We start from the raw sequence: 112,214 nt of genomic DNA, 5'->3' as shown, positions 1-112,214 counted from the left end.
CTACGGCGACGGCGACGCCCAGCGCGCCCTCTACGCCGAGGCCGGCGGGAACACCGCCTCGCCCCTGGTGGTCCTGGTCGACGGCGGCACCATGAGCGCGGCCGAGCTGCTGGCCGGCGCCCTCCAGGACCGGGGCCGGGCCGTGGTCGTCGGCACCCGCACCTTCGGCAAGGGATCGGTGCAGGTGCCGCAGGAGCAGCCGGACGGATCGGTGGCCGAGCTGACGGTGGGCCGCTACACCACCCCCGGCGGCCGCACCTTCGAGGAGGAGGGGCTCGTCCCGGACCTGGAGGTGCGTGCGGGGCGGAGCGCCGAGGAGGAGGCCCGCACGGTATTGAGTGGCCTCGGCACCCGCTCGTAGTGGAACAATGGCCTGGCTATGGCTAAAGAGACGGGTCGCAAACTCATCGCGCAGAACAAGAAGGCGCGGCACGACTACCTCATCATCGACACCTACGAGTGCGGGCTGGTGCTCACCGGCACCGAGGTGAAGTCGCTGCGGCAGGGGCGGGCGTCGCTGGTGGACGGGTTCGCCCAGATCGACGGCGGTGAGGCGTGGCTCCACAACGTCCACATCCCGGAGTACAGCCAGGGGACGTGGACCAACCACAGCGCCCGGCGCAAGCGGAAGCTGCTGATGCACCGGGCCGAGATCGACAAGCTGATCGGCAAGCTCCAGGAGACCGGGCTGACGCTCGTCCCGCTCCAGCTGTACTTCAAGGACGGCCGGGCCAAGGTTGAGGTCGCCCTGGCGCGGGGCAAGAAGGAGTACGACAAGCGGCAGGCGCTGCGGGAGAAGCAGGACCGCCGCGAGGCCGAGCGCGCCATCTCCGCCGTGCGGCGGCGTCAGCGGGCGTAGCGCCGGCGGGCGGGGGTTCCGGTCCCGGCGGCGGCCTGCGCCGGGGAGGGGCGCGGAGCCGGAGCGGGCGGGAACGATCCGCGGCGCGGCACCGTTGGACCGGACGTACGGCGCCCGGCACGGGTGGCCGCAGCAATTCCCCCCGCGGGGGAATGCGCTGGCCGGTCCCCGTACCGATCCCGTAGAATGGAGACAGCGCCGCCCGGCTCAGGCCGGTTGTGCTTGTCAACTCAACATGGGGATGATCGGTTTCGACAGCGGCTGTTGAAGCAGGGGAAGCGAGCCGAGGAACGCGGCAATGATCTCGTTAACCACGTGCCGCGAAAAAATAATCGCCAACACCAAGCGCGATTCCTTCGCCCTCGCTGCCTGAGCAGCGACTCGCGAAGTGTCAGCCCAGGGGCGTTCCCGCCCTGGGGCCTGGCATCAGCTAGGGAACTCACCACTCGCCCCGGTCACGGGGGTGCGTGGGACATAGAACAGTGACTGGGCCCGTCGGCGGCTTGTCCGCGTGACCGCCGGGGCCGAGAAAAGCACAGCGGACTGCGCTCGGAGAAGCCCTGGTTCTGCACCGTTGGACGCGGGTTCGATTCCCGCCATCTCCACTCATCCCATGTGGGCGAAGGCCCCGCCGTCACTCCGACGGCGGGGCCTTCGTCTTGTCCGGCCGCGCCCGGCCCGCGCCGGATCCCCGGGCTCAGGACGCCCCGCGTCCCGGGCCCGCGGCGGACGCGGCCGCGGCCGACGCGATGAGCGCGGCGAGCACGGCCGCGGCCGGCGGCACCGCGTACCCCCAGGACGCACCCAGGTGCTCCACCGCCCAGCCGCCCGCCGCCGATCCGGCGGCCACGCCGCCCAGCAGCGCCGTGACGGCCAGGGTCATGCCCTCGTTCAGCCGGGCGGGCGGGGTCAGCCGCTGGACCAGCGTCATCCCGGTGACCATCGTCGGGGCCGTCGCCATCCCGGCGGCCAGCAGGGCCGGGGCCAGCACCGGCAGGGCGCCGGCGGAGGAGGCGAGCAGCGGAAGCGTCATCAGGGCGGCCATCGCCCCCGTGCACAGGGCGAACCGCCGGCCGGCCGGTCCCCGCAGGTTCAGGGAGCCGAAGACCAGGCCGGCCGCCGCCGACCCCAGGGCCTGGAGGGCCAGGACGGCCCCGGCCGCCGCCTGGTGGCCCAGCCCGTCGGCGTACGCCACCGTCACCACCTCCAGCGCGCCGAAGACCGCGCCGGTGGCGAGGAAGACGGCCAGCAGCGTCGGCAGTCCCGGCACCCGCAGCGGCGCGACCGCGGGGGTGCCCTTGCCGGTGCGGGCGACGGGCGGCTCGGTGCGGCGCTGGGCGGCGAACAGCAGGCCGCCGCCGAACAGCAGGACCGCCGCGGTGAGGGTGCCCGCCTCCGGGAAGAGCGAGGTGCACAGGACGGCGGCGATCACCGGGCCGAGCATGAAGCACAGTTCGTCCATCGCCTGTTCGAGGGAGTTGGCGGCGTGCCGGGCGGCCTCGTCCCGGGGGGAGGAGCCCCGGTACAGATGTGCCCAGCGGGCCCGTGACATGCCGCCGACGTTGGGGGTGGCGGCGGTGGCCGTCTGGGCGGCGAACAGCGTCCACAGGGGGGCGCCGTACCGCACGCACAGCACCAGGGAGAGCATGCCCGCCACCGCGACGGCCACGGCGGGCACGGTGACGCGGGCCTGCCCGTACCGGTCCACCAGCCGGGCCGTCAGCGGTGCCACGACGGCGGACGCGGCCGGCCCGGTGGCGGCGACGGCACCGGCGAGCGCGTACGAACCGTGCACTGAGGCGATCATGAGGATGGCGCTGACGGAGAACATTCCCGCCGGCAGCCGGGCGAGGAGGCCCGCCAGGGTGAACGCGCGCCTGCCGGGAGGCTCGAACAACCGCGCGTACGGCGCGAGCCACCGCGCACGAGCGGCCCCGGTCCGCAGGCCGGCGCCCCTGGTGCGCTCGGTGTTCTCGGGGCGGGGAGCGGCGACCAGGGTCTCGCCCCCCACCGCGTACAGCGGTGTGCGGCGCTCACCGCCCCCTCGGGCGTACACGGGGCGGGCGGGGGACGGGGAGGAGGTGCGATGCGGCATGGACACACCATCGGGCAGCGGGGGGTGAGGCGTCCAACACCTGCTCACTGGCCTTTCACGCACTTCTGTTGTAGGTGTGGGCCGTGTCCCGAGACATCGACCCCCGGCTGCTGCGCGCCTTCGCCGCCGTCGCCGACGAACTGCACTTCACCCGCGCCGCCGCACGGCTGTTCACCGCCCAGCAGGCGCTCAGCCGGGACGTCCGCCGGCTGGAGGAGCGGCTCGGCGCCGTGCTGCTCGTCCGCACCACCCGGCACGTCGCCCTGACCCCCGAGGGCGAGCGGCTACTGCCGTACGCCCGGCGCGTGCTGGCGGCGCACGACGAGCTGAACGCGGCCGCCGCGCGTGACGAGCGCCCTCTGATCGTCGACGTCAGTGCCCCCGTCGCCACCGGCCGGCTCGTGCTGGACGAGGCCCGCCGGCCGGTACCCGGACCGGAGTTCGTCGCCCGGTACCACAGCGGGCTGACCGGGGCCGCCGCGGAGATCATCGGCGGCCGCCTCGACGTCTCCTTCGGCCGGGTCGCCGGGCTGGACCCGGCCGTGCTCGCCGGGCTGGACCACCGGCTGGTCCGGTACGAGCGGGCCGCCGTGCTGCTCCCCGCGGACCACCGGCTGGCCCGGATGCCCGAGGTGCCGCTGGACGCCCTGGCGGGGGAGACGCTCTACGTCGGGGCGGGCAACCCCGAGACCGCCGAGTGGACCGACTACGCCCACCGGCTCCTCGCCGGCCGCGGGGTCGGGTTCGCGGCGCCCTTCCCGAAGATCGTGGGGGAGGAGGAGTTCGTCCGGGCCGTGCGCGGGCGGGGCTGGTCGGTGCTGGCCAGCGAGGTGTTCATCGAGGTGCCGGGCATGGCCCTGCGGCTGCTGTCCGACCCCGTGCCGCTCGTGCCGGTCTCCATGGTCTGGCGGCGGGGGCTGCGCCACCCGGGGCTGGACGCCCTCCACGAGGCCGTGCGGCGGGCGGCGGAGGCGGGCCGCTGGCGGGAGCGCCCCCGCGGTTCCTGGCTGCCGGAGGCGGACGAGCGCGTCCTGGGGCGGGTCCCGCCGGCAGGATGAGGCGGCGCGCGGCTCACACGCCCCCCGGCCCCCGGGTGAGAGCAAGGTTGCGCGGAGGTCACCTGGGGGCACCGGGGCGAAACGCGCCGTCCCTAGCGTCGGGCACCGACACCCGACACCGTGGAGGCGCCATGACCGCTCCGACGTCCGCACGCCGCGGCAGGGGCCGCTGGATCGAGCACTGGGACCCCGAGGACGAGGACTTCTGGGAGCGGGAGGGCCGGCACGTGGCCCGCCGCAACCTGGTGCTGTCGGTGCTCTCCGAGCACATCGGCTTCTCGGTGTGGAGCATGTTCTCGGTGCTCGCCCTGTTCATGGGACCCGAGTACGGCATCGACCCGGCCGGCAAGTTCTTCCTGGTCGCCGTCGCCTCGCTGGTCGGCGCCGCGCTGCGCGTCCCCTACGGTTTCGCCGTCGCCCGCTTCGGCGGCCGCAACTGGACGGTGATCAGCGCCGCCATGCTGCTGGCGCCCACCACCGCGCTGCTGGTCGTCATGGAGCCGGGGACGTCGTACACCGCCTTCATGGCGGTGGCGGTGCTCACCGGCATCGGCGGCGCCAACTTCGCCTCCTCCATGACCAACATCAACAGCTTCTACCCGCTGCGCCTGAAGGGCTGGGCGCTGGGAGTGAACGCGGGCGGCGGCAACATCGGCGTCGCCGTCGTCCAACTCGCCGGAATGCTGGTCGTCGCCGTCGCCGGGGCGGCGCAGCCGCGCCTGCTGCTCGCCGCCTACCTGCCGCTGATCGTCGCGGCCACCGTGCTCAGCGCGCGATACATGGACAACCTCGGCCCCGTGCGGGGCGACACCGGCGCGGCGAGGGAGGCAGCGGCGGACCGCCACACCTGGATCATGGCGTTCCTCTACATCGGCACCTTCGGCTCCTTCATCGGCTACAGCTTCGCCTTCGGCCTGGTGCTCCAGAACCAGTTCGACCGCACCCCCCTCCAGGCCGCCTCCCTGACGTTCATCGGCCCGCTGCTGGGCTCGCTGGTCCGCCCCGTCGGCGGGCGGCTGGCCGACCGGTTCGGCGGCGCCCGCGTCACGCTGGGGAACTTCGCGGCGATGACGGCCGCGGTCGGCCTCATCGTCGTCGCGTCGGTGCGGCAGTCGCTGCCGCTGTTCATCGCCTCCTTCGCCGTCCTGTTCGTGCTCACCGGGCTGGGCAACGGCTCCACGTTCAAGATGATCCCGGGCATCTTCCGGGCCAAGGCCCTGGCCGCGGGCATGACGGGGGAGGCCGCGGCCGCCCACGCCCGCCGGCTGTCGGGCGCCTCCATGGCGCTGATCGGCGCGATCGGCGGTTTCGGCGGCGTGGGCATCAACATGGCCCTGCGCCAGTCCTTCCTGGCCTCCGGCTCCGGAACCGGCGCCTTCGCCGTCTTCCTGGGCTACTACGTGGCCTGCGCGGCGGTCACCTGGTTCGTATACCTGCGGCGCGCGCTCCCCGCGGGCGCCCCGGCCCCCGCCCCCGCGCCGGCCGGGGCGGGGGCCGCCGGGCCCTCCGGCCGGCCGGGACCGGAGGAGCGCCCCGTCTACGCGCGGGTGTGAGGGGGCGCGCCCGGCCCCCCCGTAACACCCGGGAAACCGCGGTGATCCGGGCCCGTCACGCGCTGTCGGCAGACTCGGTCCTCCCACGGCCGTACGGTGGGAAGCCGTACGAACGACTCCGGACGAGGACCCCATGCACCAGGTCGGACCACTGGAAGGCTTCACCGTCGGCGTCACCGCCGCCCGCCGGGCCGACGAGCTCGGCGCGCTGCTGACCCGGCGCGGTGCGCAGGTGCTGCACGCCCCGGCCCTGCGCATCGTGCCGCTGGCCGACGACGGCGAGCTGCTCGACGCCACCAGGGCCCTGCTCGACCGCGCCCCCGACACGGTCGTGGCCACCACCGCCATCGGCTTCCGCGGCTGGGTGGAGGCGGCCGACGGCTGGGGGCTGGGCGAGGAGCTGAGGGCCGTGCTGGGCGGCGCGGAGCTGCTCGCCCGCGGGCCCAAGGTGCGCGGTGCCGTGCGGGCCGCCGGGCTGACCGAGGACTGGTCGCCGCCCTCGGAGTCCATGGCCGAGGTGCTGGACCGGATGCTGGCCGGGGACGTCGCGGGCCGCCGCGTCGCCGTCCAGCTCCACGGCGAGCCGCTGCCGGGTTTCGTGGAGGCGCTGCGGGCCGGGGGAGCGGAGGTGGTGGGCGTGCCGGTGTACCGCTGGCTGCCTCCGGAGGACATCGGCCCGGTGGACCGGCTCATCGACGCCGTGCTGGCCCGCACCGTGGACGCGGTCACCTTCACCAGCGCGCCCGCCGCGGCCTCGCTGCTGAGGCGCGCCGAGGAGCGCGGGCTGGGCGAGGAGCTGCCGGCGGTGCTGGGGCACGAGGTGCTGGCCGCCTGCGTGGGGCCCGTCACCGCCGTGCCGCTGACCGCCCGCGACGTGCCCGTGGTGCGGCCCGAGCGCTTCCGCCTGGGGCCGCTGGTCCAGCTGCTCTGCCGCGAGCTGCCGGCCCGCGCCCCCGCCCTGCCCGTGGGCGGGCACCGGCTGGAGATCCGCGGCCACGCGGTGCTCGTGGACGGCGAGCCGCGGCCCGTGCCGCCCGCCGGGATGGCGCTCCTGCGGGCCCTGGCCCGGCGGCCCGGCTGGGTCGTCCCCCGCGCCGACCTGCTGCGCGTCCTGCCCGGTGCGGGCCGCGACGAGCACGCGGTGGAGACGGCGGTGGCGCGGCTGCGCTCGGCGCTGGGCGGTCCGCGGCTGATCCAGACGGTGGTCAAGCGCGGCTACCGGCTCGCCTTCGACCCGCAGGGCGGCCACGACGGCGCCGCCGGCGACGGCGCGGACGGCCTCCGGGGGACCGGCTGCGGGGACGTCCCCGCGGGCGCCCCTCCGAAGGGCTCGGCCCCCCGCTCCGCCGGGGGCTGAGCCCCTCCGCCTCCGCCGCGTCCCCCGGCCCCTCCGCTCCGGCCACCTCCGGTTTCGCGCGTGCGCGCCGCCCCTTGCTGGCGTACGGTTGACGGCTGCCCTGAGTACACCAGAAGGGGGCCGTGCGTTGGGAGCGCAGGACACAGTGCCGCCGGTACCGCAGACCGCGGGCGCCGGCGGCGAGGACGGCGACCGCGGCGGCGACCGCGGCGGCGATCACGGCGGGAGCCGGGACGGGCAGCGCCCCGGCTCCCGCACCGAGGAGCACGACGGCGTACGGGAGAGGGAGGTCAGGCGGGAGCAGGAGCACCTCGACCGGGTCTACCAGCGCCTCGAGGAGAAGATCGACGAGGCCGAGTTCCTCATGGCCGACGCCGCCCGGCGCGCGCAGGTCGGCACACCGGGGGCGCTCGCCGAGCGCGACGCCCAGGTCTTCCGGGCGGGGGTGCACCTCAACCGGCTCAACAGCGAGTTCGAGGACTTCCTCTTCGGCCGCATCGACCTGCTGCCCGGCAAGGACGGCAAGCGCGGCCCCGACGGCGCGTACACCTCCGTCGAGCCCGCGGACGACGCGGTGCGCCCCGACGGTGCCGGCGGTGCCGCCGCGGAGATCGCCGAGACCCTCCGCATCGGGCGGCTCGGCGTGCTCGACGCCGACTACACCCCCCTGGTCGTCGACTGGCGCGCCCCGGCCGCCGCGCCCTTCTACCGGGCCACCCCGGTGGCGCCGGGCCGGGTGGTGCGGCGCCGGGTCATCCGCAGCCGGGGCCGGAGGGTGCTGGGCGTGGAGGACGACCTGCTGCGCCCGGAGCTGACCGCGCGCCTGGACGGCGAGGAGCTGGCCGTGGTGGGCGACGGCGCCCTGATGGCGGCGCTGGGCCGGGCCCGCGGCCACTCCATGCGCGACATCGTCGCCTCCATCCAGGCCGAGCAGGACGAGGTGATCCGGGCCCCCGCCGTCTCCGTCACCGAGGTCGAGGGCGGCCCCGGCACCGGCAAGACGGCCGTCGCGCTGCACCGCGCCGCGTACCTGCTCTACCAGGACCGGCGGCGGTACGCGGGCGGCATCCTGATCGTCAGCCCCACGCCGCTGCTGGTCTCCTACACCGAGGGCGTGCTGCCCTCCCTGGGCGAGGAGGGCCAGGTCGCCATCCGGGCGCTGGGCTCGCTGGTGGAGGGCGCCGGGGCCGAGGTCCACGACGAGCAGCCCGTCGCCCGGATCAAGGGCTCCTCGCGCATGGTGAAGGTGCTGCGCAAGGCGGCGCGCGGCGCGCTGGAGCTGCCCCCGCCGGGCGGCGGCGAGGTGCCGCGGCGGCTGCGCGTGGTCGTCTTCGGCACGCGGGTCGAGCTGGACGCCGACGAGCTGCGCGCGGTGCGGGAGAAGGCGCTGGGCGGCACCGCCCCCGTCAACCTGCTGCGTCCGCGCGCCCGCCGGCTGCTGCTGGACGCGCTGTGGGAGCGCTCCGGCGCCGGCCGCCGCCACACCGACCCCGAGCTGGCCGCCGAGGCGCGGCAGGCGTTCGACGAGGACGTCTCCACCGAGCCGGACTTCACCGGCTTCCTCGACGCCTGGTGGCCCGAGTTGTCCCCCCGCCGCGTGCTGGCGGCGATGGCCGACGAGAAGCGGCTGGGCCGCTGGGCGCGCCGCGTCCTCCAGCCGCGCGAGGTGCGGCGCCTGGCGCGCTCGCTGTCCCGGCTGGGGGCCGACGGCTCCGGCCCGCTGTCCGTCCACGACGTGGCGCTCCTGGACGAGCTGCGGGTCCTGCTGGGCGCCCCCGCCCGCCCCCGGGTGAAGGAGGCCGGTCCGCTGGACGGGCTCACCGGCCTGGAGGAGCTGACCACCTACGCCGACCGGACCGCCGGCCGCCCCGCCCGCCGGGAGCAGGCGGAGGAGGAGCGCACCGACTACGCGCACGTCATCGTCGACGAGGCGCAGGACCTCACGCCCATGCAGTGGCGGATGGTCGGGCGCCGCGGCCGGCGGGCGACGTGGACGGTCGTGGGCGATCCGGCGCAGAGCTCCTGGACGGACCCGGAGGAGGCGGCGGCGGCCCGCGACGAGGCGCTGGGCACCCGCCCGCGCCGCCGCTTCGAGCTGACGGTCAACTACCGCAACCCGGCCGAGATCGCCGAACTGTCCGCCCGGGTGCTCGCCCTGACGATGATGGGCGTGCGGCCGCCGACGGCCGTCCGCTCCACGGGCCTGGTGCCGCGTTTCGCGGTGGCCGGCGGCGGGGCGGGCGGGCTGGGCCGGGCGGCGCGCGCCGAGGCGGAGCGGCTGCTGGTCGAGGTGGAGGGCACGGTCGGCGTGGTGGTGGCCATGGACCGCCGCGAGGAGGCCCGCGCCTGGCTGGCCGGACTGGGCGACCGGGTGGTGCCGCTGGGCAGCCTGGAGGCCAAGGGGCTGGAGTACGACGCCACGCTCGTGGTCGCACCCGCGGAGATCGCCGACGAGTCCCCGGCCGGACTGCGGGTGCTGTACGTGGCACTGACCCGGGCCACGCAGCGGCTGACGGTCCTGTCCGGGGAGGGGGACCTGCCGGACGAGGCCGGGGTGCCCGACCTGCTCCGGGAGTGAGGGCGGGGCCGGCGGCCGCCGCGGAGGGGGCGGGCGGATACGCACGGCGGAGCGGAACCGTCAGCCCCGATCGTTTGTTAGCCTGGACGTGGCACCGGCCCGATCCAAGCCCCCGGGCCCAACCTTAGTCGCTTCGAGCGACCACTTGCCGCGAGGCGAGCATGGCGGGTCGGTGTCATCGAACGTGGACGCGGAAGGGGTCCGCGCCGCCGCGCGGCGGCGCGGACCCCTTCCGCCGTTCCGGGGCCCCGCCACCCGGGGCAAAACCTTCCCTATGGCGGGAAAACGTCCCTCTTCCCGGTAGCCGGTTACCGCGTACCGGACGGTAAGTGGGACGATCGGGTGACGTGCCCCGGTGCGGCCGGGGTCACGGCACAGCACCACCGGCACGCAGAAGCAGAGGAAACCGGCCATGGCAACGGCGCCTAGCGTCTCCTACTCGATGACCATCCGCCTGGAGGTTCCCGCCGGCGGTTCGGCGGTCAGCCAGCTCACCACGGCGGTCGAGGCGTCCGGCGGCTCCGTCATCGGTCTCGACGTCACCGCGTCCGGACACGAGAGACTGCGCATCGACGTCACGATCGCCGCGTCCTCCACCGCGCACGCCGACGAGATCGTCGCCAAGCTGCGCGGCATCGAGGGCATCGCCATCGGCAAGGTCTCCGACCGCACCTTCCTGATGCACCTGGGCGGCAAGATCGAGATGGCGTCCAAGCACCCCATTCGCAACCGCGACGACCTGTCGATGATCTACACGCCCGGTGTCGCCCGGGTCTGCACCCAGATCGCCGCCAACCCCGAGGACGCCCGCAGGCTCACCATCAAGCGCAACTCCGTCGCCGTCGTCACCGACGGCTCGGCGGTGCTGGGCCTGGGCAACATCGGCCCGAAGGCCGCCCTGCCGGTCATGGAGGGCAAGGCGGCCCTCTTCAAGCGCTTCGCGGGCATCGACGCCTGGCCGCTGTGCCTGGACACCCAGGACACCGACGCCATCGTGGAGATCGTCAAGGCCGTGGCCCCCGGCTTCGCGGGCATCAACCTGGAGGACATCTCCGCCCCGCGCTGCTTCGAGATCGAGGCGCGGCTGCGCGAGGCCCTGGACATCCCCGTCTTCCACGACGACCAGCACGGCACCGCCATCGTCGTCCTGGCCGCGCTGACCAACGCGCTGCGCGTGGTCGGCAAGGCCGTCGAGGACGTGCGGGTGGTGATGTCCGGCGCCGGCGCGGCGGGCACCGCGATCCTCAAGCTGCTGCTGGCCGCCGGCGTCAAGCACGCGGTGGTCGCCGACATCCACGGCGTGGTGCACTCCGGGCGCTCCGACCTGGTGGACGCCGCCCCCGACTCCCCGCTGTGCTGGATCGCCGACAACACCAACCCCGAGGGCGTCACCGGCACCCTCAAGGAGGCCGTGGTCGGCGCCGACGTCTTCATCGGCGTCTCCGCCCCGGACGTCCTGGGCGCCGAGGACGTGGCGGCGATGGCCGACGACGCGATCGTCTTCGCGCTCGCCAACCCCGACCCCGAGGTGGACCCGGCGATCGCCCGCCAGACCGCCGCCGTGGTCGCCACCGGGCGCTCGGACTTCCCCAACCAGATCAACAACGTGCTGGTCTTCCCCGGTGTCTTCCGCGGCCTGCTCGACGCCCAGTCGCGCACGGTCAACGAGGAGATGATGCTGGCCGCCGCACGGGCCCTCGCCGACGTGGTGCACGAGGACGAGCTGAACCCGAACTACATCATCCCCAGCGTCTTCAACGACAAGGTGGCGGGCGCCGTCGCCGGTGCGGTGCGTGAGGCCGCCATCGCGGCGGGTGAGTCCGTGACCACGTCTGTGACCACCGCCACGAACGCCTAGGCCCCCGCTCCGGCGCGTCGGGGACACGGCACCCGGATGGCCCCTTAAGGTTGCGGGAGCCGCGCCGAGGGTGACTACGGAGCGTCATCACAGCGTGTCACAGGCGCTCTTCGGGCGACGCCACAGGGCGCCGGATTGGCATTACCGCCACCGGTGGGGGCAGGATGCTCCCCCGAGGGCTGCGCTCCGGGGGCGACCTCCGGAACGCAGAGGGTCTGGCAGCAGACCCGGGTCCGGGGACTGTCCGAGGGCCCTGGCAGCATCGGCTTCGATCTCACGCCTCACAGGCAAGTAACACACGGGAGTACGAATTATGAACCGCAGTGAGCTGGTGGCCGCGCTGTCCGAGCGCGCCCAGGTGACCCGCAAGGACGCCGACGCCGTGCTGGCCGCGTTCGCCGAGACGGTCGGCGAGGTCGTCGCCAAGGGCGACGAGAAGGTCACCATCCCCGGCTTCCTGACCTTCGAGCGCACCCACCGTGCCGCTCGCACCGCGCGCAACCCGCAGACCGGTGAGCCCATCGAGATCCCGGCCGGGTACAGCGTGAAGGTCTCCGCGGGTTCCAAGCTGAAGGAGGCCGCCAAGGGCCAGTGAGCCCCTGGCGCGCCCGCAGGGCGGGCGTACACGGCGCGAGGGCGGTCACCCGGATGGGGTGACCGCCCTCGGTCGTCGTGCGCGCCGCGCGGGCGCCCCGCCTCAGGCGGGGAGCTCCACCCGCGCGCCCAGCGCCGGCAGCTTCTCCATGAAGTTCTCGTAGCCGCGGTTGATCAGGTCGATGCCGTGGACCCGGGAGGTGCCCTGCGCCGCCAGGGCGGCGATCAGGTACGAGAAGCCCCCGCGGAGGTCGGGGATGACCAGGTCGGCGCCCTGGAGCTTCGTCGGGCCCGAGACGACCGCCGAATGGAGGAAGTTGCGCTGGCCGAAGCGGCACGGCATGCCGCCCAGGCACTCGCGGTAGAGCTGGATGTGCGCGCCCATCTGGTTCAGGGCGGAGGTGAAGCCCAGGCGCGACTCGTACACCGTCTCGTGCACGATCGACAGGCCCGACGCCTGGGTCAGCGCCACGACCAGCGGCTGCTGCCAGTCCGTCTGGAAGCCGGGGTGGACGTCGGTCTCCAGGGCGATGGCGTTGAGCGCGCCGCCCGGGTGCCAGAAGCGGATGCCCTCGTCGTCGACCTCGAACGCGCCGCCGACCTTGCGGTAGGTGTTGAGGAAGGTCATCATCTCGCGCTGGCTGGCGCCGCGGACGTAGACGCTGCCCTCGGTCGCCAGCGCCGCGCTCGCCCAGGAGGCCGCCTCCAGGCGGTCCGGCAGGGCGCGGTGGTTGTAGCCGCCGAGCTTCTCCACGCCGGTGACGCGGATGGTGCGGTCGGTGTCCATGGAGATGATGGCGCCCATCTTCTGCAGCACGCAGATGAGGTCCTCGATCTCCGGCTCCACGGCCGCGTTGGACAGCTCGGTCACGCCCTCGGCCAGCACCGCCGTCAGCAGCACCTGCTCGGTGGAGCCGACCGACGGGTAGGGCAGGCGGATCTTGCAGCCGCGCAGGCCGCGCGGGGCCTCCAGGTACTGGCCGTCGGCGCGCTTCTCGATGACGGCGCCGAACTCGCGCAGCACGTCGAAGTGGAAGTTCACCGGCCGCCCGCCGATGTCGCAGCCGCCCAGGCCCGGTATGAAGGCGTGGCCCAGCCGGTGCAGCAGCGGTCCGCAGAAGAGGATCGGGATGCGGGACGAACCCGCGTGGGCGTCGATGTCGGCGACGTTGGCGCTCTCCACGTGCGAGGGGTCGAGCACCAGCTCCCCCGGCTCCTCGCCGCTGCGCACGGTCACGCCGTGCAGTTCGAGCAGGCCGCGGACGACCCGTACGTCGCGGATGTCGGGGACGTTGCGCAGCCGGCTCGGCCCGCTGCCGAGCAGTGCGGCGACCATGGCCTTGGGCACGAGGTTCTTCGCGCCGCGGACTCTGATCTCGCCCTCCAGCGGGGTGCCGCCGTGGACAAGGAGTACGTCGTCAGTGCCGGTCATGGGCCTCGCGTTCCAGGATGAAGTAGAGCAGGGGCACCAGGAATGGTAATGGCCGCGCGCCACCGCCGTACCCGCTCCGTCCCCGCCGCGCGGCGGGGACGGAGCGGGTACGGGGCCGCGGGAGGCGGTCCCCGCGGAGGGCGCGGAGGCGTCCGCGCCGGTGGGAGGGGGTGCCAGAGGGCGGCCGGGGGCGCCGTGCGCTGCGTCCGCGCCCGTGGGGCGGCGCCGTACGCGGACCGCGCGGGGTCCGCCTCCCCCGAGCGCCCCGAGTGCGGGATCATGGGGGCATGACCGAGGTGTCCTCGCTCACCGGTCGGCTGCTCGTCGCGACGCCGGCGCTGACCGACCCGAACTTCGACCGCACGGTGGTGCTGCTCCTCGACCACGACGAGGAGGGCTCGCTCGGCATCGTCCTCAACCGGCCGACGCCCGTGGACGTCGGCGACGTCCTGGAGCCCTGGGCCGCGCTGGCCGGGGAGCCGGGCGTGGTCTTCCAGGGCGGGCCCGTGTCGCTGGACGCGGCGCTGGGCGTCGCCGTCATCCCCGGCGGGGAGGGCCCGCTGGGGTGGCGCCGGGTGCACGGGGCGATCGGCCTGGTGGACCTGGAGGCGCCGCCCGAACTGCTCGCCGCCGAGCTGGGCTCGCTGCGGATCTTCGCCGGCTACTCCGGCTGGGGCCCGGGGCAGCTGGAGAACGAGCTGGAGGAGGGCGCCTGGTACGTGGTGGAGTCCGAGCCGGGCGACGTCTCCGCGCCCGACCCCCACCGGCTGTGGCGGGCGGTGCTGCGCCGCCAGCGCAGCGAGCTGGCGATGGTGGCCACGTATCCGGACGACCCGTCGCTGAACTAGGCCCGCCGCCGCACGGGCGGCCCCGTCCGCGGGACGGGCCGCAGTACGCTTGGGCCCCATGAGCACTCCTGAGCCCGAGCGCGGGACGGGCACCGGCACCCTCGTCGAGCCCACCCCGCAGGTGTCCCACGGCGATGGCGACCACGAGCGCTTCGCCCACTACGTCCAGAAGGACAAGATCATGGCCAGCGCGCTCGACGGCACGCCCGTCGTCGCGCTCTGCGGCAAGGTCTGGGTACCGGGGCGCGACCCCAAGAAGTACCCGGTCTGCCCCATGTGCAAGGAGATCTACGAGTCCATGGGGTCCGGCGGCGACAAGGGCAAGGACGGCGGGAAGAAGTGAGCTGAGGGGGGCGGGCGCCCCGCCCCCCTCCTCCTTCCCCCTCTTCGCCCGCCCCGGCCCGGGATCCGCCCCGCGCGGGCCCGAGGACACCTCACGCGGTGGCCCCCGCGACACACCCCGGTGTGTCGCGGGGGCCACCGCGTTTGTCCGGGGGCGGATGCCGGGCCGGTCCCGCGCACCGCCGAAAAGTGGTCGAGACCTCTTGTGGCCCGTCGAGGCTCCCCCCTAGTCTCCTGCGGAGTTGTGCATCCTGAAACAGGCGTTGCGCATGCTGCAACGGCACTCCATCCGGGGGTACGCCCATGAAGTTCACCGCCCGCGCCGCCGTCCGCACGGCGGCCCTCCTCCTCGCCGGACTCACCGCCTCCGCCTGCGCGCCCTCCACCTCCGGGGGCGGGGACGCGACCGAGGACCGCGACAGCGGCACGGTGCGCGTATGGCTCTTCAGGGAGGTCGACAACGGACCCAAGGAGCGGATCGTCGAGGACGTCGTCCGCGCGTTCACCCGGAAGCACGACGGCGTCGAGGTCGACGTCCGCTACATCCCCGTCGAGAGCCGGGCCGAGCGGATCAAGGCGGCCTTCAACGACCCCTCCTCCGCGCCCGACCTGATCGAGTACGGCAACACCGACACCGCCGGATACGTCGCCGACGGCGGACTGGCCGACATCACCGAGGAGTTCGAGGCCTGGGACGAGACGGCCGACACCGACCCCACCGCCCGGACGTCGGTGACCGTGGACGGCAAGGTCTACGGCGCGCCCTTCTTCGTCGGCGTCCGCGCCCTGTACTACCGCACCGACGTCTTCGACGACCTCGGCCTGCGGCCGCCGCGCACCCTGGAGGAGGTCGGCGACACCGCCCGGCGCATAGCCCGGGAGCGGCCCGGGATGTACGGCATCGCCGTCGGCGGCGCCTACACCTACGGCGCGATGCCCTTCGTCTGGGCCCACGGCGGCGAGCTGGCCGAGGCCGGGGAGGGCGGCGCGTACACCGCCGCCATCGACGGCGCGGCGGCGCGCAAGGGGGTGGAGGCCTACACCGACCTCTTCGGCGAGGACAACTGCCCGCCCGCCGCGTGCGCCGGCATGGGCGGCAACGACGCCGTCCAGGCGTTCGCCGGCGGCAAGGCCGGCATGGTCGTCGGCGGCGACTTCAACCTCCGGGCGGTGGAGGCCGGCGCGGTGAAGGACACGTACGCCGTCGTGCCGCTGCCGGGGGTGCGGGAGGGCGAGATCGCCCCGGCCTTCGCCGGCGGCAACAACCTCGGCGTGCTGCGCAGCAGCGAGCACCGCACCCTCGCCGTGGAGCTGATGAAGTCCCTGGCCGGCAAGGAGACCCAGCGCGAACTCTTCGACGCGATGGGCTTCCTGCCCACCTTCACCGACGTCCGCGAGGAGGCCGCCGCCTCCGAGCCGTCCGTCGAGCCGTTCGTGAGGACCCTGGAGGCCGGAACGGAGTTCGTGCCCGCCACCCCCGCCTGGGCTGCGATCGACGCCTCGCGGGTGCTGCCCACCATGTTCCAGGAGATCGTCAGCGGCCGTAAGGACGTCGGGACCGCCACGCGGGACGCGGCGGCGAGGATGGACGAGGCCTTCCGGGAAGCCGCCCGCTGACCATGGCGTCCGACACCCCCACCGAGACGGCGCCCCCGGCGCCCCGCCCGCCGCTGCCGGGGCGCCGGCCCGGCAGCGGGCCCCGCGCCGCCCGCGCCCCGCGGGCCCCCCGCCGGTCCGCCGGCCGCACGGGCGGCTGGACCCCCTGGCTCTACCTCGCCCCCGCCCTGGCCGTCCTCGGCGGACTGCTGGCGTACCCGATCTGGCAACTCGGCCTGATCTCCGTGCTGGAGTACACCCAGGCCCAGGTCAGCGGGGGCGAGCCCACCACCTTCCGGGGCCTGGGCAACTACGCCGAGATCCTCGGCGACGGGCAGTTCCGGAGCGTGCTGCTGACCACCGTGGTGTTCGCCGCCGCCTGCGTGGCGGGCACCCTGGCCGTCGGCTGCGCGCTGGCGGTACTGCTCACCCGGGTGCGCGCGGTGCCCCGGCTGATGCTGATGCTCGCGGCGCTCGGGGCGTGGGCGACCCCGGCGGTCACCGGCTCCACGGTCTGGGTCTTCCTCTTCCACCCCGACCTCGGCCCGGTCAACAGGGTGCTGGGCCTGGGCGACTTCTCCTGGACCTACGGCCGCCACAGCGCCTTCGCGCTGGTGCTCCTGGAGGTCGTCTGGTGCTCCTTCCCGTTCGTCATGGTGACGATGTACGCCGGGATCCGGGCCATCCCCGGCGAGATCCTGGAGGCCGCCGCGCTGGACGGCGCGTCCCCGTGGCGGACCTGGCGCAGCGTCATGGTGCCCCAGCTGCGGCCGATCCTGGCCGTCGTCACCATCCAGTCGGTCATCTGGGACTTCAAGGTCTTCACGCAGATCTACGTGATGACGGACGGCGGCGGCATCGCCGGGCAGAACCTCGTCCTCAACGTCTACGCCTACCAGAAGGCGTTCGCCTCGTCGCAGTACAGCCTCGGCGCCGCCATCGGCGTCGTGATGCTGCTGATCCTGCTGGCCGTCACCCTGGTCTACCTGCGCCTGCTGCGCCGCAGGGGGGAGGAACTGTGAACCGCCCGCGCGTACGGCGCCCCTGGCGCCTGGCGGCCGAGGCGACGGCCGTGGCGGTCGCCCTCCTGGTCGCCTTCCCGCTGTACTGGATGGTGCTCTCCGCCCTCAAGCCGGAGGGGGAGCTGAGGTCGGACGGCCCCCGGCCGTGGACCTCGGCCCCCACCCTGGACGCCTTCCGCCGCGTCTTCGAACACCAGGACCTCGGGCGGTACTTCCTCAACAGCCTCGCCGTGGCCGGCGCCGTCGTCGTCGCCTCGGCGCTGATCGCCTTCCTCGCGGCCACCGCCGTCACCCGCTTCCGCTTCCGGCTGCGCACCACGCTCCTGGTGATGTTCCTGGTGGCGCAGACGGTGCCGGTGGAGGCCCTGACCATCCCGATGTTCTTCCTGATGCGCGACCTGGGGCAGGCGGTCCCCGGCATCGGCCTCAACACCCTCGGCTCGCTGATCCTGCCGCACATCGCCTTCTCGCTGCCGTTCGCGATCTGGATGCTGCGCGGTTTCGTCCGGGCCGTGCCCGAGGCACTGGAGGAGCAGGCGCTCGTCGACGGCGCGAGCCGCGCGCGGTTCCTGTGGCAGATCCTCTTCCCGCTGGTCCTCCCCGGGCTCGTGGCGACGAGCGTCTTCTCCTTCATCTCCACCTGGAACGACTTCCTGTTCGCCAAGTCGTTCATCATCAGCGACACCCAGAACTCCACGCTGCCGATGGCGCTGCTGGTGTTCCTCGACGCCGAGACACCCGACTGGGGCGGGGTGATGGCCGCCTCGACCGTCATGACGCTCCCCGTGCTGGTCTTCTTCGTCCTCGTCCAGCGCCGCCTGGTCTCCGGGCTCGGCGGCGCGGTCAAGGACTGAGGACCGGACGGCGGCACGACACCACCGAGGAGGACCCACCGTGCACGACCCCCGCCCCGCCCCCGCCCCCGCCCTCGTGCCCGCGCCGCACCGGGTCGCCGTCCCCGCGGACGGCGGGCGGCTCGCCCTGGACGACCGCACGGTCCTGGACGCCGGGCCGGGCACCGAGGGCACCGCCCGCTGGCTGCGCGGCACGCTCGGCGCGGCCACCGGCCTGCCGCTGCCCCCGCCCGGCGCGGCGGGGGCGGACGGCCGCGGAGGCACCGCGCTGCGGCTGCGCCTCGGCGGGGCGAACGCCGCAGGGCTCGGCCCCGAGGGCTACCGGCTGGAGGTGACCGCCGCCGGCGCCGCGATCACCGCGGGCGGTGCCGCCGGGGCGTTCTGGGGCGCCCAGACGCTCCGCCAGCTCCTCGGCCCCGACGCGTTCCGCCGCGCGCCCCTGCCCGGCCGCTCCTGGACGCTGCCGCACACGGTGGTGGAGGACGCCCCCCGCTTCCCCTGGCGCGGCTTCATGCTGGACGTGGCCCGGCACTTCACGCCCAAGGACGGGGTGCTGCGCTGGATCGACCTGCTCGCCGCCCACAAGCTGAACGTCCTCCACCTCCACCTCACCGACGACCAGGGCTGGCGCCTCCACATCGAGCGCTTCCCCCGCCTCACCGAGGTCGGTGCCTGGCGCCCGCGCACCCGGCTGGGGCACCGGGCCTCCCCGCTGTGGGACGAGCGCCCGCACGGCGGCTTCTACACCCACGACGACGTCCGCGAGATCGTGGCGTACGCCGCCGAACGGCACGTCGCCGTCGTCCCCGAGATCGACCTGCCCGGCCACTCCCAGGCGGCCGTCGCCGCCTACCCGTACCTGGGCAACACCGACGCGGTGGACGCCGCCCCGCAGGTCTGGACGGACTGGGGCGTCAGCCCCCACGTCCTGGCCCCCACCGAGCGCGTGCTGCGCTTCTACGAGGGGGTGTTCGAGGAGGTCCTGGAACTCTTCCCGGGCGAGTTCGTGCACATCGGCGGCGACGAGTGCCCCCGGGACCAGTGGCGGCGCTCCCCGGCCGCGCAAGCCCGGGCGGCCCGGCTGGGACTCGGCGGCGTGGACGGCCTCCAGGCGTGGTTCACCCGGCACTTCGGCCGCTGGCTGGCCGAGCGGGGCCGCCGCCTCGTCGGCTGGGACGAGATCCTGGACGGCGCGGACGCGGGCGGTGCGCCGGGCCCCGGCGCCGTCGTCTGCTCCTGGCGCGGGTACGCCGGGGGAGTCGCCGCCGCGCGGGCCGGGCACGACGTGGTGATGTGCCCCGAGCAGCAGGTCTACCTCGACCACCGGCAGGACGCGGGCGAGGACGAGCCGGTGCCCATCGGGTACGTGCGCACCCTGCGCGACGTCCACGACTTCGACCCCGTGCCCCCCGCCCTGGCGGGCACCGAGGCGGCCGGGCACGTCCTGGGGGCCCAGGCCAACCTGTGGACCGAGGTCGTGGAGGACCGCCGGCGCGCCGAGTACCAGGTCTTCCCCCGGCTCGCGGCCTTCGCCGAGGTGGTGTGGACGCAGCCCGGGGCGCGCGGCTGGGAGGACTTCGAGCGGCGGATGGCCGACGGCCACTACGCCCGCCTCGACGCCCTGGGAGTGGAGTACCGGCCGCCCGCGGGGCCGCTGCCCTGGCAGCGCCGCCCCGGCGTCGCCGGGTTCCCGCGCCAGGGGCCGCCCCCGCCGGCCTGAGGGGGCGTCCGGTGCGCCGGTCCGGGCCGCGCCGGTCCGGCGCACCGGCCGCATAAAGTAGTACAAGGTCTCCCAGGAGTGGCAAGGCGCCCCTGCCGGTGACTTCCGCCGAAAGCGGGTCATCAGCCAGGTCAGGGACGGATGCCCCCTTCGCGGACCCCGGCTCCGGCGGCCCCCCGGAATGTGCCAGAGTTGCCACGTCCGGGTTCTCAGCACGTACGGTACGGCTGGGCAGCCGGGACGACCGGGGAAGGGGCGCTGGATTGAGCACGCACGCACCGCACGCACCACGGGCGGCGCAGCCGGTCATGCTGCCGGCCACGCTCGACGAGGCCGTGGCCGCTCTGGCCGCCACGCCTGCCGCCGTACCCGTCGCGGGCGGCACCGACCTGATGACGGAGGTCAACTCCGGCCTCCTGCGGCCCGCCGCGCTCGTCGGGCTGGGCCGGATCAGCGAGATCCGCGGCTGGGAGTACCAGGACGGCCACGCCCTGCTCGGCGCCGGACTCACCCACGCCCGCATGGGCCGCCCCGACTTCGCCGCCCTCATCCCCGCCCTCGCGGCCGCCGCGCGCGCCGCCGGGCCGCCGCAGATCCGCAACGCCGGGACGCTGGGCGGCAACATCGTCACCGCCTCGCCCACCGGCGACTCCCTGCCCGTGCTGGCGGCGCTGGAGGCCACGGTGCTGGTCGCCGGGCCGGGCGGGGCGCGCCGCGAGATCCCGGTGAGCCACCTGCTGACCGGCATGGAGATGCTGGGCCCCGGCGAGGTCGTCGGCTACGTGCGGGTGCCGCTGCTGCACGCCCCCCAGACCTTCCTCAAGGCCACCGGGCGGACCGGCCCCGGACGCGCCCTGGCCTCGGTCGCCGTCGTGCTCGACCCCGCCCGCCGCGGGGTCCGCTGCGCGGTCGGCGCCGTCGCCCCGATGCCGCTGCGCCCGGTGGAGGCCGAGCAGTGGGTGGCCTCGCTCATCGACTGGGACGGACGACGGGCCCTGGCCCCCGAGGTGCTGGCCGCCTTCGGCGACTACGTCGCCATGGCCTGCATTCCCGACCCTCCGGCTCCGGAGGGCGGCGGGGAGGCTCCCGTGCTTCCGCCCGCGGCACTGCACGTACGGCGTACGGTGGCGACACTGGCCCGCCGGGGGCTCGGGAGGGCACTCGCATGAGCAACGACCAGCAGCGGCCGTTCCAGCCGGACCACTCCGGCCGGCCCGTACCGCCGCCCGAGGGCGGTTGGGGCGGCGAGCACGACGGGGACGCCACCGCGTTCATACAGCTTCCCGGGGACCTGCCGGGGCCGTACCCGCACGGGTACGCCGACGGCTCCGGCTCCGCCCCCGACCCGCTGGCGGCCCCGGGCACCGGCCAGGGGTGGGCCCCGCCCGCCCTCGACCCCCGGACGTGGTCGTCCCCCGCTCCGGAGCAGGAGCCGGTGACGCCCGCGGCCACCACCGATCCGGCGGCCCCGGGCCAGTGGACGATGCCGTTCGCCCCCGCCGCCCCGGCCGGCTCCGGGCCCGGGGAGCCCGCGGTCGGGCAGGACACCGCACCGCCGCAGCCCCGCGCCCAGGCCCAGCCGCCCGGCGCGGCCGCCTCCCTGGGGCAGGGGGCGGCCGCGGCCCTGGCCGGCTCGCACGAGGCCCGCGAGCGGCAGCGCCGCCCGCTGGGCGAGGGCCCGGCGGTACCGGAGCAGGCGCCGCAGTACCGGCCCGAGGAGTACCGGCCGCAGGAGCAGGCGCCCGGCACCACCCCGCCCCCCGGCGCCGACTGGAACGCGGTGCCCTCGCCCGCCGCGACCGGCCAGTGGTCCATCCCGTTCGCGGCGGCCGGCAGCCCCGACGACTCCGGCGAGTACCTGGCCGCCGCAGCGGCGGCCGGGCGGCCGGCCGAACCGCCCGCCCCGGAAACGGCCGGGCCGGTGCCGCCGCACGCCTCCGGCGGGGACGGGGACGGCGGGGAGTCCCCCGGCGCGGCGGACCCCGGCACCGGGTCCGAGGAGGCCCGCGACGCCGCCCCCGGCGAGCACCCGGCCCCGGACGGGGCACCGCAGGAGGCGGGGCCGCAGGCGGAGCCGGACGGGGCACCGCAGGCCGTCCCGGAGCCGGCGGCCGGGCAGCCCGGCCCCGACGCCGCCGGAGCCGCCCCCGAGCCCGCCCCCGGGCAGCCGCAGGAGCACGCCGCGCTCCCCGAGCCGCCCGCCCCGGAGGCCCCCGCCGCGGAGGCGCCCGTCCCGGAGCCGGCGGCCGTCGACAGCGAGCACCCGCACGTCTCGTACACCCTGCGCGTCAACGGCGTCGACCGGCCCGTGACCGACGCCTGGATCGGCGAGTCCCTGCTGTACGTGCTGCGCGAGCGCCTCGGCCTGGCCGGTGCCAAGGACGGCTGCTCCCAGGGGGAGTGCGGCGCCTGCTCCGTCCAGGTCGACGGCCGGCTCGTCGCCTCCTGCCTGGTGCCCGCCGCGACCACCGCCGGATCGGAGGTCCGCACCGTCGAGGGCCTGGCCGAGAACGGCACCCCCTGCGACGTGCAGCGGGCGCTGGCCGCCTGCGGCGCCGTCCAGTGCGGCTTCTGCGTGCCCGGCATGGCCATGACCCTCCACGACCTGCTGGAGGGCAACCACGCCCCGACGGAACTGGAGGCCCGCCAGGCCGTCAGCGGCAACCTCTGCCGCTGCTCGGGCTACCGGGGGGTGCTCGACGCCGTGCGCACGGTCGTCGCCGAGCGGGAGGCCGCGGCGGCGGTCGCGGCCGAGGCCCGGGAGGCCGGGGCGGAGGCCGGGGACGCGGGCGGCGCGCGGATCCGCATCCCCCACCAGACCGGGCCCGCCTTCGGCGGCCCCCACCACGACCACCACCTGCCCCAGGACGGAGGCGCGCAGTGACCAGCGACGCGGTGACCGCCACCCCGGCCGGAGGGGTCCCCCTCTCCGGCGCCGCCCCGGGGACGGGGGCCGAGGAGCCGCGGACCGGACTCGGCGCCTCGCTCCAGCACGCCGACGCGCCGGCCAAGACGCAGGGCACCTTCCCCTACGCCGCCGACCTGTGGGCCGAGGGGCTGCTGTGGGCGGCCGTGCTGCGCTCCCCGCACCCGCACGCCCGCATCGTCTCCATCGACACCGCGCCCGCCGCCGCCATGCCCGGGGTGCGGGCCGTGGTCACCCACGAGGACGTGCCCGGCGTCGCCACCCACGGCCGCCGCGTCGCCGACCGCCCCGCCTTCGCCCGCGACGTGGTGCGCCACCACGGCGAGCCCATCGCCGCCGTCGCCGCCGACCACCCCGACACCGCGCGGCTGGCCGCCGCCGCCATCGCCGTCGAGTACGAGGTGCTGGAACCGGTCACGGACCCCGAGAAGGCGTTCGAGGCCGAGCCCATCCACCCCGACGGCAACCTGGTGCGGCACATCCCGCTGCGCTTCGGCGACGAGGCCGCCACCGGCGAGGTGATCGTCGAGGGCCTGTACCGCATCGGACGGCAGGACCCGGCCCCCATCGGCGCCGAGGCCGCCCTCGCCGTGCCCCGCACCGACGGCGGCGTGGAGATCTACACCGCCTCCACCGATCCGCACACCGACCGCGACCTGACCGCCGCCTGCCTGGGACTCCGTCCCGAGCAGGTCAAGGTCGTCGTCACCGGGGTGCCCGGCGCCACCTCCGACCGCGAGGACCTGAGCGTGCAGTTCCCGCTGGCGCTGCTGGCGCTGCGGACCGGCTGCCCGGTCAAGATCGCCGCCAACCGCGAGGAGTCCTTCCTCGGCCACGCCCACCGCCACCCCACCCTGCTGCGCTACCGGCACCACGCCGACGCCGAGGGGCGGCTGGTCAAGGTCGAGGCGCAGATCCTGCTGGACGCCGGCGCCTACGCCGACGACTCCGCCGACGCGCTGGCCGCCGCGGTCGCCTTCGCCGCCGGCCCCTACGTGGTGCCGCACGCCGCCGTCGACGGCTGGGCCGTCCGCACCAACAACCCGCCCTCGGGCCACCTGCGCGGCGAGGGCGCCATGCAGGTGTGCGCCGCCTACGAGGGCCAGATGGACAAGCTCGCCGCCAAGCTGGGCATGGACCCGGTGGAGCTGCGGATGCGCAACGTCATGGCCACCGGCGACCTGCTGCCCACCGGGCAGACCGTCACCTGCCCCGCCCCCGTGGCCGAGCTGCTGCGCGCGGTGCGGGAGGCGCCGCTTCCGCCGCTGCCCAAGGACAGCCCCGAGGAGGAGTGGCTGCTGCCGGGCGGGCCCGAGGGCGCGGGCGACCCGGGCGCGGTGCGCCGCGGCGTCGGCTACGCGCTGGGCATGGTCCACATGCTGGGGGCGGAGGGCACCGACGAGGTGTCCACGGCCACCGTCAAGGTCAGCGGCCCGGTGGCGACGGTGATGTGCGCGGCCGTGGAGACCGGCCAGGGCTTCTCCACCCTGGCCCGGCAGATCGTGCAGGAGGTGCTCGGCGTCGAGGAGGTGCACGTCGTCGCCGTCGACACCGACCAGCCCCCGGCCGGGCCCGGTGCCCGCGGCCGCCACACCTGGGTCTCGGGCGGCGCGGTCGAGCGGGCCGCCAAGATGGTGCGCACCCAGCTCCTCCAGCCGCTGGCGGCGAAGTTCGGGATGTCCGCCGAGCTGCTGACCATCGCCGACGGCAGGATCACCTCGTACGACGGCGTGCTCAGCACCACCGTCGCCGAGGAGCTGGAGGGCAAGGAGCTGTGGGCCACCGCCCAGTGCCGCCCCCACCCCACCGAGCCGCTGGACGACACCGGCCAGGGCGACGCCTTCGTCGGTCTGGCCTTCGCCGCGATCCGCGCGGTGGTGGACGTGGACGTGGAGCTGGGCGCGATCCGGGTGGTGGAGATGGCCGTGGCCCAGGACGTGGGCCGCGTCCTCAACCCGCAGCAGCTGCGGGCCCGGATCGAGGCGGGCGTCACCCAGGGCGTGGGCGCGGCGCTCACCGAGCACCTGCGGGTCTCGCGGGGCGTGGTGCGCCACCCGGACCTGACGGCCTATCCGCTGCCGACGGCGCTGGACGCCCCGGACGTGAGGGTCGTCAAGCTGGTCGAGGAGCGGGACGTGGTCGCTCCGTTCGGGGCGAAGTCGGTCAGCGCGGTGCCGGTGGTGGTCTCCCCGGCGGCGGTGGCGGCGGCGGTCCGCGCGGCCACCGGCCGGCCGGTCAACCGGCTGCCGATCCGCCCGCAGGCGGCGGTGATGGCGCCCTAGCCGTGCCCCGGCCGTCCCGCCCCGGGGTGCCCCGGGGCCCGGGCGTCCCCGGGCTCCTCGGGGTCATCCCGCGGAGAACGGGCGGAACGGGAACGCGGCGGGGGACGCCTGGGCGAGGCTGGCGCCGGTGTGGGCGTCGCGGCGCACCGGCTCGGGGCCGTACCAGTCCAGGCACATCACCGTCGCGTCGTCCCTCAGCTCCCCCCGGTTGGCGTCCAGGACCGCCAGGGTCAGCGCCTGCGCCGCCTCGCGCGGGTGGAGCCCGGCGGTGCCCGCGATCAGGGCCGGCAGGTCGACGTCCCCGGAGCGGTGGTCCAGCATCCCGTCGGTGAGGATGACCAGCCGGTCGCCGGGGCGCAGCTCCGTCTCCTGGACGGTGTGGGGGCGTCCGGAGGGGACGCCGAAGGGCAGGTTGACCTTCAGCTCCAGCTCCTCGACCACGCCGTTCCGCAGCCGCAGCGGCCAGGGGTGCCCCGCGTTGACGAGGGCGACCCGCCCGTCGCGCAGGCCGACGCGGAGCAGCAGCCCGGTCGCCATCGCGCCGCCGCTGTGCTCCAGCATGGCCTGGTGCGCCCGCCGTGCCTGCTCCGCCAGGTCGCACCCCGCCCGCCGGGCGCCCCGCAGGGCTCCGACGACCAGGCTGGCCAGGAGCGCGGCGTTCACCTCGTGCCCCATGGCGTCGGTGACGGACAGGTGCAGGACGTCCCGGTCCAGGGCGTAGTCGAAGGTGTCGCCCCCCACGTTGCCCGCCGGCTCCAGGGACCCCGAGACCGCGAACTGCGCGGCCTCGCAGCTCAGCGACGACGGCAGCAGGTTGTGCTGGATCTCGGCGGCCAGGCTCAGCGGGGCGGTGCGGCGGCCCCACTGGTACAGGTCGGTGAAGCGGCGGTTGGCGATGACGATGTAGGCCAGGGTGTGGGCGGCCCGGCTGATCTCCCGCAGCGTCCTGCGCTCCGGGCCGGCCGGGATCCGTACCTCCAGCAGCCCGATGGAGTCACCGCGGTTGGTGACCGGGGCGATCACCCGCTGCCCGCCGTCCCCGTCCACGGAGTCCGCCACCCGCAGCCGCTGGGTGCGGATCACGTCGCCGTAGACGGTCCCGAACAGCGGGACGGTCTCCATGGCCTCGCCGGTGCCGGTCTCGCCCGCCGTGCTCAGCCGCACCACCGACTGCCCCGACAGGTCGGTGATGAGGAACGACACCGCCAGGGCGCCGAGGCGGCGCCTGAGCTCCTGGGCGACCACGTCGACGGAGTCCACGGGCGACGCCGCCTCCACCGCCGCGAGGATTCCGGTGTGGGTGCCTCTCCCGGTGTCGTACTCGACCGCCATCCCAACTCCCCTCACCGGGCCCTCCGGCCCGGCTCGTCCATGGCACGCTCCGGACCTCCACCCCGGACGCCGCACTCCGCATCGTCTTCACTGCGCTCACTGCCCGTATGCCCCGGCTTTCCGTTTCGGTGCGCGCCGTCACGGAACGGAGCCGGTCCGCGGCGCAGCGGAGGGCCCGGCGGTCCGGAACGCCCCGGCCTGCGGACCCGGGACCAAAGGCGGAGCCGGCCCCCGCCCCCCGACAGGGGCGAGTGTCGCCGACGGGCCTTACTCTGAGCCGCATGAGCGCACTCGACGACGAGGTCGAAGACCTGGGCAAGATCGCCTCCGCCGCCCCCGTCCTCACCCCGGCCGGCACCGCCGGGACCCCGGACGCGGACGGGGCGGGCGGGGTGCTGGGCCGCGCCTACCGGGCGCTGACCCTGGGCATCGTCACCGTCGTCCTGCTGATCGCCTTCGAGGCGACGGCCGTCGGCACGGCCATGCCCGTCGCCGCGGACCGGCTGGACGGGGTGGCGCTGTACGCCTTCGCCTTCTCCGCGTACTTCACCACCAGCCTGCTGGGCATGGTCGCCTCCGGCCAGTGGTGCGACCGGTCCGGCCCGCTGGCGCCGCTCGCGGTCGGCATCGGCTCCTTCGCGGTCGGGCTGCTGCTGTCGGGCACGGCCACGGTGATGTGGGTCTTCGTGCTCGGCCGGGCGGTGCAGGGCATCGGCGGCGGCCTGGTGATCGTCGCGCTGTACGTCACCGTCAGCCGCGCCTACCCCGAGCGCCTGCGTCCCACGGTGATGGCCGCCTTCGCCGCGTCCTGGGTGATCCCCTCGGTCGTCGGGCCGCTGATCTCGGGGACGGTCACCGAGCAGTTCGGCTGGCGCTGGGTGTTCCTGGGCATCCCGGTCCTGGTCGTCCTGCCGATCGCCGCCATGCTCCCGCCGCTGCGCCGGGCCGCCTCGGGACCGCCGCCCGGCGAGCCGCGCCCGGTGGACCGGCGGCTGCTGAGGCTGGCGGTGGCGATCTCGCTGGGGGCGGGGCTGCTCCAGTACGCCGGGCAGGACCTGCGCTGGATCTCGCTGGTCCCGGCGGCGGCCGGCGCCGCCCTGATGGTCCCGGCCGCGCTCGGCCTGCTGCCGCGCGGCACCTTCCGCGCCGCGCGCGGGCTGCCGACGGTGGTGCTGATGCGCGGCATCGCGGCCGGCGCGTTCGTCGTCGCCGAGAGCTTCGTACCGCTGATGCTGGTCACCCAGCGCGGGCTGACGGTGACCATGGCCGGGCTCGCGCTCGCGGCGGGCGGCGCCACCTGGGCGCTGGGCTCCTGGGTGCAGTCCCGTCCGGCGATGGACGGGCACCGGGAGACGCTGGTGCGGATCGGCATGGTGGTGGTGACGGCGGGGATCGCCGCCACACCGCTGGTGCTGGTGGAGGCCGTCCCGGTGTGGATCGCGGCGGTCGCCCAGGCGGCGGGCTGCTTCGGGATGGGCATGGTGATCTCCTCCACGAGCGTGCTGCTGCTGAAGCTGTCCCGGCCGGAGGAGGCGGGCGCCAACTCCGCCGCCCTCCAGCTCAGCGACGGCCTGTCCAACGTGGTGCTGCTCGCCGCCTGCGGAGCGGCGTTCGCCGGCCTCGGCGGCGGCGCGGTGAGCGTGGTGGGCCACGGGGCGGGGGAGGCGGGTGCCGCCGCCTCGGCCTCCCACCCGGCGGCGTTCCTGGCCGTCTACCTCCCGGCGGCGGCGGTCGCCCTGGTGGGCGCGCTGGTGGCGGGGCGGCTGCGCCCGGGGAAGTGACCGGTACCGCCGCGGGGCCGCCGGCGGCCCCGCAGGGGTCCGGGGGCGAAGTGCGCGGGGGAGCACGCCGGTTCCCCGCGGGCGCCGTCCGCGCGTCTGTGACGTGGATCGCACCGCGCCCGCCCCTCCGGGCGTCCCCCGGATGGCGGGCGGGCGGCCCGATAGGCTGACGCGGTTGCCGATCGCCGACCCAGTTCAGCGGAGACCGTGACTACCACGACCACGTCCCACCACCTCTCGCCCGCGTTCCCCGGCCGCGCCCCGTGGGGCACGGCCGGCAAGCTGCGCGCCTGGCAGCAGGCCGCGATGGACCTCTACATCGAGAAGCAGCCCCGGGACTTCCTCGCCGTGGCGACCCCGGGCGCGGGAAAGACCACCTTCGCGCTCACCCTGGCCTCCTGGCTGCTGCACCACCACGTCGTCCAGCAGGTGACGGTCGTCGCCCCGACCGAGCACCTGAAGAAGCAGTGGGCCGAGGCGGCGGCGAGGGTGGGCATCAAACTGGACCCGGAGTACAGCGCGGGCCCGCTCGGCCGGGAGTACCACGGCGTCGCGGTGACGTACGCGGGCGTGGGCGTGCGCCCGATGCTCCACCGCAACCGCTGCGAGCAGCGCAAGACGCTGGTGATCCTGGACGAGATCCACCACGCCGGCGACACCCGCTCCTGGGGCGAGGCGTGCTTCGAGGCGTTCGAGCCGGCCACCCGGCGCCTGGCCCTGACCGGCACGCCGTTCCGCTCGGACACCAACCCCATCCCGTTCGTCACCTACGCCGAGGACGCCGAGGGGGTCCGCCGCTCGGTGGCGGACTACACCTACGGCTACGGCAAGGCGCTGGCCGACGGCGTCGTGCGCCCGGTGATCTTCCTGTCCTACAGCGGCAACATGCGCTGGCGCAGCAAGGCGGGCGACGAACTGGAGGCCAAGCTCGGCGAGCCGATGACCAAGGACGCCATCTCCCAGGCGTGGCGCACCGCGCTGGACCCGCGCGGCGACTGGATGCCCAGTGTGCTGCGCGCGGCCGACACCCGGCTGACGGAGGTCCGCAAGGCGATCCCGGACGCCGGCGGCCTGGTGATCGCCAGCGACCAGGACTCGGCCCGCGCCTACGCCAAGCTGCTCCGCGAGATCACCGGCACCCCCGCGACGGTCGTGCTCTCCGACGACACCGGGGCGTCCAAACGGATCGAGGAGTTCAGCGCCTCCGACGACCGCTGGATGGTGGCGGTGCGCATGGTCTCCGAGGGCGTGGACGTGCCGCGGCTGGCGGTCGGCGTGTACGCCACGACGATCTCCACCCCGCTGTTCTTCGCCCAGGCCGTCGGCCGCTTCGTGCGGTCGCGGCGGCGCGGGGAGACGGCGTCCGTCTTCCTGCCGACCATCCCCATGCTGCTGGGCTTCGCCCACGAGATGGAGGTCGAGCGCGACCACGTCCTGGACAAGCCGAAGAAGGGCGGGGACGAGGACCCGTACGCGGAGGAGGCCGACCTCCTCAAGGAGGCCGAGAGGCAGCAGGACGAGGAGACCGGCGACCAGGACCAACTGCCCTTCGAGGCGCTGGAGTCGGACGCGGTCTTCGACCGGGTGATGTACGACGGCGCCGAGTTCGGCATGCAGGCCCACCCCGGCAGCGAGGAGGAGCAGGACTACCTGGGCATCCCCGGACTGCTGGAGCCGGACCAGGTGCAACTGCTGCTCCAGAAGCGGCAGGCGCGGCAGATCGCCCACAGCCGCCGCAAGCCGGACGCCGAGGCCGACCTGCTGGAGACGCCCGCCGAGAGGCGTCCGGTGGTCACGCACAAGGAGATGCTGGAGATGCGCCGGCAGCTCAACTCGCTGGTCGGCGCGTACTCCCACCAGAGCGGCAAGCCGCACGGGGTGATCCACACCGAGCTGCGCCGGGCGTGCGGGGGCCCGCCCACCGCCGAGGCGACGGCCGGGCAGCTCCGGCAGCGGATCGCCAAGGTGCGGGAGTGGGCCACCCGGATGCGGTGAGGGCCCCTCTCCCGGCCGGCGGCGGGCGCTTCGCCCCCGGCATCGGGCCGAGGCGGGCGGCGGAGGCCCGCGGACGGGGCCCGCGGACGCGGGCGTGACGGCGCGCGGAGGCCGGGGGAGGCCGCCCCTCCCCCTTCCCGTGTCCGCACCGTCCCGTACCGGACGGTAAGCCCGGTGAGCACCGGTGTGTGCATCTGTGCGCTATGCGCGTAGCTGTGCGATCGTCCTCATGCGGCGCCCTGGACCGGTGTGACCTGCGGCTGTACGCAATGCGGATAAACCATGCCAGTGATGCCCGGATTCTGGACAGAGTCTTCCGGGCGGCGGTGACGGTCGCTAAGTTTCGCGTCACGCACACGCCCCGTGGCAGAGTCGCCGCGGAGCGCAGCCGGTGCGGCCCGCCAACGCGACCGACGGCTCTCCGGGAACAGCAAGCACGTCCGCCGACGGGACCGGCGGCGCACCTTCCGGGACCGGCCGCCGGCCACACACCCGAGGAGGGGGGCGTCGTGACCGCGGAGACCTCTCAGACGCTCGACCGGGGACTGCGCGTCCTCAAACTGCTAGCCGACACCGACCACGGCCTGACCGTCACCGAGCTCTCCAGCAGGCTCGGGGTCAACCGCACGGTCGTCTACCGCCTGCTCGCCACGCTGGAGCAGCACTCGCTGGTGCGCCGGGACCTGGGCGGCCGGGCCCGCGTCGGACTCGGGGTGCTGCGGCTGGGGCGGCAGGTCCACCCCCTGGTGCGGGAGGCGGCCCTGCCCGCGCTCCGGGCGCTGGCCGAGGACGTGGGCGCCACCGCCCACCTCACCCTGGTGGACGGCAACGAGGCGCTGGCGGTCGCCGTCGTCGAACCGAGCTGGACCGACTACCACGTGGCCTACCGCACCGGCTTCCGCCACCCGCTGGACAGGGGCGCGGCGGGGCGCGCGATCCTCGCCGGGCGCCGGCCCGAGGAGGCGCTGCCGGACGGCTACGTCCTCACCCACGGCGAGCTGGAGGCCGGCGCCTGCGGTGCCGCCGCCCCGCTGACGGGCGTCAGCGGCATCGAGGGCAGCGTCGGCGTGGTGATGCTGTCGGAGTCGGTGCCGCAGAAGGTGGGACCGCGCGTGGTCCAGGCGGCACAGGAGGTCGCGGAGTTCCTGCGCTGACACCCGGCGGCGGCCGGTGCGGGCCGGACGGGGGCGCGGATGCGGACGCGGCGGTGCCGCGGCGCCCGGCGCGGACGGCCGGTTCCGCGCCCCGCGCCGCGGTGAACTAGATTCGCTGCCATGCCGGCTCCCACCTCCCGCACGCGGACCCTCGCGGTCTGCGGCGCGCTCGTCACCGCACTGCTCGCGGTCGCCGCACTGGCCCCGCTGCCGTTCTCGATCGCCCAGCCCGGGGACACCGCGAACGTCCTGGGGGAGTACCGGGGGAAACCCGTCATCACCGTCACCGGCGACCCGGGGGACGGCGACCGGCCCTCCGAGGGCGAACTGCTGGCGACCACGATCGCGGCGACGTCGTCGGACACCACCGTGCGGCTGGCCGACGTGCTGAGAGGCTGGTTCGACACCGACCGCGCCGTGATGCCCCGCGCCTCCGTCTACCCCGTCGGCGACGACCCCGCCGAGATCAAGGAGCACATCGACGCCCAGATGAGGGAGTCGCAGGACGTGGCCGTCACCGCCGCCCTGCGCGAACTGGGCCTGCGGAAGGAGGAGGTGGAGGTCGAGCTGCGCCTGGCCGACGTCGGCGGCCCCAGCGCCGGACTGCTCTTCGCCCTGGGGATCATCGACAAGGTCGACGGCGACGACCTCACCGGCGGCCGCACGATCGCCGGCACCGGCACCATCGACGCGGACGGCAGGGTCGGTCCCGTCGGCGGCGTCCCCCTGAAGACCCAGGCGGCCCGGCGCGACGGTGCCACCGTCTTCCTGGTGCCGGAGGCCGAGTGCGGCACGGCACGGGCCGAACTCCCCGACGGGCTGCGGCTGGTGCCCGTCACCACTCTCGGCGGGGCCCTCGACGCGCTGGACGCGCTGCGCGACGGCGGGCGCGTGCCCAGCTGCTGACGGGACCCGCCCGCCCCGCGGCCGGGCGCGCCGGCACGGGGAGGCAGGGGAGCGGGAGGACGGCCCCCCGCGCGGACGTGCTTGGATACGGCGCATGAGCCAGCCCGTGCCACCGCCGAACGTACCGCCGTCCACCCCCGGATTCCCGCCCGCCGCCGGGCAGCCCGTCCCGCCCTACGACGCGGCGCCCCCGCCCGGCTACGCGGCGCCCCCGCCCTACGGGTACGGGTACCCTCCGCCGCCGCCGCTGCCGGGTCCGCCGCCGGAGTTGGTGGCGGCCCCGGGCAAGCGGTTCCTGGCGAAACTGGTGGACGGCCTCCTGACCGCGGTGCTCATCGTCGCGGTCCTCGCTCCGACCGCCGCGTACCTGGACACCGGCCCCGAGGGCCCCGGGGCGGTGCTGGGCGGGCTCCTCATCGCCCTCACCCTGCTCTTCGGGATCTTCCTCTACGACCCGATCCTCACGGCCACCGGCGGCACCGTGGGGAAGCGCCTGCTCGGGCTGCGGGTGGCACGTCTGGAGACCGGGCAGCCGGTGGGGTTCGGCACCGCGCTCGGCCGGCACCTGATGGCGACGCTGATCAACTACCTCACCTGCGTCCCCCTCGCCTACCTGTGGGTCACCTGGGACAAACCCCACCGGCAGGGGCTGCACGACAAGATCGTGCGCACCGTGGTGGTCCGCACCCGGTAGCCGGCCGCGGCCGGCTACCGGGTACGGACCGCGGCCCCGCCGTCAGGGAGGCGGGGCCGCGGGACCGGCGGGCGCGGTGCGCGCCGGGCGGCTCAGAGGTTGCCGCGCCTGGCCTGCTCGCGCTCGATGGCCTCGAACAGGGCCTTGAAGTTGCCCTTGCCGAAGCCCATGGAGCCGTGGCGCTCGATCATCTCGAAGAACACCGTCGGCCGGTCCTGGACCGGCTTGGTGAAGATCTGCAGCAGGTAGCCGTCCTCGTCGCGGTCGGCCAGGATCTTCAGCTCGCGCAGCTCCTCGATCGGCACCCGGGTCTCGCCGACCCACTCGCCCAGGGTGTCGTAGTAGGAGTCGGGGGTGTCCAGGAACTCCACCCCGGCGGCGCGCATGGCCCGCACCGTGGCGACGATGTCGTTGGTGGCCAGCGCGATGTGCTGCACGCCGGGTCCGCCGTAGAACTCCAGGTACTCGTCGATCTGCGACTTCTTCCTGGCGATGGCCGGCTCGTTGAGCGGGAACTTCACCTTGCGCCTGCCGTCGGCCACGACCTTCGACATCAGCGCGGAGTACTCGGTGGCGATGTCGTCGCCGACGAACTCCTTCATGTTGGTGAAGCCCATGACCTTGTTGTAGAAGGTCACCCACTCGTCCATCTTCCCGAGCTCGACGTTGCCCACGCAGTGGTCGATGGCCTGGAAGAAGCGGTGGGAGGGCGGCTCGACGATCGGCCCGGCCGCGGTGAAGCCGGGCAGGTAGGGGCCGTCGTACCCGGAGCGCTCCACCAGGGTGTGGCGGGTCTCGCCGTAGGTGGCGATGGCGGCGAGCACGACGGTGCCGTGCTCGTCCCGGACCTCGTGGGGCTCCTCCAGGCCGGTGGCGCCGTGCTCGATCGCGTAGGCGTACGCGGCGCGGGCGTCCGGCACCTCGATGGCCAGGTCGATCACGCCGTCGCCGTGCGCGGCGACGTGGTCGGCCAGCCACCGGCCGCGGTCGGTGACCGGCTTGATGACTGACGTGAGGACGAAGCGGGCGGAGCCCGACTCCAGGACGTAGGAAGCGGTCTCGCGGCTGCCGTTCTCGGGGCCGGAGTAGGCCACGAGCCTCATGCCGAAGGCCGTGGAGTAGTAGTGCGCGGCCTGCTTGGCGTTGCCCACGGCGAAGACGACCGCGTCCATCCCCTTCACCGGGAAGGGATCGGCCTGCCGGGCGGTGCTGGGGGCGGTGTGGATGGTCTCAGTCATGGCCGCAGACTCCCGCTGTTCCACAAGATGCGCAATAGTTCGTGCAGGCGCTGGACACTTTGCATAGTGATCCCGCCATCACTCCGGGCGATCTGTACAGGATGACCATCGGGAGGTAGGTCGTGAGCATCGACGAGCTGGACGGCCGGCTGCTGGAGCTGCTGGCCGCCGAACCGCGCATCGGCGTCCTGGAGGCGTCCCGCCGCCTCGGCGTGGCCCGCGGCACCGTGCAGGCCCGGCTGGACCGGCTGCGCGACAGCGGCGTGATCCGCGGCTTCGGCCCCGACGTGGACCCGGCCGCGATCGGCTACCCGGTCACCGCCTTCGCCACGCTGGAGATCAGACAGGGGCAGGGCGGCGACGTGCGGGCACACCTGGCGGCCGTCCCCGAGGTGCTGGAGCTCCACACCATCACCGGGCGCGGCGACATGCTCTGCCGCCTGGTGGCCCGCTCCAACGCCGACCTCCAGCGGGTGATCGACAAGGTGGTGGGGTTCGAGGGCATCGTGCGGGCCTCCACGGCGATCGTCATGGAGAACCCGGTGCCGCTGCGGATCGTCCCGCTGGTCCGCCAGGCCGCCGCGGACGCCGGCTGACCGGCCGGGGTTCCGGTCGTCCGGTGGCGCTCAGGGCTCCCCGTCACCGGTGCGGGCGGCGGCCCGGGCCGTCCGGGGGCCCTCCCCGCACGGCCCGGCCAGGGAGGCGATCCGGTCGCGGGGGAAGCCCAGCAGGACGAGCAGGGTGACCAGCTCGCCCTGGAGCTCGGTCAGGAACAGGTCCCGCTCCCCCGGGGGTCATGGCGATGTCCACGTCCCGCTCCCGGTGCCGGACGGCGGCGTCCACCCCGCCCACCACCCGTAGGAACAGGGCGAAGGCGGCGGGATCGAGGCGCTCCTCCAGATCGAGGAGGTACCGTTCCGCGCGCTGATGGACCTCGGTCCGGCGATCGTCCTTCGACATGGAGGAATCATGGCGGATGTCCCGGCTCGAAGGGACATCTTCCGAAGAATTTCCGGTGAATCGGGGCCGGCGGAGCCGGAAGTCCGCCCCGGCCGAGGTCAGAGATCCGTCTCGCCCGCGCCGTCCAGGGGGGCCGCCAGCAGTCTCTCCAGCCCCTCGTCCAGACCGAGGTGACCGCCCTCCCGGCCGGGCGGGACCGCCCGCAGCGTGCGCTCCAGCCAGGCCGTCACCGCCTTTGCCGGGGCCCGCAGCAGTGCGTCGCCGGCCGGGGAGGACAGCGCGACGCAGACCACGCCCCGGCCCTCCACGGCGGCGGGCCAGACCCGCACGTCACCCTGCCCGCAGGGTCTTAACACCCCCTCCAGCAGCAGTTCGCGGGCGAACGTCCAGCGCACCGGCCGGTCGGAGAGGGCGTCGAAGGTGATGTGCACCGCGTACGGGTCGCGGACGTGGTAGGTGAGCCGTGCCGGGACGGTGGTGCTCCGCTCCGGGGACAGCACCAGGTCCAGTGCCAGCTCCCGCTCGATGGGGGTCTCCATGCCTGCGCCCTTTCGTGTGCCGTCTCGTGCGCGATTCTCCCGGCTCGCCCCGGGAGGGGGCAGGGGGCGTCGGCCGGACGCCGCGGCCCGCCCGGCACGGCACGCGGACCCGGTCCCGTGTCGCTGGAAGGAGGGGCGGGTCGCCGGTGGCCGGGGCGAGGGGCCTCCTCTCTCTGGTAGATGTGGACCCAGCGCCCCCCGGTTGCGCAGACCGGCGGGGCACGGCACACGCCACAGCAACGGCCGAGCAGATACGGGACCGTACACATGAGCGCCCCTCCGTCAGCATCCGCCAACGGCAGCCCGGAACCGGGCTACTACCCCGACCCGTCCATCCCGGGGTACATCCGCTACTGGAACGGCGCCGCATGGGTACCGGGGACCAGCAGGCCCGAGCCCCGGGAGGGCGAGCCGACGCCCCCGGCGCCGCCCGGGGTGCAGGTCCGGCAGTCCTCCCCGCCCTCCTCGCCCCTTCCCTCGTCCCCGTCCCCCTCGCCGGCGCCGAGCGCGCAGCGGACGCCGCGGGAGTCCCCGGCCGAGGAGACGGGGCCGGTCTTCCTCGACGAGGAGGTGCCCGAGGGCGCCGGAGACGCCCCGGCACCGTCCGGCGGCACGCTGCCGGAGCTGCGCGGGCGCGGCGAGGTGGACGTCCGCCCCGGTGACCGGGTGACCGCCTGGGACGATCCGTCCCGGCTGCACGGCGTCCGGCCCGAGCCCGCGAGCGCCTGGCAGGCGGATCCCTCCCGGCAGTCCGGGCCCGGCGGGGAACGCGAGGACCGCGTCTCCTGGGGCGCCCCCGGCGCCGCACCGGAACTCGGCGCGGGGCCCGCCCCCCGGGCCCTGGGGGCGGGCCCCGATCCGCACGGTCCCCGGGGGGACGCCGACGGCGGCGCGGGCGCGCCGGTCCGCGGGGACGGGACCGTGCGGATGCGGCCCGTGCGCCCCGGCGGCACCGCACCGGCCGCGGGCGGACGGCCCGGCGGGAGCGGGGACACCGTGGGCCTGCGCCGCCCCGACGCCGGGGCGCCGGCCCTCCCGGCCCAGGGCGCCCCGGCCGGAGGCCCGCCCGCGGCGCACGCCCCCGTGCCTGCCGCGCCGAACCCCGCCGCGTCCGTCCCGAGCGCTCCGGCGCCGGGCGCTCCGGTGCCGAACCCCGCCGCGCCGAACCCCGCCGCGCCGAACCCCGCCGCGTCCGCCCCGAGCGTCCCCGCCCCGGGCGCTCCGGTGCCGAACCCCGCCGCACAGCCCTCCTGGACGCGGCAGGTGCACGAACTCGCCCGGCGCGCCCCGAACACCCCCGGCCCCAACGTCCCGTCACCGCACGCCCCCGTGCCCGCGGCACACGCTCCGGCCGTGCCGCCGCAGCAGGACGGGCGGCCGGGGCAGCCCGGCGGTCCCGACCGGCCGGCGCCCTGGCGCCCCCCGGTCGACGACCCCTTCCTGCGGGCCGCCCAGCAGCAGGCCCGTCCCGCCGGGCTCGGCCGGCGGCTGGGCGCGCGACTGGTCGACGGCCTGGTCACCGCGGCGGTGACCGGTGCGGTGGCCTTCCCGTTCGTCGGCCCCAGCGTCGACCACTTCCGCGAGCAGGTGGAGGAGGTCGAGCAGGCCGGCGTGACCCGCCAGGTGTGGCTGGTCGACGGCACCACCGGCGGGTACCTGGCGATCGTGCTGGGCGCCTTCCTGCTCTTCGGCCTCCTCTACGAGGTGCTCCCCACCGCCCGGTGGGGCCGCACGCTCGGCAAGAGGCTGTTCGGGGTCACGGTGCTGGGCATCGAGGAGCAGGACACCCCGTCGTTCGGGGCCGCGCTGCGCCGCTGGCTGGTGTACGGCGTGCTGTCGCTGGTGGGGATCGGCGTGGTGAACGCCCTGTGGTGCCTGTTCGACAAGCCGTGGCGGCAGTGCTGGCACGACAAGGCCGCCCGCACCTTCGTGGCCCGCGGCTCGGGAGAGGCGAGTCTGACGGGCTGATCCGCCGGCCGGAGGCCGGAAGCCGCGGCGGTCGGCGCGCCATGCGCGGCGCGCCCTCGGCGTCAGCGGCGCAGGGAGGGCTGGGGCACCTGCGGGTCGTCCCCGGCGCGGGCGGCGCCCCGGTGCCCCGGCCGGGTCGGCGGCGTCTCCCGCACCGTGCGCGGGTCCGGTTCCGTGCGCCCGGCGGGGATCCGGAGCGCGACGAGCAGCCCGAGGGCGAGCGCCGCGCACGCGACGACCACGACCCCGGCTCCCGACCGGGCCTGCGGCACCAGCAGCATCGCGAGGGCCGAGAGGACGACGGCGGCCGAACCGTAGGCGAGTTGTGCGGGGTGCGGACGCGGCATGACGGAATCCGTCCTCCGGGATCGGGAAGGGGAGGTCGCCTGACGGCGAACGTGGTCCGTCGGACGACTCTACGGTGCCCGATGCCCGTGCGGCACGGCCGGCAAGCGCGGGCTGAGGCGCCGTCAGCGGCCCGCCGGTGCACGGGGGGCGCACGGAGCCGCGGTGTGCCCCGGAGCCTGCGGCCGGGGCGGCAGGGGTGTCCGGTATCCGCGACCGGATGGTCGGACACCGTACTTGCGTGGCGTGTTCAAATCAAGGTCTGTTTTTTCGCCCACCGCTCGTGTCGAATGCCTCAACACGTGTGCACACACGTGCCATGGCCATGCATGGGGAGGGCAATACCTAGTGAAGAGCCAACGGAGGACCATCAGATCCGCCGCACTGGCCACGACGGTCGCCGTCATCGGCGCGACCTTTCTGACCGCCGGCACCGCCTACGCCAGTGAGGGCACCGCACCCGACGGCCGTGACCCGGCCGCGGCGGAGCACAGCGACCACGCCGAGGGCAAGGGTCACAAGCACGGCAAGGACAAGGACGGCAAGCACGTCGCCCACGACCTGCCCGGCCCGCTGACCAAGAAGCAGCGCTCCCAGCGCCTCGCGGCCCTCGAGCGGCTGGCCTCCGGACAGAAGCCCGTGACCAAGAACGGCACCAAGGTCATGAAGCTCGGCGACGAGAAGTACGTCGAGATGGAGCAGACGAAGACCGACAAGATCTTCACCATCCTGCTCGAGTTCGGCGACAAGATCGACCCGAGGTACGGCGGCACCCCCGGTCCGCTGCACAACCAGATAGCCGAGCCCGACCGCAAGCAGGACAACACCACGCTCTGGAAGGAGGACTTCAGCCAGGAGCACTTCGAGGAGATCTACTTCGGAGAGGGCGAGGGCTCGCTCAAGACCTACTACGAGACCCAGTCCTCCGGTAAGTACTCCGTCGACGGCATGGTCTCCGACTGGGTCAAGATCGACTACAACGAGGCCCGCTACGGCAACAACGCCTGCGGCCAGAGCACCTGCAGCACCGTCTGGGACGCCGTCCGCGACGGCGTGAACCAGTGGGTCGAGGACCAGAAGGCCGCGGGCCGCACCACCGAGGAGATCAAGGCCCAGCTGGCCGAGTACGACCGGTGGGACCGCTACGACTTCGACGGTGACGGCGACTTCAACGAGGCCGACGGCTACATCGACCACTTCCAGTTCGTCCACGCCGGCGAGGACGAGTCGGCCGGCGGCGGCGCGCAGGGCGAGGACGCCATCTGGGCCCACCGCTGGTACGCCTACGGCACCGACTACGGCAGCACCGGCCCGGAGTTCAACAAGGCCGGCGGCACCCAGATCGGCGACACCGGCATCTGGGTCGGCGACTACACCGTGCAGCCCGAGAACGGCGGCCTGGGCGTCTTCGCCCACGAGTACGGCCACGACCTGGGCCTGCCGGACCTGTACGACACCGCCGGCGGCGAGAACTCCACCTCCTTCTGGACCCTGATGTCGTCCGGCTCCTGGCTGAACAACGGCAAGGACGCCATCGGCGACTGGGCGGGCGAGATGACCGCCTGGGACAAGCTGACGCTGGGCTGGCTGGACTACGAGACGGCCAAGGCCGCCACCACGTCCGTCCACAAGCTGGGCGCCGCGGCCCAGCCGGGCAAGAACCCGCAGGCGCTGATCGTCGAGCTCCCCGAGAAGGAGGTCACGACCACCGTCGTCGCGCCCGCCGCGGGCTCCCGGCAGTGGTGGAGCGGCAGCGGTGACGACCTGCGCAACTCCCTGACCCGCACCGTCGACCTGACCGGCGCCTCCACCGCGTCGCTCGACCTCAAGGGCTGGTGGGAGATCGAGGCCGGGTACGACTACCTCTACACCCAGGTCTCCACCGACGGCGGCGCCACCTGGACCGCCCTGGAGGGCACGCGGAACGGCGAGGCCATCGGCCGCGACGCCAGCGGTGCCCCCGCCCTGGACGGGGAGTCGGGCGGCTGGGCCGACCTGTCCTTCCCGCTGGACGCCTACGCGGGCCAGGAGATCCAGCTCCGCTTCCACTACCGCACCGACGGCGGTGTGGCGGAGAAGGGCTTCACGGCCGACGAGATCACCATCACCGCCGACGGCGAGGCCCTCCTCACCGACGGTGCCGAGGGCGACGACAACGGCTGGACGGCGAGCGGCTTCTCCCGCATCGGCGAGTCGTTCACCAACTCCTACCCGCAGTTCTACATCGCCGAGAACCGCCAGTACGTCTCGTACGACAAGACGCTGAAGACCGGTCCGTACAACTTCGGCTGGCAGGGCACCCGTCCCGACTGGGTCGAGCGCTTCGCCTACCAGAACGGCCTGCTGATCTGGCTGTGGGACACCTCCCAGCTGGACAACAACACCAGCGTCCACCCGGGCGAGGGCCTGGTCCTCCCGGTCGACGCCCACCCGAAGACGGAGAAGTGGTCGGACGGCACGCTGATGCGCAACCGCGTCCAGTCCTACGACTCCACCTTCAGCTGGTTCCCGACGCGGGGCATGACCCTGCACAAGAACGGCGTGCCCACCAAGATCGACTGGAAGCTGGGCAAGCCCGTCTTCGACGACCGCAAGGGCACCTACTGGGACCCGGCGAACCCGACCGCGAGCGTGAAGGTGCCCGACACCAACACGCGGATCAGCATCGTCCACCAGCCGCTGAACGGCCGGACGATGACGGTCATGGTCAGCCCCTCTTCGCGGAAGTGATCGACTTCTCCGAAGACCGCTGAGGCGGACCGACGGCCGGCCGCCGCCCCTGGTGGGCGGTGGCCGGCCGTGCCGTATGTTGTGGTTGCCGTCCTCACCCGGACGGCCCCTTTGCGGGCGTGACGTACGACGGGGAAGTGTGGTGACCATGGCAGGTGGAGGCTGGGCACGGCTGCCGGACGGCAGTGTGGTCGTGGCCCTCTCGGTGCCCCGGCCCGGAGACGGGGGCCGGCGCGTCCGCTTCCTGGTGCACGCGGCCAACCGCGCCCGCGCCCTGACCCGGCTGCGGAACCTGGGCCTGCGCGCGGTCTACCTGCGCGGCAACGCCGAGCCGCCCACCCCCGACGAGATCACCGCCGTGCTGCACCACCCCGACGGCCTGGTCTGGCGCCCGGTGCCGTGTGCCGGAGCCCCCGGCGCGGGGCACGGCGGGACGCGCGTCGAGAGCGGTTTCTGGCGCCCCGTGGGCGCCCTGCGCCGGGCCGCCGCGGACCAGGGGCGCCCGGAGGCCCCGGCGGCCCTCTGAGAGCGGTTCCCGCCCCGGGAGGCTCCCGGGGCCCAGGGGTCCGGAGGCCTCGGAAAACGGCCGGGAAGCGGGCGGGGAACCGCGCCCGGCCCCCGGACGCGCCGCTGTCCGGGGCGTCAGGCGGCCCCGACCACCGGTTCCCCGGTCAGCTCCACGCCCGCCCGGCGCATCTCCTCCAGCGCCCGCTCGGTGGTCGGCGCGGCGACGCCGGCCGTCATCCCGAGCAGCACGCGCGCGCGGAAGCCCTCGCGCACCGCGTCCAGGGCGGTGGCACGGACGCAGTGGTCGGTGGCGATGCCGACCAGGTCCACCTCCGTGACGTCGTGGGAGCGCAGCCAGTCGGCGAGCGGGACGCCGTTCTCGTCCCTCCCCTCGAAGCCGCTGTAGGCGGCGGCGTACGCGCCCTTGTCGAAGACGGCGTCGACCGAGCCCGAGGCGACGGCCGGGGCGAAGTTCGGGTGGAAGCCCGCCCCCTCGGTCCCGGCCACGCAGTGCGGGGGCCAGGAGTCGCGGAAGTCGGGGTGGTCGGAGAAGTGGCCGCCCGGGGAGACGTGGTGGTCGCGGGTGGCCACCACGTGGGCGTACCCGGAGGCGGGCCGGCCGATCAGCTCGGTGACGGCGGCGGCCACGTCGGCTCCCCCCGCCACCGCGAGGCTGCCGCCCTCACAGAAGTCGTTCTGGACGTCCACGACGATCAGTGCCCGGTGCATGGCGCACACCTTTCGGCTGGTGGGTGGGTGGATGGATGGGTGGATGGACGGATTGCCGGTGCCGGTCCGTGCGGGGCTCCGGGTGCGGGGAGGCGGCCGGTGCGGCGGGCGCCGCGTATCCGACCTTAGACACGCGGCGCCCGCTCCGGGAGGGCCACCGGCCGCCCCGCCGTCCCCCGCCGCCCCGGCGCCCCGTGCCGCCGGGTTCAGCCGGAGACGTACTCGGTGGGCAGCACCGGCTCGCCGCGCGAGAGCTGCGTCGCCGACAGCGGCAGCCCGCCGCGGGCCCGCACGTGCCGCTCGCGGGCCGCGTCCAGCCGCTCGCGCGCCACGATCTCGCCGCCGCGGACCAGGTCCACCATCAGCAGGTGCTCCGCCAGCTCCTCGGGGACCTCCCCGGTGCCCACGACCTCGGCCTCCGCCGTGCCGTGCGCGTCCGGGCGGCGCGCGGCCCACTTGACGCCGCCCACCGACAGCTTCCCGCCCATCGACTTCTTCGCCACCGGCCGCAGCGGCGCGCCGGGGTCGTCGGAGTCGGCGCGGGCGACCAGCTTGTAGACCATCGAGGCCGTCGGGTGGCCGCTGCCGGTGACCAGCTGGGTGCCCACCCCGTAGGCGTCCACGGGGGCGGCGGCCAGCGAGGCGATGGCGTACTCGTCCAGGTCGCTGGTCACGACGATCCTCGTCTCCCGGGCGCCCAGCTCGTCCAGCTGCTGCCGCACCCGGTGGGCGAGCAGCAGCAGGTCGCCGGAGTCGATCCGCACGGCGCCCAGGTCCGGCCCGGCCACCTCCACGGCGGTGCGCACGGCCTCGGCGACGTCGTAGGTGTCCACCAGGAGCGTGGTGCCCGAGCCCATGGCCTCCACCTGCGCGGTGAAGGCGCCGCGCTCGGTGTCGTGCAGCAGGGTGAAGGAGTGGGCGCTGGTGCCGGTGGTGGGGATGCCGTAGCGGAAGCCCGCGGCCAGGTCGGAGGTGGTGGAGAAGCCGCCCACGTACGCGGCGCGGGCGGCGGCCACCGCCGACAGCTCGTGGGTGCGCCGGGCCCCCATCTCGATCAGCGGGCGCCCGCCGGCGGCGACGGCCATCCGGGACGCGGCGGCGGCGACGGCCGAGTCGTGGTTGAGGATTGACAGGATGACCGTCTCCAGCAGCACGCACTCGGCGAAGCTGCCCTCCACGCGCAGGATCGGCGAGCCGGGGAAGTAGACCTCGCCCTCGGGGTAGCCCCTGATGTCGCCGCGGAACCGGTAGTCGGCCAGCCACTGCAGGGTCGGCTCGTCCACCACGTGGTGCTCGCGCAGGAAGTGCAGGATCTCCGGCTCGAAGCGGAAGTTCTCCACCGCGTCCAGCACCCGTCCGGTGCCCGCCACCACGCCGTAGCGGCGGCCCTCGGGCAGCCGGCGGGTGAAGACCTCGAAGACCGAGCGCCGGTGGGCGGTCCCGCCGCGCAACGCGGCCTGGACCATGGTGAGTTCGTAGTGGTCCGTGAAGAGCGCGGTCGACGGCACGGCGACCGGCAGGCCCGGGTCTGCTGTGTTCATGATGAAGATGCTACCCCTTATCTCGTCAGTTTGACGATATCGGTGGTGCGGCGCGGCCGGGCGGCCGCCGCGGGGGTGCCCGCGCCCCGCCGGGACCCGTTTGCGCCACCACCCGGTCCGGGTGGCAGCATGGGACCGTGAGCGACGACACACCCACGACGGCGACGCGCCCCGCCGCGGTGCGGCGGCCGCGCGCCGCGAGCCGCGTACCCGGCCCGTACGCCCCGCATGGGGCCGCCCGCCCGGCGGCGCCCGCGGGCGGAACGGTCCTGCTGTCGGTCGCTCCCGCCGAGGTCACCCGCCCCGAGTCGGACGCGGAGGTCCGGCCGGTCGCCGAACCGGACGTCCCCTGGGTGACGGTCGTCCACAACGACCCGGTGAACCTGATGAGCTACGTGACGTACGTGTTCCGGAGCTACTTCGGGTATCCGGAGGAGAAGGCCAGAAAGCTGATGATGGACGTGCACACCAAGGGGCGCGCGGTCGTCTCCAGCGGCACCCGCGAGGAGATGGAGCGCGACGTGCAGGCCATGCACGGCTACGGTCTGTGGGCCACCCTCCAGCAGGACCGCTGATGGCGGGGCTCTTCGAACCCGCGGCCGCCGTGCCCGGAGGCGCCGCCGTCGCGCTCGACGAGATCGAGATCTCCATCCTGCGCAGCCTCACCGTGCAGCTGCTGGAGCTGATCGGCCCCGGCCCCGGCGCGGCCGGGGAGGAGCAGGACCCGCTGGCCGCGCTGATGGCCGACGGTCCCACCGAGCCCCCGTCCGACCCCGCCCTGGCCCGGCTCTTCCCCGACGGCTACGGGGGCCCCGGCGCCGAGCGGGATGAGGAGACGGCCGCCGCGGCGGCCGAGTTCCGGCGCTACACCGAGAACGATCTGCGCGCCCGCAAGCGTGAGGACGGCCTGGCGGTCGTCCGCGCGCTGGACGCCCTCGCCCCCGGCGGCGGCGGGGGAGCGGTGCTCACCCTCGCCCCCGGGCAGTCCCGGCAGTGGCTGGGCACGCTCAACGACCTGCGGCTGGCGATCGGGGCGCGCCTGGAGCTCTCCACCGACGAGGACAGCGAGGAGCTGTACGCGCTGCCGGACACCGATCCGCGCAAGCCGATGGCGATGGCGTACCTGTGGCTGGGGGCGCTCCAGGAGTCCCTGGTGCAGACGCTGATGTCGTGATCTGTGCACGCTGGGTGATGGCAAGCGCCCGATAACCGGATCAGGCGCTCCGATCGACGCCCTGTCTGACCGATTTGTTTATATATTTACTTTTGTGATCCGACTGTGATACGGACGTGTGATATACATCACACCCTATTGGTAGCTCTGCGTGGTAGGAACTCCCAACCCGATTTCCGCGGAGGGTCCCCCGGCGGCGCCGGGAGGACCGCCCCTGGGCCTCCCCGGCAAAGAGTCCGAGGAATCGTTTCATCCGACGCAGCGTCAGCGACCACCGTCGCACCACACGTCCCCGCAGCCGCACCAGTCAGAGGTAGGCCATGGCAGAGAACGAATCCTGGACCGAACGGGTCGACGAGTCGATCAGCAACGCCGTCGACCCGGTGGCGGACTGGTTCGGCAAGATCGTCTTCTACGAACTCCCCTTCTTCGGCACCACGTTCCCCTGGATCGTCGGCTGGCTGGTGGTCGCCGGCCTGGTCTTCACCGCCTACTTCGGCTTCGCCCAGGTCCGCCACATCAAGCTGGCCTTCAGGCTGGTGCGGGGCCGGTACGACCAGAAGGGCGCCCCCGGCGAGGTCAACCACTTCCAGGCGCTGACCTCCGCCGTCTCCGGCACCGTCGGCCTCGGCAACATCGCCGGCGTCGCCATCGCCGTCACCGTCGGCGGTCCGGGCGCCACCTTCTGGATGATCGTCTGCGGCCTGCTGGGCATGGCCACCAAGTTCGTCGAGTGCACCCTCGGCGTGAAGTACCGCGAGGTGCACGCCGACGGCACCGTCTCCGGCGGCCCCATGCACTACCTGCGCAAGGGCATGGCCGAGCGCGGCTTCGGCACCCTCGGCAAGGTCCTCGCGGCCGGCTCCGCCTTCTCGCTGCTGTTCTTCGCCTTCTTCGGCGGCAACCTCTTCCAGGTGAACCAGAGCCTGGAGCAGCTCCAGGCGGTCACCGGCAAGGAGGACAGCGTCTTCAGCACCTCCGGCGGCGCCCTCGCCTTCGGTGCCGTCGTCGCCGTCCTGGTCGCCCTGGTCCTCATCGGCGGCATGCGGTCCATCGGCGCCGTCACCAGCCGCCTGGTGCCGGCCATGGCCATCGTCTACGTCGGCGCCTGCCTGGCGGTCATCGCCATGAACCTCGGCGAGGTCCCCGCCGCCGTCGGCGCCATCATCGGGGGCGCCTTCTCCCCCGAAGGCGTCGCCGGCGGCATCCTGGGCGCCCTGATCCAGGGCTTCCGCCGCGCCGCCTTCTCCAACGAGGCCGGCATCGGCTCCGCGCCGATCGCCCACTCCGCGGTCAAGACCAAGCGCCCCGCCACCGAGGGCCTGGTCGCGCTGCTGGAGCCGTTCGTCGACACCGTCATCATCTGCACCATGACGGCGCTGACCATCGTCATCGCCAAGACCCCGAGCTGGGAGGCGGCGCGCGAGGCGGCGGCCGACGGCAGCGCCCCCCAGTCCGGCGTCGCGCTCACCTCGGACGCCTTCGAGACCGCCATATCCTGGTTCCCCTACGTGCTGGCGGTCGCGGTCTTCCTGTTCGCCATCTCCACCCTCATCACCTGGGGCTACTACGGACTGAAGACCTGGACGTACTTCTTCGGCCGCAGCAGGGCCAGCGAGACCACCTTCAACGTCCTGTTCTGCCTGGTGGTCGTCACCGGCGCCGTGATGTCCCTGGGCTCCCTGGTCGAGATGGCGGACTCCTTCCTCTTCCTCGCCGCGGTGTTCAACATCATCGGCCTGTACTTCCTCGCGCCGGTCGTCCGGAGGGAGCTGCGCAGGGTCCTGGAGTACACCCGCCGCCGGGACGCGGGCGAGACCGAGGAGCAGATCGAGGCCGCCGAGGCCGCCGCCGAGGCAGGCGGCGCCGCCCCGCTCGCCAAGTGACCCGCCCGGGGCCCGCGGGCTCCGCGCGCCCGGAGGGGCCCCGCCGTACCGCGCACCGGTGCGGCGGGGCCCCTCCCGCACGCCCTGCCTATGCTGTCGGCCATGCTGACCATCACCCAGGAGCTGCACGACAGGATCGTCGCGCACGCCCGCCAGGACCACCCCGACGAGGCCTGCGGCGTCATCGCGGGTCCGGCCGGCAGCGACCGCCCCGAGCGCTTCGTCCCCATGCTCAACGCGGCCCGCTCGCCCACGTTCTACGAGTTCGACTCCACGGACCTGCTCAGGCTCTACCGCGAGATGGACGACCGCGACGAGGAACCCGTCGTCATCTACCACTCGCACACCGCCACCGAGGCCTACCCCTCGCGCACCGACGTCTCCTACGCCAACGAGCCCGGCGCCCACTACGTACTGGTCTCCACCGCCGAGTGCGGCAACGGCGAGGGCCCCTTCTCCTTCCGCTCGTTCCGCATCGTGGACGGCGAGATCACGGAGGAGGAGGTCAGGGTCGTCCCCTCCTACGAGGAGTGAGCCCGGACCGGCCCTGCGGGACCGGACGGTCCGCACCGCCGCGCGGGACGGCCGCCCGCGCGGCGGGCCCGGCGCCGAGGGGTGAGACGCCCGGGTCCGCATGATGGGACCGCCATCCAGTTGGGAGGGCGGGAATCGTTACGATGAGCCCATGGTTAACCACGACGTGAGCGACAACCACCCGGGACCGCCCCCGGGCACGCTGCTCGTGGCGCGCCTGCACGTCGACCTGTGCCGCCTCGCCAGCGCCGCGTGTCGGCGCCGCGCCGCCCGCGCCTGACCGGGCGCACCGCCGCGCGGCCCCGGCCGCGCCCGCGCACGCACCGCACCCCGAGCACGGCCCGCGCACGCTTCCAGCTTCCCCGCCTCTCCCACAGGAGCCCACCCATGGCCATCGAGGTCCGCATCCCGACCATCCTCCGCACCTACACGGACGGCCAGAAGTCCGTCGAGGGCAACGGCGGCACCCTCGCCGAGCTCATCGAGGACCTGGAGACCCGCCACAGCGGCATCCGGGAGCGCCTGGTGGACGGCGGCGAGCTGCGCCGCTTCGTGAACGTCTACCTCAACGACGAGGACGTCCGCTTCCTGGACGGGATCTCCACCAAGCTCAGCGACGGCGACAACGTGACGATCCTCCCCGCCGTGGCCGGCGGCTCCGCGGCGGAGGACGCCGCCGGGGCGGTCGGACGACGGAAGGGCATGCGCTGATGCGCTACGACTCCCCGATCGCCGCGGTGGGCAACACCCCCCTGGTGCGCCTGCCGCGGCTCTCGCCGTCCGAGGACGTCCGCATCTGGGCCAAGCTGGAGGACCGCAACCCCACCGGCTCGATCAAGGACCGCCCGGCCCTCCACATGATCGAGCAGGCCGAGAAGGACGGCCGGCTCGCCCCCGGCTGCACCATCCTGGAGCCCACCTCCGGCAACACCGGCATCTCGCTGGCCATGGCCGCCCGGCTCAAGGGCTACCGCATCGTCTGCGTCATGCCGGAGAACACCAGCTCCGAGCGCCGCCAGCTGCTGGCCATGTGGGGAGCCGAGATCATCTCCTCGCCCGCCGCCGGCGGCTCCAACACCGCCGTGCGCGTCGCCAAGGAGCTGGCCGCCGAGCACCCCGACTGGGTCATGCTCTACCAGTACGGCAACCCCGACAACGCCGGCGCCCACTACGCCGGCACCGGCCCCGAGATCTACGCCGACCTGCCCTCCATCACCCACTTCGTCGCCGGCCTGGGCACCACCGGCACCCTGATGGGAGCGGGCCGCTACCTGCGCGAGAAGGTCCCCGGCATCCAGATCGTCGCCGCCGAACCGCGCTACGACGACCTCGTCTACGGGCTGCGCAACCTCGACGAGGGGTTCGTCCCCGAGCTGTACGACGAGTCCGTCCTCACCACCCGCTACTCCGTCGGCTCCGAGGACGCCGTCACCCGCACCCGTGAACTCCTCGCCCAGGAGGGCATCTTCGCCGGGGTCTCCACCGGCGCCGCCCTCCACGCCGCGATCGGCGTCGGCCGCCGGGCCCTCAAGGCCGGGCAGAGCGCCGACATCGTCTTCATCGTCGCCGACGGCGGCTGGAAGTACCTGTCCACCGGCATCTACACCGCGCCCAGCACCGAAGCCGCGGTCGAGGCGCTGCAGGGACAGCTCTGGGCCTGAGTCCTCCCGTCCGGCGCCCGGGGCCCGGCACTGCCGACCGGCGGTGCCGGGCCCCGGGCGCAGCGGGATCAAAAGGGGCGCGGAAGCCGTCCGAGGCGCCCCCGGGACGGCCGTGAACACCCGTCCCGGAAACGGTCCCCCGCCCTGGTGATTCCAACCACAACGGAGCTCCGTGGAGGAGCCACGGGCGCCCATGCGCCTTACGCTCAGGTAACCCCTCTTCCCGGGCCACGGAGGTTCCTTCCCCTATGAAGCTCACCGTCGTCGGCTGCTCGGGATCGTTCCCGTCCGCGGAATCGGCCTGCTCCAGCTACCTCGTCGAGGCCGACGGCTACCGGCTCCTGCTCGACATGGGCAACGGTGCCCTCGGCGAACTGCAGCGCCACTGCGGTCTCTACGACCTCGACGCCATCGCCCTCAGCCACCTCCACGCCGATCACTGCATCGACATGTGCGCCTACTTCGTGGCCCGGTACTACCGCCATGAGGGCGGGCGCTGCGAGCCCATCCCCGTGTACGGGCCCCGGGGCACCGAGCAGCGGCTCACCGCCGCCTACGCCGACACCCCCTCCGAGAAGTCCATGAGCGAGGTCTTCGACTTCCACGACCTCGCCGCCGGGGCCTCCTTCCGGCTCGGACCGCTGGTCGTCACCACCGACCGGGTCCGGCACCCGGTGGAGACCTACGGCTTCCGCATCGAGCACGACGGCAGCAGCCTCGTCTACTCCGGCGACACCGGCCCCTGCGACGCCCTGTGCGAGCTGGCCGGGGGCGCCGACCTCTTCCTGTGTGAGGCGTCCTTCACCGACGGCAAGGAGGACCTCCCCGAACTCCACCTCAACGGCCGCCAGGCCGGCGAGTGCGCCCGGCAGGCCGGGGTGGAGCGGCTCGTCCTCACCCACATCCCGCCGTGGACCGACCCCCGGCACAACCTCCGCGACGCCGAGGCCGCCTTCGGCGGGCCGGTGGAGATGGCCCGTCCCGGGGCCGTCTACGAGTTCTGAGGGCCGCCGCACGGCGGCCGCCGGACGCGGGAGGGAGCCGGGGGCCGGAGCAGGGCGACGGCGCCCGGAGCCGGGGCCCCGCCGGCCCGGCCGGCGGACCCTACGCCCGGTACTGGGCCCGGTCCTCCTCCGCGGCCTCCTCCTCCGGCTCCCGGCCCGGCGTCGGCAGGTCGAAGCGGAGGATCGCGAACCGGAACACCGCGTAGTACACCGCCGCGAAGCACAGCCCCAGCACCACCAGCAGCCACGGCCGCGACGCGATCCCCAGGTTCAGCACGAAGTCGATCGCGCCCGCGGAGAACCCGAAGCCGTCCCGCGCCCCCAGTGCCCAGCTCAGCGCCATCGAGACCCCCGTCAGCACCGCGTGGACCGCGTACAGCGCCGGTGCGACGAACATGAAGGTGAACTCGATCGGTTCCGTCACGCCCGTCACGAAGGCCGTCAGCGCGATGGAGAACATCATCCCGCCCACCACCCTGCGCCGCTCCGGGCGGGCGCAGTGGTACATCGCCAGGCAGGCCGCCGGCAGGGCGAACATCATGATCGGGAAGAAGCCGGTCATGAACTGCCCCGCCGTCGGGTCCCCGTGCAGGAAGCGGGCGATGTCCCCCTGGTACCGGACGCCGCCGTCCTCGTAGGAGCCGGCCTGGAACCAGGGGAAGGAGTTCAGCAGGTGGTGCATCCCGACCGGGATCAGCGCCCGGTTGGCCGCGCCGAAGAGACCCGCCCCCAGCGCCCCCGACCCCACCAGCCACTCCCCGAGGCCGTGGATGCCCGCCCCCAGCACCGGCCAGGCGTAGCCGAAGACGATCCCCAGGGCCAGCCCCGCGAACGAGGCCAGGATCGGCACCAGCCGCCGGCCGCCGAAGAACCCCAGCCAGTCCGGGAGCTTCCTGCGGTGGTAGCGCTGGTACAGCAGCGCGGTGACGATCCCCATCACCACCCCTCCCAGCACACCGGCGTCGGCCGGCTGGGGCTCGCCCTCCACCGGCGGCAGGCCGGGATCCTCGAAGACGGCCATCACCTGCCGGAAGACCAGGTACCCCACCACCGCCGCCAGCCCCGTCGAACCGTCCGAGCGCCGGGCGAAGCCGATCGCGATGCCCACCGCGAACAGCAGGGGGAGGTTGTCCAGCAGCGCGCCGCCCCCCGCAGCCAGGAACTCGGCGGCCCGGTTGACGGCGTCCGGGAGGCCCTCCCGGCCGAGCATGTCCTCGTGGCCCAGCCGGACCATCAGCGCCGCCGCGGGCAGGGTGGCGATCGGCAGCATCAGACTGCGGCCGATGCGCTGGGCCACCGCCATCGCTCCCGAGCCGCGGCCCTTCCGGTCGCCGGGCGCCTGCGCTGCGGCCGTGGTCATCGCCTACCTCCCGTGGGGCCGTACGGAACGCGCCGTGAAAATCGTTCAGGCAGGTTGTAACACGAATGAACGGGTCAAACGGTGTGAGCCGGGCCGAAGCGCCACCGGGGGAGGGGAGAGTGCCGGAATGCAGTACGCGCGGCCCCCGGCGGGCGGCGGGACGGAGGAGGGCGGGGCCCGCCGGGGTGCCCCGCCGCGGAGGTTTCCCTACCGTGGAGGAAAAGCACATACAGGGCGAACCCGGTCGGGGTGTGCATCAGCCCCCGGGCCGGGGCGCACGACCGGACGACGGACCACGGCCGGCCACCGGCCGGAACAGCCGACGGAGGACGGAAGACATGATCGACAGCTCGGGCGACAAGACCACCGGCAAGGCCGAGAGCATCGTCGCCGGACTCGGCGGCCTGGACAACATCATCGAGATCGAGGGCTGCATCACCCGCCTCCGCACCGAGGTCGAGGACCCCTCGCTCATCGACGAGACGGCGCTCAAGGCCGCCGGAGCCCACGGGGTGGTCAGGATGGGCACCGCCGTCCAGGTCGTCATCGGCACCGACGCCGACCCCATCGCCGCCGAGATCGAGGACATGATGTGAGACGGGCGGCCGCCCCACCGCCCCACCGCACCGGCCCCCACCGCCCGCGCCCCCTGTCCGGAACGGCCGTTCCGCCCCTGCGGCTAGGCTCGCCCCCATGTCACGCATCGACGGCCGCACAGCCGAGCAACTCCGACCCGTCACCATCGAACGCGGCTGGAGCAAGCACGCCGAGGGCTCCGTCCTCGTCTCCTTCGGCGACACCCGGGTCCTCTGCACCGCCAGCGTCACCGAGGGCGTGCCCCGCTGGCGCAAGGGCAGCGGCGAGGGCTGGATCACCGCCGAATACGCCATGCTGCCCCGCTCCACCAACACCCGCGGCGACCGCGAGTCCGTCCGCGGCAAGATCGGCGGACGCACCCACGAGATCTCCCGCCTCATCGGCCGCTCGCTCCGCGCCGTCGTCGACCTCAAGGCCCTCGGTGAGAACACCGTCGTCCTCGACTGCGACGTCCTCCAGGCCGACGGCGGCACCCGCACCGCCGCCATCACCGGCGCCTACGTCGCCCTCGCCGACGCCCTCGCCTGGGCCCGCGACAACAAGCTCGTCCGCGCCAAGGCCCAGCCCCTGAGCGGCACCGTCTCCGCCGTCAGCGTCGGCATCGTCGACGGCACCCCCCTCCTCGACCTGTGCTACGAGGAGGACGTCCGGGCCGAGACCGACATGAACGTCGTCTGCACCGGGGACGGCCGCTTCGTCGAGGTCCAGGGCACCGCCGAGGGCGCCCCCTTCGCCCGCGCCGAACTCGACGCCCTCCTCGACCTCGCCGTCGCCGGCTGCGCCCAGCTCGACGGAGCGCAGCGCCAGGCCCTCTCCGGCCGGTGACGCCCTCCGGCGCCCGCGGGGGGCGGGGAACCCGCGCCCCCCGCGGAGCCCGCCCGCCCGCGGACGCGCCCGGCGGGACGGGAGCGGAGGGCACGGCGGATCCGAACGCCGCGGACTCCCACGGAACTTTGCGAGCGCTTTACACGTCATAGAAGGCACGGGCCGTACGGGTCGAGCCGTACGGCCCGTCCAGACGCCCTGTTGAGGACCCGACAGAAAGGGCCCCATGCACCGCAGGACCTCCCTCGCAGCCATCGCCTCCCTCGCCCTCGCCGCGCCCCTGCTGGGCTGCAGCGCCGTCCAGAACGCGCTGGACTGCGCCAACACCGCCGTCGTCATCGTCGACAGCGCCAACGCGCTCCAGCAGGCCGTCGCCGACGGCGTCGAGAACCCCGCCGAGATCAACGAGTCGCTGAACCGCATCGACACCAACCTCGACAAGATCACCGAAAGCACCGACAACCCCGACATCGCCAAGGTCGCCGAAGACCTCCAGCAGGCCGCCGACAACGTCCGCGACTCCGTCGACCAGGGCAAGGTCCCCGACACCGGCCCCGTCGTCAGCGCCGCCGACGAGCTCACCCAGATCTGCTCGCCCGGCTGACCCGCCCGCCCGCCGGACCGGCGGCACACCGGGCCACCCGGTGTTCCGGACGGGCGCACCGGGATAATCGGGCCCCATGAGCCAGCGCCTGATCCTCGCCACCCGCAACGCCCACAAGGTCCGCGAACTGGAGGCCATCCTCTCCGCGACCGGACTCGACCTCGACCTCGTCGGCGCCGACGCCTACCCGGAGGTCCCCGACGTCAAGGAGACCGGCACCACCTTCGCCGAGAACGCCCTCCTCAAGGCCCGCACCCTCGCCAGGGCCACCGGCCTGCCCGCCGTCGCCGACGACTCCGGCCTGTGCGTCGACGTCCTCGGCGGGGCCCCCGGCATCTTCTCCGCCCGCTGGGCCGGACGCCACGGCGACGACAAGGCCAATCTGGACCTGCTCCTCGCCCAGCTCTCCGACATCGACGACCCCCACCGCACCGCGCACTTCGCCTGCGCCGCCGCCCTCGCCCTCCCCGACGGCACCGAGCGCGTCGTCGAGGGGCACCTGCCCGGCACCCTCCGCCGCACCCCCGCCGGCTCCGGCGGCTTCGGCTACGACCCGATCCTCCAGCCCGAGGGCGAGAGCCGCACCTGCGCGGAGCTGTCCCCGGAGGAGAAGAACGCCATCAGCCACCGCGGCCGGGCGTTCCGCGAACTGGCGCCGGTGATCGGGGAGCTGCTGGGCTGACGGGCACGGGACGGCGAACCGCTCCTGCCGCCGACGCCGAAGGCCCGGCTCGCCGAGCCGGGCCTTCGCCCTCGGGGTCGGTGCGGCCGGTGGGACTCGAACCCACACGGGATTTCTCCCACAGCGGCCTAAACGCTGCGCTTCTGCCAATTTAGCCACGGCCGCCGACTGTCCCTCATCGTAGCGGGTGCCGCCCCCTTCGGAAGGGCCACCGGTCGCGGTGGCCCGGCGGTCCGGGCCGCACCACGTTCCCGTGGCCGCAGGGCGGTTCGGGCGGAGGCGGCGCATCTCCCCCGGCGGGGGCGGAAGACCGGCCGCCGGCCGCCTCGGTCCGGGAAGCGGCCGGTGCCGACGCCGTGTCCGGCGGAGAGGGCCTCAGACGGCCAGGTCCCGGATGAGCTTGGCGACGTGGCCGGTGGCCCTGACGTTGTACAGGGCCCGCTCGACCTTCCCCTCCTCGTCCACGACCACGGTGGAGCGGATGACGCCGGTGACGGTCCTGCCGTAGGACTTCTTCTCGCCGAAGGCGCCGTAGGCCCGGAGGACTTCCTTCTCCGGGTCGGAGACGAGGGTGATCCCCAGGTTCTCCTTCTCGCGGAACCGCGCGAGCTTCTCCGGCTTGTCGGGTGAGACGCCGATCACGTCGTAGCCGGCCCCGGCGAGGAGACCGAGGTTGTCGGTGAAGTCGCAGGCCTGCTTGGTGCAGCCGGGGGTCATCGCGGCGGGGTAGAAGTAGACGATCACCTTCCGGCCGGCGCGGTCGGCGAGCGACACGGGGTTGCCGTCGGCGTCGGGCAGGGTGAAGGCGGGGGCGGTGTCGCCGGGCTGCAGGCGCTCGCTCATCGGTGGCTCCTCGGGGCGTGCTCGGGGCGCTGGGCGGGACCCCGTGGGGACCCGTGCGGTCGTTACCGGTTCGAAAGCCTAGCCACGGGGTGTGTCGGGGGTGGCGCGGGGCACCGGAGGTGGGGGAACTGCCAAACTGTCCGGTAGCCGGTTCCCCGGTGCAGGACAGTCCGGTGGGGCGGATGAGACGGACGAGACGACGGAGGCAGTGCGGTGTCGGAAGCCAGGACCCCCGCGGAGATCGAGGCGGCGATCGTCCGCAGGCGGCAGGAGCTCGCCGCGACGCTGGACGAGCTGGCGGTGCGGGTGCACCCGAAGACGATCGCGGGGGACGCGAAGGCGCGGGCCGCGGCGGCGGTGGACCGCACGGCGGGCCGGGCGTACGTGGCGGTGAACCGCGCGCTGTCCGACGTGCGCGAGAGGTTCACGGACGAGGAGGGGCGCCCGCGGGCGGAGCGGATCGTGCCGGTGGCGCTGGTGGCCGCCGGAGTGGTGGGCCTGGTGGTGTTGTCGGCTCGGCGTCGGCGCGGCTGAGCGGCTGAGATACGGTCTTACCGTGAGTTCCCAGACGTCCCACCACGACAAGCTGCCCATCCGGATGCTGCACGACCGGGTGCTGGTGCGTACCGACATTCCCGAGGGCGAGCGCCGGTCCTCCGGTGGCATCGTCATCCCCGCGACGGCCGCGGTCGGCCGCAGGCTGAACTGGGCCGAGGTGGTGGCCGTGGGGCAGAACGTGCGCACGGTCGAGCCCGGCGACCGGGTGCTGTTCGACCCGGCGGACCGCGCCGAGGTGGAGGTGCGGGGGGTGGCGTACGTGCTGATGCGCGAGCGCGACCTGCACGCGGTGGCGGCCGAGCGGCTGCAGGGTTCCGAGGACTCCACCGGCCTGTACCTGTAGGCCGGGCCGTCCGCCCCGCACCGCCGGCGCCGCCCGCACCGCCGGTACCACTGGCACCATCGGGGTCCGCGGCGTGTGCCGCGCGCCGAGGGCCCGGACCGTCGCGGTCCGGGCCCTCGGCGCGCCGCGCCCTCGGCGGGGCGGTCCCCGGCGGGTGCGGCGCGCGGCCGTCACCGGGGAGCGGAGGCGGTGGGGAAGGGCCTCGCCGAGGGGCCGGGGGCCGGGGCCTTCGGCGAGTGCGGGGGTTCGGTCCTGCCGCGGTCGGCGGCCCCGCCGGGGTTCCTGCCGGCGTCCCCGGGGGGTGGACCGGTGCGCTCCTCCGGGGGCTGCGGCGGCCTGCGGGCGGTGTCGGAGCCGGCGTTCCGGCCGTCGCGGGCCTTGCCGTCGTCCTCCGCGGTGCCGTCGCGTCCGCCGGGGGCGTCCTGCGCGCCGTCCGGTCGCCCGCCCGTGCGGTCGGTGCCGTTGCGGGCGTCGTCACCGGGGGCGGAGGTGCCGTCCGGCCCGTACCCTCCGGGCGCCGCGGACTCCTCCTCGTCACTGATCCGGGTGGAATCCTCGCCGGGTGAGGGGGAGGTGCCGCCGGAGGGACTGGGAGAGGCCGGCTCGGGGGTGAGGTTCCTGCCGGGCCTGAGCCGGAAGTCCTGCACGGGGGTGCCGCGCAGGGCGCGTTCGGTGTAGGCGGCCCAGATCCGGGTGGGGAAGTCGGAGCCGTTGACGCGGGCCAGTCCGGCGGCGCCGTAGAGGGACTTGTGGGCGCCGGTCTCGGGGTCCTGCCCCATGACGGCGACGACGGTGGCCAACTCGGGGGTGTAGCCGGCGAACCAGGCGGCCTCGTCCTCCTCGGCGGTGCCGGTCTTGCCGGCGGCGGGCCGGCCGGCGGCCTGGGCGGGGCGCCCGGTGCCCTCCTTGACCACACCGCGCAGGACGGCGGTGGTGGCGTCCGCGGTGGAGCGGGAGACGGCCTGCTCGGTGCCGGGCTCGGGGAGGCGGACGGGGTCGCCGTTGCGGGTGATCCTCTTCACGAGGCGGTGGTCGATGCGCTCGCCGTGGTTGGCGAGGGTGGCGTAGGCACGGGCCAGGTCGAGGGTGCTGGGGGAGGAGGTGCCCAGCGCGACGGAGCCCTGCGCGTCGGCCATGCCGGGGGTCGTCTCGGGGAGGCCGAGCCTGACCGCGGTCTCCTTGACCCTCTCGGGGCCGACGTCCATGCCCATCTGGGCGAAGACGGCGTTGACGGACTTGTTCATGGCGGTGGTGACGGGGATGTCGCCGTAGTCGACGTCGTCCTCGTTCTCGGGGCGCCAGTCGGTGGGACCCTGGGGGCCGACGACCGTGCGTCCGCTGGTGCCGTCGTAGGTGGTGCCGGGGCCGATGAGGTCTCCGCCGCGGGTCCTGGCGCGGTGCTCCAGGGCGGCGGCGTAGACGATGGGCTTGAAGGTGGAGCCGGCCTGGTAGTCGCGGCGGGTGGCGTTGTTGACGTACTGGCGGGTGTAGTCGATCCCGCCGTACAGGGCGACGACCTCTCCGGTGCGGGGGTCGATGGAGGCGGCGCCGGCGCGGACGTAGCGGTCGACCTCGCGCTCGTCGTCGAGCCGGGAGAGGAGTTCGCTCCTGACGGCGGCGGTGAGGGCGTCCTGCTTCTTGCGGTCGATGGTGGTGGTGATGCGGTACCCGCCCTGGGCGAGCCGGCGTTCGGTGAGGATGCCGTTGCCGGTGAGGTGCTGTTTGACGGCTTCGACGAGGTAGCCGCGCTGGCCGGAGAGGCCGTTGGGGGGCTTGGCGGGATCGGGGTCGGGGAAGGTCGTGGCGGCGCGCTGCCGGTCGGTGAGCCAGCCCTCCTTGACCATGCCGTCCAGGACGTACTTCCAGCGGGCGACGGCGCGGTCGCGGTTCTCCGGGTGGGCGGCGACGTCGTAGAGGTTGGGGGAGTTGAGGAGGGCGGCGAGGTAGGCGCCCTCGGCGGTGGTGAGGTCGGCGGCGTCCTTGCCGTAGTAGGCGTGGGCGGCGGCCTGGATGCCGTAGGCGTTGCGGCCGAAGTAGCTGGTGTTGAGGTAGCCGGCGAGGATCTCGTCCTTGCTGGCCTCGCGGTCGAGTTTGACGGCGATGAAGAGTTCCTTGGTCTTGCGGGTGAGGGTCTGCTCCTGGCCCAGGTAGTAGTTCTTGACGTACTGCTGGGTGATGGTGGAGCCGGACTGCTTGCCCTCGCCCCGCAGCATGTTCCAGCCGGCGCGGACCATGGCCGTCACGTCGACGGCGGGCTGGTGGTAGAAGTCCCGGTCCTCGGCGGCGAGGACGGCCTGCCGGGTGGTCTCGGGGACCTCGGTGAGCTCGATGTTCTGCCGGTTGATCTCGCCGTCGCGGGCGAGCGGCGTGCCGTCGGCGTAGAGGTAGACGTTGTTCTGGGCGGCCGCGGCGGAGTTGGGCTCGGGGATGTCCACGAGCAGGTAGCCGGTGACCAGGGCGCCGGCGCCGGCCAGGACGGCCGCGGCGCCGGCGCCCAGGGTGATCCGCCAGACGGGCGGCAGCCGGCGCCGGCCGGTGCGCTGCGGGTGCTCGTCGCCGTTCGGCGCCTCGGGATCCTCGCTCATGACCGCAGGGCTCCTTGTCGGTATGTGCGCTTCAGGACGTTTTACGGTGGAACACCCCGTATGACACTCTGACATCATCCGCGCCGGCGGGCGAGGCAGACCACACCTGTGGTGGTGTGCGGCGCGCGAAACCGTCCGAACGGACTTTCGAGACCGGTGGGGGTCCCGTTAATCGGTGGCGGCGCCCGGCGGGGGCCGACTACGCTCGCACGCTCCGCCGTCACCCGGCTGCCCGCGCGGGCCCCGGGCCCGCGGGCCGCGCAGCCCGCGCCGGGGCGGAACCACGACGAGGGGGGACGGGGACCTGCCATGCACGTGCTCCGCCTCCACCTGGCCGTCGCGCGCGGCGGCTTCCGCCGGCACGTCACCTACCGGGCCGCCACCGCGGCGGGGGTCTTCACCAACACCGTCTTCGGCTTCGTCCTCTCCTTCACGTTCGTCGCCCTGTGGGACGAGCGCCCGCACCTGGGCGGCTACGACCAGGCGCAGGCGCTGACGTTCGTGTGGACCGGGCAGGCGCTGCTGGCGGCCATGGCGATGCTGGGCGGCGGGTTCCAGGAGGAGCTCCAGGAGCGCATCCGCTCGGGTGACGTGGTGGTGGACCTGTACCGCCCCGCCGACCTCCAGGCGTGGTGGCTGGCGGCCGACCTGGGACGGGCGGCGTTCCAGCTGCTGGGGCGCGGTGTGGCGCCGATGGCCGCGGGAGCGCTGGCCTTCCCGCTGGTGCTGCCGGCCGATCCGCTGGTGTGGTCCGCCTTCGCGGTGTCGGTGCTGCTGGGCCTGGTGGTGTCGTTCGCGGTGCGCTACCTGGTGGCGCTCACCGCGTTCTGGCTGCTGGACGGCTCGGGGGTGAACACGCTGAGCATGCTGCTGGGGGTGTTCCTGTCGGGGCAGCTGCTGCCCCTGACGGTCTTCCCCGGCGGGCTCGGCGAGCTGGTGCGCCTCCTGCCGTGGGCGGCGATGCTCCAGGTGCCCGCCGACGTGCTGCTGGGCGAGCACCGGGGCGCGGGGCTCGCGGTGGCGCTGGCGTTCCAGGCGGGCTGGGCGGCGGCGCTGCTGGCGCTGGGCCGGGCGGTGCAGGCGGCGGCGGCCCGCAAGGTGGTGGTGCAGGGTGGCTGAGGCGCGGGCCGGGGCCCGTCCGGGGCCGTCCGGGGGCCGCCTGGCGCTGCTGTGGCAGGGGCTGCGGGCGTACGTGCTGATCGCCGGGATGTGGGTGCGCTCGACGATGGCCTACCGGGCGTCGTTCGCGATGACGGCGGTCGGGAACCTCGTCACCACCGGACTGGACTTCGTCGCGGTGATGATCATGTTCTCGCACGTGGACGCGCTGGGCGGGTTCACGCTGCCGGAGGTGGCGCTGCTGTACGGGACGGCCGGCACCGCGTTCGGGATCGCCGACCTGCTGACGGGCTCCATGCAGCGGCTCGGCGGCCGCGTGCGGGACGGGACGGTGGACACGCTGCTGGTCCGCCCCGCCCCGGTGCTGGCGCAGGTGGCCGCCGACCGCTTCGCCCTGCGGCGGCTGGGGCGGGTCACCCAGGGCGCCGCGGTGCTGGGGTGGGCCCTGACGCAGGTGGAGGTGGACTGGACGCCGGGCAGGGCGGCGCTGCTGGCCGTGACGGTGGTCGGCGGAGCGGTGATCTTCGGCGCGCTGATGGTGGCGGGAGCGGCCTTCCAGTTCTGGGCGCAGGACGCCGCCGAGGTGCAGAACGCCTTCACCTACGGCGGCAACACGCTGCTCCAGTACCCGCCGACGATCTTCGCGGTGGAACTGGTGCGCGGGGTGACGTTCGTGGTGCCGCTGGCGTTCGCCGGCTGGCTGCCGGTGCTGCGGGTGCTGGGCCGGGACGATCCGCTGGGGCTGCCCGGCTGGGTGGACTTCGCCTCGCCCGCGGTGGCGCTGGCGTGCTGCGTGCCGGCCGGACTGGCGTGGCGGGCGGCGCTGCGGGGCTACCGCAGCACGGGGAGCTGACAGGAGAGGTGGGGACGGCCATGGGGACGCGGGAGGACGCGGCCGCGCGCGGGGAGGGGGCCGGGGACGACGGCTTCATCGAACTGGAGGGCGTGGAGAAGGTCTTCCGGGTGCGGCGGCGCCGCGCCGGGCGCCGCCGCCGGGAGGTCCGCGAGGTGCGGGCCGTGGACGGGATCTCCTTCCGGGTGCCGCGGGGCCAGATGGTCGGCTACATCGGGCCCAACGGTGCGGGGAAGTCCACCACGATCAAGATGCTGACGGGTGTCCTGACCCCCAGCGGCGGCCGGATCCGGGTCGCGGGCGTGGACCCGTCCCGGGAGCGGATGCGGCTGGCGCGGCGCATCGGGGTGGTGTTCGGGCAGCGCACCACGCTCTGGTGGGACCTGCCGCTGCGGGACTCCTACGCCCTGGCCCGACGGCTGTACCGGGTGCCCGAGGCGCGGTGGCGCGCCAACCTGGAGCGGTGCGTGGACCTGCTGGAGCTGGACGGCCTGCTGGACGTGCCGGTGCGTCAGCTCTCGCTGGGGCAGCGGATGCGCGGGGACATCGCCGCCGCCCTGCTGCACGATCCGGAGGTGCTCTACCTGGACGAGCCGACCATCGGGCTGGACGTGATCAGCAAGGCGCGGGTGCGGTCCTTCCTGCGCCGGGTCAACACCGAGAGCGGGGTCACCGTCCTGCTGACCACCCACGACCTGACCGACATCGAGCAGCTGTGCGACCGGGTGATGGTCATCGACCACGGCCGGCTGGTGTACGACGGGGCGCTGGAGGGCCTGCACCGGGCGGGTGGCGGCGAGCGCACGCTGGTGGTGGACCTGGCGCGGGAGGTCCCGCCGGTGCGGGTGGAGGGGGCGCGCACGGTGCGCGTGGAGGGGCCGCGCCAGTGGCTGGCCTTCCCGGCGGCCGCGAGCGCGGCGCCGCTGGTGGCGCGGATCGCGGCGGAGTACCCGCTGGTGGACCTGTCGGTGCGCGAGCCGGACATCGAGGACGTCATCGCCCGGATGTACGCCCGCGGCGCCGCCGGGGCGCGCGGGGACGCCGGCCCGGACGGGGCGCAGGCCCCGCCCGTGGTGTCCTAGGCACCGGGGCCCGGGGTCACAGGACGGCCGGGGAGGGGCCGACGAGCAGGTCCAGGTCCAGCGCCTCGGCCATCGCGCGGAAACCGCTGTCGCTGGGGTGGAGGTGGTCGCCCGAGTCGTAGACGGGGCGCAGCCGCTGCGGGGCGGCGGGGTCGCGCAGGGCCGCGTCGAAGTCGACGACCGCGTCGAAGACGCCGCCGCGCCGGATCCTCTCGTTGACCTGCTGTCGCACCGCCTCCAGTTGGGGGGTGTGCTTGCGGTGGCCGCCGAACGGCATCAGCGTCGCCCCGACCACCCGCACGCCGCGCTCGTGGGCCATCCGGGTGAGCTGCTGCAGACCGGCCACGATCCGCTCCGGGTCGGTCTGCTGGGGCGATTTGAGGATGTCGTTGATGCCGAGCTGGACGACCACCACCTGCACCCCGGTGCGGGAGAGCGCGTCCCGCTCCAGCCGGGACAGCCCGCTGGGCCCGTTGCCGGGCGAGTCGGGGGAGGAGTCCAGGAGGATGCGGTTCCCGCTGATGCCCTGGTTGACGACGCTGTAGCGGGGGGCGCCGCGCTCGGTGCGCAGCCGGTCGGCGAGGTAGTCCGTCCAGCGGCGGTTGGCGCCCAGGCTGGAGGTGATGCCGTCGGTGATGGAGTCGCCGAACGCCACGACGGTGCCCTCGGCCTCGTCCGTCCACACGTCCACGGCCGTCACGTACCGCCAGTAGGTGGTCTGTTCGGTGTAGGCGGCGCCGTCGGTGTCGGCCGCGTGGTCACCGCGCGCCAGGTAGCTGGTCTGGCGGGCGTGGGAGTGGTGGGTGACGGGACCGGAGCCGGTGGGCGTGTAGAGGGTGACCAGCAGGTCGGCGGCGGCCGGCACGTTCAGCCGTACGGCGTCGCTGGTGACGGCGGAGCCGGCCGGGATCACCACCTCGGCGCGGTCGCCGAACGTCAGCCGGCGCATGCTGCCGGGGGCGGCGGCCGGGCTGCTGGGCTCGGCGGCCAGGGCGAGGGTGGCGCCGGTGACGGTCAGCGGACGGGTGCCGAAGAGGTTGGAGAACCGGACGCGGGCGGCGGTCCCCCCGACCGAGGTGTGCACCACGTTCCGCAGGGAGGAGTCCGGGTGGCCCTCGGGGGCGCCCGGCTCGGCGGAGACGGGGGAGGCGGACCAGGTGCCCACCCAGGTGCCGGAGGAGGCGGGGGCGGCCGAGTCGCCGCCGCGCGGTGCGGAGGCGTCCGGTGCGGCGCCCCTGACCCCGGCTCCGACGAAGATGGCGGCGGAGACCAGGACGGCTATGGCCGCGAGCCCCGCCAGCAGGGCGTATCCCATGTTCCTGGTCACGACCGGCAGCCTCGCTCGTACACGGTGACAAGTCCCCCCTCGGGCACGGCGGCCCACAGGCGTGGAAGTGATCGGCGGTTCCGCCATGATCCCATGGGCGGCGGGGTGCCCCTGCCGGGATCCCCCACCTGTTACATGATCGATGACGGGTCGTGCGGCAGGTGACGCGTCGTGAGGGAAGGCCCCGAGGCCGCCCGTCGCCCCGGACCCGGGCGGCGTCGTCCCCGTACCGCCGGTCCCCCTTGCGACAATGCAGACGGGGAAGGCGCGAACGGGTGGAGCGGATGGAACGGACGACATCACACGAGGGCACCCCGGTGGACGGCACGTCCGCGGGCGGACCCGCCGGGGAGCGGACGGCCGGGACGAGGCCGCCCTTCGACCCGACGGCCTTCACGGCCGCCGACGAGGAGAAGCGGCGCGGAGTGCGCCGTATGAAGACCATCGCGACGGGCGCGCTGCTGCTGGCGGCACTGGTGTTCGCGCTGGCGACCTGGGCGGAGAACACGGGGGCGGGCGCCTGGGCCGGCTACGTCGCGGCGGCCGCCGAGGCGGGCATGGTGGGCGCGCTGGCCGACTGGTTCGCGGTGACCGCCCTGTTCAAGCGGCCCATGGGGCTGCCGATCCCGCACACCGCGATCATCCCCACCAAGAAGGACCAACTCGGCCGCAGCCTGGGCGACTTCGTCGGCGACAACTTCCTGTCCGAGGAGGTGGTGCGGCGCCGGCTGCGGTCGGTGGGCATCGGCAGCCGGCTGGGCGCCTGGCTGGCCCGGCCCGAGAGCGCCGACCGGGTGACGGCGGAGCTGTCCACCGCGCTGCGCGGCGCACTGACGGTCCTGCGGGACGGTGACGTGCAGGCGGTGGTGGGCGAGGCGATCACCCGCCGCGCCCACGCCCGGGAGGTGGCCCCCGGCCTGGGCCGGATGCTGGAGCGCATCGTCTCCGACGGCGGCCACCGCCGGGTGGTGGACCTGGTGTGCGTGCGGGCCCACGACTGGCTGGTGTGGCACAGCGACTCGGTGATGGAGGCGGTGGCCGGCGGCGCGCCCGGCTGGACGCCGCGCTTCGTGGACCGCAAGGTCGGCGAGCGCGTCTACAAGGAGCTGCTGCGCTTCGTCGGCGAGATGCGGGACATGCCCGACCACCCCGCGCGCGAGGCGCTGGACCGCTTCCTGCGGGACTTCGCCGCCGACCTGCAGTCCGACGACGAGACCCGGGCCCGCGTGGAGCGGCTGAAGTCCGAGATCCTGGCCCGCGACGAGGTGCAGGACCTGATCGCCTCGGCGTGGTCGGCGGTGCGGGCCATGGTGGTGGCCGCCGCGGAGGACGAGCGCAGCGAACTGCGGCTGCGGGTGCGCTCCTCGGTGCTCTCGCTGGGCGCGCGGCTGTCGGCGGACGGCGGGCTCCAGGGCAAGGTGGACGGCTGGATCGAGGGGGCGGCGGCGCACGTGGTCACCACCTACCGGCACGAGATCACGTCCCTGATCACCGAGACCATCGAGAGCTGGGACGCCGAGCACACCTCCCGCAAGATCGAGGCCCACATCGGCCGGGACCTGCAGTTCATCCGCATCAACGGCACGGTGGTGGGCGCCCTGGCGGGGCTGGCGATCCACACCGCGGCCCAGGTGCTGGGCGGCTGAGCCGGCGGCCCCGGAGGGGCCCGGGCGGGGCACCGGAGCCGGCGCCCCGCCCGGGCGCGCCGGACTCCGGGCTACCCCAGGCGGACGGTGCGGCCCTCGGCCGCCGACGTGCGCGCCGCCTCCAGCACCCGGAGCGCCTCGGCCGCCTCCCGCGCGCCGACCGGGGGCTCGCCGCCGGTGCGCAGGGCGTCGGCGACGGCGGCGTAGTAGGCCGGGTAGTCGCCGGGCCGGGACGGCACGGGTCGCACGTCCTCGCCGGCCCCCAGCACCCCCCAGGCCGACTCCGGCTCCTCACCCCAGGGTTCGCCCGGCACGGGGCGCCGGCCCGCGCGCAGCGCGTCCTCCTGCGGGTCCAGGCCGTGGGTGACGTAGGCGGCCCGGCTCCCCAGCACGCGCAGGCGGGGGCCGAGCTGCGCGGCGGTGGAGCTCATCCACAGGTGGGAGCGGACCCCGGAGGCGTGGTGGAGGGCGATGAAGGTGTCGTCGTCGGCCTCGGCCCCGGGGCGGCGGGCCTCGGACTCGGCGTGGACGGAGAGGACCGGGCCGAAGAGGACGAGCGCCTGGTCGACGAGGTGGCTGCCCAGGTCGTACAGGAGCCCGCCCAGCTCCGCCGGGTCGCCGGACTCGCGCCAGCCGCCCTTGAGGGAGGGCCGCCACCGCTCGAAGCGGGACTCGAAGCGCCACACCTCGCCCAGCGCTCCCTCCGCCAGCAGGCCGCGCAGGGTGAGGAAGTCGCTGTCCCAGCGGCGGTTCTGGAACACCGACAGCAGCAGGCCGCGGCGCTCGGCGAGACCGGCCAGCGCCTCGGCCTCGGCGGCGGTGGCCGCCAGCGGCTTGTCGACGACGACCGGCAGGCCCGCCTCCAGGGCGCGGCCGGCCAGCTCGACGTGGGTGCGGTTGGGGGAGGCGACGACGACCAGGTCCAGCTCTCCGGCGCGGGCGAACAGCGCGTCGGCGTCCGCGGCGACGTGCAGCCCCTCGCCGTGCTCGGCGCGGGCCTGCCGCTGCCGCTCGGGGCTGGAGGTGACGACGGTGTCCAGGACCAGCCCGTCGGTGGCGGCGATCAGCGGGGCGTGGAAGACGGCGCCGGCCAGGCCGTAGCCGATCAGTCCGACGCGCAGCGGGCGGGCGGTGGAGGGGGCCGCGGAGGGGGCGGCGGTGGGGTCGACGTCCATGGCGCCCACTTTGGCAACGGCGTTGCTAAAGTGCAAGCGGGCGCCACAATGGCACGGTGACCCCCGTCCTCCCCGGCGGCCCGCCCGGAGCCCGCAGCGGGCTTCCCGGCGCCGCGAACCCGCCCGTCCCGCGCGGCCACAACGCCGCGCTCGTCCTCGACCTGCTGCGCGCCGCGGGCGAGGCGGGCGCGAGCAGACCGGAACTGGCCGAGGGCACGGGTCTGACGCCGCAGGCCGTCAGCAAGATCACCGCCCGGCTGCGGGACGCGGGCCTGGTGGCCGAGGCCGGGCGGCGCCCCTCCACCGGCGGCAAGCCGCGCACGGTGTGGCGGCTGGTGCGCGACGCCCGCCACGCGGTGGGGCTCCACCTGGACCGCGACGAGCTCACCGCGGTCCTGCTGGACCTGCTGGGCAGCCCGGTCGCCGTCCACCGCGCCCCCTTCGACCTGGGCGCGCCCCCCGAGCGGGCCCTGGCGGCCGCGGCGGAGGCGGTGCGGGCCCTGCCCCTGCCGGACGCGCCCGGCGCCGGGGTGCTGGGCGTGGGGGTGGCCTGCCCCGGCCCCCTGGACCACCGCACGGGGGTGCTGGGCAGGGTCACCGGGTTCCCCGGGTGGGACGGCCGGCCGCTGCGGGACGAGCTCGCCGGGCGGCTCGGACTGCCGGTCGCGCTGGACAAGGACACCAACGCGGCCGCGCTCGGCATCGCCCTGCGCGGCGGGGGCGCGGACGGTGCCGGCGGCGCCGGCGACGGCTCGTTCGCCTACCTCCACCTGGGCACCGGCCTGGGGGCCGGACTCGTCCTGGGCGGGAGGCTGTACCGGGGGGCCCGCACCGGCGCCGGGGAGTTCGGCCACCAGGTCCTGCAGCTCGACGGCGGCCCGGAGTGCGTCTGCGGCGGCCGCGGCTGCCTGGAGGCGCTGTGCCTGGCGGCCGTCGCCCGGGGCGACGCCGCCGGGGCCGCCCGCGCCCTCGGGGCCGGCGCCGCGGGCCTGGCCGGGCTGCTGGACGTCGACCGCGTGGTGCTCGGCGGGCGCACCGTGCTGGCCGACCCCGGGCCGTACCGCGCGGGCGTCGCCGCCGTCCTGGCCGAGCGGGCCGCGCGCACCGACGGCCGCGCCGTACCGGTCGCGGTGGCGCCCGACGGCGGCCGGCTGGTCGCGGACGGCGCCGCGCACCTGGTCCTGGCACCGGTCTTCGGCAGGCTCGGACCGGGAAGCCGATCCTGGAGGGGGCCCGGCGGGGCCGCCAGTGGCTAGGCTGGGGCCGTCGGCGCAGCACGGCGCGGTGCCGCCGCCGCACCCAAGCCGCATCCGCACAGGTGTGCAGTGCGTACGACCGACAGGAGTGACGAATGGCGGAGCGCAAGCCGATCGAGTCGTGGCTCACCGACATGGACGGGGTCCTCGTCCACGAGGGCGTGCCGATCCCCGGGGCCGACTCCTTCATCAAACGGCTGAGGGAGTCGGGCAGGCCGTTCCTGGTGCTGACCAACAACTCGATCTACACGCCCCGCGACCTGCACGCCCGGCTGCGGCGGATGGGCCTGGAGGTGCCGGTCGAGAACATCTGGACCTCCGCCCTGGCCACCGCCAGGTTCCTGGAGGAGCAGCGCCCGAACGGCACCGCCTACGTCATCGGCGAGGCCGGGCTGACCACCGCCCTCCACGACATCGGCTACATCCTCACCGACACCGAGCCGGACTACGTGGTCCTCGGCGAGACCCGCACCTACAGCTTCGAGGCGCTCACCAAGGCGATCCGGCTGATCAACAACGGGGCGCGGTTCATCGCGACCAACCCCGACGAGACCGGCCCGTCCGCCGAGGGCGCGCTGCCGGCCACCGGTTCGGTCGCGGCGCTGATCACCAAGGCCACCGGCCGCGAGCCGTACTTCGTCGGCAAGCCCAACCCGCTGATGATGCGCGCCGGGCTCAACGTCATAGGGGCCCACTCCGAGAGCAGTGCGATGATCGGCGACCGGATGGACACCGACGTGCTGGCCGGGCTGGAGGCGGGCATGGAGACCTTCCTGGTCCTGACCGGGCTGACGCGCCCGGCCGACGTCGACCGCTTCCCGTTCCGGCCCTCGACGGTCGTCGACTCGATCGCGGACCTGGTCGAGCGGATCTGAGGCCGCCCGGTCCCGGGCGGCGGGCGCCCGAACGGAGCAGTGTCCGGCGCTGCCGGGATGCGGTCCGGGACCGGGCGGCGGATCTTCGGGAGTACCGACCCGGAGGTTCGACATGGGCATCTCCCGCACCGCACGACCCGCTCCGCGCGTCCTGGCGGCGGCGCTCACCGTCCTGGCCGCGGTCCTGCCCGCCGCTCCCGCGGCGGCCCTGTGGAACCCCGGCCCCGCGGCCGGGTCCGCCGGTCCGGCGGACACCCGGACGGCGGAGCCCCGCGGGGAGGCTCCCGGCGAGGAGCCCGGCGGCCGCGAGGACGGCGGAGAGGGCGGGCTGGTGGTGACGCCCGCGCGGGTCCGGCCCGGCGCCGAGGTCGAGCTGCGGGCGGAGTCCTGCGAGGGCACGGTGGTGACCGCCCGGTCGGAGGCGTTCGTCGCCGAGGCCCTGCTCTCCCCGGCGCCCGGCGGCGGTCTGCGCGGCGAGGCGGTCGTCCGCTCGGACGCCGGGGAGAAGGAGCACGAGATCACGGTGGAGTGCGCGGACGCCCGGATCACCGGCCGGGTGACCGTCCACCGCGGGGCGGCGGGTTCGACGTCGCCCTCGCCCGCACCGCACGGGGAGCCCTCCGCCGGCGGCCCGCTCCCGTCCTCCGGCCCCGCCTCCAGCCCCGTCGCCCCCGTGCCCGCCGGAGGCGGCGGCACCGCCGGGGACGCGCCCGCGGACGCCGGACGGGAGGGCGGCGCCGCGGACGCCGGCCCGGGCGCCCTCCACACCGTCGTGGGCCTCGGCCTGGCGGGCACCGCCGCCCTGGTCGCCGTCGGCCGGACCGTGCGCCGGCGCCGCAGGGCCGCCGGCGCCCCCGGCGCGGGCGGCGGCGACTGAGCGGGCCCTCCGCCACGGAGCCGGACGACGTGTACGGCGACGTCCTGTCGCGGGAGCCGCGCGCGAGCCGCACCGGGCGCCTGGCGGCCCTGGCCGTCTGGGCGGTGCTGCTGCTGGGGGTGTGGCTGTGGGGGCGGGAGCTGACCGGGTTCGCCGCCGCCCCGCCCCCGGAGCGTCCCGCCGCCCCCGCCTCCGCCGCCGGGGAGGTCGGCGGCGGGACGGTGGACGGCCGGGCGCTCCCGCTGGGCCGCGAGCCGCTGCCCGGTTCCGAGCCCCGGCGGGTGGAGGTCGGTGCCGCGGGCGTGGACGCCCGGATCGTGCCGCGCGGGCTGGACGGCCACGGCGCGGTCGAGCCGCCGCCGATGGCCGACCCCGGCCTGGTGGGCTGGTACGAGGGCGGCCCCGCGCCCGGCGCCGAGGGCGTGGCGGTGCTGGTCGGCCACCTGGACACCGGCACCGGGGCGGCGGTCTTCCACCGCCTGCCCTCCGTGCGCCCCGGCGACCGGGTCCGGGTGGCGCGGGCGGACGGCACGGTCGCGGAGTTCACCGTGGAGGAGGTGTCCACCGCCGAGCGGGACGGCTTCGACCCGGACGAGGTCTACGGCCCCCGCCGCTCCGGACGCGCCGAGCTGCGCCTGATCACCTGCACCGGGGAGTTCGACCGCGAGGACGGCTCCTACACCGCCAACCTGGTGGTCTCGGCCTACCTCACCGGCGTCCGGCCCGCGTGAGCGGCGGATCCGCGGCCGCTGCGCCGTCCCCGGCACCGGCCCGAGGGCGGCGGGGGTCGCGGGCGCGGGCCGGCGGGACCGGCGCACCGTCTTCCGGAGGTGCCCGCGCGGGTGAATCCGGGCCGGCGCCGGTGACCGGTACCGGCCCGCGGGGATTGAAGGGGCGGGGGCGCGGTACCCGGCGCCGAGAACCCAGGACACGGAGGCTGTCGTTCCGCCATGCATGACACAGCTGAACCGGAGGCCGAGGACCGGCCCGCCGCCCGATCGTCGGAGAGGGCACCGCTCGTGGTGCCCCCGCTGCTGCGTCTGGCGGGGGACGGTGACGACGACGAGGGCGAGTACCACATCTGCCGCGGCATCGACTGACCGGTGCGCGGCCCCGCGCGGTCCTCGCGGGGAACGCCTCGGGGCCCACCGCGTTCGCGGTGGGCCCCGAGGGGAGGTACGCCGCCAGGGACTCGAACCCCGGACCCGCTGATTAAGAGTCAGCTGCTCTAACCAACTGAGCTAGCGGCGCCCGCAGGGGCTGCGGCCGGCGCCGAGGCGCCGTGTCCTTGCCGACCTGCTGGAACAAGCATACCCGACGCCGGGCCGTGCTCCGTCCACGGCCACCGGGGGCGGCCGGGGCGGCCGGGGCGGCCGGGCGCTAGGTTCCCGCCATGCGCACTGGAGAGCTGATGGACCTGGCGTGGCGGCCGGTGGAGGACGGCGGGGAGGGGACGCGGGCCGTCCTCGGTCTGGCGGGGCCGCCCGGAGCGGGCAAGTCGACCCTGGCCCGGGCGCTGGTGGACGGGCTGCGGCGGCGCCACGGCCCCGACGCCGCCGCGTACGTGCCGCTGGACGGCTTCCACCTCTCGGGCGCCCAGCTGGAGCGGCTGGGGCTGTCCTCCCGCAAGGGCTCCCCGCCCACCTTCGACGTCCACGGGTACGCCGCACTGCTGCGGCGCCTGGCGTCCCGCCCCGCCCACGACGTCTACGTGCCGGACTTCGACCGCGCCCTGGACGAACCCGTCGCGGCCCGGCACGTCGTCGCTCCCGGGGTCCGGCTGGTGGTGACCGAGGGGAACTACCTCGCCTGCGACCTGCCCGGCTGGCGCGAGGCGCGGGAGTGGATCGACGAGGTGTGGTACGTGGACGCCGACGCCGCGGAGCGCCGCCGGCGGCTGCTGGAGCGGCAACTCACGGGGGGCCGCACCGAGGAGGAGGCCCGGGCGTGGGTCGAGGGCAACGACATGCCCAACGCCGGCGTCGTCGAGGCCGCACGGGACTCGGCGTGGGTGAAGAGAGTGTTCCATTGGTCTGGACATGACTAGAAGGAAGGGTTACGGTCGGCCTTGGTCTAGACCGCAGTCCCCTCCTGTGCCGCCTCCTCACGGAGCCTCAGGAACCCCCCATGTCCAGGAGTGAAGGATGCGCAAGAAGATCACCACCGCGCTGCTCGGCTTCGGAGTGGCCGCGACGACCGTGCTCGCCGCCGGCGGCAGCGCCCAGAGCCACGGCTACACCCAGTCGCCCATGAGCCGCCAGGCGTACTGCGCCAACGGGACCGTCTCGAACTGCGGCGGGATCCAGTGGGAGCCGCAGAGCGTCGAGGGGCCCAAGGGCTTCCCGGCCGCCGGCCCGGCCGACGGCCAGATCTGCGCGGGCGGCAACTCGCGCTTCGCCCAGCTGGACGACCCGCGCGGGGGCAACTGGCCCACCACGAAGCTCTCCCCCGGGCAGGGCCTGACCTTCACGTGGAAGATGACGGCGCGGCACAGCACCACCGACTTCCGCTACTACATCACCAAGAACGGCTGGGACCCGACCAAGCCGCTGACCCGGGCCGACCTGGAGCCCTACCCCTTCATGACGGTGCACATGGGCGGCCGCCAGCCCGCCTCCACCGAGAGCCACCAGGGCAGCGTCCCGACCGGCAAGTCGGGCAGGCACCTGATCCTGGGTGTCTGGAACGTCCACGACACGGCCAACGCCTTCTACGCCTGCTCCGACGTGCGGTTCTGAGCCGGACCGGGCCAAGGGGGGCGGCCCCGCCGGGGCCGCCCCCCGTCGCGCTCCGTACGGGCGGACGCCACCTCTCTGTCATGTGCATGGAGAACATTCGGCCAACGAGGGCGGAGAACCGGCCATGTGGCCGGGGCGGTGCATGGGTGATCGGGGCGCGGGCGATATCCCCGCCGGAAGGATCACCCGGACCGCGATCCCGCCGCCCCGGCGGGATGTCCCCAACGGAGGTTCCCGTGCGCCGTCGATTTGTCGTGTCCATGATTGCCGGTTCCCTCGCCCTGCCCGCCGTCCTGGCGGCCGGAGGCCCCGCCGCGGCGGCCCCCGCCGACAAGCCCCAGGTGCTCAGCAGCTGGACCCAGACCAGCGCGACCAGCTACAACGCCTGGCTCTCGGCGAGAAACAACCAGTCGGCCTGGAGCGCCTACGGCTTCGACTGGTCCACCGACTACTGCAGCACCTCGCCCGACAACCCCTTCGGCTTCCCCTTCCAGACCGCCTGCGCCCGCCACGACTTCGGCTACCGCAACTACAAGGCGATGGGCTCCTTCGCCGCCAACAAGGCCCGCCTGGACGACGCCTTCTACGCCGACCTCAAGCGGGTGTGCGCCCGCTACAGCGGCGCCACCAAGTCCTCCTGCGACGGCACGGCCTGGGTCTACTACCAGGCCGTCGACAAGTTCGGGAACACCCCGGCGGTGGACGCCGGCCGCGACACCCGGAACTGACGCGCACCGGGACCGACGCGCGCCGGGCCGGAGCCTCGCGGGCTCCGGCCCGGCGCGGGCACGGCGAAGGCCCCCCGCGCGGGCGGGGGGCCTTCGGCAACCGGTGCGCCGCCAGGGACTCGAACCCCGGACCCGCTGATTAAGAGTCAGCTGCTCTAACCAACTGAGCTAGCGGCGCCTGGCCGGCAGCGGCCCGCGGGGAACCCGTGGAGCGCGCTGTCCGGAACCATACTACCCGCTTCCCGGGGTGCCCCCGACCACGCGCCCGCCGCGCCGTCCCCGCGGGCGGCGGACGCGGCGGGCGCAGGCGGTCGCGGGGTCACAGGATCGCGCTCAGGAACTCCCGGGTGCGCTCGTGGTCCGGGTCGTTGAAGATCTTCTCCGGCGGGCCGGACTCGATGACCTTGCCCTCGTTGAACATCAGCACCTCGTCGGAGATGTCCCGGGCGAAGTTCATCTCGTGGGTCACCACCAGCATGGTGATGTCGGTGCTGTGGGCGATGTCGCGCAGGACGTCCAGCACGCCGGCCACCAGCTCGGGGTCGAGCGCCGAGGTGACCTCGTCCAGCAGCAGCACCTTGGGCCGCATGGCCAGGGCCCGTGCGATGGCCACGCGCTGCTGCTGGCCGCCGGAGAGCTGGGTGGGGTACTTGTCGATGTGCTCGGTCAGCCCCACCAGCTCCAGCAGGTCGCGCGCCCGCTGCTCGGCCTCGTCCTTCCCCAGGCCCAGGACGTGGACCGGGGCCTCGGTGACGTTCCGCAGCACCTTCATGTTGGGGAAGAGGTTGAACTGCTGGAAGACCATGCCGATCTTCTTGCGGACCTCGCGGATGTGCCTCTCCCCCGCGGGGACGAGCCTGCCCCCCTTCATCTCGTGGGTGAGGTGGTCGCCGTCGACCGTGATGGTGCCCTCGTCGGGCTTCAGCAGCGTCATCAGCAGCCGCAGGATCGTGGTCTTGCCCGAACCGGAGGGGCCGATGAGGGTGACGTGCTTGCCCGCGGAGACGCTGAACTCCAGCTGGTCCAGGACGACGTTGTCGCCGAAGCGCTTGGTGACCTTGTCGAAGCGGATCAGCTCGCGGCCGTCCGCGGCGGTGCCTCCGATGGTCTTCTCGGGTGTGGTGTCAGCGGGCAAGACGACGCTCCAGGACTCGGATGAGGAGGGAAGCCGGGTAGGCGATGACGATGAAGGCGATGCCGACGACGGTGACCGGCTCCAGGAAGCGGAAGGTCTCGGAGCCGTAGGCGCGGGCCTCGCCCAGCATCTCCAGGGCGCCGATGATCGCGATCAGCGGCGAGTCCTTCAGCATGGCGATCACGTAGTTGCCCAGCGCGGGCACCACGCGGCGGATCGCCTGCGGCAGGATCACGGCCGTCCAGGTGCGCACCGGCGGCAGGCTGAGGGCGGTGGCCGCCTCCCACTGGCCGCGGGGCACGCCGTCGATGCCGGCCCGGTAGACCTCGGCGGTGTACGTCGAGTAGTGCAGGCCGAGGCCGATCACCCCCGTCATCAGCGGGGTCATCGCCGGTCCCCACTCGGGGACCACGTAGAAGAGGAAGAACAGCTGCACCAGCAGCGGGGTGTTGCGGATGAACTCGGTGACCGAGGTCACCGGCACCCTGATCCACGCCGCGGAGGAGCGCTGGGCGATGGCCCACACCAGTCCGAGGGTGAAGGCCAGCAGGGCTCCCAGCACCAGCGCCTGGAGGGTGAGGACCACCCCGTCCCAGAAGCGCGGCATGAAGTCGGAGACGACGCCCCAGTCCCAGTTCACTTGTCACCTCCCGCGACGGCGGCCGTCCCGGTGACGGGGTCGGCGGCCGCCGTCCGCGCGCGCAGCCCGCCCAGCAGGCCGCCGCGCGGCGGTGGCGCCTGTCCGATCCCGGCCTTGGCCTTCCGCTCCAGCAGCCGCATGCCGCGGGTGATCACGAAGGCGAGCACGAAGTACATCGCCAGCAGGAGGGTGTAGACGGGCGCGCTCTCGTTGGTGGTGAAGCGGATGAGGTTGGCCGCGAAGGTCATGTCGGCGACGCTGATCACCGAGACCAGGGCGGTGCCCTTCAGCAGCTCGATGGAGAGGTTGTTGAAGGGCGGGATCATCTCCGGCCAGGCCTGCGGCAGCTCGATGCGCCGCAGCCGCTGCCGGCGGGTGAAGCTCAGGGCGATCCCCGCCTCGCGCTGGGCGGGGGAGACCGCGGCCAGCGCGCCGCGCACGACCTCCGAGCCGTACGCGCCGTAGGTCAGGCCCAGAGCCAGTACGCCCGCCCACAGCGGGACGAGCTGCCAGCCGAAGGCGATCGGCAGCGCGAAGAACAGCCAGAACATGAAGACCAGCGCCGACGCGCCGCGGAAGACCTCGAAGTAGGCGCCCGACAGGAAGCGCACGATCCACAGCTCCGAGGTCCGCATGATGCCGACGGCGAAGGCGACGGCGGCGGCCAGGGCCGCGCTGTAGACCGTCACCTGGACGGTGATCCAGATGCCGGGCAGCATGTAGGACTCCCACAGGGCCCAGGTCATGAGCACAGCTCCTTCGCGGTCAGGTCGGTCATCTCGTCCTCGGTGAAACCGAAGGGCTTGACGATCTCCAGCAGCTCACCGCTCTTCTTGAGCTCGCGCAGTTCCCGGTTGAAGGCGTCCCGCAGGTCCGTGGAGGTGGGCCGGAAGGCGAAGCCGCCCGCGCCGATCGCCGGCTCGCCGTCCACGACGGGCTGGAAGGGCTCGGTGGCCTCGGCCCGGTTGCTGCCCCGGACCACCTGGCGGACGGTCAGGGAGGTGCCGGCGAACACGTCCACGCGGCCCTGCTCGACGGCCGCCAGACCGGCGACCTGGTCGGGGAGGACGAGGATGTCGTCGCGCGGGACGCCGTTGGCCACCGCGTAGTCGATCTCGGCGTACGCGGTGCCGCTCGCCATCCTGGCGCCCTTTTCCACGATGTCCCGGTAGTTGTACAGGCCCTTCGGATTGCCCTTACGGACGATGAAGGCGTCGAGCATGATGTACTCGGGATCGGAGAAGATGACCTGCTCGCACCGCTCCGGTGTGATGTACATGCCCGCGGAGACCACATCGAACTGCTGCGAGCGCAGTCCCGGAATCAGCGATCCGAACTCGGTCGGCACCGGGACGACGTTCTCCACCCCCAGCCGCTTGAAGATGACCTTCGCGATCTCCGGAGCCTCGCCGGTCAGCTCGCCCTGCTTGTTGATGTAGCCGTAGGGCACCTCGCCCGCGATGCCCACACGCGCGGTGCCCTGCCCCCTCAGCCGCTCCAGCAGGCTCTCGTGGCCTGCGCCGACGGCCGGGACCCGGCTGCACCCGGCCGCGGCGCCCATCGCGCCCGCGGCGCCGAGCGCGCCCAGGCCCGCCAGCAGTGAGCGGCGGCTTATTCCCCCGAAGGGTCTGTTCCGGTTACTGAGGCTTTCGTTGCTGTCCGATTTTCCTGTCTCGTTCCATTGCGGTGGAGCCATGGGCGCGCCACTACCCCGATTTTCAGAAGGTATGCCCATCGTTTCCAGCCCTTGATGTTGCTGTTGCGGAGTTGACCGCAGAGCGTGACCGCTGCGTCGGTATTGACGGGCAAATCGACGGACAGGAGCCGAAATGGCAGACCGTTTCATCAGCGTTTCGCTCGACAAGAGGGGCGTGAGCTGCACCGCGAAGCTCCTCGACGACCGCGCGCCCGTCACCTGCGACGCGGTGTGGAACGCCCTTCCGCCGGCCGGGGACGTCTACCACGCCAAGTACGCGCGCAACGAGATCCACACGCTCCTGCCGGCGTTCGCCGCCGCGGAACCGCCGCTGGAGAACCCCACGGTCACGCCCATCCCGGGCGACCTGTGCCACTTCGCCTTCACCGGCACCCGGCTCGGCACCGCCTCCTACGGCTACGAGGACGACGCCGGGCACCGGGGGCGGAAGACGGTGGCGGACCTGGCGCTGTTCTACGAGCGCAACAACCTGCTGACCAACGGTGACGCCGGATGGGTGCCCGGGATCGTCCGGGGCGCCGTCGTGGAGGGACTGGACCGGATGGCCGATGCCTGCCAGGACCTGTGGCGGGCCGAGGCCCTGGGCGAGACCCTCGCCTTCCGCAGGGCCTGACCCCCGGCGGCCCGGCGGCGGTGTGCCGGGAGGATCAGCGGAGGCGGGCGCCCGCACCGCCCGAGAAGGCGCCGTCCACGAGCGGCGGGGGCGCGGGGACGCCGGCGGCCCCCGCCTCGTACAGCACGTGCGCCGCGCGCAGCACCAGCGCGTCGGCGTGCCGGGCGCCGACCAGCTGGACCCCCACCGGCAGCCCGCGGCCGTCCGTCCCGCAGGGCACCGACGCGGCGGGCTGCTGGGTCATGTCGAAGGGATGGGTGAACGGCGTCCACCCCGTCCAGCGCCCGTGCGGCGAGCCCGGCGGCACCTCGGCGCCCAGCGCGAAGGCGGTGATCGGCAGCGTCGGGGTGACCAGCAGGTCGTAGCGGGTGTGGAAGGCGCCCGCGATCCGGCCCATCGCCATCCGCACGTCCACCGCCGCCGCGGCCTCGGCGTCGACCGCCGCCCGGCCGCCGAGGTCGGGGGAGTAGGCCACCCGCAGCCCCGCGACCCCGCCGTCCAGTCCGTCGCGGAAGCTGCCCGGCACCGGGCCGAGCTGCGACCAGTCGCGGGCGCCGGGGCCGGTGACCACGTCCGTCAGCAGCGCCGCGTCCCGCGCGTCGCGCGTCATCGGGCCGACGTGCGCGAGCGTCCCGTAGGCGCCGGCCGGGTAGAGCGGCACCCGCCCGTACGTCGGCTTCAGTGCGAAGATCCCGCAGAAGGAGGCGGGGATGCGCACCGAGCCGCCGCCGTCGGTGCCCAGGCTCAGCGGCCCGGCCCCCAGGGTCACCGCCGCCGCGCTGCCGCCGCTGGAGCCGCCGGCGGTGAGCGAGGGGTCGTACGGGTTGCCCGTCGCGCCGTGCCGCGGGCTGTCGGTGACGCCCTTCCAGCCGAACTCCGGGGTGGTGGTCCTGCCGGTGAACACCGCGCCGTGCTCGCGCAGCCGCGCCACCGCCGGGGCGTCCTCGTCCCAGGGGCCGTCCGCGGGAACGGTGAGGGAACCGCGCAGTGTCGGGCCGCCGCGCAGCAGCAGGATGTCCTTCACCGACACCGGCACCCCGTCCAGCAGGCCGGCCGGCTCCCCCCGCCGCCACCGCCCGGCCGACTCGGCGGCCTGCCGCAGCGCCTCCTCGGCGTCGATCCGCACGAAGGCGTTCACCCGCGGCCGGATCTCCTCGGTCCGCTCCAGTACGGCGCGGACCGCCTCCACGGGGCTGAACTCCCCCGGGCGTACCCCTCGACGAGCCGGGCCGCGGTCGCGGTGGTGAGGTCGGTCATGGCGTACTTCTGTCCGAGACGTAACCGAGCCGTTTGTCGACGACGTTGAGGAGCGGCTCACCGGCCGCCCAGCGGTCGAAGTTGTCGCAGAACTGCCGGGCGAGGTCGGCGCGCCAGCCGGTGGTGTCGCCGCTCATGTGCGGGGAGACCAGCAGCCCGGGGACGTCCCACAGCGGGCTGTCGGCGGGCAGCGGCTCGTCGGCGAAGACGTCCAGCGCCGCGCCCCCCAGGTGCCGGGAGAGCAGGGCGCGCACCAGGTCCTCCTGCACCACGTGCGCACCGCGGCCGACGTTGACGAAGCGGGCACCGGGCCGCATCCGGGAGAACGCCCGGGCGTCGAACATCCCCGTGGTCTGCGGGGTGAGGGGCGCGGCGCACACCACCCAGTCGGCACCGGGCAGCAGGCCGTGGAGCGAGTCCGCGGCGTGCACCGTCCCGAATTCCGGGTCGCCGGTGCGTTCCCGGCGGCCCACGAGTTCGACTCCGACACCCAGTGCCAGAAGAGTTCTGCCGATTGCCCGGCCGATGGGTCCCGAACCCACGACGATCGCACGGGATCCGGACACGCGCATTGTCTCCCGGTGCCGCCAGCGGTGTTGGCGCTGCAATTCCCAACTGCCGTGAAAGTCCTTGGCCAAAGCCAGTACGAGACCGGCCGTGTATTCGGCGATGGGCTGGTCGAAGATCCCCCGCGCATTGGTGACCACGGTGTCCGAGGCGGCGATTTCCGGACAGGACAGCAGCCGGTCCACCCCGGCGCTGGCGGTGTGCACCCAGCCCGGCCGACGCCCCGGCCCGGACCAGGCCCGGGCCGGGGCGTCGGAGGTGAAGTTCCAGACCAGCAGGGCGTCCGCGGCCGGCAGCAGCCCGGCCAGCGACGTCTCGTCGGCGTACCGGACGAGGGCGCGCCCGGCGATCCGGCGCAGGTCCGGCGCGGGGACGTCCCCGGGGCCGTCCGGATCGCCGCCGAGGACGAGGAGGAGCGGCGGATCGGTCTTTTCCGGCATGGGCGGGAAACCGTTTCGTAATGAGGGGTCAACGAGGGCACGGGAAAGTGGAGTCGAGTGCGCGAAGAGCGCCGGGATACCGTTCGCAGGTACGGACCGGCGAAAGGATTGACCACGGTAGGACCGGTAACCACCTTCGTCAACGAAGGCATCTGCCCCGGCGTCCCGGCGCCTTCCGCCGGTTTTCCCCGTCACCGGCCCCGGCCGCCCCTACCCTCTTCCAGGGGTGCTCATGGATGTCTCGTTCCTCGGCGGGCCGCACCCGCAGCGCGGTGTCGGCGTCGTCGCCCCCTTCGACTTCGCACTCGACCGCGAGTTGTGGCGGTGGGTGCCCGACGACGTCTCCCTCCACCTGACGCGGACGCCGTTCGTCCCCGTCGAGGTGAGCCTGGACCCGGCCCGGCTGATCGGCGAGCACCAGACCGGCCTGCACCACCGCCAGCTTCGTCTTCGGCTGGGAGGGGGCGCACGAGCAGGTACGCGCGCTCTCGTCGGCGGCGGGGCTCCCCGCCTCCAGCACCTCCTTCGCCTTCGCCCGCGCGGTGCGGGCCCTGGGCGCCGGCCGGGCGGCCGTCGCGGCCACCTACCCCGAGGACGTGGCCGAGCACTTCAGGGCCTTCCTCAAGGGGGCCGGCGGCCGGCGCCGAGGTCGTCCCGGTGCGCGGCGCCGGGATCGTCACCGCCGCGGAGGTCGGCACCGGGGGCGGCAGGAGGTGCTCGCCCTGGCCCGGGCCGGCGACCACCCCGCCGCCGACGCCGTCCTGCTGCCCGACACCGCCCTGCACACCGCGGCCTGGATCCCCGACCTGGAGGAGGCGCTGGGCAAACCGGTCCTCACCGCCAACCAGGTCACCGCCTGGGAGGGGCTGCGGCTGCTGGACCGCACCGCCGTCTGCCCCGCCCCGGGCCGGCTCCTCCGCGGCGGCTGACGGGCAGCGCCCGCCGCGGGCCGCTCCCGCTCCGGTGACACCGGTCACCGGAGCGGGAGCGGCGGGAATAACGGGCCGGCCCGCACGGCTGTCCTCTTCCGTCCCCTGCCGCAGGGCCGTGCGCGATCCACACGGCCGGCGGCGGCGCGGGACGACGCAGAAGCACCACGAGGAGGCGGCCCGCGATGGACCAGGTGAACGACCCCGGCACGGCGAACGGCACGGACCCGGTACGGGGCACGGCCCGGGGCAGGGCCCCCGTCCCGCTGTCCGTGCTCGACCTGGTCACCGTCGGAGCGGGCCGCACCGCCTCCGACGCCCTGCGCACCTCCGTGGAGATCGCGCGGCTGGCCGAGAGCCGCGGCTACCACCGGCTGTGGGTGGCCGAGCACCACTCCATGCCCGGCGTGGCCAGCTCCTCGCCCGCCGTCATCCTGGCCCACCTGGCCGCCCACACCTCCGCCATCCGCCTCGGCTCGGGCGGGGTGATGCTGCCCAACCACGCGCCCCTGGTGATCGCCGAGCAGTTCGGCACCCTGGAGGCCCTCGCCCCCGGGCGCGTCGACCTGGGCCTGGGACGCGCCCCGGGCACCGACGGGGCGACGGCGGCCGCGCTGCGGCGCACCGACCGCCCCCACGAGGCCGCCGACGAGTTCCCCCGGCAGCTCGCCGAGCTGATCCGCTTCCTCGACGACGACTTCCCCGACGGCCACCCCTACGCCCGCATCCACGCCGTCCCCGGCCCCGTCCAGGGCAGCGTGCCCGGCGGGGTGCAGTCGGCGAACCGCCCCCCGGTGTGGCTGCTGGGCTCCTCCGGCTTCAGCGCCCGGCTCGCCGGGAGCCTGGGGCTGCCCTTCGCCTTCGCCCACCACTTCTCGGCGGCCAACACCCTGCCCGCCCTGGAGCTGTACCGCTCCTCGTTCCGCCCCTCGGCCGTCCTGGCGGAGCCGTACGCCCTGATCGGCGTCTCGGCGCTGGCGGCGGAGGACGAGGGGGAGGCGCGCCGCCAGGTGATGACCGGCGCCCTGTCCATGCTGCGGCTGCGCACCGGACGCCCCGGCCTGGTACCCACGCCCGAGGAGGCCGAGGAGTACGAGCGCGGCATGGGCGAGCTCGAACGCGACTTCGTGCGCGACTGGCTCTCCAACGTCGTGTACGGCACGCCGGGGCAGGTCCGCGACGGCCTGGACGCGCTGGCGAAGCGCACCGGCGCCGACGAGCTGATGATCACCTCGCAGTCGCACGGCGGCGAGGCGCGGCTGCGCAGCTACGGGCTGATCGCCGACGCCTACGGCCTGCCCTCCGACACCAGCAGCCGGCTGATGCGGTCCGGTGACACCGGTTTGGAGTAGTGCCAGCCCTGTCCGGTGTCGCAGCCGATCCGCCGCAGCCGGTCGGCCTGCGCGGGGCCCTCGACGCACTCGGCGGTGACCGTCAGGCCCAGGTCGTGGGCGAGGCGGACCAGGGAGGTGACGATCGTCTCGTCCGCCGGGTTGAGGGGGCGGGCGGTGCGGAACCCGCGCACGAAGGTCCCGTCCAGCTTCAGCCCGCGCACCGGGAGCCTGCTGAGGTAGGCGAGGTTGGAGTAGCCGGTGCCGAAGTCGTCGATGGCGATGCGCACCCCCATCCCGGAGAGGTCCCGGAGCGCCTCCAGCGGCCGCCCGGCCGAGCCCATCACCGCCGACTCGGTCAGCTCCAGCTGGAGCAGGCCCGGCGGGAGCCCCGTCTCCTTCAGGATCGAGGCGACGTCGGCCACCAGGTCGGAGTCCCACACCTGGCGCACGGCCACGTTGACGCTGACGTACAGCGGCGTGCCGGGACGCTCCCGCTGCCAGCGGCGCGCCTGCCGGCACGATTCGGCGAGGATCCAGCGCCCCAGCGGGACGATGGCCCCGTTCTCCTCGGCCAGGCCGACGAACTGGTTGGGGCCGAGCGTGCCGAGCTCCGGGTGCCGCCAGCGCACCAGCGCCTCCACGCCGGCGAGCGTGTCGTCGTGGAGGGAGACGATCGGCTGGTACTCCAGCTCGAACTCGCCTCGCTCCAGGGCCGGCCGCATGGTGCTCGACAGCGCCTGGCGGGTCATGCGGTGGGCGTTGCGCTCGGGGTCGAAGAGGGTCCAGCGGGCCCTGCCGTCGGCCTTGGCCCAGTAGAGGGTGGTGTCCGCGGCCTGCATCAGCTCGGTGGCGGTCGTCCCGGCGGCGGGCCGCTCCACCACCCCGATGCTCGCGGAGACCGCCAGCCGGTGCCCGGACAGGTCGAAGGGCTGCTGGAGCGCGGCCAGCACCTCCTGGGCCAGCTCGGTCAGCGGCCGGGTGCCGGTGGACGCCTCGGCCAGCAGGGCGAACTCGTCGCCGCCCAGCCGCGCCACCAGGTGCCCGCCCGGCTCGGCGCACCGGCGGAGCCGGGTGGCGACCGCGTCCAGGAGCTGGTCGCCCACGCGGTGCCCGAGGGTGTCGTTGACGGCCTTGAAGCCGTCCAGGTCCAGGTAGCACAGCCCGATCCGGCCGGTGGTGGACTCGGCCAGCGCCGCGGACAGCCGCTCGAAGAACAGGGCCCGGTTGGGCAGCCGGGTGACCGGGTCGTGCATCTGCAGGTGGCGCAGCCGCTCCTGGAGGTCGCGCCGCTCGCTGTCGTCGGCGACGGACAGCAGGGCGGCGCCGGGCCGGCCTCCGGCACGCCGGCCCGGGGACTCCGGCTCCCCGGGCCGCGCGCCGTCCGGGGAGCCGGTGGGCACCACGGTGACCCGGGCCCACACCGAGCGCCCGTCCCCCTGCTTGAGGCGGCGCGTGCAGCTCATCCGGTCGCTGCGTCCCTCCAGGACGGCCTGGCAGGCGTCCCGGGCGGAGTCGTCGAGGCCCAGTCCGGCCAGGGCGGTGACGGGCGTCCCGGCGAGCTCCGCGGCGGAGGAGCCCAGCAGCCGTCCCAGCGCGGGGTTGGCGGCCAGGACGCGGCCCTCCGCGTCGATCACCGCCATCGCCAGCTGGGCGGCCTCGAAGGCGGCGCGGAAGGCCGCCGGGTCGGGGAGGGAACCGGAAGGCGACGGTCCGGGGGAGGTGCCGGGCGGTGCCCCCGTCGGGAGGGCGGGCCGGGCACCCGCAGGGCGGCTACCGTCCGTGACGGACGGGGGTGTCGCGCCCGGGCCGCCGCCCGGCTCCCTGCCCGGTCCGTCGAGGGTTCCATTCACCGATCGCTCCCGCGGGGGACTCGTCTCACGTAGCTGGTTCGGGCGGCGGGCCGGGGGCCGCTGAGGGGGTGTCCGCCCTGGAAATGTGCCGATCATAGAGGCTTATCTGGCGACCGAGCCAGTGCCGCGCGAGGTGTTCGGATTCCGTGTGACGGACTCTGCGGACGTGCTTTCGAGAGGATGACCGTTCCTGCGCGGCAACTTCTCGACGGCGACCGATGATGACCGCTTGTTACACAGGGTGATTCTGTGGGGGCTCACTCGTACGGTCTAGCGGAACGGGGCACGCGGGGGGCGGAGGGCACACAGTGGGTGCCGTGCCCGCACCCACCGGGCGCCGTGCCCCGACACCACAGCGGGAGGACGATGTGCGGCGTATGAGCAGGGCCCGACGGACCGGCGGGGGACAGCACGCGACCGTCCCCGGTCCGGCCGGCCACTGGCTGGGTCCCCGGGCCCGCCGGAACGGCGCGGTGCTCACCGCCCTCTCCGCCCTGGTCGGCACCAGCCTGGTCGCGGGGCCGGCCGCGGTGGCGGCCACCGCCGACTCCTGCGCCCTGGAGCGGACCGCCATCCACCACTCCGAGGGCCTGGACACCTGGAACCCGGACTACCCCCGGCCCCGGGGCGAGCTCGACGCCCTGATGATCTTCCTCTCCTTCCCCGAGAGCCGGCCCTCCCTCACTCCCGGACGGTTGTCGGCCGACTACTTCCCGGAGACCTCGCAGTTCTTCGAGCGGGCCTCCTACGGAGCCTTCACGCTGCGCCCCCACGCGGTGCCCCGCTGGTTCGAGATGGCGGCCGACTCGCGGGCGTACGGGATACAGCGCGACTGGTCGCCCGACCTGCGGGGCGCCTACCTCGACGACGCCGTCACCGCCGCGGACCCGCACGTGGACTTCGGCGAGTACGACGCCGTCTACCTCGTCGCCGACCCCGACGCGCCCGGAGTGAACTCCGACGCCACCAAGGTCGTCAACCTCGAGGAGCCGATATCCGTGGACGGCACCGAACTGCACCGCGTGGTGACCGTCTTCGAGAAGCACCCGCCGGACCGCAACGTCCTCGCCCACGAGACCCTGCACCTGTTCGACCTGCCCGACCTCTACCACCAGCCGGAGGGGGACGACGGCGACTGGGACACCCACGTGGGCGACTGGGACCTCATGGGCAGCCAGTTCGGACTGGCGCCCGAGCCCTTCGGCTGGCACAAGTGGAAGCTGGGCTGGCTGGACGCCGGCGGCGTCGACTGCCGCGTCGAGGCGGGCACCACCCGGCACGTCCTGCGGGCGGTCGCGGCGCCCTCCCGCGACGGCCTGCTGCCGGGGGCGCGCGACACCCGGCTGGCCGTGGTCCGCACCGGCCGCAGCGAGGTGCTGGCGGTCGAGGCCCGGGAGCCCGTCGGCAACGACGTCACCTCCTGCACCAGCGGCGTGCTGGTCTACCGGGTGCGCGGCGACGTCGCCTCGGCGCAGGGGCCGGTGAAGGTGGTGGACGGCCACCCCGGCAGCGGGGCGTGCGGCCGGATCTCGGTCTACCCGGAGCTGGCCGACGCCCCGCTGGGCCCCGGCGAGAGCCTGGAGGTGGACGCGGGCACCGGCACGGTGCGGGTGACGGTGGGGGAGCGGACCGCGGCGGGGTGGACGGTGGAGATCGCCGTGCGGGGGACGCCCGGCTCCCTGCCGGACGCGGGCCCGGGAGCGGGGCAGGCGGCGCCGGAGGCCGGGGCGACGTGAGCACCGGACGGCCGGAGCGGAAAAGCGCAAGGCCCCCGCTGCCGCGGGGGCCTTCGCCGTCGGTACGCCGCCAGGGACTCGAACCCCGGACCCGCTGATTAAGAGTCAGCTGCTCTAACCAACTGAGCTAGCGGCGCCTGGTGACGCGGTAAACCTTAGCACCCTGCTCGGAAGGACCGGAAATCGATGGTCCGGAGCCGGTCGCCCCGGACGGCCCGCCCCCGCCCCGCCCCGCCCGGACGGCCCGCACGCAGGCCCACAGCAGCGTCTCCGTGTCCGGCAGCCAGGGGCGCCGGACGTCCGGGGCGACCAGCCAGCGGGTGGTGGGCGGGCAGTTGCCGCCGGGCACCGGCGGAGGGACGGTCACGGCGTCCCCGAGGCCGTAGCAGAGCAGCGGAGGGATCGTTTCCGCACTCCGGTCGCGGGCCGCGTCCCCGCGGTTCCCGCCGCCCTGCCACTCGTGCCAGCGCAGCAGGGCGGGCAGCCGCTGGGCGGTGCCGGGTTCGGCGAACAGCAGCATCCGGCCGCCGTGCAGGGCCACCGGGCCCGTTCCCGGCCCGGCCGTCCACAGCCGGTCCAGCATCCTGCGGCCGAACAGCGGGCCGGCGCTGACCACGTCGAAGGCCGTGCCGCAGGGCAGGGTGCTGGGCGCGCCCGGGCGCACCGCCCACAGGGCGTGGACGCTGCGCGGGAAGGCGCTGGAGGAGGCGAGCCAGTCGGCTCCGGCGGGGGTCACGTAGGCGGCGGGATCACTCATGTTCCCTACATCTACCGACAGCCTGTGTACCGCCCCTGGAAAATCACGAAACTCGCACACGACCTGGCGGGATCGGGTATCGTCCGCCCGCGCATATGCCTCCGGTTCTGGCCCGGGACACTACTCGGCAGTACGGTCGGACAGCAGCTCGCGGCCGAACTCGATCATCTTCCGCGCGTAGTCGGCCGTCCACTCCGCCCGCTCGGCGATCGCCTCGTCCGAGAGCCGGTCGAAGCGCCCGGGATCGGCCAGCTGCGCCGCCGCGACGGCCTGGAACTCCGTCGCCCGGTCCGCCGCGGCCCGGAAGGCCAGGGCCAGCTCGGTCGCGCGGCCCAGCAGCTCGCGCGGATCCTCGATGGACTCCAGGTCGAAGAAGTGCTCGGCGTCCCCGGCGGCCTCCCGCGGTTCGAAGAGCAGGGGCGCGGGGCGCCGGTGGCGCGGTCCGCCGCGCGGGTCCGGAGCCGGCTGCGGCTCGGGCATGGAGATACCTCCGTCGGTTCGGTGGGCAGCGTTCCATTGTTCCCCCCTTCCCCCTGTGCCCGCAGGGCGCCCGGCGTCCCGGACGGTTCACAGGCGGACGGTGTGCTCCGCCAGGTGCGCCAGGACCGCGTGGTTGGCCTCCCAGCCGTCCGGGAACTTCACCTCCGCGCCCAGCCGGACGGGCTCGACGGACGGGTGCTCGTCCAGCAGCTCGGCCACGCCCGCGCGGCAGACCACCACGCAGGCGTGCCGGTGGCGCGAGGCCAGCACGCACAGCCGTCCCGTCTCCAGGTGGAAGGCCGTGGCGTCCGGGCGGCCCGACAGCGGGTGGAGCACCACCGTCACGTCGAACTCCCGGCCCTGGAGCCGGTTGGCGGTGTCCACCGCGACGCCGCAGACCCCCGCGGCGGCCAGGGCCGCGCGCACCGCCGCGGCCTGGTCCCGGTGGGCGGTGCCCACCGCGATCCGGTCGGCGGTCACCGGGGCGGGCGCCGCCGAGCGCTCCCCGTGGGCCAGCCCGCCGCGCTCCAGCATCCGCCGCACCACGGCCGCCACGGCCGCCACGGCCTCCGGGTCGGTGCGCGGGGTGCGGCGGGCCGGCAGCTCCAGCAGCCCCCACCCGCAGGAGGCCGCCTCGTCCAGGACCCGGTCCACCGGCGACCCGTCCGGGGGCGCGCAGAACTCCAGCCGCCGGTCGTCCGGCCCGGTGCCGCTGCGGAACGGGGTGTACGGGTAGAACGCCCGCGACACCAGCGGCGCGGCCGAGGCCGGCAGCCGCCAGGAGACCGGCAGCCGGTGCACGGGCAGGCCCGGGTTGTGCGCCAGCAGCGTGGTGACCGCGCTGGCCGACGGGTCGTACGACAGCCCCGCCCACTGCTCGGCGCCGACCTGGCTGAACGGGTCGAGCTGGCCGGGGTCCCCGACGAACAGCGCCCGCTCGAAGAGCCCGGCGACGGCCAGCAGCGCGTCGGACCGCATCTGGTACGCCTCGTCCACGATGGCCTGCTCCCACGGCCCCGCGCCGGCCGCGTGCGCCCACTTCGCGGCGGTGGAGACCACCACGTCCAGCCCGGCCAGGTCCGCGGCCTTCGAGGACTTCACCACCGAGTCGTGCCGGTCCAGCACGGGGTCGTAGGGCTGGGCCTCGCTGCTGTGCAGGCGCCCGACGGGCAGCTCGGGATCCGCCGTGGCCAGCCGGTCCACCAGATCGTCCACCTGGGCGTTGGTCTGGGCGACGATCATCAGCGGCCGTCCCGTCGCGGCCAGCTCCCGCGCCGCCCGCACCACCAGCGTGGTCTTGCCGGCACCCGGCGGCGAGTCCACCACCACGCCCCGGTGGGCCCCCGAGAGGGTGTCGCGCAGGATCGCGTCGGTCGCCGCGGCGGCGGCCGCGCCGGGGTCGGGGGCGGCCGCACCGGCCGCCGGGGGGTCGGCCACGGTCTCGGTCACAGCAGGTCCTCCGCCGTCACGGGGTCGGGTGCGTCGAGGGCGTCGGGATCGGGCGGACCGCCGTGCGTCCACGGTGTCCGCTCCGGATCCGGCAGGTCGGGCCCGCCGCGCGGCGCGTGCTCGAACAGCGTCCAGCACACCGTCTCGCCCTCCTCAGGCACCGATCCGGCCTCGGGCGTCCTCGCGCGCCCCATGCCGCCGGTCAGCCGGACGGTCAGCAGGCCGGGCCCGGGGGAGCCGGTGAACTCGCCCGGCTGGGTGCGCCCGTCGTCCAGGGCCCGGTACACCCGGACGCCCTCCTCCAGGTGCGGCAGGTCCTCGGTGCGGACGGTGACCAGCGGACGCGGCATCGGCCGCTTCCCCGCCGAGTACGCCATCTCCACCGCGGTGACCTCGCCGGCGAACGCCTGGCCGGCCAGCCGCCGCTCGGCCATCGCCAGGGGGTCGTCCAGCGCCTCCTGCGCGGCCAGTTCCGCCAGCGCCGTCTCCCGCGCGGCGAGCTTGCGGGCCGCCGTCACCGCGTCGTCCCGCCTCGGCTGCGGGGGCTCGCCGGCGCGCAGCCGGTCGCGGTGGGCGGTGTAGGACCAGCGGTCGCGCTTCCAGCGGTCGGCGACCCGGGCGCCCGGCGGCAGCTCGCGCAGCAGGTCCAGCGCCCGCCACACCGCGTCCCAGGTGGGCCGCAGCTGGGTGGCGACCAGGGCGCGGACCTCCTCCTCGGCGCCGGGCAGCCCCGCGTCGTAGCGGGCGACGGCCGGCGCGAGCCTGCGGTTGTCGAAGGCCGGGTCGGTGGCGGGGCCGGCGGGCGGGGTGAGCAGCAGCCCGTCCTCGCCGCGCGCCAGCTCCGCGCGGTGGGCCGCCTCGGCGCCCGATGTGCCCTCCGGGGCGGTGATCCAGGCCAGCAGCGCGCCCAGGTGCTGGTCCTCCAGCCGGCTCTGCCCCGTCGCCCAGTGGCGGGCCAGCAGCTCCGTGGCGGCCACCAGCAGCGAGGAGCCGGGCACCCGGGCCCGCTCCCCGTAGTGCGTCAGCCACCGGCCCAGCAGCGGCAGCCGGGGCGGGGCGGGGTGCGGGTTGTCCGGCTCCTCCTCCGCGGTGCGGCGGAAGCGCATGGAGCGGCCCAGCAGCCGCACGTAGGCGACGCCCGCGGTGTTCGGCACGACCAACTGCGGAGCGTCGGCGCACAGTTCGGCCTCGACCTTGACCCGCCGGCCCGTCCCGGGGTCCTTCTCGGTGCGCTCCTGGAGCTCGACCTCGTCCTGCGCGGACTCCAGGTGGGGCAGGACGGCCTCGGCCAGTTCGGCGAGGAAGGCGGACCGCAGCGTGCGGTCGCGCGGCTGCGGCACGACCAGCAGGCGCGGCGCGTCCCGGTCGGTGCCCACCATCGCGCCCAGCGGTGCGCCCACCTCGCCGGCGGTGGTCAGCGGCACCAGGACCATGGGGCGTTCGGCCAGGTGCCGGTGGCGGACCGTCGCCAGGGGCCGGGCCCGCCCGGTGGCGGCGGCCTCGACGCGGGCCAGGGTGGAGATCAGGGACACCGGGGCCTCCCCGGGGCGGGGACCGCCGCGCCGCCGCCCGCGGCGGACCCCGCGGCCGACAGGGCCTCGGCCCGCAGCCGGGCCGCGTGGCGCAGCGCGGCCGCGGCCGGGTCGTCCGGCCCGCAGCCCCCGTCGCCGCCGTCGCCGGAGCGGGCCGCCGCCAGGACGGCCTCCAGCGTCGCCAGCCCGCCCAGCTCCCCGCGGACCTCGCGGCCCAGGGCCTCCACGGCGCCCGCCGCGCGGGCCCGCTCGCGGCAGTGGAAGGCCAGCTCGCAGGTGGACAGGCACTGCGGCGCGTACGCCGCCGGGACCGCCCGCACGGCGTCGGCCAGCTCCCGGGGCGGCCGGGCGGGATCGAAGGTGACGCCCTCCGGCAGCGCGGCGGCGATCTCCGCCAGCCTGGTCAGCCGGGCGAGCTGGCGCCGGGTGGCGGCCAGCTGCCTGCGCAGGTCGACGGCCTCGGCGGCGGGCAGGTTGGAGAAGTCCTTCGGGCAGACCAGCAGGGCCCGCTCGTCCACCCGGCCGCCGAGCGCCTCCAGGGCCAGGGCGTAGACCGCGGCCTGCCGGGCGGCGGCGCCCACCTTGGCCGGATCGGCCGAACCGTCCAGGATCGGGAAGGACTTGATCTCCACCACCGTGCGTCGCCCGTCGGGGTGGACCGCCACCGCGTCGGGCTCCAGGTAGGTGGCGGCGCCGGCCACCTCCAGCTCCAGCATCGGGTGGTCCAGCAGCGTCCAGCCGCCGTCGGCCGCGGCCCGCTCCAGGGCGAGCCTGGTCCGCTCGGCCCGCCCGGCCGGACCGGCCGCCGTCAGGTCGGGGACGGCGATCCCGCCGGGCTCGGGGGCCGGGGTGCCCGGGGCGCCGGTGCGCGCGTGGACCAGCCGCATCAGCTCGGCGCCGCCGTCCCCCTTCACCCGGGCCTCGAAGGCGTGGCCGCGGGAGAACGCGAACTGGGACCGGCCGAAGGGGGCGGGCGCGCCCAGCGCCTCGGCCAGCGCGCCCTTGTCCACCCCGGCGCCGTCCAGCAGCGCGCGGCGGCGGCAGCCGGGATTGGCGGCCAGCGCGGCGAGCGCCCGCGCGTCGAGCGGCCGCGGCGCGACGTCCGGGCCGCGCAGCTCGGCGAGCCGCCGGCGCAGGGCTGTCGTCGGTTGGCTGTCGGGGATGTGGCTCACCCGCGGAAGTGTGGCATCCGGCTGTGACACCGGGGGAGTTGAGGTCCCTTCCGGGTGCGCCGGACCCGTCCGCCCGCCGGTCGGCGCAAGGACACGGCGGGGGCTGCCCGACGGCCGGGCAACCGGGCACGTGATGATGTCCGGGCGGCGGACCGCGGGTGCGCGGGCCGCCGCGGGAGAGGTCGAACGGCGAAAGGTCCCGACAGATGACAGCGCGCGTCCTGCTGGTCCGGCACGGACAGACCGAATGGTCCCGGTCCGGTCAGCACACCGGCCGTACCGACGTCCCCCTGCTGGAGGAGGGGCGCCGGGCGGCGAGAGCACTGGGCGAGCGGCTGGCCCGCGCTCCCTGGAACGGGCTGCCGGGCGCCGAGGTGCGCACCAGCCCCCTCTCCAGGGCCCGGGAGACTTGCGACCTGGCGGGCCTGGGCGACCGGGCCGCGGACTGGGACGCCCTGATGGAGTGGGACTACGGCGCCTACGAGGGGCTGAGCGCCCCGGCCATCCGGGAGCGGGCCGGCGAGGAGTGGCTGATCTGGCGGGACGGCGTGGTGGGCGGCGAGCGGCTGGAGGAGGTCGCCGCCCGCGCCGACGAGGTGGTCGCCTGGGCGCGCTCGGCGGACCGGGACACGGTCGTCTTCGCCCACGGCCACGTGCTCAGGGTGCTGGGCGCGCGCTGGCTGGGGCTGGACCCGTCCTTCGCCGCCCGCCTGCGGCTGGACCCGGGATCGCTGTCGGTGCTGGGCTGGGCGTACGGGGAGCCCGCGATCGAGAGCTGGAACGACCGGGGCCACCTGGAGTGAGCGCCGCCGGCCCGGCGGCGCCCTCGGCCCGGGGCGCCGTCAGGCCGGCCGGGCGTGGCCCGGCGGTTCGGCGTGGCGGTCCAGGAAGTCCGCGACGGCCGGGACGCCGCGGTGGTGGCGCAGCCGCCGGGCGGTGCCGTCCAGCATGGAGCGGATGCGCGAGGAGCGCACCTGGTCGAGCAGGTCCAGCACCCGGCACCCGGCCCCGGCGGCCTCCTCCACGTCCCCCTGCCCGGCCAGGTCGCCCGCCAGTTCGGCCGTGAACAGCGCGGTGTTGCGCACGAAGTGCGGGTCCTGGAGGGCCACCGCGCGGCGTGCGCGCCGGGCCGCGCGCCCCCAATCGCCCAGGGCCGCCCAGCACTGCGCCTCCAACCCGTCCAGCTCGGCCTCGCCGTAGAAGGACATCCACTCCGGGTCGGCGTCCGTGGGGCCGCGCTCGAACAGGGTGCGCGCGCGGCCGAGGGCCTCCTCGCAGGCGGCGCGGTCCGCCAGCCCCGCCCAGCCGCCCGCCTCGCGCACCGCCAGCAGGGACAGCAGCCGGTGCGAGCCCAGCTGTCCGGCCACGTGCTGCCCGGCCTGCGCGGCCCGCACCGCCTCCCGGGGGCGGCCGGCGTCGCGGGCCAGGAACGAGGTGTTGCAGAAGGCGTGCGCCTCCAGCGCCGGGTCGCCGGCGACGCGGGCGGTGGCCAGGGCCTCGGCGTAGTGCGGGCGGGCCTCGGCCCAGCGGCCGCAGTCGTGGGCCAGCCAGCCCACCGAGATGGCCAGCTCCCCGGCGCCGGCGTGCAGCCGGTCGGTGACCGCCTGGCTGCGCGCGCCGGCGTCCAGCAGGCCGTAGGCGGTGCGCAGCGCCTCGCCCGCCTGCCGGTAGATGTCGTCGGCGCCGTGCCGGTCGTCCAGCAGCCGGATGTGGCGCACGGTCTCCTCGACGGCCGCCGCCTCGGTCTCGCCCGGGCGGCCGGCGGGAACGGGCCGGGGGGCCGGGGCGTCCGGGGCGCCGGCGGCCGCGGCCCGCGCCGGGAACAGGGTGGGGCCCAGGGAGGCCGCCGCCACGGCGGCCGGGCCCCCGGTCATGAACGCGCGACGCAGCACGTCGCTCTCCTCGTCGTTCGGTCCGGGGCTTCCGGAGAGGTGCTCGGGGCGGGAGGATCCGGGGCGCACTCGTGCTCCTCGGGGAGCGTCTGCGTGGCCGTACGCCCCGCGTCCGCGCGCGGTGCGCCCACGGACCGCCTGGCGGGGCTCGAAGCCCAGGTCGGTCAGCGAGTACCCCGGGAACATGTGCAGGAACACCCGCTCGTAGGCGTAGTTGGGGCACCGGATCTCACCGGCCTCCACCCGGCCCACGTACCGGGCGTCGCAGGAGACGCTCTCGCCTATCTCCCTGGCCGCCCGGCGGACGGCCGCGGCGAACTCGCCGGGCGAGAGCCGCCCGCGCAACCGCCGGAAGGCCAGGTTCGGCTGGCGGTCCGGCCCCGCCTGCGCTGAAGGTGACGGTGACGACGCCATGGCCCGGACCGTACCGGCCGCTGCCGCACGATATCGGCGCGTTATGCCGAAAAAAGGGATATCCGACACGTGATCTGCCATGAACTGCCATCCTTTGCGGGGGGATTGCCCCGTAGCGCTTGACACCCCGGTTCGTTGCATCCTGTGCAGAGACCGCGGAGGAGGGGTCCCCTTGCTGGACACCGGCTACGAAACCGTCGGCCGCCCACCGGCCGGTGAGCGGCCCGCCCCGGACGGCGCGGAGGGCGCCGGACCGGTGCACACGCCCTGCGACCTGGTGACCGTGCCCGCGCGCCAGGGGCTGGAGGCCGTCGACATCCTGCGCCTGCGCGAGGGCGTCGGCCCGGTGCTGCACGACGGCACGGGCGACGTCCTGGGCTTCCTGGTGCCGCCGGGCACCGCGGACGGCTGGGACCTGCCCGGCAGCTCCTGCGCCCGCGCCCACCGCCCCGGCGGCCCGCCCGGCGCCCCGCCCGTCGTGGGCGCGGGCTGGCTGGTGCCGCCGGAGAGCGCGCACTGCGGGCTCACCGAGCCGGCGCGGCTGCGCGCCGCGCTGGGCGAGGCGGCCCGGACGATCGCCGCCGCCGACGGCCGCGACCGCCCCCGCGGGCGGGGCCGCTCCCACGGCCTCGCCTGAGGCGGGCGGGCCGCACGGGCGATACTGGCCGGGTGGCGAGGAACGGACGGCGGCGCGAGGGCGGCAGGCGGAACCGGGAGCCGGTGAGCGAGCGGGTCGGCGGCGGGCTGGCCGAGCTGCTGCCCGATCCGGACCGGCCGCGCGCCTGGACGCTGGCGCTCGACGGTGCCCCCCAGTCCCACGTGGACCTCGACGATCCGGCGCACCTGGACTTCGGGTACCAGCGCCGGATCGGCCACCTGATCGACCTGGCCGCCCCGCCCGGGCGGCCGCTGCGGGTGCTCCACCTGGGCGGCGGGGCGCTCACCCTGGCCCGCTACACCGCCGCCACCCGCCCCCGCTCCACCCAGCAGGTGGTCGAGCTGGACACCGCCCTGACCGCCCTGGTCCGCCGCGAACTGCCGCTGGAGGGCTCCTGGCGGATACGGGTGCGCGGCGGCGACGCCCGCGCCGCGCTCCCCAGGATCCCCGAGGACTGGGCCGAGGTGGTCGTCGCCGACGTCTTCGGCGGCGCCCGCACCCCCGCGCACCTGACCAGCACCGAGTTCCTGGCCGAGGTCCGCCGGGTGCTGTGCCCCGGCGGGATCTACGCCGCCAACCTCGCCGACGGCCCGCCGCTGTCCCACCTGCGCGGGCAGATCGCCACCGCCGCCGCCGTCTTCCCCGAGCTGTGCCTGACCGCCGATCCGGCCGTGCTGCGGGGGCGGCGCTTCGGCAACGCCGTCCTGGCCGCCTCCGACCGGGCGCTGCCCGTCGCCGAGCTGACCCGGCGGGCGGCCGGCGACCCGCACCCCGGCCGGGTCGAGCACGGGCGGGCGCTCGCCGACTTCACCGGCGGCGCCGCCCCCGTCACGGACGCCACCGCCGTCCCCTCGCCGCGGCCGCCCGACTCCGTCTTCCGGAGCTGACCCCCGCCCGCGCCGGGCGCGCACCGCCCCCGGCCGCCGGCCCCGGTCAGCCGCCGTGCTCGTCGATCACCACCCGGGGCGGGGAGCCGTTCCACGCGCAGTGGGCGGACGAGGCCTCGCCGCCGCGGGTGAAGGTCACCCGTATCCAGTGGCTCTCCTGCCAGACCCGCATCTCCCAGCCCCCGTTGGGCGAGGCGGAGACCAGCGTCGCGGAGTCGGGCCCCAGGTCGAAGACGACCCGGCCGCCGCGCAGGTCGTGGCTCTCCACCGTGCCGGACGCCTCGCGCGGACGCTGCCCGCCGGAGGCGTCCGGACCGTGGCCGCCGTCCCCGCGGCCGGCCCGGTCCGCGGTGCGGGAGGCGCCCGGCGGCCCCGCGGTGCGGAGGGCGCCCGTCGGTCCGGCCGGGGAGGAGGAGCGCGGGGCCCCGGCGGCGTCCGTGCCCGGGGGCGGCAGGGGACGCCGGGTGGAGTCCGTCCGCGGCTCACCGCCCGCGCTCGCCGGCGGGGCCGGCGGCCGCCCGGTGAGCGGCAGGGCGGCCGGTCCCTCGTACGCGGTGTCCGGGACCACGACGCGCACGCCGAACCAGGAGAGCGTCACCGCCGCCCCGCTGGCGAGCAGCCACGCCCCCGCGTGGACCAGTCCTCGTCGCATCCCGCGCACCCTAACCGCTTCCGCCCGCCCGTTCGAGGCCCGCCGCCCCCCGCCGACGCCTCCTTGGCATGTCCGCGCATGCCGTAACGTGCCGCCCATGGCACGTGTACTCGTCGTCGAGGACGACCAGTTCGTCCGCTCCGCGCTGATACGCCACCTGTCGGAGGCCTCCCACACCGTCCGCAGCGTCGGGACCGCCCTGGAGGCGCTGCGGGAGGTCGCGCACGTCGGCTTCGACGTGGTGATCCTCGACCTCGGCCTCCCCGACCTGGACGGCTCCGAGGCGCTGAAGATGCTGCGCGGCGTCACCCAGGTCCCCGTCATCGTCGCCACGGCGCGGGACGACGAGGCGGAGATCGTCCGGCTGCTCAACGACGGCGCCGACGACTACCTGGTGAAACCGTTCTCCGTCGAGCACCTGTCGGCCCGCATGGCCGCCGTGCTGCGCCGGGCGCGTGGCGCGGCCGCCGGACCGGGCGCGCCGGGCGGGGAGGACCGGGTGATCCGGGTCGGCGGGCTGGCCGTCGACCCGCTGCGCCGGCAGGCCGAACTGGACGGCCGGCGGCTGGACCTGACGCGCCGCGAGTTCGACCTGCTGGCCTTCCTGGCCGGACGCCCCGGCGTCGTCGTGCCGCGCAGGGAGCTGCTGGCCGAGGTCTGGCAGCAGAGCTACGGCGACGACCAGACCATCGACGTCCACCTCTCCTGGCTGCGCCGGAAGCTCGGGGAGACGGCCGCCAGTCCCCGCTACCTCCACACGCTGCGCGGCGTGGGGGTCAAGCTGGAGCCCCCGCAGGAGACCGCGCGGCCATGAGGCGGACGGGGGGAGCGGACGGCGCCGGCGGCGCGGGGGAGGACCGCGGCGCATGAGGTGGGCCCTGGTCAAGGTGTGCATCGCGGTCACCGCGATGGTCGTGGTGGCCTTCGCCGTCCCCCTGGCGCTGGTGGTCAGGGAGATGGCCCGCGACCGGGCGTTCGCGGGCGCCGAGCGGGTGGCCTCCTCCGTGACCCCCGTGCTCGTGGTCACCGGCGACCGGGAGGAGCTCCGGCGCGCCCTGGCCAGCCTGCCCCGCGGGCTGGACGAGCGGGTCGCGGTGTACGCGCCCCCCGGCCGGGACGACGGGGCCGCGCAGCTCGGCACCCGGCGGGTGTCCGAGGAGGACCTCAGGGCCGAGGCGCCCCTGCAGGGGGCCGCCGTCGTGCCGGTGGAGGGCGGCTTCGCGCTGCTCCAGCCGGTCGTCACCACCACCGGCACCTCGGTGGTGGAGGTGTTCGTGCCCGAGGAGGAGGTGACCGGCGGCGTCACCACCGCCTGGCTCGTCCTGGCCGGGACCGGACTCGCGCTCGTCGCCGCCTCCGTCGTCATCGCCGACCGGCTCGGCACCCGGATGGTGGGCGCCGCCGAGGGGCTGGCCCGGGCGGCGAAGGAGCTGGGGGCCGGGCGGCTGGCGGTGCGGGTCCCGGTGGAGGGGCCGGCCGAACTGCGCTGGGCGGCGGCCGCGTTCAACTCCATGGCCGACCAGGTCGCGCAGCTGCTGGCCAACGAGCGCGAGCTGGCCGCCGACCTCTCCCACCGGCTGCGCACCCCGCTGACCGTGCTGCGCCTGAACACCGCCTCGCTGGGCGACGGGGACGCGGCCGAGCAGACCCGCGCGGCCGTCGCCCAGCTGGAGCGCGAGGTGGACCACATCATCCGCACCGCACGCGAGCAGCGCACCCAGCCGCCCGGCGCCCCCGGCGCCGCCGTCTGCGACGCCTCGGAGGTGATCCGGGACCGGATGGCGTTCTGGTCCGCCCTCGCCGAGGACGAGGGCCGCGAGGTGCGGCTGGCCGGCGTGGAGGGGCCCGTGCGCGTCCCCGTGGCCCGCTCCGACCTGGCCGCCGCCCTCGACGCGCTGCTGGGCAACGTCTTCCGGCACACCCCCGAGGGCACCGCGTTCGCCGTGGACGTGCACCGGGGCGCGTCCGGTGACTCGGTGATCGTGCTGGTCTCCGACGCCGGACCGGGCATCGGCGACCCCGACGCGGCGCTGCGCCGCGGCCACGGCGACGGCGGGCCGGGCTCGACGGGGCTCGGCCTGGACATCGTGCGGCGGGTGGCGGAGTCCACCGGCGGCGACGTGCGGATCGGCCGCTCGGTGCTCGGGGGAGCGGAGATACGGGTCCTGCTCTTCCTGCGCGGCACGCCCGCGGACGCGGAGCCCGGCCGGCTCAGCCGGCGCGGACACGGTGTGCGACGGCGCGTGCGCCGGTAGTGGCGGTACCTGAGCGGTTCCGTAGGCCCGCCTTAAGGGAGCCATAAGTTCCCGGGAAGCGGTCCGCAACGGGTGGTTGCCCCGCACCGGGGTCGCTAGCGTGCTCCTCGTCCACGTTCCCCCGACGAACCGAGGCAGGAGCGGAAGAGATGAGCATCGCCGTGCAGCGGCGCCGCCCGGGCGGGCGGCGGCAGCCGATCGCCGACGCGGCCGTGGCGGCGGTCCTCGCGGTCGGCGGCCTGGTCCTGGCCGGCGCCGCGACGGCGGATCCGGCCCCCGGGGTCGGCCCGGTCTCGTCCGGCCCGCTTCCGTCCGGCCCGCAGGAGGCGGCGGGCGATCCGGACGGGCACGCCGCCCGGACCGCCCCGTAGCACCACTCCCACGGGGGCCCCGTCCCCACAGGGCCCCCGCCCCAGCCGGCCGCCCCCCACGGCAGGCGGGGCGCAGCGGTCTCCACCCCCCACGCCCGCTGCGCCCCGCCCGGGTTCCCGGAACGGGCCGCGGCCGGCCGGCGGTCAGTCGGCCACCGGCTCCTCCAGGGCGGCCTCCGGAGCCCGGAGCACACCGGTCCGGGCGACCTGGGCGTACCACAGGGCGCTGGACTTGGGGATGCGGGCCAGGGTCTCGAAGTCCACGTACACCGCGCCGAAGCGCTTGCTGTAGCCGTAGGCCCACTCGAAGTTGTCCAGCAGGGACCACAGGAAGTAGCCGCGCACGTCGGCGCCGTCGGCGATCGCCCGCTGCACGGTGCCCAGGTGGCTGTGGAGGTAGGCGATGCGCTCGGGGTCGTGGACGGAGCCGTCGGGGGACGGCTTGTCGTCGCGGGCCATGCCGTTCTCGGTGATGTACAGCGGCAGGCCGCCGGTCTCGCGGTGGTAGTGCATGAGCAGGTCGTGCAGCCCGGTCGGGTCGATCGTCCAGCCCATGTCGGTGGTCTCGCCCGGGGTCTGGTGGAAGGCGATGTCCTCCGAGGCCGGCCAGGGCGACTGCGTGCCGCCGCCGTGGCCGTCCCGGCGGGGCAGCTTCCGGTCGGCGGCGGCGGACACCAGGGTGGGCGTGTAGTAGTTGATGCCCAGCGCGTCCAGCGGCTGGTGGATGTTCTCCAGGTCGCCGTCCCGGACGAAGCTCCAGTCGGTCAGGCGGGAGGTGTCCTGGATCAGGTCGTCGTCGTACACGCCGCGGAGCATCGGGCCGTCGAAGATCCGGTTGGCCAGGGCGTCGATGCGCCGCCTGGCGTCCAGGTCCTCGGGCTCGTCGGTCAGCGCCCGCACCGCGGCCGGGTTGATGCTGATGCCGATCTGGGCGCGGCCGGGGAGGGCGGCGCGCAGCGCCTGGACGCCCAGGCCGTGGGCGAGGTTGAGGTGGTGGGCGGCCTGGAGCACGGCGGTGTGGTCGGTGCGGCCGGGGGCGTGGACGCCGGAGCCGTAGCCGAGGTAGGCCGAGCACCACGGCTCGTTGAGGGTGGTCCACCGCTCCACGCGGTCGCCGAGCGCGCCGGCCACCAGCGAGGCGTATTCCGCGAACCGCTCGGCGGTGGCGCGCTCGGGCCAGCCGCCGGCGTCCTCCAGCTCCTGGGGGAGGTCCCAGTGGTACAGGGTGATCCAGGGGGTGATGCCCTTCTCCAGCAGCCCGTCGACGAGCGAGCGGTAGAAGTCCAGGCCCCGCTGGACGGCCGGGCCGCGGCCGGTGGGCTGGACCCGGGACCAGGAGATGGAGAAGCGGTAGGCGTTGAGGTTGAGGTCCGCCATCAGCTGGACGTCGTCGCGCCAGCGGTGGTAGTGGTCCACGGCGACGTCGCCGGTGTCGCCCCCGAGCACCTTGCCGGGGGTGCGGCAGAAGGTGTCCCAGATCGACGGGGTCCGGCCGTCCTCGTCGGCTGCGCCCTCGACCTGGTAGGCGGAGGTGGCCGAGCCGAACAGGAAGTTCGCGGGGAAGGAGGATTGGCTCATATGGGAGCGCTCCCATCAACGGTCGTACGGAAGGGTTGGTCTGTGGGGGTCGGGTTGCGGCCGGGGCGGGGACCCGGATGGGTCAGCCCTTGACCGCCCCCTGCATGATGCCGCCGACGATCTGTTTGCCGAAGACGGCCAGGATCAGCAGCAGGGGAAGGGTGCCCAGCAGCGCACCGGCCATGATCACCGACTGGTCGGGGATGTAGCCGCGTCCCAGGCCGGTCAGGGCCACCTGGACGGTGGGGTTCTGCTGGGTCAGCGCGATGATCGGCCAGAAGAAGTCGTTCCAGGCCATCACGAAGGTCAGCATCCCCAGCACGGCCATCGCGGGCCGGGCGGCGGGGAAGACCACGTGCCACAGGATGCGCAGGCTGCTCGCGCCGTCCACCCGGGCTGCCTCGATCAGCTCCGTCGGCAGGGCCTCCAGCAGGTACTGCCGCATGAAGAACACGCCGAAGGCGCTGACGAAGGTGGGCAGGATGACGGACTGGAGCTGGTTGGTCCACTCCAGTTCGGCGATGGCCATGAACAGCGGCACCACGCTGAGCTGCGGCGGGACCATCATGGTGCCGATGGTCAGCAGCAGCAGCAGGTTCCGGAAGCGGAACCGCAGCTTGGCGAAGGCGAAGCCGGCGATCGTCCCGAACAGCACGGTCCCGGCCGCGACCGAGCCGGCGACGATCGTGGTGTTGAGCAGCGCCAGGCCCATGTTGGCGTCGGTCCAGGCGATCTCGAGGTTCTTGAACAGGTTGCCGCCGAACCAGAACGGCGGCGGCGTCTCCGCCAGCCGGGTGTTGTTCCGGGAGGCGGCCACGGCCGTCCAGAACAGCGGGAACAGCGCGATCACGGTGACCACGGCCAGTACCGCGTACGTGATCCTGCCGGCGTGCAGCTGGCCGCCGGCGGTGGCGGCCCGCCCCCGGCCCCGCCGGCGGCCGGCGCGGTGCTCGGGCCGCGGCCGGCCGGCCGCCGTCCGCGGGGACGGCGCGCTGTCGGTCTTCAACGCGCTCATGAGCGCCTCCTCGCGGTCTTGCGGCCCGTCTCGCCCCTCCGCATCCACCGGCTGACCAGCCAGTTGACCAGCCCGATCAGGACCAGCAGGAGGAACATCATCCAGGCGATGGCCGAGGCACGGCCCAGGTGCAGGTTCACCCAGCCCTGCTCGTAGAGGTACAGGCCGAGGGTCTGGAACTGGTGGTCCGAGCCGCCGTTCGCGCCGCCGGCGGGGTTGAACAGCAGGGGCTCACCGAAGAGCTGCGTCGCGCCGATGGTGGAGACGACGACCGTGAACAGGATCGTCGGCCGCAGCGAGGGGATGGTGACGTGGAGGAACTGCTGCCAGCGCGACGCGCCGTCCAGCGAGGCCGACTCGTACAGGTCCTTGGGCACCGCCTGCATGGCGGCGAGGTAGATGAGGGTGTTGTAGCCGGTCCAGCGCCAGATCACGATGGCGGAGATCGCCAGGTGGGAGTTGAGGGCGTCGTTGTGCCAGTCGATCGGGTCGATCCCGACGGCCCCCAGCGCCCAGTTGATCATGCCGTAGTCGTAGCCGAAGAGCATGACGAAGACGAGGGTCGCCGCCGCCACCGAGGTGGCGTAGGGGGCCAGCATCGCCACGCGGAAGAACGTCGCGCCGCGCAGCCTGTAGTTGAGCAGGTGGGCCAGTCCGATGGCGATCAGCAGCTGGGGGACGGTGGAGATGATCCCGATGCTGAAGGTGTTGCGCAGGGCGTTCCAGAAGAAGTCGTCCTCGAACAGCCGGGAGAAGTTGTGCAGGCCGGCCCACTCCATCTCGGTGGGGGCCGTCAGGGAGACCTTGTGCAGCGACGCCCAGCCCGTGTAGAGCAGCGGGAAGAGGCTGAAGGCCCCGAAGAAGAGGAAGAACGGGGTGACGAACGCGTACGGGCTCCACTTCACGTCCCGCTGGTACCAGCGGCTGCGGCGCTCCCGCCGCTTCTGCTCGCGGGAGGAGGGAGCCGTGCTGTGGCGCGGGGCCGCGCCCCCCTGCTCGGCGGGGGGCGCGGTCACCGGCGAACCGGTAGTGGTCACTTGTCGATCACTCGTCCAGTGCGTTGTCGACTGTCTTGGTGGCCGACTCCCACGCCTTGTCCGGGGAGACGCCCTTCTGGTCGATCTGGAGCAGGCCGCTGTTGACGATGTTCTCCTGGATGACCTGGTCCTTCGGGCCGATCACCTGGGTGGGGACGCCTTCGGCGGCGGCGGAGAAGATCTGGCCGATCGGGGCGTTGGAGAAGAACTCGTGCTTGGCCTCGGCGACCTCGGGGGTCTTGTACGAACCCGGCGTGCTCGGGAAGCTGCCGCGCTCGGCGAAGAGCTTGGCCTGCTGGGTCGGGGCGGTCAGCCAGGCGGCGAGCTTGATCGCCTCCTCCTTGTGCCTGCTGGTCTCCGGGACGCCGAGGAAGGCGCCGCCCCAGTTGCCGGGCTTGGGGGCCTGGGCGACGTCCCACTTGTCCTTCGCCTTGTCGCCGCCCTTGTCCTGGATGTAGCCGAGCATCCACGGCGGGCAGGAGATGGTGGCGAAGGTGCCGTTGTTCATGGACTTGTCCCACGGCGGCGTGAACTGCTGCTCCTTGTCCGTCAGCCCCGCGGTGGCGGCCTCGGCGGCCAGGTCCCAGGCCTCCTTGACGGCCGGGTTGTCCTTGTAGATCAGCTTGCCCTGCTCGCTGTAGTACCGCTTGGCGCTGGAGGAGATCACCGCGTTGTACACGCCGCCGGCCGAGTCGACCCAGGCCACGCCCTCGGGGGCGTTCTGCTGGAACCGCTTGCCCACCTCGATGTACTTGCCCCAGTCGCCCGCCCACAGCTTGCCGACCTCTTCGCGGTCGGTGGGCAGGCCGGCGGCCTCGAAGTGGTCCTTGCGGTAGCACAGGGCCATCGGGCCGACGTCGGTGCCCAGACCGATGGTCTTGCCCTCGGGGTTGGTGGCCTGCTCCCACTTCCAGGGGAAGTAGTCGTCCTTGCTGACGCCGTCCGCCTTGCCCAGGTCCACGAACTTGTCGGACTGGGTCTGGACCACCTCGGCGATGTTGGCCACCTCGATGGCCTGGATGTCGGCGAGACCGCTGTTGCTGCCCAGGCGCGTGAGGAGCTGCGGGTAGTAGTTCTCGTTCCGCTCGATGACGGTCTGCTCGATCTTGACCTTCGGGTTGAGCTTCTCGTACTCCTCGTAGAGCCCGGCCTCCTGGAAGCCGAAGGTGCCGAAGAGGCCGACGGTGATGACCGTCTTGCCCTTGCTGTCGCTCCCGCCGGCGTCGGTGCCCGAGTCCTCGTCGCTCGCGCACCCGGCGAGCAGGCTGGTGCCGATCGCCGCGGCGGCCATGAGGGCAACGCCTCGGCGGGTGGTGCGGGTACTGCGCACTGCGTCCTCCTAGCGCCCTGACGTTTCACTCCCGGCCGTGGAAGGGTGTGGGGGACCGCGGTGTGGTTTCGAGTGCCGCGGCTCGGGTGGGAACGTACGGGTTCTGTATGGGTCCGGTCCTTTGGGAGCGCTCCCAGACGTGATGGGTTGAAGGGTCTCGGGTCCCTGGCGCGGGTGTCAAGGGAATGGACAGACTGACCGGGCGCAGTTATGCGGCTGTTAGCTTCTGTGGCTGATCAATACTGGAGCACGGGGCCGACCCGGTCCTGTGCGGGCGAGTCCTTACGACCCGGGGAGGCGGTCATGACAGTGAGCGGAAGGCGGGGGCGCAGGCCCACTCTGGAGCAGGTCGCCGCCTACGCGGGGGTGGGCCGCGGCACCGTCTCCCGCGTGATCAACGGCGCGGCCAACGTCAGCGACCAGACCCGCAACGCCGTCCAGCAGGCGATCGCCGAGCTGGGCTACGTGCCCAACCGGGCGGCCCGTGCGCTGGCGGCGGGCAGCACCGACGCGATCGCACTGGTCATCCCCGAGGCCGAGACCAGACTCTTCGCCGAACCGTACTTCTCCGGGATCATCCGCGGCGTCAGCGCCGAACTCGCCGACACCGACATGCAGCTGCTGCTCACCTTGATCCGCACCCCCAAGGAGCGCGAGCGCTTCGCCCAGTACGTCACCGCCCACCGGGTGGACGGGGTCCTGCTGGTCTCGGTCCACGCCGACGACTCCCTCCCCGACCTGCTGCAGAGCATCGAGATGCCCGCCGTCCTCAGCGGCCGCCGCAGCGGCGACGAGCCGGTGCCCTACGTCGACTGCGACAACACCGCCGGCGCGCAGGCCGCCGTCGAGCACCTGATCGGCCGCGGCCGCCGCACGGTGGCCACCGTCACCGGGCCGCTGGACATGTACGTCGCCCAGTGCCGCCTCGACGGGTACCGCGACGCGGTGCGCGCCGCCGGGCTGGAGCAGGACGAGCGCCTGGTGGCGGAGGGCGACTTCACCGAGGAGGGCGGCCGCCGCGCCGTGTGGGAGCTGCTGGAGCGGCGGCCCGACCTGGACGCCGTCTTCTGCGCCTCGGACGTCATGGCCGCCGGGGCCCGGGCCGTGCTGCGCGAGAGCGGCCGCCGGGTGCCGGAGGACGTGGCGCTGGTCGGCTTCGACGACTCGGTCGTCGCCCGGCACATGGATCCGCCGCTGACCAGCGTCCGGCAGCCGATCGAGGAGATGGGACGGTCGATGGCCAGGGCTTTGCTGGAGCAGATCGAGGGCCGCAAGGCGGGCCGGGACGAGTACGCCGGCCTGGTGCTGCCCACCGAGCTGGTCCGCCGCGCCTCCTCCTGACCGGGCACCGCGTCCGCCCGGCGGATCCGGCGCCCGTCCACCACCCGGTCGCCGTGCCGCCGCCACCGCCACCGCGCCTCCCCTCTTCCGGGCCGCCCGGTCCCCGGACACGGCGGAGGGGCCGGTCGGCGCACCGACCGGCCCCCGTTGTGCCGTCTCCGTCATGCCGGGTCGGTCACCCGCGACGGACCGTCGATCAGTTGATCGGCGGGTAGGCGTTGCGCAGCAGCTCCTCGAACTGGGCCTGGAACCAGTGGCCCGAGAGCGGAGCGCCGTCCAGGGCGCCGGACTTGCTGTTGCCGTTGCGGGCGTTGCCGCCGTAGTCCGGGTCGCACATCTGGTCGGCCTTCTTGCCTTCCTCGTTCGGGATGTCCTCGCTGGCGCCGTCCGACTCCCCCGGGGGCTTGATCCACGCGTAGGCGTCGATGCCCGGAGCGGGCGCGGCCTTCGGCCGCTCACCGAGGCCGGCGCCGGCCTGGTTGCACCAGTTGCCGGTGTGAATCCGGCGGTCGACGCGGCTGCCGTCGACGAAGGCGTCCAGGCTGGTCTTGGCCGCGGGGGCGCTGGGCCGGTTCGGACCGCCCCAGCCGTTGCGGGAGGTGTCGATGATCACACCGACGTCGGAGCGGAAGCCGGCCTTGACCGCCTCCTCGCGGAACGCCTGGGCGTAGGACTGCTCGTCGACGTAGCGGTTCCAGTCGACCCACTTGGACTGGCGGACCGAGGTGCCGTTCACCGAGTCGTTGATGGTGAAGTGCGGCTCCTTGAGGGCGCCGTAGTTGGCGACGTTGGCGGCGAAGCCGGCCACGTTGTTGACCGTGGAGCCCTCGGAGGTGGCGGCCTGGTAGAGCAGCTTGGCGGTGGGGGCGAAGTTGTCGTCCCAGCCGAGCCAGCCGTGGTGGCCGATGTCGATGTAGTTGTAGACGTTCGGGATCGCGCCCAGCTTGGCCAGCGCGTAACCGACGCCCTTGACGTAGTTGCCGTTCGCCAGCATCGTGTCGCAGTTGGCGGTGGCCGTCGGGCGGCTGCCGACGTTGGTGATCAGGTTCGGCAGCGAGTCGATCTCGACGACGTTGATGATGCGCAGGCTCGCGTACTTCGGGTCCGACAGGATCGCCGCGATCGGGTCGATGAACTGCCGCTTGTACTTGTCGATCTCGGTCGGGCCGAGTTCGCCCTGGGAGGCCAGGGCGGCGCAGTCGCGGCCGGGCAGGTTGTAGGTCACCATCTGGAGCGCGGTGGCGCCCTGGGCCAGGGCCGCGTCGAGGTGGTCGCGCAGCCCCATGCTGTTCTCGCCGGCGGAACCCGAGGTGATGGCGGAGATGCGGTCCAGCCACACGGCGGTCGGCTGGTTGGCGATCGCGGCACCGCCGCTCCTGCGGGCCTGCGCCGACCAGTCGGGGTTCACGTAGAGCTTGGCACCCGCGTAGGGGTTGTCGACGCGGTTGCCCGGGGTGCCCGGGTCACCGGGGTCGCCGGGGTCACCCGGGTCACCGGGGTCGCCGCTGTCCACGTTGCAGGTGGTGCCGTTCAGCTTGAACGTGCTGGGCGCCGGGTTCGACCCGGAGTACGTGCCGTTGAAGCCGAAGTTCGCGGAGCCGCCCGAGGACAGGGTGGAGTTCCAGGAGGGAGCGGTGACGGTCACGTGCGCGCCGCTCTGGGCCACGGTGGCGTTCCAGCCCGAGCCGGCCTTCTGGTTGCCGGCGTAGTCCCACTCCACCTTCCAGTTGCTCAGCGCGGAGGCGGCGTTGTTGGTCACGGTGACCGAGGCGGTGAAGCCGTTGCCCCAGTCGTTGACGACCTTGTAGTCCACGGTGCAGGCGGGCGCCGCCACGGCGGTGCCCTGCATCATGCCGCCCGCTCCGAGTGCGCCGGCTATCAGCGCACTCGCGGCGAGTAAGGCCATCCGGCGCTTGCGCGCCGGCTTAGTGGTGCCTGTCATGCGATCTTTCCTCTTCCCTCGGTGGTTCTCCGGATGGCGACGGAGTCCAGCTCCGCGTTGGGGGTGCGGTCGGGTTCACGGGTACGGGCCCCGGGCGGGGCGGCCTTGGCCGGTGGTGGGGAACGACCGCCGCCGTGGCGCGGATCGGGCCCCGGGGCGGTTCCCGCCCCGGGGCCGGTCCGCCCGCGGAGCGGAAAGGACGGGGAGTGGTTGGGGAGGTCGGGGCGCGCGGCTGCGTGTGTCGCGGTGCCGTGGCGCGGTGGGGGGTGCGGTGGGGGGTGCATGGAGCGGCTCCTGGTCGTTCGTACGCGCCGTCCCTGGCGCACGACTGTGGAAGCGCTCCCACTGGTTGGAGGAGAACGTAGCGCCAACTCTCCGTCGTCGCCAGAGTGCGTTCAGGAATTGGCGAATCGAATTTCTTCGACGGGGTCGTCTCGTTCAGAGTCTTGACAGGTGTCATGTCCACCTTGACTCTTGGGAGCGCTCCCACTGGTTTCAGTTCCTCACCCGTGCACACCCCGCGCACAGCTCACCCCCCACCCCGAGCCGCGAGGAGGGAACCCCGCGATGCGTGCGTTACCCGTACCGGAAGTGCCACCCAGGCCCCCCAGGGGCAGATCCGGAAGACTGCTGCTGGCGGCCACCGCCGTGATCGCCCTCCCCCTGGGGATGACCTCGGCCCTCAGCGGAACCGCCCAGGCCGCGCCCCTCCAGTGCAGCGTCGACTACACCAAGAACGACTGGGGATCGGGGTTCACCGCCTCGGTCACCGTCACCAACCGGGGCTCCGAGGCGATCGACAACTGGACCCTGACGTACGACTACAGCGGCAACCAGAGGCTCCAGCAGGGCTGGAACGGGCAGTGGTCGCAGTCGGGGAAGACCGTGACGGTCAAGAACCCGCCCTACAACACGCGCATCGCCGCCGGCGCCGCCGTCACCGCGGGCGCCAACTTCAGCTACAGCGGCACCAACGCCGACCCCACCGCCTTCCACCTCAACGGCACCCGCTGCGGCGGGAACCTGGCCGCCCCCCAGGCCACCCTGACCAGCCCCCGGGCGGGCGCGGTCTTCTCCGAGGGCGCCACCGTCCCGCTGCGGGCCGACGCCCGGGCCGTGGAGCCCGGCGCCACCGTCGAGAAGGTGGAGTTCTACAGCGACACCGAGCTGCTGGGCACCGACGCCACGGCTCCCTACGCCTTCGACTGGAAGGACGTCCCGGCGGGCAACTACTCGCTCTACGCCGTCGCCCACGACTCCAACGGGATGTCGAGCGAGTCCACCCCCGTCGGCGTCCAGGTGACCGACGGCCCCTCCGTGGTCGCCACCCCGGCCCAGCTCGGCGTGCGCCAGGGCGAGACCGCCCGGTTCGCCGTGAAGCTCTCCGAGCAGCCGTCCGAGACCGTGACCGCCACGGTGGAGCGCACCGCCGGCAACAGCGGCCTGTCGGTGCTCGAGGGCGCCGCGCTCACCTTCACGCCCTCCACCTGGAACACCCCGCAGACGGTGACCATCGCCGCCGACGACACCGGCTCCGGAGCGGCCACCTTCACCGTCAGCGCCCCGGGCCACGACGCGGCCGAGGTGACGGTCACCCAGCTGGCCGGCTCCGGTGACGCGGGCGAGTACGAGGACCGCTTCCTGGAGCTCTACAACAAGATCTTCGACCCGGCCAACGGGTACTTCTCGCCGGAGGGCATCCCCTACCACTCCGTCGAGACGCTGATGGTCGAGGCCCCCGACCACGGTCACGAGACGACCTCCGAGGCCTACAGCTACCTGATCTGGCTGCAGGCGATGTACGGCAAGGTCACCGAGGACTGGGGACCGTTCAACGAGTCGTGGCAGATCATGGAGAAGTACATGATCCCCACGAAGGACGACCAGCCGACCAACAGCTTCTACGACCCGTCCAAGCCGGCCACCTACGCGGCCGAGCACCCCACCCCCCAGGACTACCCGTCGGCGATCGACGGCGGCGTCCCGGTGGGCCGCGACCCGATCGCGGCCGAGCTGCGCAGCGCCTACGGCACCAACGAGATCTACGGGATGCACTGGCTGCAGGACGTGGACAACGTCTACGGCTTCGGCAACGAGCCCGGCAGCGTCTGCCAGGGCGGACCGCGGGCCGCCGGGCCGTCGTACATCAACACCTTCCAGCGCGGCTCCCAGGAGTCGGTCTGGGAGACGGTTCCGCAGCCCACCTGCGACGACTTCACCTTCGGCGGCAAGAACGGCTACCTGGACCTGTTCATCAAGGACGGCAGCTACGCCAAGCAGTGGAAGTTCACCAACGCCCCCGACGCCGACGCCCGCGCCATCCAGGCCGCCTACTGGGCCGAGACCTGGGCCGAGGAGCAGGGCAAGAAGTCCGAGATCTCCGCGACCCTGTCCAAGGCCGCGAAGATGGGTGACTACCTGCGCTACGCCCTCTTCGACAAGTACTTCAAGAGGGTCGGCAACTGCGTCGGCGCCACCTCCTGCCCCGCCGGCAGCGGCAAGGACAGCGCGCACTACCTGCTCTCGTGGTACTACGCCTGGGGCGGCGCCACCGACACCAGCGCCGGCTGGTCCTGGCGGATCGGCAGCAGCCACAACCACTTCGGCTACCAGAACCCGATGGCGGCCCACGCCCTGACCACCGTCCCGGAGCTGAAGCCCAAGGGCTCCACCGCCGCGGCGGACTGGGAGAAGAGCCTGACGCGCCAGATCGAGTTCTACCGCTGGCTGCAGTCCGACGAGGGCGCCATCGCCGGCGGTGCGACCAACAGCTGGGGCGGCAACTACGGCACCCCGCCGGCCGGCACCCCCACCTTCTACGGCATGTTCTACGACGAGAAGCCCGTCTACCACGACCCGCCGTCCAACCAGTGGTTCGGCATGCAGGCCTGGTCGATGGAGCGCGTCGCCGAGCTCTACCACGAGACCGGCAACGCCATGGCCAAGCAGGTCCTGGACAAGTGGGTCCCCTGGGTCCTCTCCGAGGTCACCGTCAACCCGGACGGCAACTACCAGATCCCGTCGACGCTCCAGTGGTCGGGCAAGCCCGACACCTGGAACCCGTCCAACCCGGGTGCCAACGCGAACCTGCACGTGACGGTCCGCGACTACTCCACCGACGTCGGCATCACCGCGGCGCTGGCCAAGACCCTGATGTACTACTCGGCCAAGTCCGGCCACGCGGAGTCCAAGGCCACCGCCAAGGCGCTGATGGACGCGATGTGGGAGCACCACCAGGACGCCATGGGCATCGCGGTGCCGGAGACCCGGACCGACTACCAGCGGTTCGACGAGCCGGTCCACGTCCCGGCGGGCTGGACCGGGACCATGCCGAACGGCGACGCGATCGACTCCGACTCCACCTTCCTGTCGATCCGCTCCTTCTACGAGGACGACCCGCAGTTCCACAAGGTGGAGAGCTACCTGAACGGCGGCGAGGCGCCGACGTTCACCTACCACCGCTTCTGGGCCCAGGCGGACGCGGCACTCGCCCTGGCGACCTACGCGGACCTCTTCGGCGACGAGTAGCCGCCGGAGGGGATGAAGCCGGCCCCCCGGTCCGGTCTGGTCGACGGCGGCCGCACCGGGGGGCCTTCCAGCCCCGCGCGGTACCCACGGTCCGCGCGGCACGGCGCCACCCCCCAAAAAAACCGGTGGGCCGGGCACCACCCGGCCCACCGGTCCCGCTAGCCGGTGACGAGCTGGAGCAGCGGTCTGTCCGCCCCCGCCTCTCTGCTGCCCAGCCGCACCAGGGGGCCGCGGCCGTCCGGCGCCAGCACCAGGGAGACCTCTCCCGGTGCCGCCTGCCGGACGGCCGCGGTCACGTCCAGGCCGGTCCAGTCGTCGTAGGACGTGACCGTCCCCGAGCCCAGGGCCGGGCCGGGCTCCGGTGCCCCGTCCCAGGTGAGCGACGCCTCGTCCCAGTCGTTCCCGGCCGGGCCGTACGCGCGCAGCGACGTCCACAGCGCGTCGTCGGCGCGGGTGCCCGGATCGTCCGGGAGGTGCCCGCGCACCCACAGCACCGCGCGCCGCACCCCGGCGGCCGCCGTGCCCCCGGGCAGCCGGAACCGCAGGTACGCCCGCCGCTCCCGGTCGGCCTCCCCGGTGGAGCACACGGTCAGCACCGGCGAGGCGCCGCCGGCCTCCCCCGAGTGGCGTCCGCCGCGCACGGTCGCGTCCGCCACCGGCTCCAGCAGCCTCACCCGGCGCCGCGGGGCGGGACGTCCCGGGCCCAGGACCGCCGACAGCGACGCCCCACGGCTCCCGCCGGTCTCCGCCAGCAGCCGCACCCCGCCGGGACCCGCGCCGAGGACCGTGAGGCCGCCCCCCGCCTCCCGCACGGCCGCCGCCGTGCGGCCCACCGCCTCACCGGCCAGCTCCAGCCGCACCACCGCCGCCGAGCGGGACGGGTCGGCCACCGCGATCCGCAGCGCGTCCGGCTCCCGCAGCACCAGCACCGCGCACGGTCCGTCGGCGGTGATCCCGGCGGCGGAGCCGGCGGCGAAGAAGACGGCGGCGGTCAGCCGCGCCCCGCGCGGGACGCCCGGAGCGCCCGGCGGCGTACGGAAGGCGTGCACGTCCTCCTCCAGCGCGGCGACCTCCACACCGGGGCGGGCGGCGCGGGCGGCCGTGGCGGCGGCCGAGGCGCCCGGCAGCAGCAGGTGGGCGTGGGCCGCGCCGGCCGGGTCGGTGCCGTGGTCGTGCCAGAGCGTCAGGTGGCGGCGGGTGACGGGCGCGCCGGGGCCGCGCGCGTTCAGCTGCCGCCAGGAGCCGGTGCGGTCCTCGCGGCGGCTGAGCAGCTCGCGCGGCCCCGGCACGCCCCCGGGCAGCGGCAGGAAGACGTAGCCGCCGGTGCCGTCCAGGTGTGCCCAGCGCGGCCGCGGATGGCGCAGGGTCCGGCCCGGCGCCCCGGGCATCCGGGCACCGTCCACGGTGAGCCGGGCGGGCCGCGGGTCGTCCGGCGCGTGCAGGTTGCGGCCGTCCACCACCGTCTCGATCCGCCGCCCGCCGTCCGCGGTGATGCCGCCGGACGCGGTCAGCACGGCGTCGTCCAGGAAGAGCCAGGAGCGGCGGGCCCGCAGCGGCGAGTCGATGCCCCGGAAGTCCGTTCCGGCCAGCCCGAACCCGTCCCCCGCGGCCAGGCGCACCATGCCCGACCAGCGCGTGCCCGACAGGGGCACGCGGTCGTTGTCGCCGCCCGCGCCCACCGGCAGCGGTGCGGTGTCCACGGTGATGCCGGGCAGCCGCTCGGGGTCGACGGTGGGCCAGTACTCGTCGGTGTAATGGAAGGGGTCGCCGGCCAGATGGAGCTGGAACATCCCGTCCCCGGTGTGCCAGCCCCGGGCGTTCTCCCCGTTCATGTACTCGTAGCGGGCCACGCGGTCGGAGTTGAGGGCCAGCGAGTACGTCCACCCCGGCCGGCGGTGCACCACCCGCTCCATGGCGGGGAAGGCGAAGTGCCCCACCGGGCCGTCCCCCTCCGCCGGCCCGGGGCCGTCCAGGACGTCCGCCACCGCGGCGATCTGCGCGGGCTGCCGCGCGGAGAGCGGGCGGTGGGCGGCGCGCCGCGCCCATCCCCCGGCCAGCGACCTCAGCCGCCGGGCCGCCGCGGCCTCCCGGGGCGGCAGCGCCCCGGCCAGGACCGCGGCGTCGACGGCCAGCAGGAAGCCGTCGTCGGCGTCCCGCTCCTCGGACCGGGAAATCGCCCGGCCGCGCACGCAGTCGAGCACCGCGCCGCCGTGCACCAGCGGCACGAAGGTCTGCTCCACCACGCGGACGGTGCGCTCGCGTTCGGCGGCGGCCACGTCCCAGGCGGTGCCCGCCAGCAGCCGCATCAGACCGGCCATGCCCCGCAGCAGCACCTCGCCGTAGGTGCCGGGGTAGGCGACGCAGGTGTGCATGAGGAACGAGCCGTCGGCGTGGAAGCCGTCGCCGACCGGCACCGGGTCGAGCACGCCCGCCAGTGAGGAGGCGGCCAGGGCCAGCCTCCCCGGGTCGGAGCCCAGCGCACCGCGCACGGCCGTGATCCGGCACAGGTCGACCCGGTTGGCGCCGGTGGAGACGAGGGAGCCGCGCAGCATCCGCCCCGGGTCGGGCGCGAAGTGGTCGGCCGCGGCCAGGAGTCCGTCCAGCACCTCGCGCGGCACCGCGCCGCCCAGCAGGGCGCAGGTGTCCGCGACGGCCCCCGGCACGCCGATCTCCCAGTCCCACCAGTTGCCGTACGGCGGCCGCCCCGGGCGGTAGGCGGAGCGGTGCAGCAGGCGCAGCCCCTCGGCGGCCCGCGCGGCGGCCTCCGCGTCGCCGTGCAGCCGGCTCGCGGGTGTGGCGCATCCCAGGGCGACCGCCAGCAGCCGGTCCGCCACCGCGGTCGTGTTCGACGACGGCCCGGCGCCCTCGCCCAGCGGCAGGTCGTCCCAGGGCGTGGTGCGGCCGGGGCCGGTGCGCAGGCCGGCCAGGTACCGCAGGGCGGCGCGGTCCCGGGCGGCGACGGCCGCCTCGTAGGCGGCCCGGCACCCGCTGCTCCGGGGCACCTCCGGGCCGACCAGCAGCGCGCGCCGGCGGCGCAGCAGCTCCCCGTACACGTCCCCGCCCCCACCGTCCGCCGTCCCGTACGCGCCGTCAGACGGCCGCGCCCGCGCCGCGCCGCGCCCGGCGCCCAACGTCCCGGCGGCGGCCGCCGACAGCCCGGCGGCGACCACAACCCTCCTGCCGGGCCCGCCCGTTGGGCCCGCCGGTGCCCTCCGTTCCGCCGGGTCCGCCCGGTCCGCGTCCGCCATGGCGCCTCCCTGTGTCCGCCGCCGTCCCCACCCGTCCTCCGGCGCCCCGCCGCCGGAGGACGGGTGGGGACCGCCAGGGCGGAGCCCGGCGCGGCACCGCGGCCGCGGTCCACCGGCGGACCGCCGGACCCGGCGGAGGTGGTTCAGTCCATTCACCTGTACGGGGATTGTCGTGCGATCCGGCGGGCGCGGGGGCAACCCGGCGCGGCGACGCGCGGGTTCACACCCCCGCACCGGCCGGCCGCTACGCCGTTCGGCGGTCCGGCCGGCGGCCGCGGAGATGCGAACGGGCCCATGCTGACGTGTCCTCACATCTAAAGCACCGCCGAATGGGAGGTCAGACCGAATGGCTGGACGAACTGGAGACCGGCAGTGGACACCGAACCGGCGCGGGCTGGTGCTGCGGGGCGCGGCACTGGCGGCGCTGGGAGGGGTGTCCTTCCTGGCCGGGCGGCAGGAGGGGGCGGCGGGGCTCCGGGCGGGGCACGACGCCGCCCCCGCGGCGTTCCCGGCCGGCCGGGGGAGCGGACGGCCCCCGGCCCGCGCCGCCACCGGACTGTGGGCCCGGCCGATGACGGGGGACCACCGGGTCACGGCGCCCTACGGCATCCCCGGCAACTGGCAGGCGGGCCACCACACGGGGATCGACTTCGCGATGCCCGTGGGCACCCCCGTCTACTCGGTGGGCCCCGGCTCCGTGGTCTTCGCGGGGGAGGCGGGGTCCTACGGCAGA

General features: G+C 74.7%; 96 protein-coding genes, 4 tRNA genes, 1 other RNA gene and 2 pseudogenes (2 of these 103 cut by a window edge). 66 read left to right on the top strand and 37 right to left on the bottom strand.

What is annotated here, in order from left to right; translation table 11 throughout:
• From ACFSJS_RS19665 to ssrA, 3 genes are all read left to right on the top strand, one after another.
• A protein-coding gene (locus ACFSJS_RS19665; protein WP_380902235.1) for a S41 family peptidase crosses the window boundary here: on the top strand, window positions 1–361 show its 3' end. 743 nt of this gene lie to the left of the window's left edge; 361 of the gene's 1,104 nt are visible here — the last part of the coding sequence; its start codon lies beyond the left edge, outside the window; it ends in the stop codon at window positions 359–361.
• An 18-nt stretch (window positions 362–379) separates the two neighbouring features.
• Entirely contained in the window at window positions 380–859 is a 480-nt protein-coding gene (gene smpB / locus ACFSJS_RS19660) for an SsrA-binding protein SmpB (RefSeq protein ID WP_380902165.1), read from the top strand.
• 237 nt (window positions 860–1,096) lie between these two features.
• Window positions 1,097–1,467, top strand: a transfer-messenger RNA (tmRNA) gene (ssrA, locus tag ACFSJS_RS19655).
• Between the two features lie 89 nt (window positions 1,468–1,556).
• Here the strand turns inward: ssrA and ACFSJS_RS19650 are convergent.
• Window positions 1,557–2,954 carry an MFS transporter gene (locus ACFSJS_RS19650; RefSeq protein ID WP_380902163.1) on the bottom strand — a complete coding sequence of 466 codons (1,398 nt, stop codon included), beginning with the start codon at window positions 2,952–2,954 and terminating at the stop codon, window positions 1,557–1,559.
• An 83-nt stretch (window positions 2,955–3,037) separates the two neighbouring features.
• Here ACFSJS_RS19650 and ACFSJS_RS19645 point away from each other — a divergent pair, with 83 nt between their 5' ends.
• The 6 genes from ACFSJS_RS19645 (at window position 3,038) to ACFSJS_RS19620 (ending at window position 11,953) form a co-directional block, all read left to right on the top strand.
• A complete protein-coding gene (locus ACFSJS_RS19645) occupies window positions 3,038–4,012 on the top strand; it encodes a LysR family transcriptional regulator (protein ID WP_380902161.1) in 975 nt (324 codons plus the stop codon).
• Between the two features lie 131 nt (window positions 4,013–4,143).
• Window positions 4,144–5,565 carry a nitrate/nitrite transporter gene (locus tag ACFSJS_RS19640; protein WP_380902159.1) on the top strand — a complete coding sequence of 474 codons (1,422 nt, stop codon included), beginning with the start codon at window positions 4,144–4,146 and terminating at the stop codon, window positions 5,563–5,565.
• A 133-nt stretch (window positions 5,566–5,698) separates the two neighbouring features.
• The gene (locus ACFSJS_RS19635; RefSeq protein ID WP_380902157.1) at window positions 5,699–6,922 is read left to right on the top strand and encodes a uroporphyrinogen-III synthase; all 1,224 of its coding nucleotides are present in this window, start codon (window positions 5,699–5,701) and stop codon (window positions 6,920–6,922) included.
• A 127-nt stretch (window positions 6,923–7,049) separates the two neighbouring features.
• Complete coding sequence (locus tag ACFSJS_RS19630; protein ID WP_380902155.1) at window positions 7,050–9,500, top strand: HelD family protein; 2,451 nt, start codon at window positions 7,050–7,052, stop codon at window positions 9,498–9,500.
• Between the two features lie 412 nt (window positions 9,501–9,912).
• Window positions 9,913–11,358 (top strand): NAD-dependent malic enzyme, encoded by a 1,446-nt coding sequence (locus tag ACFSJS_RS19625; protein WP_380902153.1) that lies wholly within the window; start codon window positions 9,913–9,915, stop codon window positions 11,356–11,358.
• A gap of 313 nt (window positions 11,359–11,671) precedes the next feature.
• Window positions 11,672–11,953: an HU family DNA-binding protein gene (locus ACFSJS_RS19620; protein ID WP_100205219.1), complete on the top strand. Its 282-nt coding sequence runs from the start codon at window positions 11,672–11,674 to the stop codon at window positions 11,951–11,953.
• A gap of 102 nt (window positions 11,954–12,055) precedes the next feature.
• Here ACFSJS_RS19620 and murA read toward each other — a convergent pair whose 3' ends face one another.
• Entirely contained in the window at window positions 12,056–13,384 is a 1,329-nt protein-coding gene (gene murA / locus ACFSJS_RS19615; protein WP_380902150.1) for a UDP-N-acetylglucosamine 1-carboxyvinyltransferase, read from the bottom strand.
• 287 nt (window positions 13,385–13,671) lie between these two features.
• On the opposite strand from murA, the gene ACFSJS_RS19610 reads away from it, so the two are divergent.
• From ACFSJS_RS19610 to ACFSJS_RS19570, 9 genes are all read left to right on the top strand, one after another.
• Complete coding sequence (locus ACFSJS_RS19610) at window positions 13,672–14,232, top strand: YqgE/AlgH family protein (RefSeq protein WP_380902148.1); 561 nt, start codon at window positions 13,672–13,674, stop codon at window positions 14,230–14,232.
• A gap of 58 nt (window positions 14,233–14,290) precedes the next feature.
• Window positions 14,291–14,575, top strand: a complete 285-nt coding sequence (locus ACFSJS_RS19605; protein WP_380902146.1) for a DUF3039 domain-containing protein — start codon at window positions 14,291–14,293, stop codon at window positions 14,573–14,575.
• A gap of 302 nt (window positions 14,576–14,877) precedes the next feature.
• Window positions 14,878–16,191, top strand: a complete 1,314-nt coding sequence (locus ACFSJS_RS19600) for an extracellular solute-binding protein (RefSeq protein ID WP_380902144.1) — start codon at window positions 14,878–14,880, stop codon at window positions 16,189–16,191.
• Window positions 16,192–16,193: 2 nt separating this feature from the next.
• On the top strand, window positions 16,194–17,192 hold the full coding sequence (locus ACFSJS_RS19595; protein WP_380902142.1) for a carbohydrate ABC transporter permease: 999 nt from the start codon (window positions 16,194–16,196) through the stop codon (window positions 17,190–17,192).
• Window positions 17,189–18,046 (top strand): carbohydrate ABC transporter permease, encoded by an 858-nt coding sequence (locus ACFSJS_RS19590; protein WP_380902140.1) that lies wholly within the window; start codon window positions 17,189–17,191, stop codon window positions 18,044–18,046. Before ACFSJS_RS19595 ends, ACFSJS_RS19590 begins: the two co-directional genes overlap by 4 nt.
• A 40-nt stretch (window positions 18,047–18,086) precedes the next feature.
• The gene (locus ACFSJS_RS19585; RefSeq protein WP_380902138.1) at window positions 18,087–19,766 is read left to right on the top strand and encodes a beta-N-acetylhexosaminidase; all 1,680 of its coding nucleotides are present in this window, start codon (window positions 18,087–18,089) and stop codon (window positions 19,764–19,766) included.
• A gap of 308 nt (window positions 19,767–20,074) precedes the next feature.
• Window positions 20,075–20,935, top strand: a complete 861-nt coding sequence (locus ACFSJS_RS19580; RefSeq protein WP_380902233.1) for an FAD binding domain-containing protein — start codon at window positions 20,075–20,077, stop codon at window positions 20,933–20,935.
• Complete coding sequence (locus tag ACFSJS_RS19575; protein ID WP_380902136.1) at window positions 20,932–22,650, top strand: (2Fe-2S)-binding protein; 1,719 nt, start codon at window positions 20,932–20,934, stop codon at window positions 22,648–22,650. The genes ACFSJS_RS19580 and ACFSJS_RS19575 overlap by 4 nt, the downstream gene beginning before the upstream one ends.
• Window positions 22,647–24,974 carry a xanthine dehydrogenase family protein molybdopterin-binding subunit gene (locus tag ACFSJS_RS19570; RefSeq protein WP_380902134.1) on the top strand — a complete coding sequence of 776 codons (2,328 nt, stop codon included), beginning with the start codon at window positions 22,647–22,649 and terminating at the stop codon, window positions 24,972–24,974. The genes ACFSJS_RS19575 and ACFSJS_RS19570 overlap by 4 nt, the downstream gene beginning before the upstream one ends.
• A 63-nt stretch (window positions 24,975–25,037) precedes the next feature.
• On the opposite strand, the gene ACFSJS_RS19565 is transcribed toward ACFSJS_RS19570, so the two are convergent.
• Complete coding sequence (locus tag ACFSJS_RS19565; protein WP_380902132.1) at window positions 25,038–26,306, bottom strand: PP2C family protein-serine/threonine phosphatase; 1,269 nt, start codon at window positions 26,304–26,306, stop codon at window positions 25,038–25,040.
• Window positions 26,307–26,587: 281 nt separating this feature from the next.
• Here ACFSJS_RS19565 and ACFSJS_RS19560 point away from each other — a divergent pair, with 281 nt between their 5' ends.
• From ACFSJS_RS19560 to ACFSJS_RS19540, 5 genes are all read left to right on the top strand, one after another.
• Window positions 26,588–28,087: an MFS transporter gene (locus tag ACFSJS_RS19560; RefSeq protein ID WP_380902130.1), complete on the top strand. Its 1,500-nt coding sequence runs from the start codon at window positions 26,588–26,590 to the stop codon at window positions 28,085–28,087.
• A 207-nt stretch (window positions 28,088–28,294) separates the two neighbouring features.
• Complete coding sequence (locus ACFSJS_RS19555) at window positions 28,295–30,082, top strand: DEAD/DEAH box helicase (RefSeq protein ID WP_380902128.1); 1,788 nt, start codon at window positions 28,295–28,297, stop codon at window positions 30,080–30,082.
• Window positions 30,083–30,591: 509 nt separating this feature from the next.
• A complete protein-coding gene (locus tag ACFSJS_RS19550; RefSeq protein WP_380902126.1) occupies window positions 30,592–31,236 on the top strand; it encodes an IclR family transcriptional regulator in 645 nt (214 codons plus the stop codon).
• Window positions 31,237–31,356: 120 nt separating this feature from the next.
• Window positions 31,357–32,142 carry a S16 family serine protease gene (locus ACFSJS_RS19545; RefSeq protein ID WP_380902124.1) on the top strand — a complete coding sequence of 262 codons (786 nt, stop codon included), beginning with the start codon at window positions 31,357–31,359 and terminating at the stop codon, window positions 32,140–32,142.
• Between the two features lie 94 nt (window positions 32,143–32,236).
• Entirely contained in the window at window positions 32,237–32,836 is a 600-nt protein-coding gene (locus ACFSJS_RS19540) for an RDD family protein (RefSeq protein ID WP_380902122.1), read from the top strand.
• A 92-nt stretch (window positions 32,837–32,928) separates the two neighbouring features.
• Here ACFSJS_RS19540 and hppD read toward each other — a convergent pair whose 3' ends face one another.
• On the bottom strand, window positions 32,929–34,074 hold the full coding sequence (hppD, locus tag ACFSJS_RS19535) for a 4-hydroxyphenylpyruvate dioxygenase (protein WP_380902120.1): 1,146 nt from the start codon (window positions 34,072–34,074) through the stop codon (window positions 32,929–32,931).
• A gap of 122 nt (window positions 34,075–34,196) precedes the next feature.
• Here hppD and ACFSJS_RS19530 point away from each other — a divergent pair, with 122 nt between their 5' ends.
• The gene (locus ACFSJS_RS19530) at window positions 34,197–34,670 is read left to right on the top strand and encodes an Lrp/AsnC family transcriptional regulator (RefSeq protein ID WP_380902118.1); all 474 of its coding nucleotides are present in this window, start codon (window positions 34,197–34,199) and stop codon (window positions 34,668–34,670) included.
• Window positions 34,671–35,132: 462 nt separating this feature from the next.
• Here the strand turns inward: ACFSJS_RS19530 and ACFSJS_RS19525 are convergent, their stop codons facing one another.
• Window positions 35,133–35,573 (bottom strand): SsgA family sporulation/cell division regulator, encoded by a 441-nt coding sequence (locus ACFSJS_RS19525; protein ID WP_380902116.1) that lies wholly within the window; start codon window positions 35,571–35,573, stop codon window positions 35,133–35,135.
• 267 nt (window positions 35,574–35,840) lie between these two features.
• Here ACFSJS_RS19525 and ACFSJS_RS19520 point away from each other — a divergent pair, with 267 nt between their 5' ends.
• A complete protein-coding gene (locus tag ACFSJS_RS19520) occupies window positions 35,841–37,541 on the top strand; it encodes an RDD family protein (RefSeq protein ID WP_380902114.1) in 1,701 nt (566 codons plus the stop codon).
• 62 nt (window positions 37,542–37,603) lie between these two features.
• On the opposite strand, the gene ACFSJS_RS19515 is transcribed toward ACFSJS_RS19520, so the two are convergent.
• Window positions 37,604–37,888 (bottom strand): hypothetical protein, encoded by a 285-nt coding sequence (locus ACFSJS_RS19515; protein WP_380902112.1) that lies wholly within the window; start codon window positions 37,886–37,888, stop codon window positions 37,604–37,606.
• 346 nt (window positions 37,889–38,234) lie between these two features.
• Between ACFSJS_RS19515 and ACFSJS_RS19510 the strand changes: the two genes are divergently transcribed.
• Entirely contained in the window at window positions 38,235–40,616 is a 2,382-nt protein-coding gene (locus ACFSJS_RS19510) for an immune inhibitor A domain-containing protein (RefSeq protein WP_380902110.1), read from the top strand.
• 148 nt (window positions 40,617–40,764) lie between these two features.
• A complete protein-coding gene (locus ACFSJS_RS19505) occupies window positions 40,765–41,142 on the top strand; it encodes a hypothetical protein (protein ID WP_380902108.1) in 378 nt (125 codons plus the stop codon).
• 116 nt (window positions 41,143–41,258) lie between these two features.
• On the opposite strand, the gene ACFSJS_RS19500 is transcribed toward ACFSJS_RS19505, so the two are convergent.
• Window positions 41,259–41,852, bottom strand: coding sequence for an isochorismatase family protein (locus ACFSJS_RS19500; protein ID WP_380902106.1), 594 nt, complete (start codon window positions 41,850–41,852; stop codon window positions 41,259–41,261).
• 206 nt (window positions 41,853–42,058) lie between these two features.
• The gene (locus ACFSJS_RS19495) at window positions 42,059–43,393 is read right to left on the bottom strand and encodes a nicotinate phosphoribosyltransferase (RefSeq protein ID WP_380902104.1); all 1,335 of its coding nucleotides are present in this window, start codon (window positions 43,391–43,393) and stop codon (window positions 42,059–42,061) included.
• Between the two features lie 272 nt (window positions 43,394–43,665).
• Here ACFSJS_RS19495 and clpS point away from each other — a divergent pair, with 272 nt between their 5' ends.
• The 8 genes from clpS to ACFSJS_RS19455 all read left to right on the top strand — a co-directional run bounded on the left by clpS (window position 43,666) and on the right by ACFSJS_RS19455 (window position 49,652).
• On the top strand, window positions 43,666–43,968 hold the full coding sequence (gene clpS, locus ACFSJS_RS19490; protein ID WP_380902231.1) for an ATP-dependent Clp protease adapter ClpS: 303 nt from the start codon (window positions 43,666–43,668) through the stop codon (window positions 43,966–43,968).
• Window positions 43,968–44,567, top strand: coding sequence for a DUF2017 domain-containing protein (locus ACFSJS_RS19485; RefSeq protein ID WP_380902102.1), 600 nt, complete (start codon window positions 43,968–43,970; stop codon window positions 44,565–44,567). Before clpS ends, ACFSJS_RS19485 begins: the two co-directional genes overlap by 1 nt.
• A gap of 320 nt (window positions 44,568–44,887) precedes the next feature.
• Complete coding sequence (locus ACFSJS_RS19480) at window positions 44,888–46,453, top strand: alanine/glycine:cation symporter family protein (RefSeq protein ID WP_380902101.1); 1,566 nt, start codon at window positions 44,888–44,890, stop codon at window positions 46,451–46,453.
• Between the two features lie 102 nt (window positions 46,454–46,555).
• A complete protein-coding gene (locus ACFSJS_RS19475; RefSeq protein ID WP_380902100.1) occupies window positions 46,556–46,987 on the top strand; it encodes a M67 family metallopeptidase in 432 nt (143 codons plus the stop codon).
• 151 nt (window positions 46,988–47,138) lie between these two features.
• The gene (locus tag ACFSJS_RS19470; RefSeq protein WP_380902098.1) at window positions 47,139–47,267 is read left to right on the top strand and encodes a putative leader peptide; all 129 of its coding nucleotides are present in this window, start codon (window positions 47,139–47,141) and stop codon (window positions 47,265–47,267) included.
• 107 nt (window positions 47,268–47,374) lie between these two features.
• On the top strand, window positions 47,375–47,698 hold the full coding sequence (locus tag ACFSJS_RS19465) for a MoaD/ThiS family protein (protein ID WP_380902096.1): 324 nt from the start codon (window positions 47,375–47,377) through the stop codon (window positions 47,696–47,698).
• Window positions 47,698–48,648 (top strand): PLP-dependent cysteine synthase family protein, encoded by a 951-nt coding sequence (locus ACFSJS_RS19460; RefSeq protein ID WP_380902094.1) that lies wholly within the window; start codon window positions 47,698–47,700, stop codon window positions 48,646–48,648. Before ACFSJS_RS19465 ends, ACFSJS_RS19460 begins: the two co-directional genes overlap by 1 nt.
• A gap of 248 nt (window positions 48,649–48,896) precedes the next feature.
• Window positions 48,897–49,652 (top strand): MBL fold metallo-hydrolase, encoded by a 756-nt coding sequence (locus ACFSJS_RS19455; protein ID WP_380902092.1) that lies wholly within the window; start codon window positions 48,897–48,899, stop codon window positions 49,650–49,652.
• Between the two features lie 100 nt (window positions 49,653–49,752).
• Here the strand turns inward: ACFSJS_RS19455 and ACFSJS_RS19450 are convergent, their stop codons facing one another.
• Window positions 49,753–51,012, bottom strand: coding sequence for a PTS transporter subunit EIIC (locus tag ACFSJS_RS19450; protein ID WP_380902090.1), 1,260 nt, complete (start codon window positions 51,010–51,012; stop codon window positions 49,753–49,755).
• A gap of 65 nt (window positions 51,013–51,077) precedes the next feature.
• Between ACFSJS_RS19450 and ACFSJS_RS19445 the strand changes: the two genes are divergently transcribed.
• The 4 genes from ACFSJS_RS19445 to rdgB all read left to right on the top strand — a co-directional run bounded on the left by ACFSJS_RS19445 (window position 51,078) and on the right by rdgB (window position 53,720).
• A complete protein-coding gene (locus tag ACFSJS_RS19445; RefSeq protein WP_380902088.1) occupies window positions 51,078–51,608 on the top strand; it encodes a PTS sugar transporter subunit IIB in 531 nt (176 codons plus the stop codon).
• A 97-nt stretch (window positions 51,609–51,705) separates the two neighbouring features.
• On the top strand, window positions 51,706–52,434 hold the full coding sequence (gene rph / locus ACFSJS_RS19440) for a ribonuclease PH (protein WP_380902086.1): 729 nt from the start codon (window positions 51,706–51,708) through the stop codon (window positions 52,432–52,434).
• 226 nt (window positions 52,435–52,660) lie between these two features.
• Entirely contained in the window at window positions 52,661–53,038 is a 378-nt protein-coding gene (locus ACFSJS_RS19435) for a hypothetical protein (RefSeq protein ID WP_380902083.1), read from the top strand.
• A 76-nt stretch (window positions 53,039–53,114) separates the two neighbouring features.
• Window positions 53,115–53,720, top strand: coding sequence for an RdgB/HAM1 family non-canonical purine NTP pyrophosphatase (gene rdgB / locus ACFSJS_RS19430; protein ID WP_380902081.1), 606 nt, complete (start codon window positions 53,115–53,117; stop codon window positions 53,718–53,720).
• 81 nt (window positions 53,721–53,801) lie between these two features.
• On the opposite strand, the gene ACFSJS_RS19425 is transcribed toward rdgB, so the two are convergent.
• A tRNA-Leu gene (locus tag ACFSJS_RS19425) sits at window positions 53,802–53,885 on the bottom strand.
• Between the two features lie 210 nt (window positions 53,886–54,095).
• A complete protein-coding gene (bcp, locus tag ACFSJS_RS19420; protein WP_380902079.1) occupies window positions 54,096–54,563 on the bottom strand; it encodes a thioredoxin-dependent thiol peroxidase in 468 nt (155 codons plus the stop codon).
• 213 nt (window positions 54,564–54,776) lie between these two features.
• Between bcp and ACFSJS_RS19415 the strand changes: the two genes are divergently transcribed.
• Both ACFSJS_RS19415 and ACFSJS_RS19410 read left to right on the top strand, forming a co-directional pair.
• Window positions 54,777–55,097, top strand: coding sequence for a DUF3618 domain-containing protein (locus tag ACFSJS_RS19415; protein ID WP_380902077.1), 321 nt, complete (start codon window positions 54,777–54,779; stop codon window positions 55,095–55,097).
• A gap of 64 nt (window positions 55,098–55,161) precedes the next feature.
• The gene (locus ACFSJS_RS19410; protein WP_093655608.1) at window positions 55,162–55,464 is read left to right on the top strand and encodes a GroES family chaperonin; all 303 of its coding nucleotides are present in this window, start codon (window positions 55,162–55,164) and stop codon (window positions 55,462–55,464) included.
• A gap of 170 nt (window positions 55,465–55,634) precedes the next feature.
• Here ACFSJS_RS19410 and ACFSJS_RS19405 read toward each other — a convergent pair whose 3' ends face one another.
• A complete protein-coding gene (locus tag ACFSJS_RS19405; protein WP_380902075.1) occupies window positions 55,635–58,049 on the bottom strand; it encodes a transglycosylase domain-containing protein in 2,415 nt (804 codons plus the stop codon).
• A 309-nt stretch (window positions 58,050–58,358) separates the two neighbouring features.
• On the opposite strand from ACFSJS_RS19405, the gene ACFSJS_RS19400 reads away from it, so the two are divergent.
• From ACFSJS_RS19400 to ACFSJS_RS19390, 3 genes are all read left to right on the top strand, one after another.
• Window positions 58,359–59,168 (top strand): ABC transporter permease, encoded by an 810-nt coding sequence (locus ACFSJS_RS19400; protein ID WP_380902073.1) that lies wholly within the window; start codon window positions 58,359–58,361, stop codon window positions 59,166–59,168.
• An 88-nt stretch (window positions 59,169–59,256) separates the two neighbouring features.
• Window positions 59,257–60,021, top strand: coding sequence for an ABC transporter permease (locus ACFSJS_RS19395; RefSeq protein ID WP_380902229.1), 765 nt, complete (start codon window positions 59,257–59,259; stop codon window positions 60,019–60,021).
• Window positions 60,022–60,041: 20 nt separating this feature from the next.
• Window positions 60,042–61,103, top strand: a complete 1,062-nt coding sequence (locus tag ACFSJS_RS19390; RefSeq protein WP_380902071.1) for an ABC transporter ATP-binding protein — start codon at window positions 60,042–60,044, stop codon at window positions 61,101–61,103.
• 16 nt (window positions 61,104–61,119) lie between these two features.
• Here the strand turns inward: ACFSJS_RS19390 and ACFSJS_RS19385 are convergent, their stop codons facing one another.
• Window positions 61,120–62,430, bottom strand: a complete 1,311-nt coding sequence (locus ACFSJS_RS19385) for an SGNH/GDSL hydrolase family protein (protein WP_380902069.1) — start codon at window positions 62,428–62,430, stop codon at window positions 61,120–61,122.
• A 284-nt stretch (window positions 62,431–62,714) separates the two neighbouring features.
• On the opposite strand from ACFSJS_RS19385, the gene ACFSJS_RS19380 reads away from it, so the two are divergent.
• Window positions 62,715–64,076, top strand: a complete 1,362-nt coding sequence (locus ACFSJS_RS19380; RefSeq protein WP_380902067.1) for a DUF445 domain-containing protein — start codon at window positions 62,715–62,717, stop codon at window positions 64,074–64,076.
• A 71-nt stretch (window positions 64,077–64,147) separates the two neighbouring features.
• Here ACFSJS_RS19380 and ACFSJS_RS19375 read toward each other — a convergent pair whose 3' ends face one another.
• Window positions 64,148–65,251: a Gfo/Idh/MocA family oxidoreductase gene (locus ACFSJS_RS19375; RefSeq protein ID WP_380902065.1), complete on the bottom strand. Its 1,104-nt coding sequence runs from the start codon at window positions 65,249–65,251 to the stop codon at window positions 64,148–64,150.
• Between the two features lie 56 nt (window positions 65,252–65,307).
• Here ACFSJS_RS19375 and ACFSJS_RS19370 point away from each other — a divergent pair, with 56 nt between their 5' ends.
• From ACFSJS_RS19370 to ACFSJS_RS19350, 5 genes are all read left to right on the top strand, one after another.
• Window positions 65,308–66,507, top strand: coding sequence for an ROK family transcriptional regulator (locus tag ACFSJS_RS19370; protein WP_380902063.1), 1,200 nt, complete (start codon window positions 65,308–65,310; stop codon window positions 66,505–66,507).
• Window positions 66,508–66,602: 95 nt separating this feature from the next.
• Window positions 66,603–67,382, top strand: a complete 780-nt coding sequence (locus tag ACFSJS_RS19365; RefSeq protein WP_380902061.1) for an HAD-IIA family hydrolase — start codon at window positions 66,603–66,605, stop codon at window positions 67,380–67,382.
• Between the two features lie 112 nt (window positions 67,383–67,494).
• The gene (locus ACFSJS_RS19360) at window positions 67,495–68,259 is read left to right on the top strand and encodes a hypothetical protein (RefSeq protein WP_380902059.1); all 765 of its coding nucleotides are present in this window, start codon (window positions 67,495–67,497) and stop codon (window positions 68,257–68,259) included.
• A gap of 29 nt (window positions 68,260–68,288) precedes the next feature.
• On the top strand, window positions 68,289–68,990 hold the full coding sequence (locus ACFSJS_RS19355) for a class F sortase (RefSeq protein ID WP_380902057.1): 702 nt from the start codon (window positions 68,289–68,291) through the stop codon (window positions 68,988–68,990).
• A 219-nt stretch (window positions 68,991–69,209) separates the two neighbouring features.
• On the top strand, window positions 69,210–69,359 hold the full coding sequence (locus ACFSJS_RS19350; protein ID WP_380902055.1) for a hypothetical protein: 150 nt from the start codon (window positions 69,210–69,212) through the stop codon (window positions 69,357–69,359).
• 77 nt (window positions 69,360–69,436) lie between these two features.
• Here ACFSJS_RS19350 and ACFSJS_RS19345 read toward each other — a convergent pair.
• A tRNA-Lys gene (locus ACFSJS_RS19345) sits at window positions 69,437–69,510 on the bottom strand.
• A 142-nt stretch (window positions 69,511–69,652) separates the two neighbouring features.
• Here ACFSJS_RS19345 and ACFSJS_RS19340 point away from each other — a divergent pair.
• From ACFSJS_RS19340 to ACFSJS_RS19330, 3 genes are all read left to right on the top strand, one after another.
• Window positions 69,653–70,306, top strand: coding sequence for a nucleoside/nucleotide kinase family protein (locus ACFSJS_RS19340; RefSeq protein WP_380902053.1), 654 nt, complete (start codon window positions 69,653–69,655; stop codon window positions 70,304–70,306).
• Between the two features lie 97 nt (window positions 70,307–70,403).
• Window positions 70,404–70,997 (top strand): lytic polysaccharide monooxygenase auxiliary activity family 9 protein, encoded by a 594-nt coding sequence (locus ACFSJS_RS19335; RefSeq protein ID WP_380902051.1) that lies wholly within the window; start codon window positions 70,404–70,406, stop codon window positions 70,995–70,997.
• A 236-nt stretch (window positions 70,998–71,233) separates the two neighbouring features.
• The gene (locus ACFSJS_RS19330; RefSeq protein WP_380902049.1) at window positions 71,234–71,725 is read left to right on the top strand and encodes a phospholipase; all 492 of its coding nucleotides are present in this window, start codon (window positions 71,234–71,236) and stop codon (window positions 71,723–71,725) included.
• 104 nt (window positions 71,726–71,829) lie between these two features.
• Here the strand turns inward: ACFSJS_RS19330 and ACFSJS_RS19325 are convergent.
• From ACFSJS_RS19325 to ehuB, 5 genes are all read right to left on the bottom strand, one after another.
• A tRNA-Lys gene (locus ACFSJS_RS19325) sits at window positions 71,830–71,903 on the bottom strand.
• A 141-nt stretch (window positions 71,904–72,044) separates the two neighbouring features.
• Entirely contained in the window at window positions 72,045–72,860 is an 816-nt protein-coding gene (gene ehuA, locus ACFSJS_RS19320; RefSeq protein ID WP_380902047.1) for an ectoine/hydroxyectoine ABC transporter ATP-binding protein EhuA, read from the bottom strand.
• Complete coding sequence (gene ehuD, locus ACFSJS_RS19315) at window positions 72,850–73,500, bottom strand: ectoine/hydroxyectoine ABC transporter permease subunit EhuD (protein ID WP_380902045.1); 651 nt, start codon at window positions 73,498–73,500, stop codon at window positions 72,850–72,852. Before ehuD ends, ehuA begins: the two co-directional genes overlap by 11 nt.
• The gene (ehuC, locus tag ACFSJS_RS19310) at window positions 73,497–74,246 is read right to left on the bottom strand and encodes an ectoine/hydroxyectoine ABC transporter permease subunit EhuC (RefSeq protein WP_380902043.1); all 750 of its coding nucleotides are present in this window, start codon (window positions 74,244–74,246) and stop codon (window positions 73,497–73,499) included. Before ehuC ends, ehuD begins: the two co-directional genes overlap by 4 nt.
• Entirely contained in the window at window positions 74,243–75,196 is a 954-nt protein-coding gene (gene ehuB, locus ACFSJS_RS19305) for an ectoine/hydroxyectoine ABC transporter substrate-binding protein EhuB (protein ID WP_380902041.1), read from the bottom strand. The genes ehuC and ehuB overlap by 4 nt, the downstream gene beginning before the upstream one ends.
• A 133-nt stretch (window positions 75,197–75,329) precedes the next feature.
• On the opposite strand from ehuB, the gene ACFSJS_RS19300 reads away from it, so the two are divergent.
• Window positions 75,330–75,830 (top strand): DUF3830 family protein, encoded by a 501-nt coding sequence (locus ACFSJS_RS19300; protein WP_380902039.1) that lies wholly within the window; start codon window positions 75,330–75,332, stop codon window positions 75,828–75,830.
• A 34-nt stretch (window positions 75,831–75,864) separates the two neighbouring features.
• Here ACFSJS_RS19300 and ACFSJS_RS19295 read toward each other — a convergent pair.
• Both ACFSJS_RS19295 and ACFSJS_RS19290 read right to left on the bottom strand, forming a co-directional pair.
• Window positions 75,865–77,087, bottom strand: a pseudogene (locus ACFSJS_RS19295) (amidase family protein).
• A complete protein-coding gene (locus ACFSJS_RS19290) occupies window positions 77,084–78,094 on the bottom strand; it encodes a D-2-hydroxyacid dehydrogenase (RefSeq protein WP_380902037.1) in 1,011 nt (336 codons plus the stop codon). The pseudogene ACFSJS_RS19295 and the gene ACFSJS_RS19290 overlap by 4 nt, the downstream one beginning before the upstream one ends.
• 232 nt (window positions 78,095–78,326) lie before the next feature.
• On the opposite strand from ACFSJS_RS19290, the pseudogene ACFSJS_RS28055 reads away from it, so the two are divergent.
• Together ACFSJS_RS28055 and ACFSJS_RS19275 are read left to right on the top strand one after the other, a co-directional pair.
• Window positions 78,327–79,023 (top strand): annotated as a pseudogene (locus ACFSJS_RS28055) (maleate cis-trans isomerase family protein).
• Between the two features lie 185 nt (window positions 79,024–79,208).
• On the top strand, window positions 79,209–80,375 hold the full coding sequence (locus ACFSJS_RS19275) for an LLM class flavin-dependent oxidoreductase (protein WP_380902033.1): 1,167 nt from the start codon (window positions 79,209–79,211) through the stop codon (window positions 80,373–80,375).
• Here the strand turns inward: ACFSJS_RS19275 and ACFSJS_RS19270 are convergent.
• A complete protein-coding gene (locus ACFSJS_RS19270; protein ID WP_380902031.1) occupies window positions 80,312–82,207 on the bottom strand; it encodes a putative bifunctional diguanylate cyclase/phosphodiesterase in 1,896 nt (631 codons plus the stop codon). The genes ACFSJS_RS19275 and ACFSJS_RS19270 overlap by 64 nt on opposite strands.
• A 377-nt stretch (window positions 82,208–82,584) precedes the next feature.
• Between ACFSJS_RS19270 and ACFSJS_RS19265 the strand changes: the two genes are divergently transcribed.
• The gene (locus ACFSJS_RS19265; RefSeq protein WP_380902029.1) at window positions 82,585–83,943 is read left to right on the top strand and encodes a M6 family metalloprotease domain-containing protein; all 1,359 of its coding nucleotides are present in this window, start codon (window positions 82,585–82,587) and stop codon (window positions 83,941–83,943) included.
• A gap of 63 nt (window positions 83,944–84,006) precedes the next feature.
• Here the strand turns inward: ACFSJS_RS19265 and ACFSJS_RS19260 are convergent.
• The 6 genes from ACFSJS_RS19260 to ACFSJS_RS19235 all read right to left on the bottom strand — a co-directional run bounded on the left by ACFSJS_RS19260 (window position 84,007) and on the right by ACFSJS_RS19235 (window position 89,363).
• Window positions 84,007–84,080, bottom strand: a tRNA-Lys gene (locus ACFSJS_RS19260).
• Window positions 84,071–84,700, bottom strand: coding sequence for a hypothetical protein (locus ACFSJS_RS19255; RefSeq protein ID WP_380902027.1), 630 nt, complete (start codon window positions 84,698–84,700; stop codon window positions 84,071–84,073). Before ACFSJS_RS19255 ends, ACFSJS_RS19260 begins: the two co-directional genes overlap by 10 nt.
• Window positions 84,701–84,820: 120 nt before the next feature.
• Window positions 84,821–85,180: a hypothetical protein gene (locus ACFSJS_RS19250; RefSeq protein ID WP_380902025.1), complete on the bottom strand. Its 360-nt coding sequence runs from the start codon at window positions 85,178–85,180 to the stop codon at window positions 84,821–84,823.
• 87 nt (window positions 85,181–85,267) lie between these two features.
• Window positions 85,268–86,629 carry an AAA domain-containing protein gene (locus tag ACFSJS_RS19245; protein ID WP_380902023.1) on the bottom strand — a complete coding sequence of 454 codons (1,362 nt, stop codon included), beginning with the start codon at window positions 86,627–86,629 and terminating at the stop codon, window positions 85,268–85,270.
• On the bottom strand, window positions 86,626–88,161 hold the full coding sequence (locus ACFSJS_RS19240; protein WP_380902021.1) for a hypothetical protein: 1,536 nt from the start codon (window positions 88,159–88,161) through the stop codon (window positions 86,626–86,628). Before ACFSJS_RS19240 ends, ACFSJS_RS19245 begins: the two co-directional genes overlap by 4 nt.
• Window positions 88,152–89,363 (bottom strand): hypothetical protein, encoded by a 1,212-nt coding sequence (locus tag ACFSJS_RS19235; RefSeq protein WP_380902019.1) that lies wholly within the window; start codon window positions 89,361–89,363, stop codon window positions 88,152–88,154. Before ACFSJS_RS19235 ends, ACFSJS_RS19240 begins: the two co-directional genes overlap by 10 nt.
• A 176-nt stretch (window positions 89,364–89,539) precedes the next feature.
• On the opposite strand from ACFSJS_RS19235, the gene ACFSJS_RS19230 reads away from it, so the two are divergent.
• Window positions 89,540–90,136, top strand: coding sequence for a histidine phosphatase family protein (locus ACFSJS_RS19230; RefSeq protein WP_380902017.1), 597 nt, complete (start codon window positions 89,540–89,542; stop codon window positions 90,134–90,136).
• 39 nt (window positions 90,137–90,175) lie between these two features.
• Here ACFSJS_RS19230 and ACFSJS_RS19225 read toward each other — a convergent pair whose 3' ends face one another.
• Window positions 90,176–91,639 carry a hypothetical protein gene (locus ACFSJS_RS19225; RefSeq protein ID WP_380902015.1) on the bottom strand — a complete coding sequence of 488 codons (1,464 nt, stop codon included), beginning with the start codon at window positions 91,637–91,639 and terminating at the stop codon, window positions 90,176–90,178.
• Between the two features lie 172 nt (window positions 91,640–91,811).
• On the opposite strand from ACFSJS_RS19225, the gene ACFSJS_RS19220 reads away from it, so the two are divergent.
• Window positions 91,812–92,276, top strand: a complete 465-nt coding sequence (locus ACFSJS_RS19220; protein WP_380902013.1) for a hypothetical protein — start codon at window positions 91,812–91,814, stop codon at window positions 92,274–92,276.
• A gap of 32 nt (window positions 92,277–92,308) precedes the next feature.
• Window positions 92,309–93,184 carry a spermidine synthase gene (locus tag ACFSJS_RS19215; RefSeq protein ID WP_380902011.1) on the top strand — a complete coding sequence of 292 codons (876 nt, stop codon included), beginning with the start codon at window positions 92,309–92,311 and terminating at the stop codon, window positions 93,182–93,184.
• Window positions 93,185–93,230: 46 nt separating this feature from the next.
• On the opposite strand, the gene ACFSJS_RS19210 is transcribed toward ACFSJS_RS19215, so the two are convergent.
• Entirely contained in the window at window positions 93,231–93,836 is a 606-nt protein-coding gene (locus tag ACFSJS_RS19210) for a hypothetical protein (RefSeq protein ID WP_380902009.1), read from the bottom strand.
• Between the two features lie 97 nt (window positions 93,837–93,933).
• Here ACFSJS_RS19210 and ACFSJS_RS19205 point away from each other — a divergent pair, with 97 nt between their 5' ends.
• The 3 genes from ACFSJS_RS19205 to ACFSJS_RS19195 all read left to right on the top strand — a co-directional run bounded on the left by ACFSJS_RS19205 (window position 93,934) and on the right by ACFSJS_RS19195 (window position 96,462).
• Window positions 93,934–94,650 (top strand): response regulator transcription factor, encoded by a 717-nt coding sequence (locus ACFSJS_RS19205; protein ID WP_380902007.1) that lies wholly within the window; start codon window positions 93,934–93,936, stop codon window positions 94,648–94,650.
• A gap of 52 nt (window positions 94,651–94,702) precedes the next feature.
• Window positions 94,703–96,091, top strand: coding sequence for an ATP-binding protein (locus ACFSJS_RS19200; RefSeq protein WP_380902005.1), 1,389 nt, complete (start codon window positions 94,703–94,705; stop codon window positions 96,089–96,091).
• A gap of 149 nt (window positions 96,092–96,240) precedes the next feature.
• Window positions 96,241–96,462, top strand: coding sequence for a hypothetical protein (locus ACFSJS_RS19195; RefSeq protein WP_380902003.1), 222 nt, complete (start codon window positions 96,241–96,243; stop codon window positions 96,460–96,462).
• Between the two features lie 144 nt (window positions 96,463–96,606).
• Here ACFSJS_RS19195 and ACFSJS_RS19190 read toward each other — a convergent pair whose 3' ends face one another.
• The 4 genes from ACFSJS_RS19190 to ACFSJS_RS19175 all read right to left on the bottom strand — a co-directional run bounded on the left by ACFSJS_RS19190 (window position 96,607) and on the right by ACFSJS_RS19175 (window position 101,383).
• Window positions 96,607–98,040, bottom strand: a complete 1,434-nt coding sequence (locus tag ACFSJS_RS19190) for a GH1 family beta-glucosidase (RefSeq protein WP_380902001.1) — start codon at window positions 98,038–98,040, stop codon at window positions 96,607–96,609.
• 82 nt (window positions 98,041–98,122) lie between these two features.
• Window positions 98,123–99,055, bottom strand: coding sequence for a carbohydrate ABC transporter permease (locus ACFSJS_RS19185; protein ID WP_380901999.1), 933 nt, complete (start codon window positions 99,053–99,055; stop codon window positions 98,123–98,125).
• Window positions 99,052–100,071 carry a carbohydrate ABC transporter permease gene (locus tag ACFSJS_RS19180; RefSeq protein ID WP_380901997.1) on the bottom strand — a complete coding sequence of 340 codons (1,020 nt, stop codon included), beginning with the start codon at window positions 100,069–100,071 and terminating at the stop codon, window positions 99,052–99,054. The genes ACFSJS_RS19185 and ACFSJS_RS19180 overlap by 4 nt, the downstream gene beginning before the upstream one ends.
• A gap of 28 nt (window positions 100,072–100,099) precedes the next feature.
• Window positions 100,100–101,383 (bottom strand): ABC transporter substrate-binding protein, encoded by a 1,284-nt coding sequence (locus tag ACFSJS_RS19175; RefSeq protein ID WP_380902227.1) that lies wholly within the window; start codon window positions 101,381–101,383, stop codon window positions 100,100–100,102.
• 342 nt (window positions 101,384–101,725) lie between these two features.
• Between ACFSJS_RS19175 and ACFSJS_RS19170 the strand changes: the two genes are divergently transcribed.
• Window positions 101,726–102,763 carry a LacI family DNA-binding transcriptional regulator gene (locus tag ACFSJS_RS19170; protein ID WP_380901995.1) on the top strand — a complete coding sequence of 346 codons (1,038 nt, stop codon included), beginning with the start codon at window positions 101,726–101,728 and terminating at the stop codon, window positions 102,761–102,763.
• A 196-nt stretch (window positions 102,764–102,959) separates the two neighbouring features.
• Here the strand turns inward: ACFSJS_RS19170 and ACFSJS_RS19165 are convergent, their stop codons facing one another.
• The gene (locus ACFSJS_RS19165; protein ID WP_380901993.1) at window positions 102,960–104,705 is read right to left on the bottom strand and encodes a glycoside hydrolase family 6 protein; all 1,746 of its coding nucleotides are present in this window, start codon (window positions 104,703–104,705) and stop codon (window positions 102,960–102,962) included.
• 567 nt (window positions 104,706–105,272) lie between these two features.
• Between ACFSJS_RS19165 and ACFSJS_RS19160 the strand changes: the two genes are divergently transcribed.
• Window positions 105,273–108,233: a glycoside hydrolase family 48 protein gene (locus ACFSJS_RS19160; RefSeq protein ID WP_380901991.1), complete on the top strand. Its 2,961-nt coding sequence runs from the start codon at window positions 105,273–105,275 to the stop codon at window positions 108,231–108,233.
• A 158-nt stretch (window positions 108,234–108,391) separates the two neighbouring features.
• Here the strand turns inward: ACFSJS_RS19160 and ACFSJS_RS19155 are convergent, their stop codons facing one another.
• Window positions 108,392–111,403: a polysaccharide lyase family 8 super-sandwich domain-containing protein gene (locus tag ACFSJS_RS19155; protein WP_380901989.1), complete on the bottom strand. Its 3,012-nt coding sequence runs from the start codon at window positions 111,401–111,403 to the stop codon at window positions 108,392–108,394.
• Between the two features lie 424 nt (window positions 111,404–111,827).
• Here ACFSJS_RS19155 and ACFSJS_RS19150 point away from each other — a divergent pair, with 424 nt between their 5' ends.
• A protein-coding gene (locus ACFSJS_RS19150) for a M23 family metallopeptidase (RefSeq protein WP_380901987.1) crosses the window boundary here: on the top strand, window positions 111,828–112,214 show its 5' portion. The gene runs 231 nt beyond the window's last position; 387 of the gene's 618 nt are visible here — the first part of the coding sequence; the start codon lies at window positions 111,828–111,830; its stop codon lies beyond the right edge, outside the window.

The sequence above is a fragment of the Streptomyces desertarenae genome (assembly GCF_042681365.1).
GTDB classification, from domain to species: domain Bacteria; phylum Actinomycetota; class Actinomycetes; order Streptomycetales; family Streptomycetaceae; genus Streptomyces; species Streptomyces desertarenae.
Note: the sequence above shows the minus strand (reverse complement) of the source record. Positions and strands in the feature narration are given on the sequence as shown.

Bases quoted from the DNA above. Each gene is read 5' to 3' on its own strand.
- smpB (WP_380902165.1), top strand. From the start codon at position 380: ATGGCTAAAGAGACGGGTCGCAAACTCATCGCGCAGAACAAGAAGGCG.
- ACFSJS_RS19650 (WP_380902163.1), bottom strand. From the start codon at position 2,954: ATGCCGCATCGCACCTCCTCCCCGTCCCCCGCCCGCCCCGTGTACGCC.
- ACFSJS_RS19640 (WP_380902159.1), top strand. From the start codon at position 4,144: ATGACCGCTCCGACGTCCGCACGCCGCGGCAGGGGCCGCTGGATCGAG.
- ACFSJS_RS19635 (WP_380902157.1), top strand. From the start codon at position 5,699: ATGCACCAGGTCGGACCACTGGAAGGCTTCACCGTCGGCGTCACCGCC.
- ACFSJS_RS19625 (WP_380902153.1), top strand. From the start codon at position 9,913: ATGGCAACGGCGCCTAGCGTCTCCTACTCGATGACCATCCGCCTGGAG.
- ACFSJS_RS19620 (WP_100205219.1), top strand. From the start codon at position 11,672: ATGAACCGCAGTGAGCTGGTGGCCGCGCTGTCCGAGCGCGCCCAGGTG.
- murA (WP_380902150.1), bottom strand. From the start codon at position 13,384: ATGACCGGCACTGACGACGTACTCCTTGTCCACGGCGGCACCCCGCTG.
- ACFSJS_RS19610 (WP_380902148.1), top strand. From the start codon at position 13,672: ATGACCGAGGTGTCCTCGCTCACCGGTCGGCTGCTCGTCGCGACGCCG.
- ACFSJS_RS19605 (WP_380902146.1), top strand. From the start codon at position 14,291: ATGAGCACTCCTGAGCCCGAGCGCGGGACGGGCACCGGCACCCTCGTC.
- ACFSJS_RS19600 (WP_380902144.1), top strand. From the start codon at position 14,878: ATGAAGTTCACCGCCCGCGCCGCCGTCCGCACGGCGGCCCTCCTCCTC.
- ACFSJS_RS19595 (WP_380902142.1), top strand. From the start codon at position 16,194: ATGGCGTCCGACACCCCCACCGAGACGGCGCCCCCGGCGCCCCGCCCG.
- ACFSJS_RS19580 (WP_380902233.1), top strand. From the start codon at position 20,075: ATGCTGCCGGCCACGCTCGACGAGGCCGTGGCCGCTCTGGCCGCCACG.
- ACFSJS_RS19575 (WP_380902136.1), top strand. From the start codon at position 20,932: ATGAGCAACGACCAGCAGCGGCCGTTCCAGCCGGACCACTCCGGCCGG.
- ACFSJS_RS19565 (WP_380902132.1), bottom strand. From the start codon at position 26,306: ATGGCGGTCGAGTACGACACCGGGAGAGGCACCCACACCGGAATCCTC.
- ACFSJS_RS19560 (WP_380902130.1), top strand. From the start codon at position 26,588: ATGAGCGCACTCGACGACGAGGTCGAAGACCTGGGCAAGATCGCCTCC.
- ACFSJS_RS19545 (WP_380902124.1), top strand. From the start codon at position 31,357: ATGCCGGCTCCCACCTCCCGCACGCGGACCCTCGCGGTCTGCGGCGCG.
- ACFSJS_RS19540 (WP_380902122.1), top strand. From the start codon at position 32,237: ATGAGCCAGCCCGTGCCACCGCCGAACGTACCGCCGTCCACCCCCGGA.
- hppD (WP_380902120.1), bottom strand. From the start codon at position 34,074: ATGACTGAGACCATCCACACCGCCCCCAGCACCGCCCGGCAGGCCGAT.
- ACFSJS_RS19525 (WP_380902116.1), bottom strand. From the start codon at position 35,573: ATGGAGACCCCCATCGAGCGGGAGCTGGCACTGGACCTGGTGCTGTCC.
- ACFSJS_RS19520 (WP_380902114.1), top strand. From the start codon at position 35,841: ATGAGCGCCCCTCCGTCAGCATCCGCCAACGGCAGCCCGGAACCGGGC.
- ACFSJS_RS19515 (WP_380902112.1), bottom strand. From the start codon at position 37,888: ATGCCGCGTCCGCACCCCGCACAACTCGCCTACGGTTCGGCCGCCGTC.
- ACFSJS_RS19505 (WP_380902108.1), top strand. From the start codon at position 40,765: ATGGCAGGTGGAGGCTGGGCACGGCTGCCGGACGGCAGTGTGGTCGTG.
- ACFSJS_RS19500 (WP_380902106.1), bottom strand. From the start codon at position 41,852: ATGCACCGGGCACTGATCGTCGTGGACGTCCAGAACGACTTCTGTGAG.
- ACFSJS_RS19495 (WP_380902104.1), bottom strand. From the start codon at position 43,393: ATGAACACAGCAGACCCGGGCCTGCCGGTCGCCGTGCCGTCGACCGCG.
- ACFSJS_RS19485 (WP_380902102.1), top strand. From the start codon at position 43,968: ATGGCGGGGCTCTTCGAACCCGCGGCCGCCGTGCCCGGAGGCGCCGCC.
- ACFSJS_RS19480 (WP_380902101.1), top strand. From the start codon at position 44,888: ATGGCAGAGAACGAATCCTGGACCGAACGGGTCGACGAGTCGATCAGC.
- ACFSJS_RS19475 (WP_380902100.1), top strand. From the start codon at position 46,556: ATGCTGACCATCACCCAGGAGCTGCACGACAGGATCGTCGCGCACGCC.
- ACFSJS_RS19470 (WP_380902098.1), top strand. From the start codon at position 47,139: ATGGTTAACCACGACGTGAGCGACAACCACCCGGGACCGCCCCCGGGC.
- ACFSJS_RS19465 (WP_380902096.1), top strand. From the start codon at position 47,375: ATGGCCATCGAGGTCCGCATCCCGACCATCCTCCGCACCTACACGGAC.
- ACFSJS_RS19460 (WP_380902094.1), top strand. From the start codon at position 47,698: ATGCGCTACGACTCCCCGATCGCCGCGGTGGGCAACACCCCCCTGGTG.
- ACFSJS_RS19455 (WP_380902092.1), top strand. From the start codon at position 48,897: ATGAAGCTCACCGTCGTCGGCTGCTCGGGATCGTTCCCGTCCGCGGAA.
- ACFSJS_RS19450 (WP_380902090.1), bottom strand. From the start codon at position 51,012: ATGACCACGGCCGCAGCGCAGGCGCCCGGCGACCGGAAGGGCCGCGGC.
- ACFSJS_RS19445 (WP_380902088.1), top strand. From the start codon at position 51,078: ATGAACGGGTCAAACGGTGTGAGCCGGGCCGAAGCGCCACCGGGGGAG.
- rph (WP_380902086.1), top strand. From the start codon at position 51,706: ATGTCACGCATCGACGGCCGCACAGCCGAGCAACTCCGACCCGTCACC.
- ACFSJS_RS19435 (WP_380902083.1), top strand. From the start codon at position 52,661: ATGCACCGCAGGACCTCCCTCGCAGCCATCGCCTCCCTCGCCCTCGCC.
- rdgB (WP_380902081.1), top strand. From the start codon at position 53,115: ATGAGCCAGCGCCTGATCCTCGCCACCCGCAACGCCCACAAGGTCCGC.
- bcp (WP_380902079.1), bottom strand. From the start codon at position 54,563: ATGAGCGAGCGCCTGCAGCCCGGCGACACCGCCCCCGCCTTCACCCTG.
- ACFSJS_RS19410 (WP_093655608.1), top strand. From the start codon at position 55,162: ATGCTGCACGACCGGGTGCTGGTGCGTACCGACATTCCCGAGGGCGAG.
- ACFSJS_RS19405 (WP_380902075.1), bottom strand. From the start codon at position 58,049: ATGAGCGAGGATCCCGAGGCGCCGAACGGCGACGAGCACCCGCAGCGC.
- ACFSJS_RS19400 (WP_380902073.1), top strand. From the start codon at position 58,359: ATGCACGTGCTCCGCCTCCACCTGGCCGTCGCGCGCGGCGGCTTCCGC.
- ACFSJS_RS19395 (WP_380902229.1), top strand. From the start codon at position 59,257: ATGTGGGTGCGCTCGACGATGGCCTACCGGGCGTCGTTCGCGATGACG.
- ACFSJS_RS19390 (WP_380902071.1), top strand. From the start codon at position 60,042: ATGGGGACGCGGGAGGACGCGGCCGCGCGCGGGGAGGGGGCCGGGGAC.
- ACFSJS_RS19380 (WP_380902067.1), top strand. From the start codon at position 62,715: ATGGAACGGACGACATCACACGAGGGCACCCCGGTGGACGGCACGTCC.
- ACFSJS_RS19375 (WP_380902065.1), bottom strand. From the start codon at position 65,251: ATGGACGTCGACCCCACCGCCGCCCCCTCCGCGGCCCCCTCCACCGCC.
- ACFSJS_RS19365 (WP_380902061.1), top strand. From the start codon at position 66,603: ATGGCGGAGCGCAAGCCGATCGAGTCGTGGCTCACCGACATGGACGGG.
- ACFSJS_RS19360 (WP_380902059.1), top strand. From the start codon at position 67,495: ATGGGCATCTCCCGCACCGCACGACCCGCTCCGCGCGTCCTGGCGGCG.
- ACFSJS_RS19350 (WP_380902055.1), top strand. From the start codon at position 69,210: ATGCATGACACAGCTGAACCGGAGGCCGAGGACCGGCCCGCCGCCCGA.
- ACFSJS_RS19340 (WP_380902053.1), top strand. From the start codon at position 69,653: ATGCGCACTGGAGAGCTGATGGACCTGGCGTGGCGGCCGGTGGAGGAC.
- ACFSJS_RS19335 (WP_380902051.1), top strand. From the start codon at position 70,404: ATGCGCAAGAAGATCACCACCGCGCTGCTCGGCTTCGGAGTGGCCGCG.
- ehuC (WP_380902043.1), bottom strand. From the start codon at position 74,246: ATGACCTGGGCCCTGTGGGAGTCCTACATGCTGCCCGGCATCTGGATC.
- ehuB (WP_380902041.1), bottom strand. From the start codon at position 75,196: ATGGCTCCACCGCAATGGAACGAGACAGGAAAATCGGACAGCAACGAA.
- ACFSJS_RS19300 (WP_380902039.1), top strand. From the start codon at position 75,330: ATGGCAGACCGTTTCATCAGCGTTTCGCTCGACAAGAGGGGCGTGAGC.
- ACFSJS_RS19290 (WP_380902037.1), bottom strand. From the start codon at position 78,094: ATGCCGGAAAAGACCGATCCGCCGCTCCTCCTCGTCCTCGGCGGCGAT.
- ACFSJS_RS19275 (WP_380902033.1), top strand. From the start codon at position 79,209: ATGGACCAGGTGAACGACCCCGGCACGGCGAACGGCACGGACCCGGTA.
- ACFSJS_RS19265 (WP_380902029.1), top strand. From the start codon at position 82,585: ATGAGCAGGGCCCGACGGACCGGCGGGGGACAGCACGCGACCGTCCCC.
- ACFSJS_RS19255 (WP_380902027.1), bottom strand. From the start codon at position 84,700: ATGAGTGATCCCGCCGCCTACGTGACCCCCGCCGGAGCCGACTGGCTC.
- ACFSJS_RS19250 (WP_380902025.1), bottom strand. From the start codon at position 85,180: ATGCCCGAGCCGCAGCCGGCTCCGGACCCGCGCGGCGGACCGCGCCAC.
- ACFSJS_RS19230 (WP_380902017.1), top strand. From the start codon at position 89,540: ATGACAGCGCGCGTCCTGCTGGTCCGGCACGGACAGACCGAATGGTCC.
- ACFSJS_RS19225 (WP_380902015.1), bottom strand. From the start codon at position 91,639: ATGGCGTCGTCACCGTCACCTTCAGCGCAGGCGGGGCCGGACCGCCAG.
- ACFSJS_RS19210 (WP_380902009.1), bottom strand. From the start codon at position 93,836: ATGCGACGAGGACTGGTCCACGCGGGGGCGTGGCTGCTCGCCAGCGGG.
- ACFSJS_RS19205 (WP_380902007.1), top strand. From the start codon at position 93,934: ATGGCACGTGTACTCGTCGTCGAGGACGACCAGTTCGTCCGCTCCGCG.
- ACFSJS_RS19200 (WP_380902005.1), top strand. From the start codon at position 94,703: ATGAGGTGGGCCCTGGTCAAGGTGTGCATCGCGGTCACCGCGATGGTC.
- ACFSJS_RS19195 (WP_380902003.1), top strand. From the start codon at position 96,241: ATGAGCATCGCCGTGCAGCGGCGCCGCCCGGGCGGGCGGCGGCAGCCG.
- ACFSJS_RS19190 (WP_380902001.1), bottom strand. From the start codon at position 98,040: ATGAGCCAATCCTCCTTCCCCGCGAACTTCCTGTTCGGCTCGGCCACC.
- ACFSJS_RS19185 (WP_380901999.1), bottom strand. From the start codon at position 99,055: ATGAGCGCGTTGAAGACCGACAGCGCGCCGTCCCCGCGGACGGCGGCC.
- ACFSJS_RS19175 (WP_380902227.1), bottom strand. From the start codon at position 101,383: ATGGCCGCCGCGGCGATCGGCACCAGCCTGCTCGCCGGGTGCGCGAGC.
- ACFSJS_RS19170 (WP_380901995.1), top strand. From the start codon at position 101,726: ATGACAGTGAGCGGAAGGCGGGGGCGCAGGCCCACTCTGGAGCAGGTC.
- ACFSJS_RS19165 (WP_380901993.1), bottom strand. From the start codon at position 104,705: ATGACAGGCACCACTAAGCCGGCGCGCAAGCGCCGGATGGCCTTACTC.
- ACFSJS_RS19160 (WP_380901991.1), top strand. From the start codon at position 105,273: ATGCGTGCGTTACCCGTACCGGAAGTGCCACCCAGGCCCCCCAGGGGC.